Below are 115343 nucleotides of genomic sequence, written 5' to 3' on the forward strand. Positions count from 1 at the left end.
CGCTTTTGTAGGGTCTAAAGCCATAGCTGTTCTCATGGAACTCATACTCAAACTTTGGCATTAAAACCTGTGATACGGCTTGCTGTAGCAGGCGGTCTACAGTTGTGGGGATACCCAGTAAACGGAATTTTCCTCCGCCTTTGGGTATCTCTACTCCCAGGATGGATTGCGGTAAGTATTGGTTGTCCTTTACTGTTTCCAGAAGTGCTCCCCTATGTTTTTGTACATAGGCTTTTAGCTCGGTGGTTTTTAGACCATCGATGCCCGCACTTCCTTTATTGGCTATTACTTGTTGTAATGCCTTTTGGAGGTTCTGTGGACGTAGTACCTGTGCAATCAATTTTTTTTCTGCTTTTGTTTTACATTTTGTTCTTCCTGTTCCGCTTTTACAGGGCTATAGCTTGCGCAATTCCGTTGTAAATTAAGAACCAGTTTACGTTCGGTCCTTCCCTGGTTGTGAGACCATGTGCCGTTTGTTGGCACCTCGTTGCCACAGGTACTATGACTTCTGCTGACTTCTCTTTGTGGCTAAACCCGTAGCCTAAGAGACCTCCCTCGGTAAGCACTCCCTCTTTCCGTCTATTCCCGACGCATCTACTGATCGTTCCTGTCGGTTTAAAGGCTTCGCATTGCTGTGCATGCTTACCCAGAATGACCAGCCTCTTATGCGCTTTGTGTTCCTCGGTACAGACTTTTGCCGTTCGGCTTCCTTCACTGCTTGCTCACGCAGAACCAGCTTGCCACTAGCTAATCGGCTCAGAATATTATTATCCGACTTGCCGATAAGGGACTTTCACCCTCTAGATTTTATCACTACTTTAGCTGTAGCAATGGGAGTGCATGCAAGGCACACACCACAAATTTGCATTATAATGGCTGAACTGCTTTACGTTATTTCATCGCAATTAACCAAGTTTATACGGGCAGACAAGTTTTTGCTTTCTATGCCATTACAACACAAATTCGCAAAACGTTAGTGGCAAGCATAATACCGACACAAACACATAGACAAAACAGTAAATGATATGACAAATTTTTGGGAGAACAGTTTTAAAGACAACCAAGAAATGTGGGGTTGGGAGCCAGCAGATTCAGTTATTAGGACATTGAAATTATTTAATAACAACGAAATAAAAAACATTCTAATTCCAGGTTTTGGGTATGGACGAAATGCCAAATATTTTATTGACAATGGCTTTAATGTAACAGGCATTGAAATATCTGAAACTGCAATTGACATTGCAAATAAACAATTTAACGAAAGTGTAATAATTTACCAAGGTTCGGTAAGTGCTATGCCGTTCGACAAAGAAATGTATGATGGAATTTATTGTTATTCCTTAATTCATTTACTTAACGACAAAGACAGAATAAAACTTATTGAAGATTGCTATAATCAACTAAAACCAAATGGATATATGGTTTTTGTGACAATTTCAAAAAACGATTTTAGGTTTGGACAAGGAACTGAAATTTCCAAAGACACTTTTGAACCGTGGAAAGGCCTGATATTATTTTTTTATGATTCAGGTTCAATAAAAAGAGATTTTGAAAACTTCGGTTTGGTTGAGACAGAAGAAATTAATGAACCAGAAATTGACGTAGAAGGAAAGCCTAAACAAAAATTTTGGTATATAATATGTAAAAAAGAAAATGGGTAAAAATGCCAGCCACACACAGCACATTGGCAATAGGCGGGGTTTCGTCTTCGCTTGACAGTTTTGTGGTAACCAAAAGTTCAGTTCTCCGAACAAACTCTTGTGCTAAAAAGCCCGCCCATCGCCAATCTACAAACCGTTATAGGTAAGGCTACAAACGACCGAAGTACTGAATTAAAGTTTTCCGAATCTTGTAATTTGTTATCTAATTAGCTAACTTTGTTTTGTGCAAGAAAAATTCATAAGAGAAATATTTTATTACAAAAACTACTATCTCGACTTCTTTGAAACACTGAAGCCAGAAGTCAAGAAAAAAATGAACTGGACTTTACAGCTCATTTCTACTATCGACAGGGTTCCGAAGAAATATTTTGACCACATGACAGGTTCTTCTGGAATTTTTGAAATTCGCGTAGAAGTCGGTTCGGATATATTTAGGGTATTCTCATTCTTCGATAAAGGAAAACTAATAATCCTTTTGAACGGGTTTCAGAAGAAAACCCAAAAGACACCGAAAAATGAATTAGAGCTTGCTGAAAAACTTAAAAAACAATATTTCGATGAAAAAGACAAATAATAATCTGACCTCCTTTACCAACCATTTGGACGAACAATATGGTAAAGCAGGGACAAGTACCAGAGAAGCTTACGAAGCAGGTTTTGAAGCATTTCAATTAGGTGTTATGATTCAAGAACTTCGTAAAGAACAAGGTTTAACCCAAGAACAATTAGCCGAAAAATGTGGTACGACAAAGACGTATATTTCGAGAATTGAAAACAATGCAAGCGATATTCGACTTTCGACTTTGATGAGAATTGTTCGTGAAGGATTGGGCGGACACCTCAGGCTTAGTGTGGGTGTTTAAAAATGGCAAACAGCACTACCTGTAACAGCAATTTGTGCATAAATGGCTGACGGTGGTTCAACTCAGGTTTTTCGTTAATTATTTAATTGAGTGCGGTGCGACATCGGTTCTGCAATTAATGCCATTTATGCACAAATTTTCAATACGTTAGATCTCTGAGGAAACTTAGTGTTTACCAATTTCCTTTACCGTTTGCATGCCATCCGCTACCCATTTTGTTATTCCTCCGTCTAACTCATAAATACTCTTAAAACCGTTTGAACGCATTTCTGCGGTAGCAGCGGCGCTTCTTTTACCGCTTTTGCAATACAAATAATAAGTCTTGGCTTTGTCCAGCTCCACAATTTTAGCTTTAAAATCAGCGCTTTTAAAATCGTAGTTTAAGGCATTTTTTAAATGGCCCTCGCTAAATTCTTCTGGTGTACGTACATCTAAAAGAACGAGCGCTGGGTTGTTTTGCAAGCTATCCGAGAAAATTTTAGACGCTAATATAACGTTGCTTTTAGCAGTCTGAGCTTTAACGGTAAAACCAGTGAATAATAGTGTTACGAAAATAAATAAGACAGATTTCATAATTAATATTTTAAATACAACTCGATAAATTAAAACTCGGCAGGAATTACAATCGCTTCCTCTCTATCCCAGTTGGCTCTTGTTACAATTTCCTTATCAAAGATATAAATCTTTTCAGGCTGGCGCTTTAAACGCACATTACCAGTATCATATTCGCCGTTGTTATTAATGTCTTCAATAACTTTAACCAAATACTTATTGGTTGGTATATAATTATACTGTAAAGTGGTGTTTTTAGTAATTCGGTTCTGACGATACACGCCACCCGTGGCGTTAATTAATTGAACAATGTAATTTTTAAGACTATCGGTTTTGCTTACTTTCAAACTTAAGTTTCCGTAGTTCTCGATTTCGTCTAACGTAAATTGGAGTTTAAGCTCTTTATTTGATGTTCCATAAATGTCTGTTACCGCCTCATCTTCTAAAACAAGTGTGTATGGTTTTTTGATTTGCCATTTATAATCTATTTCAAATTTTCTTTCCGAAGGTGGTAACCGCTTTATGCTAAGCCCTTGCAGTTTAGTGGAGTCAACATAAAGACCAACCCTACTTTGGTCTATTTTATCAATAGGCAGATTAAAAGTTAGGTTCAATGTTTGTTTTGGAGCAATTTTCCCGGCAGATAAATTATTATTGAAGAGAATTGTTCGCTTGTACTCATCCTTTTGACTACGTCTAAAAGTAAGGGTATCTAAAACCGTTTTATCTTCGTTTATCACCACTTTTAAAGAGTCGAATGCTATTTCCCGCAACCATAGTGATAAACTATCCCCTTTAGGGCTAAATTCGATTATAGGGTCCTTAATGCTGTTGTTGTCTAGGAAACTAATATTCGGTTTATTTATTGGGCGGTTAAAAACCATAGAAATTTTACCATCTGGTTCTAGCTTTCTGTCGGTGGTTCTAAAACGTTCTGGAATCTCTTTAAACAGTTTCAGTACAGTACCAGAGGTATCTTTAGTTAAATGAATAGAATCTTTTAGGAAAGCGATTTCTTCATTTGGAGAGTTGTAGATGCGATCCGCTGCAGTTTCTTTCAAAGCATATATTCGGTATTTATCTTCTCTTAGATTTTTGAGACTAAAATTTCCGGCACTATCTGTTGTGGTATATATGGAAGGTTTCTTTTTACCAAATATGGAATCTCGTGAAATGGGTAAAATAAAGACCGTTACTTCTTTCACCTCTTTGTTGTCATTTGCACTAATTACTTTTCCATTAATTTGTAGGGAATCAAGTTTATCGCCGGTAGAAAAAACGTAGCTGTAATTTTTTAGAACGTTAGATTCGTTTACATCTTGAATTGCTTTTCCAAAATTTACCGTGTAGGTGGTGTTTGCCTCTAAAGAATCTTTGAAATTAATAATTAAGGTTTTTTGTTTAATTTTTAAAAGAGGCGGAATTTCTTGAGCAGGAGAAATACTAACTTCGGTAAACTCGTTACTAAGTTTGAAATATTCGTCGAAAGTAATTTCGATTTTTTTCCCTTTAAAATTCCTTTTTAGATTCTTTGGACTTTCTACTAAAACTTTCGGTGCTGCCTGATCTCGAGGTCCGCCTTCTGGAGTTTGCAAACTTGCGCATGCAACGCAGAGCATTGTGCACAAAAGGAGAGCTATGTTTTGCGTTTTTTTATACATGTTTTATTAAAGGCTATTTTTAAGCGATTTAAAGCAATTTCGTGATTTTACGATAAAGATGTTTAAAAACTGAAAATAATCGTTTATCTGAGATGCTCACAACTGTTTGATTATTAGTGTTTTATATTTATCTGCTAATATGTACCATTAAAACTGAGATATCCGACGGTGTTACTCCGGAAATTCGAGATGCCTGACCTAATGTACGAGGTTTTATTTTCATCAACTTTTCTCGGGCTTCTTTTGATAGTGAATTTAGACTATGATAATTGAATTCTGGATTTATTTCTTTGTCCTCCATTTTTTTCATCTTGTCTATAATCTCTAATTCTTTTTCAAAGTAACTATCGTATTTTATTTTAATCTCGGCTTGCTCTATCGTTTCACGGTCAAAAGAATTTAAATAATCATCAAACTTAGCAGACATTTTTCTAAGATCATTAATGCTCAATTGAGGGCGACCTAGTAAGTTATGGATCTTAGTATTCTGCAGTACGGGAGAAGTACCCAGTTCTTCCAAAATTGGGTTCGCTAGATCTTTTACAACAGATAATTCTTTTGAAAATTTGATAATAGCCAAAGCGTTTGCAATCTTTTGATCTACTTTAGCTAAACGTTCATCGCCTACCAATCCTAATTTATGTGCAATAGGGGTCAGCCTTTCATCTGCATTATCTTGACGTAATAGCAACCTATGCTCTGCTCTAGAAGTAAACATACGATAAGGTTCCTCGGTTCCTTTTGTCACTAAATCATCTATTAAAACACCAATATAAGATTCTGATCTTTTAAGGATAAGCGGTTCTTTTTGATTTATTTTTTGGTGTGCATTTATGCCGGCAACAAAACCTTGTGCCGCAGCTTCCTCGTAACCGGTAGTACCATTGATTTGCCCGGCGAAGTATAAATGGGGAATCAATTTTGTTTCCAAAGAAAGATCTAATTGCGTAGGAGGGAAGAAGTCGTACTCTATGGCATAACCAGGTCTAAACATTTTTACGTTTTCAAAGCCAGAGATTTTCTTTAATGCTTTGTGCTGCACCTCTTCTGGCAACGATGTAGAAAACCCATTAACATAAATTTCCACGGTATTCCATCCTTCTGGTTCAACAAATATTTGATGACGCTCACGTTCGGCAAAGCGATTGATTTTATCCTCAATTGATGGGCAATATCTTGGGCCTAAGCCTTTGATTCTTCCGGTAAACATCGGGGATTTTTCGAAACCTTCTTTCAATTCTTCGTGTACTTCGGAGTTTGTGTAGGTTATCCAACAGCACCTTTGCTCCGGATTCATTGTGGTATCGGTATAAGAAAATTTTCCACCACCAACATCTCCCCATTGTTCCTCCATTTTAGAATAATCCAGAGATCTGCCGTCTACACGTGGAGGTGTTCCGGTTTTCATACGTCCCGACTCAAAGCCAAGTTCTACCAATTGTTCGGTAATTCCGGTCGCAGCTCTTTCTGCTGTTCTTCCGCCACCCATTTTTTTCTCACCAATGTGAATTACTCCATTTAAGAAAGTTCCATTAGTTAACACCACCGCATCTGCTTCAATCTCTATCCCTAATGACGTAATAACGCCACAAGCTTTTCCATCTTTTACGATAATAGATGAAACCATATCTTGCCAAAAGTCAACGTTTGGTGTTTGTTCTAAAGTCAGGCGCCACTCCTCAGCAAACCGCATTCGGTCGATTTGCGCTCTTGGCGACCACATAGCCGGACCTTTAGATTTGTTGAGCATGCGAAACTGGATAGAGGTTTTGTCAGAGATTATACCCGATTGACCACCCATTGCATCTATTTCCCTAACTATTTGTCCTTTTGCTACACCACCCATCGCTGGATTGCAACTCATTTGAGCGATAGTGCCCATGTTCATGGTTACCAGTAAAACTGACGAACCTAAGTTTGCTGCTGCTGCCGCCGCTTCACAGCCTGCATGGCCGGCGCCAACAACAATTACATTATATTTTTTAAACATTTTGTTTTGTTTCACGTGGAACAATTCCACAAGTTTTATTTTGTTTCACGTGGAACGCGTCTCTTTAATAGAAATGCGAGCGCTGTGATCGACCATATTATATTTAAAACAACAAATGGATAGAAGCCAGCTATCCAAGATACTGAGGCGCTTAAAACGCCTCCTAAAAGATTAAGTGAACTATAAGTTTGTTTTCTGTACTTAACCTTCCTGTAATGTTTAGGAAAAATGCCGTAAGTAATATAGTAACACCAATGGTAGCTATCCAGTTTGCTGTGTTCATGCTTCGCTAAGACTTAGCCATCTTAACGTTTTTTCTTCTAATAACTTGTTTGAGTTCTCAATTTCTGCAGAAATTTTAATTAGCTCTTCGTGGTTCGATTCGTTGTTAAGTTTGTTTGTTAACGTAGAAATTAAGCTTTCTAGTTTAGAAATCTCATCCTCTAATCCATCAAGCTCTAATTTCTCTTTATAAGAGAGCTTTGTTTTAACAACTTCTTTTTCAATTTGAGGAGTAGGGGCTGGCTTATTGTCTTTTGTTTGGCTTTTTAGCTGTTCCGCTTCTTCTCTGTATGATGAATAGTTTCCGTTAAAAATCCTTACTTCACCATTTCCTTCTAATACGAATAACTGATCGGTTAATTTGTCTACCAAATACCTATCGTGAGAAACCAATAAAAGAACGCCAGGATAGTTTTCTAAAAACTCCTCTAATACGTTCAATGTGTCAATATCTAAGTCGTTGGTGGGCTCATCTAATATCAAAAAGTTAGGATTTTTGATAAGCACCTTCATCAAATGCAAGCGTTTCTTTTCGCCACCACTCAATAAGCTTACAAAACCATGTTGTTTTTTTGGAGGAAACAAGAAATGCGTTAAAAGTTGCGACGCAGAAATTGTTTTTCCATCAGACATTACAATGAACTCTGCAATGTTTTTTACTACATCAATCACTCGTTCGCTTTCATCAAAGCTTAAACCCGATTGGTGATAATACCCAAATACCGTGGTTTCACCAATAATTACGTCACCCTTATCAGGCGTAAGCTCATTGGTGATGATGTTAAGTAGTGTAGATTTTCCAGTTCCGTTTTTGCCGGTTAAACCAATTTTATCGCCTTTTTTGAAAACATAACTAAAGTCGTTAAGTATGTTTTTGTTCTGAAAGTCTTTTGCTACGTGGTGGAGTTCCACAATCTGTTTTCCTTGCCTGCTAACCTTTACATCAAGCTTAACAGATTCTTTGTTAAACTGACCCTTTGTTTTATCTTCTAAATCGTAAAAAGCATCAATTCTTGCTTTTGATTTTGTTCCTCTGGCTTGTGGCATTCTTCTCATCCACTCCAGCTCTTTCTTTAAAAGATTTTTATTTTTTGCTAAAACGGTGCTGTTGTTTGCGTCCTGCTCTGCTTTTTTCTCTAGATAATACGCGTATTTACCTTTGTAAGTATAAACTTGACCGTTTTCTAGTTCGATAATTTCATTACAAACATTATCTAAGAAATACCTGTCGTGGGTGACCATTAAAATGGTTTTTCCGCCACTTGTTAAATAGCTTTCTAACCATTCTATCGTGTCTATATCTAAGTGGTTGGTAGGTTCGTCAATCACATAAACGTCTGGCTCATCAATCAAAAGCTTTGCTAAGCTTAATCTTTTTCGCTGTCCTCCAGAAAGGGTGTCAATTTTTTGATCTAGATGATGGATATCTAAGCGACCTAAGATCGTTTTAATCTCATGCTCATATTCCCAGGCTTCTAGGTTGCTTAGTTCTTCTGTTAAACGAGTAATCTCGTTAACGTCTGGATTTTCTTGCTCTAAAAGTTCCTCGTATTCTCTAATAATCTGCTGTTGGCGGTTATCTAAACTGAATATAAAATCGCTTATACTTTGACCAGCTAGGAATTTCGGGTCTTGTTCTAGGTAACCAAATCTGATATCTTTTGCTTTAACAACTTTGCCTTCGCTAGGCTTGATTTTTTCCGCTAAAAGCTTTAATAAAGTAGATTTTCCTGCTCCGTTTACACCTACTAGTGCAACTCTTTGCCCCGGTTGAAGTCCGAAGGTTAAATTTTTAAAAAGCCATTGGTCATTAAATGCATGGCCTAATTGTTCTGCTGATACTATACTCACACTAATCTTTTAATTTGTTCTGAATTGTGCACAAAGATGCCTCTTTTATTTTTAATTGATTCATTAAACATCGCCTTCGCAACGTCTGCTGACTCAATACTTTGATATTTCTTTAAAGGACCAATCAGTGCTAAATCTACTAGTTGCATAATGGGCAACATGATCTTCTCCATGGGTCTATTTTCTTTTCTATCACCTTTTAAAAAGGAGGGTTGATAGATTTGGATTGCTTCATAAGAGAGCACTTTTATCGCATTTTCAATTTCGCCTTTCATTTTGCTGTAAAAATTACCAGATTGTGCATTTGCTCCCATAGCGGTTACTAAATGATATTGACGAGCACCGTTTTTTAAAGCTTGCTCGGCAAAATATAATGGAATATCATAATCTACCTTTCTATAGTCTTTTAGATTTGGCGTTTTCTTTTTTGTGGAACCCAAACAGCAAAATACGATGGTGCCATTTATGCCATCACTTACATCATTCAATTTTTCAAAATCTGTTACAATTTGTTTTAATTTAGGATGAGTAATAGGTAAAGCTTTCCTCACGTAAATGGTGAGCTCTCCGTAAGCCGGACTGTCGAGCAACAACTTCAGCAAGTGACTGCCAATAAGTCCGCTAGCGCCTAGCAATATTGCCTTTTCTTTCATAGGATTCGCTGTTTTTTGCGCAACAAAAATACACAATAAAATTTGGAATAATATTTGTGTGTTTAAACATGTAATTTAAAGACAGTATTATGAAAACTATTTTTCATCCAGCAAAGGAAAGAGGCTTTAACAGTTTAGGTTGGTTAAAGAGCCATCATTCTTTCAGTTTCGGTCAATATAGCGACCCAAAGAAAATGAATTTCGGACTTTTAAGGGTGTTGAACGACGACCATGTGGAACAGTCAATGGGTTTTGGTGCTCACGGACATAAAAACATGGAAATTATTAGCATTCCGTTACACGGAGCTTTGAGACACAAAGATAGCACAGGGAGAGACGAGATTATTAAATCTGGCGATGTACAGATTATGTCTGCTGGATCTGGTATCCAACATTCGGAGTATAATGCTTCTAAAGAGGAGCCGGTTGATTTTTTACAGATTTGGGTTTTCCCTAAAGCAGAGGATATCGAGCCTCGTTATGAGCAAAAATCGTTTTCTGACAAGGATAAGGTAAACAAGTTTTTGACCGTTGTTTCTCCAAATGAAGATGATGGCGCTATTTTTATCAACCAGGATGCATGGTTTTCTTTAAGCCACATAAATACTGGTGTGGCGCTTGATTACAAGCTTAGAAGTAAGGAAAATGGCGTTTATGTGTTTGTTATTGATGGGTCAATAGAGATAAGTAACCAAACACTTGAAAAAAGAGACGCTTTAGGCGTTTATGACACAGAGAATTTTGCAATCAAAGCCAGCACAGACGCTAAGGTGTTGTTAATCGAAGTTCCAATGGCTTAGAAAACTGTTGCGTTTTATATCCATAAAAAGGGCTGATTCTCGTTAGAAAATCAGCCCTTTTAATATAACAGCTTTTTACAATTAAGCCATCGTGATTGGTTGGTACTTAGGTACCAAAGTTTTCATTACGGTCCAGCCAATTAAATAGCATACAGAACATACACAGAATATAATGAAATATCCTGCTTCTATGCCGTGAAAGCCCATAAATGACATGTCGGTGTTTTTACTGAAATCGAACAACATTCCAGATCCTTTGTTGATAAATACGGAACCTATTCCACCAGCTAAACCGCCAATACCTGTAATGGTAGCAATTGCTTTTTTAGGGAACATATCGCCAACGGTGGTGAAAATATTTGCCGACCATGCTTGGTGTGCCGCACCTGCTATACCAATTATAATTACCGGTAGCCAATAAGTCAAATGGCCCAGAGGCTGAGCTACCATCGCCAGTAATGGAAAAAATGCAAAAATCAACATTGCTCTCATCCTTCCGGCGTAAGGATCCATCCCCTTTTTCTCAACAAAGTAAGTTGGCAACCAACCTCCAATAATTGATAATAAGGTGATGGCGTACAATACAAACAATGGGAAGGCCGCTTCTGTAGAGTCCATTCCATAAACAGAGCTTAGGTAAGCTGGTGTCCAGAATAAGAAGAACCACCAAACGCCATCGGTCATAAACTTTCCGAAAGCGAAAGCCCAGGTTTGCTTGTATTTAAAGCATTCTGCAAAAGAAACTTTTTCAGTAGTCTCGGCAACATAACCTGCTATTTTGCTGTCGGCAATAATATCCTGGTTAATATAATCAAGTTCGTGAGGGTTTACTTTAGCATGTTTTTCTGGTTTTTCATACATAAAGATCCAGAATCCCATCCAAACAAAACCTAGCGCACCTATAATGAGGAAAGCCATTTCCCATCCATAAGCCTTAGCTATAAAAGGAATAGAAATTGGGGCCGCCAAGGCGCCTACGGTTGCACCAGCATTAAAAATACTGGTAGAAAATGCCCTGTCTTTTTTCGGAAAATATTCTGCAGTTGCTTTAATTGCAGCTGGGAAGTTTCCTGCTTCTCCTAAAGCCAAAACAAAGCGAGCGAAGATAAATAAGGTCACACTCACAGACATTACCATCCCGGTATTATTGGCTAACTTGAGTGCGTCTTTTGCACCTTCAAATCCTACGAACCAGTTGCCTGTTACTATTCCAGAAGTAGCGATACCGCAGAAAGCATGTAAACACGCACCTACAGACCAAATTCCGATAGCCCAAAGGAAACCTTTTTTAGTATCCATCCAATCCACAAATCTCCCTGCAAACAGCAAAGAAACAGCATAGAAAAGAGAAAATAAGGCCGTAATATTACCGTAATCATCATTGGTCCAGTGAAACTCTGGAGCTATAAAATCTTTCCAAGTTAAGGAAAGCACCTGCCTGTCCAGATAATTAATGGTGGTTGCAAAAAATAGCAGGGAACAGATGGTCCATCTGTAGCTACTCATTTTTTCAATCTTCATATTTTAGTTTTTAATTGATTTAATCAAAGCCAACACCTCTTTGGTGTCTTTTGATAGTTTATCGTAGTTTCCGTTTTCCATTACATCTTTGCTAATCAACTTGCTGCCCATACCTACGGCACAAACACCAGCTTTAAACCAGCTAGAAATATTAGCTTCGCTTAAATCAACACCGCCTGTTGGCATAAATAACTGTCCTCTAAACAATTCTTTGATAGAAGATATAAACTCCTGGCCTAGAATATTTGCAGGGAAAATTTTAATTAAACCAGCATTATGCTTTTGTGCAAGCGCAATTTCAGTAGGCGTCATACAGCCTGGAATCCATAGAATACCAGCAGCGTTAATCAGTTCTGCAACTTCAGGCACCACAATTGGACACACAATAAAATCAGCACCAGCATCAATAAAATCTTGCGCTTCTGCAGGCGTTTTAATTGTTCCAATACCTAATTTTAGCTCAGGCATTGTTTTTTTTGCAACTTCTTTTAACTTTTTAAAGTTAGCAAGCGCTTCTTTACCCCTATTGGTATATTCAATCACCCTTACACCAGCATCATACACAGTTTGTGTAATGTCAATACTTTTTTGTTCATCAGCATGAAAAAATAAAGGAAGCATACCTTGGTCGGTAATCGCTTTTAGAAGCATAGATTTTGTATCCATTTTTGTATAATTTATTAGGTTTTGTGTTAAAGAGATAACTAATGTAGCTATTATAAGATAATTTGCGTTCATGTTGGGTAGATTAATTTACGCAATCGATACCGATGATTTTCATGTAAAAAGAGCTTTTGTAACAGCCTTTATCGTACTTTTGGTTAATACAGGTGGAATTATTTTTATAAACCAATTTTTAATTTACTAAACAACAGCAAACGATGTCAAAAAAAGTCGTAACCCTTGGAGAAATAATGATGCGATTATCAACTCCAGATTTCAAAAGATTTGTGCAGAGTGATTCATTTGATGTAACCTACGGTGGCGGAGAAGCTAACGTGGCAGCAGCAATTTGTAACTATGGTTTAAACGGAACATTCGTTTCTAAAGTACCTGATACTGCAGTTGGTCAAGCGGCAATCAACCATTTACGTAGATATGGCGTTGACACTAAGTTTGTTGCCAGAGGCGGAAACAGACTAGGAATTTATTTCTTGGAAACTGGTGCGTCTATGAGAGCTTCGCAAGTAATTTATGACAGAGCAGATGCTTCAATTGCTGAGTGTGATGCTTCTGAATTTGATTGGGATGCAATTTTTGAAGGTGCTGATTGGTTCCATACTACTGGAATTACCCCAGCATTAAGCGATAGAGCTGCAGCTTTAACTTTAGCAGCACTAAAAGCAGCAAAAGAAAGAGGCGTTACTACCAGTATCGACTTAAACTACCGTAAAAAATTATGGAGTAAAGAAAAAGCTCAGAAAGTAATGACAGAGCTTTGCCAATATGTTGATGTTTGTATCGGTAACGAAGAAGATGCAGAAATCAGCTTAGGTTTTCACAACAGTAAAACAGACGTTACCAAAGGTGAGTTGAACCTAGACGGATTTAAAGACATTTGTAAGCAAATGAAAGCGAAATTCAATTTCAAATACATTGCTTCGACTTTAAGAGAAAGCTATAGCGCATCTGACAACGGATGGAGCGCATTGGTTTACGACGGTAACGAATTCCACCATACAAAAGAATACAAAGTACGTATTGTTGACCGTGTTGGTAGTGGCGATTCATTTGCAAGCGGTTTCATTTTTGGTTTAGTAACCGGAAAATCAATGAAAGATGCGGCAGAATTTGGTGTTGCTGCTTCTGCATTAAAACATACAATCCCAGGCGATTTAAACCATGCTACGCGTTCAGAAGTTGAAGGTTTAGTAGGTGGTGATGGTTCTGGTAGAGTAGTGAGATAATTTGATAGTCTATAGACGATGGTCGATTGTCCATGGACTTTTCAAGATAGATAGGAAATGATTTGGGCGTTTTAACACGCTATCCGTTATATATTTTTTGTCACCCTGAGCGAAGTCGAAGGACAAAAAAGGATGTCACTTCTATCGTTAACGCATAAAAAAGTCCATGATCAATATCTGATTCATGGACTTTTTAAATAGATTAAGCCTCACCCCAACCCTCTCCGAAGGATAGGGGGCTATCTAATCACGGGAAGGACTAATGAACTAAAAAGAATTTGGGGTTTGGGATTTCGGGAAAACAATGAACTAATTCGCCACCCAGCAGATACTAATTGACTAGTTTTGCCACAACGCAAATCCCTAACAACCTAACAAACCAACCACCTAACAAACTAAAAAAATGATTATAGATACCTTAGCAAACGCAGACAAATACACAAGTGTACACCCATTATTTGCACAAGCTTTTGCATACATTAAAGCAACAGATTTAACCACTATAGAAGTAGGTAAATACGAAATTGCAGATGGTTTAAAAGCAATTGTTTCTGACAAAGCAGGGATGACTGCAGCAGAATCAGAAGCTAAATTTGAGTGCCATAACCAGAATATTGATATCCAGGTTTGTATCCGCGGAACAGAAAATATCGGGTGGAAAACCAGAAACGAATGTAAAGATCAAAAAGGCGATTATAACCCAGAGAAAGATGTTCTGTTTTTTAACGATAAGCCAACTATGCACTTCACTTTAAACGATAATCAGTTCGTGGTTTTCTTTCCAGAAGATGTTCACGCTCCAATGATTGCCGATGGGGAAGTAAAGAAAATGGTGATAAAAGTGAGGAAGTAATATTTCTTTGTTTTAATATTGCCAAAAAGCCATTGTACACTACGCACAATGGCTTTTTTGTTTATTGATTTTATTTTTAAAACGTATAGCCTAAGCTTATGCCGAAATATGGCTGGAATCCATCACTAGTAAAAATAGGCGTAAACCCACCTCTAAAAGAAAAACCGCTAGTTACAGGCTGTAACCTGTACATAAAGGCCATGGTTCCAATCACGGTACTACCGCCATTTCCAAAAAAGCTATCATTATCTAAAGATAAACTAGCGTAAGTAGCTCCAAGCCCCACTTCAAATAAGTTTTTACCGTCACCTAGTAAATAGTTTAATGATACCGGAACAGTTATAAAAGAATCTCCATCTCCACCAATGGCTCCAATACCAACCCTACCTCCAATACCATTGCGTTTATTGCTAAATCTAGTGTCATAATTGGCACTCATTATTAATCCCTGTGCTCCAAGTTCTACATAAACGTTTTGTGCTCTTTTACTCGAAATGGTTGGAGACATTGCTTGGTTTTGTATGTTCTCAGTCGTTCCGTTTTCATAAACAATTTTAAAAACCTGATCTTTTCCTATTGTGTAAAGGGGGCCGTTTTGGTTAGCAAATACTTTATATTTAATTTCTGTGGACCCAATCTCTATTACCTTGGTTTCTAATACTTCTCCATTGGTTTTATAAACTTTGTCTTGGGCAGTAGCAATTGCGGCGGTTGCAAATAGCAGTATAGCCGTCAATCTTAATAATTTTTTCATGTTTTATTTTTGGTTTGATTAGCCAATTTTAGGTATTTTATTTGAATAAAGCGTACGATTTTATTTTGCCAAAAAAATAAAGACACAAAAAAAGAGCTACCTAAAAGACAGCTCCTTATGCTTAAATTAATTTTTTAATTACCCAATTACCGTTCCGTCTGGAATAATTGCACTTTTTTTAATTACAATAATACCTTCTTTAATGGTGTGCGTTGCACAATCAGAATCGGGTAAATGCTGCCCGCCTTTTATGGAAACATTATTGCCTATGTAACAGTTTTTATCGAGGATGGCGGTGTCAATAACGCTATTTTCGCCAATTCCTGTTAAAGGTTTATGGGCGGCCGCGTCACCTCTCATTTCCTCAATAGTTTGGTAATAATCACTACCCATAATGTAGCAGTTGCTCACTTTTGTGCCTTTACCAATTCTACTTCTGATACCAACTACCGAGCGCTTAATTTCATCGGCATTAATAATACAGCCGTCGGCAATAATTACGCTTTCTAACCTGGTTCCGCCAATTTTACTTGGTGGTAACATGCGGGCTCTCGAATAAATAGGGCAATTATCAAATAGGTTAAACTCCGGAACGTCATCCGTTAAACCTAAGTTTGCTTCAAAAAATGAATCGATATTACCAATGTCTGTCCAATAACCTTCGTACTGGTAGCTGATTATTTTGTTGATGCCAACCGCATCCGGAATAATCTGTTTTCCGAAATCATGGCGATTATTTCCTTCTAACATGTTAATCAAAACATTCTTGTTAAATAGGTAAATACCCATGGATGCCAAGTAATTTCTTCCTTGAGCTTCCATTTCTGGTCCTACTTCAGATTCCCAGCCAATAATTTTTTCGGCATTTGGCTTTTCTGTAAAAGAGGTGATGCTTAAGTTTTCATCGGCCTTTAAAATTCCAAAACTGGTACCGTCTTTTGCATTTACCGGAATAGTTGCGATGGTGATTTCTGCGCCTTTATCAATATGGTTTTTAATCATGTGGCGGAAATCCATTTGGTATAACTGATCTCCCGAAAGAATTAAAACGTATTCAAAATCGTGTTGTTTTAAATGATGTAAACTTTGACGAACAGCATCGGCAGTTCCTTGATACCAGCCTTCGTTACCCGGAGTTTGCTCTGCAGCCAGTATATCTACAAAAGCATTACTAAAAGAACCAAAGTTATAGGTGTTTTTGATGTGTTTGTTTAACGATGCAGAATTAAACTGCGTAAGTACAAACATTCGCATTAGATCAGAATTGATGCAGTTTGAAATGGGAATATCAACCAAGCGATATTTACCTCCTATCGGAACTGCAGGTTTTGAACGCGTTGCGGTTAAGGGTGATAGTCTGGAGCCTTGACCGCCACCAAGAATGATGGAGATAACTTTAGATTCTAACATAATATTTAATTTAAGCTTTTATATAATTCGTAATATTCTTTGGCAGACTTGGTCCAGGAGAAATCTAGATCCATCATTTGTTTGCGGATCTGATTTAGATTTTTGGTGTCTTGATACAATTGTACCGCTCGGCCAATAGCATAAACCATTTCCATAATCTCTAAACTATCAAATCTGATACCATAACCGTTTTTATCGTTGATATCAATAACGGTATCTTTTAAGCCACCTGTAGACCTTACGATCGGAATAGTTCCGTAGCGTAATGAGTACAGCTGATTTAATCCACATGGTTCAACCCTGGATGGCATTAAAATAAAATCTGCACTTGCATATATCTGATGGGATAAAACCTCATCATAACCAATAAAACAATTGAAATTGCGCAAGTAAATTTGCACTTCTTTTAGCGTTGCTTCAATGGCTTTGTCTCCAGAACCCAATATCAAGAAATTAATCTCACCCTGATGACGTAAAAATATCTCTCTAATTAGCTCCACCAATTTATCAGCACCTTTTTCAATAACCAAACGTCCAATAAATGTGAAAAGGGGTTTCGTTGGGTCTAGATTGAATTTGGTACAAACCTCTAACTTGTTCTGTTCTTTACCAGTTTTTACAGTTGTTTTTTGATAATTGTGGCTCAGCATGGGGTCGGTTTTTGGGTTCCAAACGTCCACATCTATCCCGTTTAAAATTCCTACTGCTTTGTGCTTTTCCAATTCAAACAAAAACTCCAATCCATGTGCTTTGTAGTGGAGTTCTTCCAAATAGCTTGGAGAAACTGTAGTGTATTTCCAGCAACATTTAACCGCTGAAGCCAAAGGATTTATACAGTTGTTCCATTCTAATGCGCCACCGCTTTCGGCGTTTACTTCTGGCAGGTAATGAAATTTTTCCCAACCCATCCAACCTTGGTATTCGCCGTTGTGTATGGTAAATACTGAAGGCGTGGTTGCCAAGCTTTTATATTTGTTGGAATGTTTAATTAAAAAAGGAACCAGACCAGTGTGATTGTCATGACAGTGGAAAACGTCGATTTGTTTGTTTGTAGCTATAATCCAATCTAAAACGGCTATTTGAAATGCAACAAACTGTTCGGTTTCATCAGGGTACGAGTAAATTTCTGTGCGATCTAAAAGATCTGGTATTTTGATGAGGTATAGCTCAAAACCCAAGGTATTTTCTTTTTCTTTTAAAACCTCAAAATCAAAACTCCTATAACCTAGTTTGGATGACGACTTATGGACACACTCGAACTGGTGAGTTTGCGTAAATTTTTTGTCGTAGAAAGGCATAGCAACCATCGCATGCATACCTAAACCTACCTGATATTTTGGTAAAGCACCCACTACATCGCCCAAACCTCCGGCTTTAGCAACTGGGTAACATTCTGCGCTTAAATGTAAAACGTTCATGATTATTTTTGTGTCCTTTAAATTAGTGTTTCTTTTTATGAAATTCAATGCTGGCAAGAAATAAAGTTTCTACACTATGAAAATTACAGATATTGTAATTGTGCCGTTGTTTTAATGCAATTTTATGATTGAATTGGAAACCAAAACCCCTCTTTTATATAGATTTAGAAAACGTTTGGTGGCTATGGTGTATACTGGTTAAAAATAGAGTTTTGGTTTTTTTTCTTAAAATATGAGTAGAATTAGCTAAAAGGACAGGAAATACCAATGATTTTATTGTAAGATAAGTGCCCAGCCCCGGTAAATTAATCTCAGAAACTCCTAATGCATAGTTGTGAAATGTTCTTTGCGATTGCCAAAATTTAGTCAAAAAAAACCTCAGTAATACAAGAATTACTGAGGTTGATAAAAATTGAATTGCTGTTTATTTTACAGGGAAAGTTACTCTAAAACGACTGCCGTCTGGTACAAAACCTTGCAGAGCAACCATTTTAGTGTCTTGTTTAAGCGCAGCAACAACCTGGTCGTTATTATTAACGCCTCTACCGTTTACGGTAGTAATTACTGTTCCCTTCGGCATATCGTACATGTCAAAAACTTTTCCGGGTGCAACGCTGGTTACAACCACACCTGAATTGATTCCGTATTTTTTCTTTGCAACATCTGTTAAGGGAGAAAAAGTTGCCCCTAAGCTATTTACAACCTCGGTAACTTCTTTGCTGTTGCTAGCTAATTTATTGCCTTCACTGCCTTTAAGCGTAACGCTAAAGTTTTTCATCTTTCCATCTCTCAATACGCCCAAAGTAATTTTATCGCCCGGACGCATGGTACCAACTCTTTCCTGTAAACGAGCAGATGAACTTATTTCCTGCCCATCCAATTGTTTGATGATATCTCCTTTTTTGATACCTGCTTTTTCAGCAGCACCGTCTTCTAGCGTCGAGTTTATATACAATCCGTCTATTTCGCTAACTTTAAGATCTTTTGCAACATCCGCATTCAGTTCCTGAAACGTCACCCCAATAAATCCTCTTTTAACTTCGCCAAATTTCAAGAAATCGTCCATTACTTTTTTAGCCAAATTTACTGGAATCGCAAATCCGTAACCTTCATAAGTTCCTGATTGGGAAGCAATGGCCGAATTGATTCCGATCAGCTCGCCACGAGTGTTGACCAAAGCGCCGCCACTATTTCCTCTGTTGATTACCGCATCTGTTTGAATAAATGATTCAATAGATGAATTTGTAGGCGGATTATTAGGGTCGTAACTGTTTCTGTCAATTTCTGGTGCAAGAATACCAATTTGACGAGATTTTGCACTTACGATACCGGCTGTTACCGTAGATTCCAATGTTAATGGGAAACCAACAGCTAATACCCACTCTCCCACTCTTACATCATCTGAGTTTCCAAGTTTTACGATTGGCAAATCAGTAGCACTGATTTTTATTAATGCTAAATCGGTGTTTTTATCTCTTCCTATTACTTTGGCTTCAAGCACTCTTTTGTCAGACAAAATCACCTCTATCTTTTCAGCATCTTCAACTACGTGGTTATTTGTCATAATGTAGCCATCGCCCGTTACAATTACGCCAGAACCTTTTCCCATTGGGGCTGGTGCATTTTTTTGCGGTGTTGACTGTCTTCTTCTTCCAAAGAAATCTTCGAACATATCTCCAAATGGGTCGTTTGCCGCTTGCCCTTTAGAACGGCTGTAGGTTGTTCTCACATGAACTACGCCAGGCGAAACCGCAGCTGCCGCCTGTGTAAAATCTACTGCGCCCGTTGAGGCCGTTATCTCTGAGGGATTATTTGCAAAATAAACTTTTTGTCTTTCACTGAGGCTTAAGCCGTCCAGTGTGTTTGGTTCTAATAACTTGTACGCTCCAATTGCCACTGCGCCTCCAACAAATGCGGTTAGTAAAGTAAACCCTATTTTCTTCATATTACTATTCATCTTTTTTTAAATTTAAGATTATATAAACGGACATTCAAAAATAATACCATATAGACGCATTATACAAGGGCTTGTTGCCCCTTTTTCTGTTAAATATTGTTAAACTTATTGCGTATAAATTGATTTCTAAATATTTCCAATCATCGGAATGTAATCGCGGTAATAAGATATTGCTTAAACGATCTAAATTACTCATTTTTGCACTATGCTTGTACAACAATTGCCATTTTACAAATACCAAGGGGCTGGAAATGACTTTATTATGGTAGATAACCGTAATTTAACCTATCAACACCACGCTCCAGAAAAATTAGCAAAGATCTGCGATAGAAGATTTGGCATAGGCGGTGACGGGATTATGTTTTTAGAACCTGCCGAAGGTTTTGATTTTAAAATGGTTTATTACAATGCAGACGGTAACCCGAGCAGTATGTGCGGAAACGGCGGAAGGTGTATTGTTGCTTTCGCTAAGTTTTTAGGTGTAATTGATACGGAAACTACTTTTATTGCGGTTGACGGACCGCATTATGCCAAAATTGCAGACTCAGGAGATTGGGTGAGCCTACAGATGATTGATGTTGAGCATATCGAGAGAGACGGAAAAGATTTTGTTTTAAACACAGGATCGCCACACTATGTAACATTTGCAGAAAAGGTAGCTGATAAGGATGTGTTTACAGAAGGCAGAGCAATTAGGTACAACAAAACTTACAAAGCAGCAGGCATAAATATTAATTTTGTTGAACCCAAAGCTGATCATTTATTTGTGCGTACTTACGAACGTGGCGTAGAGGCTGAAACCTTTGCATGTGGCACAGGTGTAACTGCTGTTGCCCTAGCTAATGCTTATGCGAACGGCAAAACAGGAATAATTGAAACGCCAATTAAAGTTTTAGGTGGTGAGTTGAATATTCGCTTTAATTATGACGGTAAAATATTTACAAAAATATTTTTAGAAGGTCCTGCCAAGCAGGTTTTTAAAGGAGAGATTAGTCTTTAGGGACTGTTATTCCCTTACAAGTTGAAATCGAGTGTAACTATTTGGTAGCATTGTATAACGCTCTTACTGTTGGTTCAAATCGTCTTTAAAGTTGAAGGTTCCGGAGCCTTGCTTAATTTCATAGTAAGAAAAATCTTCATTAGACCAAAAACCCGGACCGGTAATCAAATTGCCATCGGTATTAATGGTTACCAGTTTGTTAGAGTAAAAGCGTTTCAAGTTCTCGTCCCAAATTAGTTCTTCAGACTTAAAAGTTTTCCCCTCGGCATTTGTAGCTACCACGTTTTTCTTAAGCTCAACAATTCTTTGATTTTCTTTTCGGATGGCATAATCAGACGTTACAGTACTTGTCTGTTTTAAGTCCTTATCAAAGAAAATTACTTTGATACCTTTCGGCATTTCATAGTAAGGGTTGCTTGTTTTGTGATTGTATAAAATGGGTGTAGTTAATTTGGCTTTAACATGTGCCGAATCACTATAAATAATCTCTGCACCTTTGGTGATCTCCACATCTTCCTTTTGCTTAAGTTCAATTTCCTTTACCTTACTTAAGTCGTTCTCACACGATGTAAGAACACTTATTAGGGCAATAGAACAGCAAAAAAGAAGATTTAGCTTCATTATCTTAATCGTATTTATACTTCTGGAACCATTTATCGTTGATGGTAAAGCCTAAGTGAAGGTTTACAAAGTTTTCTTTTACCAAATTATTTTTGAGCGTTCCTCTTGTACCAACTTCTGTTGCTAAATTGATTTTATAGAAAGCATTTCTAGCAGAGGCTAGTGGGAAACCAAAACCTAGATTAACGGATTTTACATTGATATCCTGCGTTCCTAAGGTTACGTAAGATTTATCGTAGCTTACCCCAAAGCGATAATCGATTAGTTTTAGGTAGTTGGTTACGGCGTTAACATTTGGGGTAATTTGACCACCAATGGAAAAGCCCCAGCTATCATTCAAATCGTCTGTTGAGCCTGTTTTATCAAAATCAGACCACTTTGCCATTCTAAAATCGGCACCTATTAACCATTTATTCAAACGCTCTATACTGAAACCAAAATTATGGTTAGTAGGTAGTGTTAAGTTTCCTTTAACACCATCGGTAAAAGCCACCGTATCTGCTCTAAAATCAGCATCTGTAGAACTTGAGTAACGGGTTGAAAGCTGAGAAAACTTAGTATTCAACTGCGTTTTTACACCTGCTGTATAGCCCAAAGTTAAGCGGGTGTTTTTATTTAATGCTGCAATGTACTGCGCACCAAAATCAAAATTTAAACCGCCAACCGAATTATTGTTTTCGGTTTTGGAATTAAGAAAGCCCACATATTTTGAGAATTCTGTTGCTTGGATCTCTTTTAAGTTTCCAAAAGTGTAGTTCATATTAACACCAATACTTAAATGTTTGCCAAAAGCAATTCCGTAACCCAAATACGCTCTTGTTAATCCACCTTCGCCAGCGTATACATGATCTACTGAAAAGGTATCTACTTTTTGATCGCTGTTTTTAAACTCGTAACCTAAATTACTGTAAGGCATCAATCCAAAGCTTAAAGCTGATTTTTTTGATACTGGAATGCCAATTACCAAGTGACTTAAAGACGCGTTAAAACTGCTTTCTGATAAGCTTCCTTTTTTTAAACCTTGGTTGTATGCGCTTGCGCCGATATCAAAAACTGTTAACCGCAGGTTTGAATAGGATGCTGGATTAGAAACATTTATGTTTTGATAAGCTCCCATAGTGCTAATACCATAACCTAAATTACCCATTGCTTTTTGCTGAGGCAAATAACTGCCTTTTAAATTTCCGACTCCGTATTTTGAATATGGCGAATTGATGGTGGATTGTGCGATTGCATTACATGCTATTGCAAGCAAAACTGTAAATGCAAGGAAATATTTTTTATTTAAGATCATGCTGATAGTTAACAACCGTATTTAAACCTATTAAAACTAAATTAGGTTCATGTAAAATTAAGTTTGCAAATATGCTGTTTTTAAATTTTGTATCAAAAAACGCCGAATCACCACCTGATAGTATAATTTTTCCGTGTTTATGTGTATTTAAAAACGTTTTTATAAAGCCTTCTGCCTCGTAAACGCATCCGTTTATTGCACCAGAACTAATGGCTTCTTTACTGTTTCTGCCAAAATCACCTTCAAAATTTGGATCAAAACTAAGCTGTGGAAGTTTCGAAGTAAAGTGGTGCATGGCATCAAACCGCATTTTAATGCCGGGCGAAATACTACCGCCGTAGTAATTTGCTGTTGCATCTACACTGTCGTAAGTGATGCAGGTTCCGGCATCTATTACCAAAACAGCTTGTTCTGGGTATAAGTAATTGGCAGCAATAACCACCGCTAACCTATCTAATCCCAAGCTGTCGGGTGTTTGATAGTTGTTTTTTATCGGGATTTTGGTGTGCTTGTTAAATTTGATATAGTTGATTTGGCTTGCAATAACCGCTTCGTCAAATCCTAACTCGCTTTTAACGGATGATACGATGCCGTTATTTACCTTTTTGCTTTTAATTATCTCGCTAACAAAATCTGTAATGATTGCTGGCGCAGTGTAGCTATAAACAATTTCATTTTGATCAAAAACGGCAAGCTTTGTTAAAGAGTTGCCAATATCTATAACGAGATTAGGCATTTACCATTCCTTCTTGTCTTGCTATTTTTCGAAAAACAAAAATGAATTCCACACCAAATTTTGAATAGGAAAAAGTGGTAAATTCAAATTTCATTTTACACCAATTAGACATTTAAAATCAAAACAGCGAATGAAAAAACCATTCATTCGTACAAAACTATCAAAATTTAACAGTTCAAGCTGTACTTCTTTGTTAAAAAAAGTTAAACAAAAAATCTAGGTAAACTGGAAGTAGAGGATGACTACAATTATGGAAAGAAACAAGCTTTCAAAAACCCATTTCTTTTTGGCACTCACAAAATAGTAGGAAATAGATAGCGCTACCGGAATTGCACAAAGTAAGAAATGATTGATCCTAAAATCGGGCTTTAAATAGAAAGAAATGATGGCGATTAAAAGAATAAAAATGGCCAGTTGAAATGATTTGCGCACCAAAACGTAACTTTTGAAAAAATTTTGGTTTAGGTAATAAAAACTTAGTAAAACACAGGTTGCTATTGGAAAAAGCACCATATAATCTAACACCTTTATATTGATGTAGATTGGCAATTTTGTTGATAAAGGTTCCCAAATCTCTATAAAACCCATCAATTTTCCGTTCCAATAATAGTAAACGCCCAAAATAAACATCAGTGTTAAAAAGCCAATTAAAACACTTACCCACTCTCGCCAGTAAAAGGGTTTAAATAGCAGTAAAGCAATCCACAAGAGCATTAAAAAAGCTACAAACGGAAAATAAAAGAGTGTCCCCAGTGCAACTACCAGCCCCAAGTCAAACATGGCAGCTATGGAACTATTGTTTTTATACTCTACTAAAATTTTATTGAAAATAAAAAGCAAGAAAAAATTACAGAGCAAAGGCGGGGTAAAAGATAAAAAAGGCGTAAAAACACTACAAACCAAAATGTAGCTAGCGGCTGGTAAAAATGTGGATTTACCTAAAATACCATGTTTGTTGATAATTTGGTTAAAAAGTACGGCTTGCAAATAGGTGATAACAATTGCAATGGAGATATTTGCAATTGGCGATAAGTAGGTATCTAAATTAAAGGGGATCAACAGCCTAGAGAAAAACTCGGTAAAGCCCGAGTTCACTGCTTCTGGCAAGTGCAGAAATAAGCCTATTCTAAGCACCAACGTAAGTACGAAGAGAAAAAACAGGTTGATAAAATTTAAATTTCTGAACTGTTGTACCATGCTTTAATTTACCGACACACAATAATAAGCATATTGGATGAAGTACAGCGGGTTTGATCTAATTTCAATAAGTTCATTTGTGCTAATTATTTAACACTTTTTTTAATTTCTGTGAATTTAGCAACCAAATCGCTTATAATTTTCGCTGTTTCATCTGGAAAATCCAGCTGAATTTTTTTATTCCCGTTTACCCATTCTCTTAATACTTGCACCAAGTTTTTATCGATTTTTTTTATGATTGGTAAACCCATTTCTTCTGCAGCTGCCGCGTTGCAGGTTTGTTCAAACTGATTTTTCATGGGCATCATAATCACTTTTTTGCCAAGGTAAAGCGCTTCTGCCGGCCCCTCGAAACCACCCCCTGTGAATAAGCCTGCACAGTTTTCTAAACTTTTATTGAAAGCCTCATTGTTAATTTGTTGAACCACCACATTGTTATATTGGTATGGTGTTTTTTGATGTTTGCTAAAAACTTGCCATTGCACATCGGGCAACTGATGCAGGTATTTAACAATTACCTTGTCATCAACTGCAGGTAAATAAACCGTATAATATCCATGATTTTCGGGCTTTAGATCTCTTATCTGTTGTCGAATAACTGGCGTATGTATAAAACTATCGTAGTTCTGGAAATGAAAACCTACCTGATGTGTGGTTGGTGCATAATATTTTAGAATGAGTTCAGCGTATTTTTCCCGCCTTGTAGACCGCGGAGTTAAGGGCGACAAAAAAGAAGCTTGGTGGCTTAATGCTACACTTTCTATTTTCTTGATTTTACAGGCCCAAGCGGTAATTGGTTCAAAATCATTGATGATTAAATCGTAATCTTTAAACGGAACAGATTGCATATCCTTAAAGAACTGCTTTAAGTTCATTTCTTTAAAAGTTTTCCAATAATCTATGCCCCCATTTTTACCAAAAACGTAGCTGAATCCATGAAAATTATATTTTACAAACTCGGTTAAAGAAACATCGGCCTGCGAGCCACTAATTAACAAATCTAATTCGCCATGCTTTTGCAATAAAGGTACAATCTCTCTTGCTCGGCTGATATGTCCGTTTCCGGTACCTTGTATGGCGTATAAAATTTTCATAGACGAACAAACATAAATAAATCTCGTATTATCTCAAGCATAAAGTATATGCTGAACAAAGTTTAAGAGATTAACCATGAAGGTTAAGGAGGTTTTTTACAGAAGTTAGTAGAATTGATTATACGATTTGACCGGCTGAGGTTTAAATACTCATATCAATATGAATATAACGTTAAAATTTAAAATATCAAGAATATAAGAGATGTCATCCTGAGCGGAGTCGATGGGGAGCGTTGGGCTCTATGCTTCTTTAAATTTTTATGTTGAATTTACGTTTCGACTCCGCTCATCAGGACAAACGGTTTTGCTTTTGTAAATCCTGTATAAGAGTAAATTGTAAAAAAGTAAATGGTAGCGGAGTTAAGGGATAACCACGGAGAACGCTTAGAGCACAGAGCCAAATGTCAGACTTCTTAGGGTATTTGATTATAGAGGGACATAAACCTAATCTCTAAAACTACAATCTAAAGCGTGGTCGTTTACCATTCCGGTGGCCTGCATAAATGCATAACAAATGGTTGAACCAAAAAATTTGAAACCACGCTTTTTCATGTCTTTGGCAATTGTGTCTGATATTGCTGTGGTAGCAGGTGCATCCTTACTATTTATAAACTGATTTTTAATGGATTTCCCCTGAGGCATAAAAGAATATAAATATGCATCAAAAGTTCCAAATTCTGCTTGAACTTTTAGAAATAGCTTTGCATTACTTACCGTTGTGTTTACTTTTAAACGATTTCTGATAATTCCCGGATCTAATAAAATGCGTTCAATATCATCAGAAGTGAAATTGGCTACTTTTTCTGCATCAAAACCTGCGAAAAGCCTGTGGTAATTTTCTCGCTTACGCAGAATGGTAATCCAGCTTAAACCCGCTTGTGCGGATTCTAAAATCAAAAATTCAAAGAATGTTTTGTCATCATGAATTTCTTTCCCCCATTCTTCATCATGGTATCTGGTGTACAGCTCCTCAGTTCCGCACCAGTGGCATCTTTTTATTTCTTTCATTGATTCTAAATCTATTGTTGTTGCAGTTCGTCCCAGTACTCCAATGCCCTACGGTAATGCGGAATAACAATAGAGCCTCCAACCAAATTAGCAATCATAAAAATTTCGTTCATTTCATCTGAATTTACACCTGCATCATAACATTTGCCCAAATGGTATTTGATGCAATCATCACAACGTAAAACCATGGAAGCCATCAACCCCAACATTTCCTTGGTTTTAACATTTAGCGCACCTGCCGCATAACTGGTGGTATCTAAAGCTAAAAACCGCTTAATATTTGTATTTGCCGTTTCGGAAATACGCGTATTCATTTTTGTACGGTAGTTATTGAAATCTTCTATCAGTTTTGGCATTGGTTTGCGTTTATTCGATAATTTAATTAGCTGTACGCATCAATTAAGCCGAGGTTGAAACCAGAGCAATTGATATGGTTTATTTCTTACTCCAAGTGCTACCGTCTTTTCCATCTTTTACCTCAAAGCCAATTTCGTTTAGGCCGATGCGGATTTTATCTGAAGTAGCGTAATCTTTATTGGCCTTGGCTTCTGTTCTGATATTTAGAATGAAATCCATAACTGGCTCCAAATCATCTGTAGCTTGGATATCGTTTTTTAAACCCAAAACATCTTCTATAAATGCTTGAAGTAGGGTTTTTAATGCAGATAAATCTGATTCGCTGATTTGCATTTTCCCGTCATGAACGGAATTGATGATCCTAGCGACATCAAAAAGCTCGGCAATTAAAACTGGCGAGTTAAAATCATCGTCCATTGCGGTTCTAAACTTTGCTTCAATCTCCGACACATTTACATCCGAAGCTGCGCTGGTTTTTAGTTTATCTAACAAAGAAATGGCGTACATTAAACGCTTAAATCCTTTTTCACTAGCATCCAAAGCTTCGTTAGAAAAATCTAATGTGCTGCGGTAATGGGCTTGCAACATAAAAAACTTGACCACCATTGGGCTATATCCTTTGTTCAGCAAGGGATGATCGCCAGAGAAAAGTTCGCGAGGTAAAAAACTATTGCCTAACGATTTAGACATTTTTTGCCCATTAACGGTAAGCATATTGGTATGGATCCAATAGTTTGCCGGTTGATGACCGCAAGCGGCAACATTCTGGGCAATTTCGTTAGTATGGTGCGTTGGTGCTAAATCCATTCCGCCACCGTGAATATCAAACTGGCTACCTAAATATTTATTGCTCATGGCAGAACATTCCAAATGCCAGCCCGGAAAACCATTTCCCCAAGGAGAAGGCCATTGCATCAAATGTTCTGGCTTTGCTTTAATCCAAAGTGCAAAATCTAAAGGTCCGCGTTTCTCATTTTGCCCACCCAAATCACGGGTGTTATTTAATAAATCTTCCAGTTTGCGGTTGCTTAATGCGCCGTAATTCTCTTTCTGATTGTATTTTTCAACATCAAAATAAATGGTTCCGTTAACCTCATAGGCTAAACCAGTGGCTAAAATGGTTTTCACCATTTCAATTTGCTCAATAATATGTCCGGTTGCAGTAGGTTCAATACTTGGCGGCAAAACGTTAAAAGTTTGCATTACCTGATGAAAATCCACGCTGTATTTCTGTACAATTTCCATCGGTTCAACCGCGGCTAATTTTGCTTTTTTAGAGATTTTATCTTCACCTACATCGCCGTCGCTTTCTAAATGCCCGGCATCTGTAATGTTACGCACATAACGCACTTTATAACCTAAATAGGTTAGGTAACGGTAAATGATATCGAAAGAAATAAAGGTACGGCAATTGCCCAAATGCACATCGCTATAAACCGTGGGACCACAAACATACATCCCAACAAATGGGGCGTTTAATGCTTTAAACTCTTCTTTTTTTCGACTAAGCGTATTGTATATGGTTAATGATGTAGACATGTTGCAAATTATAAAATTTGGTGCGATTTGAATAATTTTAAATGGATGTTGATTTTTGAATGAGGATCAACCAGGTTTTGTACCGAATTATTGGGGCAAAGAAACGCTGACTTTTATTGGATAGTGATCTGAATAATTTTTCTTGATAATTTTATACGTTTCTATGTTGAACGCTGGCGAAGCCAAAACATAATCTATCTGGAAGTTTGGGAAATCGCCATTATAGGTTCTTGCTAAACCAGATCCTTTTTCCTGAAAAGCGTTTTTTAAACCTTCGTTCATCTGCGCTAAAGTGTAGGAAGCTGGTGTGTCGTTAAAATCGCCCATCACCACATATGGTGTGGTGCAACTGGCAAAATGATTTTTTAATTTTTTAACTTCTTGACTTCGCTTCTCGAAAGCCAGTTTTAGTTTTCTGATAATTCTTTTAGAAGAAACCACATCCTTGGTATTGTTAAGATCTGTTTTAATACCATGTATAAAGGAATAATCCTCTGGCTGAAACGAGATGGAAGCCAAATGAACTACATAAACTCTAATTATTTTCTCGTTCTTTTTAATATCAACCCAGACACCTTTATTACCCCCTTCGCTGGTTTCAAATTTAATTGCGCCATTTGCAACAATTGGAAACCTACTAAAAACAGCAACGCCTGTGTACTCATAATCGTTAGAATCTGTTTTGCTGAAATAGTGCGATTTAAAATCCAGTAGTTTGAAAACCGAGTCTCTGAAATCGTATTTACCTTTATGGCGAGAAAAAAACTCCTGAAAACCAACTACATCGGGTGCTTCGGATTTAATCAGGCTTAAAAAACCTTTGGTTAAGGTAGTGTCTAATAAACCTTCTTGTGTTCTAAAATTATGAACGTTATAGGTCATTAGCTTTAGGTTATTACTGTCTGCTAATGTTTCGTTTTCTGTGCCCAGTCTAAATCCAAAAGTACGGGTAAGTGGTTGGTAACCAATTAAAATAAAAATCAGTGAGTACAGACAATACCACTTTTTTAGTAATAACCAAAGAATGGCAAACAGCACATTAGCGAGTAAAATAAAAGGATAAGCTAAGCCAAACATGGTGAAATACCAAGTGCTTAAGGGATCAGTAATAGTAGCGCAATAGCTTAACAATAAGGCTAGTATTGCCAAAAAGTTGACAAACAGCAAGGTTTTATAGAAAAAACTATTTCCTGTTTTCTTCATTTTTATCACTTGCTTTAAAAAGAGTTTCTCTTTCTTTTGCTGTTAACTGATCATAACCGTTTTTAGATATTTTATCTAAAATCTCATCGATTTCTGCTTGGTTGGGAATACTGGTGTTCTGAGCTCTAAAGGTGCCTGGTTGTGGCTTTCGTGAAACTACTTTCAACTTCGGCTTCGGCTTAAACAAGTTTTCGAAAGGTTTACTCCAATCGTTTCCGCTCTGTAAAGCTTTAATAAATAAAAAGCCAAAAATTGCGCCACCAATATGTGATAAATAGCCACCAGCATTACTGCCGGTAACACTTAAAACATCAATGATGATATAAAAAACGGCAATCCATTTTAGTTTTACCGGCCCTATAAACATTAGAGATATCGTATAATTGGGAACCAGCGTTGCACAGGCTACTAATATTGCCGTAACGGAAGCAGAAGCGCCAACAGCGGCAGATACCAACACCGCATCAGCGTAAGCGGGAAAAATATTGAAACTTAAAATGTAGAAAAATGCGCCGGCCAAACCGCCAGCTAGGTAAACAAAAACCAGCTTTTTACTGCTCAAAAAGTTTTCGAAAATTCGACCCATCCAAAACAGCCAAAGCATATTGAACAAAATGTGAAAAAAGCCCGCATGTAAAAACATGTAGGTAAATGGTGTCCAAAAACGGTAAAGTAACTTTGGTAAATAAGTAGGAACAGCCAGGTATTCTCTTACAAAATCATTGATGTGGCTTTGTTTTGTAAAAAGAAAGTCCAAAACATTAAGTACTCCAAAAATTAAAAATATGGCTACATTAATTGCAATTAGCAGGTTTACTTTACTGCTTGTTGCAAATATTTTCATTTTTAATTCTTGGTAGGTAGTCATGCCTGTGTTAAGTTAAAAGTAGAAAGTAAAAAGTAAAAAGACTTATATTATTGGAAATAAGATTTTCCTATGATATTTTACGTCATATTACATTTTACTTTACACTAGGATCAATCTCGATTTAAGAAAACGCATCGGGACGTTTAATATTCCAAAGCTTGATCAAAATGAAACCAACCAACATACCGCCTAAATGTGCAAAATGGGCAACATTATCTCCTGGATTATTCGCCATACCGCTATAAAGCTCAAATAAACCGTATAAAATAACAAGGTATTTGGCCTTCATCGGCAAAAAGAAGTAAATGTAAATCAGCGTATTTGGAAAAAGCATTCCGAAAGCTAAAAGAATCCCGAATACAGCACCTGATGCTCCAACAACTGGTGTGTTTAATTTTGCGTTTAAATAGCTATTAACAATACTTACAGAAGCCTTTTTCGCATCAACACTTTCTGGATTCTTTGCCCAATATTCACCGATACGGTTAAAATCTGGCTGAATAGATTCCGGAACTTCTTCTTTTACAAAGTTATTGTAGTTGCTAATGGTTGGGTTTGCCGTATAAATCTCTGCGCTACTTTGTAAAGGCGTAATTTCTATGGCTTGTACACCCAGAAAAAGTAAGGATGCGCCAATACCGGTTAACAGGTAATAATTAAGAAACTTTTTAGAGCCTAAAAAATTTTCTAAAATTGCTCCGAACATCCAAAGCGCAAACATGTTTGAAAAAATGTGGCCGATGTTGGCATGCATAAACAAATGCGTAATCAGCTGCCAAATTCTAAATTTTTCTGATGCCGGATAAAAAAGCGCTAAATGTTCTGACAAGTCGAACCCAAAATTGTTCTGGAACACGTAAGTGGCAAAAAAGAAAATACCGTTTATAATCAGTAAATTTTTCACAACCGGTGGAAACAAAGTGTTTCCTAAGGGTCTCATTTCTCTCATTTATTTTTATTTAATACTTGTTAAAGCGTTCAAAAAGCTCGTCAAGTGTAATTTTTACGATAATTTGTTTACCACCAAGCGTAGCATTGGGCATAGCGCAGGCAAACAGTTGATCGATCAGATTATTCATTTCCTCAATCTCTAATGTTGTGCCAGCTTTAATCGCCGAGTTTTTTGCTAAGGTACGGGCTAAGTTATCACGTTTATCTAACTTTAAAACCGTGTGATTATTTTTAAAACCTTCTATTAATTCCTCCAGCATAATAGCTAGATCATTGTTTTCGGGTAAATCTGCCGGAACGCCCTCAATCACCAAAGTGTTTTTACCAAAATCGCGGATAATAAATCCCAGCGCATGAAAATATGGCAGAAGCTCTGTTGCCAAAGCAAAATCTGTGGTGTTTAAAGTTACCGTTTGCGGGAATAAACTCTGCTGACTTGAACCTTGGTTTTGCTCTAGTTGTGATAAAAACCTTTCGTACAAAATGCGCTCATGTGCCGCCTGTTGATCAACGAGCATAAAACCCGATTTTATTTGGGTAATGATATAGCGTTGGTGCAATTGAAAAACCTGTCTAGTGCTTAAAGTTTCTACTTTCTCATCACCGGTAGCAAGGCTTTTTTCATTATCGAGTTCAAAACTATGTTGGGTAAAAGATGGTTTCTCATTAATTTCGTAAAGTGAGCCCCAATTTCTTGGGATGCTATTTCGCTCGCCTACGTTACGCAGAAAGGGAATTTCCTTATTGGCAGTTTTTCTTTCTTCGTGAAACGGATTAAAATTAGGATTAAAATCAACGGCAGGTGCTGTAATTTCTTGTAAAGGCTTATTCGTGAGCATTCCGTCAAAAGAAGTTTCCTGATTAAAATCTAAAGTAGGTGTAATGTTATACCTCCCTAAAGATCTTTTTACAGCCGAACGGATGATTGCATAAATTGCTTTTTCATCCTGGTATTTAATTTCTGTTTTGGTAGGATGAACGTTGATGTCAATTTTGGCAGGGTCAATTTCTATAAATAACACATAAAGCGGAAAACAGTCCTCGGGCAAAAGTTGCTCGTAAGCAATCATTACCGCATGGTTTAAGTATCCGTCTTTTATAAATCGGTTATTAACAAAAAAGAACTGATCTCCGCGGGTTTTCTTGGCAAAAGAAGGCTTGCCAATAAATCCCTTCACCTGGATAATGCTCGTTTCCTCGTCCAAAGGCACTAATCTTTCATTATAGTTGTTTCCCAACAAATGTACAATGCGTTGTTTCAACTGGGTAGATGGCAAATGGTAAACCTCTTGCCCATCATGGTGCAGCGTAAAATGTATCTCGGGATGTGCTAAAGAAACCCGTTGAAACTCATCCAAAATATGCTTCAACTCAACCGGGTTGCTTTTCAAAAAGTTTCTACGGGCCGGAATGTTATAAAAAAGGTTTTTTACGGCTATGGATGTACCCGAAGAAGTTGCACAAGCTTCCTGTTTAACAACAGTTGAAGCTTCAACCTGTAAAAGTGTACCCAACTCTTCATCGTGTTTTTTACTCTTTAACTCAACTTGTGCAATTGCAGCAATAGAAGCCATCGCCTCGCCCCTAAAACCCATGGTTCTAATGGCAAACAAATCTTCAGCTTTTCTAATTTTTGAAGTTGCATGGCGCTCAAAGCACATTCTTGAATCGGTTGCACTCATTCCACAACCATTGTCAATTACTTGTATCAATGCCTTTCCAGCATCTTTAATAATCAGTTGAATTTTATCGGCGCCAGCGTCTATAGCGTTTTCCAACAACTCTTTAACGGCAGAAGCGGGTCTTTGTACCACTTCCCCGGCCGCAATTTGGTTGGCTACAGAATCTGGTAAAAGTTTAATTATATCTGGCATGTTGCGCAAAAATAAGCAAATTTTTGAGGGCATTAATTGGTGCTACAAGAATTTACATATTTTAACGCTTAGCTTATCTTTTGCCTAAGCTATCTTTATAAATTTATTAGCTTTAGCCCGCTGAGTGCAACGCTTTTATAGTAAAAGCAAATTTTGAGGCATAATAAATGATGAATAAAAAAATTGTAGAAAACAGCATTCAGCCGATAACGATCTCAAATGATTAAAAAATTAATACTCATTAATACCATTTTTTGCAGTCTTACGCTTTTCTCCTGCGGACAAGATCATGTAGAAAGCGAAAACTGGCTTACCAAGTTTAAAAGCGCCAGCGAAAGTACCGTTGTTTTAAATAACGAATCGAACCTGGTCCCGCTTAAAAACCTGGACCAACGGAAAATAGCGTTTGTTGACTTGGGTTTTAGCCACTTTATGGTTTTCGACAGTCTTTTAAACAAATACGATAAAACGGATTTTTTTAATGGTAATATCTATTGCGCTAATCAAGAATTCAATAAATTATTGGACGATTTAAAATATCACAACACGGTAATTGTAACCTTGTCAGATGTTTCTGTGTTCAACACCGATGTATTGGACTTACTCGCTAAACTCCAAATAAAAAAGAATTTAATTATTGCGCTTTTTGGGGATGCTAAAAGTTTAACAAAGCTAGATAATATGAATGCGCCGATAATCTGGAGTCCTTTACATACCAATGAAAGCGCAAGTTTTAGCGCACAACTGGTTTTTGGAGGAACAGAAACTAAAGCGGTATTGCCACAGAGCTATACCGAGAAATATCAGGCTGGAGCAGGAACCAAGATAGAAAAAATTAGACTTAAATATACCGTACCAGAAGAGGTTGGAATAAACATCGAAGATTTAAAAGAAATTGATGCCATTGCCACAGAAGCCATCAGTAAAAAAGCAACGCCCGGCTGTGTGGTATTGGTTGCTAAAGACGGAAAGGTGATTTTCAACAGGGCTTATGGAACGCATACTTATGATAGCGGTGCACAGAAAGAACAAGTAAGTGATATTTTCGATCTAGCATCTATCACCAAAACATCCGCCACAACTTTAGAGGCGATGAGACTTTATGAAAACAATAAACTAAATTTAGATACAGCTATTAGTACTTATCTGGCCCAAACCAAAGACACAGATAAAAGCACTATTAAAGTCCGTGAGCTATTATTGCACCAAGCGGGGCTTATCCCTTTTATTCCCTTTTATGCAAACTTAAAGCCCCAGGATTTCAGCCGAGATTCGTCCGAAACCTACAACATTAAAGTGGCAGACAGCTTTTTTATGCAGAAAAGTTACTACAAAGATGTAATGTGGCAACAGATGCTAAAAAGCCCAATTAAAACCAGGGGTAAATATGTATACAGCGATTTAAGCATGTATTTTATGAAAGAGATTTTGGAAACCATTACCCAAAAGCCTTTGGAAAATTATGTTTCGGAAAACTTTTATAAACCATTAGGGATGTACACCACAGGCTTTAATCCGCGATATCGCTTTTTAAAATCACAGATTGTACCTACAGAGCAGGACGCATATTTCCGTAAAACACTTTTATGGGGTTACGTACATGACCAAGGCGCCGCAATGGTAGGTGGCGTAGCAGGACATGCCGGTTTGTTTTCTAACGCTTCTGATTTGGCAATCTTATACCAGATGCTTTTAAACAAAGGAACTTATGGCGGTAAAACCTATTTTAAACCGTCAACGGTTTCTTTATTTACTGCTAAACAATCTGATATTAGTCGGCGTGGTTTAGGTTTTGATGGATGGGATGCCGAGTCAAAGACCGGCTATCCTTCTAAATTGGCGTCGTCCAAAACTTTTGGACATACTGGCTATACGGGAACAGCAGTTTGGGTAGATCCAAAGGAGAACTTGGTTTATATTTTTCTTTCAAATCGGGTAAATCCAGAAGTTAACAACAAGCTTTCTAGTTTAGATATCCGCCCACGGATACAGGACGCCATTTATAAAGCTATACAAAAATCAAAATAGTACGAACAAAAAGGCTTGGTATTTGTTATCCTAGCATTATGAACAAATTTATACTTAAAAACAGCCTTTTTAAGGCATTGATGGTTGTTATGGTCAGCCTTTTCATTACTGCATGTTCAAAAAAGGTAGTGAACCCAGAAGTTCAACGATTGCAATCGCAAAAAGAGCTTTTAGATCTTAACACAAAACTTAATAAGCTTAATCTTTCACTAGAAAAAGAGCTCGGAAACGTTAATTCTTTGGTAGCAGATGTTGACAAAGCCAATGATAAAGCGAGTAAGTCAGCTTCGGAAGCCAGTAAAAGATCAGCAGATGTTTCAAAACATCCGGGCGATAGTCGTATTGCTAAAAAGGCAGATAAAGCGTCTAGAAATGCTGCAAGTGATGCAAAAAGAGCTTTGAAGCTTAACAAGAAATTGAGCGGTGCTAATGATAAAGTAAAGAGCTATCAAAAAGATATCGCAAACACGCAAACAAAACTAGGGGAGCTTAATTCAAAAATTAACTTTGCGCCAAACGAGTAAATTTTTTCGAAGCGCTGATTAAATGGTGGAAACACCTTGTTTTCTTACATTAACGTTACTTAATTCCACGGCAGAAACGTTTAGTTTTGTGCCAGTTATTCAACAAAATAGAAATGAAGATAGGGATCGTTTGTTATCCAACATTTGGAGGTAGTGGTGTAGTGGCTACCGAATTAGGTAAAGCACTTGCAGATAATGGGCATCAGGTCCATTTTATCACTTATAGCCAGCCGGCAAGGCTGGATTTCTTTTCAGAAAATCTTTTTTACCACGAAGTTTCGGTATCCAACTATCCCTTGTTTGATTACGCACCTTACGAGCTGGCTCTGTCTAGCAAAATGGTGGACGTGGTCCGTTTCGAAAAATTGGATATTTTACACGTTCACTACGCTATTCCACATGCTTCGGCTGCGTTTATGGCCAAGCAAATCTTGGCAACCTACAATATTCATATCCCAGTTGTTACCACCTTACACGGTACAGATATTACTTTGGTGGGCAGAGATGTGACTTTTAAACCAGTGGTAACTTTTTCCATCAACCAGTCTGATGGTGTTACCGCCGTTTCCGAAGATTTAAAGAGGTCAACTTATGATCATTTTGAAATCACCAAAGACATTAGGGTAATCCCTAACTTTATTGATCTTAACCGCTTCAGCTTAAAACCAAAAGATCATTTCAAAAAGGCGATTGCCCCACAAAATGAGCGCATCATTGCACATACCTCCAACTTTAGAAAAGTAAAGCGTACGCAGGATGTCATGTATATTTTTCAGAAAGTTTTAAAGGACGTTCCGGCTAAGCTTTTAATGGTAGGCGATGGTCCAGAGCGTGTAAACTGTGAACAGATTGCCAGAGAATTAGGCATTTGCGAACATGTTAGGTTTTTAGGAAAACAAGACGCTGTGGAAGAAATTCTTTCAGTTTCGGATTTGTTTCTGATACCTTCTGCTTCCGAAAGTTTTGGACTGGCAGCCTTAGAAGCTATGGCCTGTAAAGTGCCGGTTATTTCTTCAAATATTGGTGGCCTACCCGAACTAAACGTAGATGGTGTTACTGGTTTTATGGATAATGTTGCCGATGTAGAAAGTATGGCTAAACATGCCGTTTATATTTTACAAGACGATGCCCGTTTGGCAGAGTTCAAAGAAAATGCTTTAAAAAGAGCCAAAGAATTTGCGCTGGATCGTATTTTACCCCTGTATGAAGATTTTTATAATGAGATAATTGCGTTGAGTAAGGCTGGGCTAGCATAGGTTTTTTTGAAAAAGAACGCTCAACACTTTTGGCGGCCAGCAGTCCCGCTTTCCATTACAAATCCTCATTCCGCAAGCTCCATTGTGGGTTTTCCATTGCAATCGGGTTTAGGAACATTGGCTTGTGCAGAGAAAGATTTCGTCACGCTAAGCTTAGCGAAACCTGCCTACTGGAAAGCAGGTATCTTCCGTCCAAGCAGGGTTTCTCTTTTCGAGAACCCTGCGTTTACATACAGCTAAATAATCAAAACTCAATTAACGCAGTGTCGTCTGCGACAGACCCCGCTTGAACAAAGCAGACGACCGATACTTATACAAATCTCATATAGCATTCTCAAACAAATAATCCCAAACCCAAAATATTAGTCCTAAAATATTAAATTTGGAAAAATGCTTTTTTCAAAGGCAAAACAAAAACAAACATGTCAAAAAAACTCTTTCTTTTAGACGGAATGGCGCTGGTTTACCGAGCACATTTCGCGTTAAGCAAAAACCCAAGATTCACTTCTCACGGTATCAACACCTCGGCAGTAATGGGCTTTACCAATACTTTGTTAGAGGTTTTAAAGAAAGAGAAACCATCACATATCGCCGTAGTTTTTGATACGGCAGCGCCAACGGAAAGGCATACTGATTACGAAGCTTACAAAGCCCAGCGCCAAGCCATGCCCGAAGATCTTTCGGCAGCTTTACCTTATGTGGTAAAGTTGATTGAGGGTTTTAACATTCCTGTGCTTACCTCAGATGGTTTTGAGGCCGATGACATTATAGGCACTTTGGCCAAGCAAGCCGAGAAAGAAGGCTTTACCGTTTACTGCATGACGCCAGATAAGGATTTTGCACAACTCGTTTCAGAGAATATTTACATGTATAAACCCGCTAGAATGGGAAACGACATGGAAATTTTAGGTGTGAAAGAGGTTCTGGCGAAATGGGAGATTGAGCATGTGCATCAGGTAATTGATATTTTAGGCTTATGGGGAGATGCCGTGGATAACATCCCTGGAATCCCTGGAATTGGAGAAAAAACTGCTAAAAGTTTGATAAAAACTTACGGCTCTATGGAAAACATCATTGCCCATAGTCACGAGTTAAAGGGAAAGCAACGAGAAAACGTCGAGAATTTTGCAGAACAAGGTTTGCTTTCTAAAAAATTAGCAACCATTATATTGAATGCTCCAGTTGAATTTCACGAGGAAAGTTTCAGAATTGGTCCGCCCGATAAAGAAAAACTAGAACCGCTTTTTGCAGAACTGGAGTTTAGAACTTTGGGGCGCCGAGTATTTGGCGAAGATTTTAGCGTGAGCGATGTTAAAGGAAACACCAGCGGACAAATGGATTTGTTTGGCAAACCCACAGAAGCGCAAGGAATCACAAATATCAACATTACGCCAGCCCAAGCCGGTACTTTTGTAGAAGGTGGAAAAAATATAGAAAATACGCTACACGCTTATCATTTAATGGATGATACGGCAAAGCGAACAGAGCTAATTACGCTTTTACAGCAACAAAAAGCTTTCGCTTTTGATACGGAAACCACTGGTATTGATGCAAACAATGCAGAACTAGTTGGATTTTCTTTCAGCTTTAAACCAGCAGAAGCCTACTACGTTCCGCTTCCTTTTGATTTTGACGAATGTAGAAAAATCGTTCATGAGTTTGCGGACGTATTACAAACGCCGTCCATCAAAAAAATTGGTCAGAATTTAAAATACGACATCCTTATTTTAAAATGGTACGGCATTGAAGTTGCCGGCGAACTATTTGACACCATGTTGGCGCATTACCTTTTAGACCCAGATACTCGCCATAATATGGATGTTTTGGCCGAAAATTATTTGGGTTATACCCCAGTTTCCATTACGGAACTCATCGGTAAAAAAGGAAAAAACCAAGGTAATATGCGTGATATCGATGTAGAAACGGTAAAAGAATACGCCTCCGAAGATGCCGATATCACTTTGCAACTGCATAATGTGTTTGCGCCAATGCTCAAAGAATCTAACGCTACAAAATTAGTTTCGGAAGTGGAGAACCCGTTGATTTACGTATTGGCAGCTATGGAAATTGAAGGTGTGCGTATTGATATGGAGCAATTGCAAAAATACTCCATAGAGCTTGAAAAGGACATTGTCCGTTTAGAAGCTTCCGTTTATGAAAAAGCGGGTGTTAAATTCAATTTGGCATCGCCTAAACAGCTCGGAGAAGTTTTATTTGATAAGTTAAAGCTGGACGATAAAGCCAAGAAAACCAAAACCGGACAGTACCAAACTGGCGAAGATATTCTGTTGGCTTTAGCGCCGAAATCTGATATTGTGCAGGATATTGTAGATTTTAGGCAGTTGTGTAAACTTAAATCAACTTACGTAGATGCTTTGCCTTTGCTGATTAACCCAAAAACCGGAAGAGTTCATACTTCTTACAACCAAGCCGTTGCAGCAACCGGAAGGTTAAGTTCTAACAATCCGAATCTGCAAAATATCCCAATTAGAACAGCTCGTGGAAGAGAAGTACGAAAAGCTTTTATCCCGAGAGATGAAAACCATATTTTGCTTTCCGCAGATTATTCGCAGATTGAACTGCGCATCATCGCAGAAATTAGTGAAGATCCAAATATGATGGAAGCCTTTACACAAGGTTTGGATATCCACACCGCAACGGCAGCAAAAGTTTATGGAATTGCGTTAGAGGAAGTGACTTCGGACCAGCGTCGGAATGCCAAAGCGGTAAACTTCGGCATCATTTACGGTCAGTCCGCTTTTGGCTTATCGCAAACTTTGGGTATTCCAAGAAAAGAAGCTGCAGAGATTATTGAAAACTATTTTGAGCAGTACGCAGGCATTAAAAAATATATGTCGGATACCATGAATTTCGCCCGTGAAAACGGCTATGTGGAAACCATCATGGGCAGGCGAAGATATTTGCGAGACATCAACTCGGCAAACCAAACTGTACGTGGTTTTGCAGAACGAAATGCAATTAATGCCCCAATACAAGGTTCCGCAGCAGATATGATTAAGATTGCGATGATCCAGATCCATAAAGATATCATTGACCAGAAACTACAATCAAAAATGACTATGCAAGTGCATGATGAGCTTGTTTTTGACGTGTTTATCTCTGAAAAGGAACAGATGAAGGAGATTATTAAAACCAGAATGCAGAACGCGATTAAAACTAAAATTCCTTTGGTTGTGGAGGTTGGAGAAGGTTTGAATTGGCTGGAGGCACATTAATAAATTATTACTCCGCTGTTCGGGATGTTAGCGTAGCGCATCCCGAAATGCAAAATAAAGCGGATTTGCAATCCCATCTGCGATAAGCGCTCTGCATTATAATAAAATTGAAGGATTACAAATCCGCACCGCTAAATAATTCGACATCCCCTAACGGAACATGTCGAACAACTTAAAACTATAAATCAAAATAGTTTTCCACTCGCATCTATGGGGGCTTAGTGTATTTTATTTAAAATGTTTCTAAATAGACAATACATGACGGTTAATAACAGTTATTGCAATTTTATTGTCATATAATAGATACTTTTGTAGCCGTAAAACCATCAAATACCAAAATATATAATGAGTAATTTTTCAAAAGCATTTTCTTCCACACTCGGTAGAAAACTGATTATGAGTTTAACAGGGCTCTTTTTGTGTTCGTTTTTGATCATTCACCTTATCGGGAATTTTCAATTATTCAAAAACGACGACGGCCTAGGCTTTAACCAGTATGCGCATTTTATGACACATTTTACACCAATTAAGGTGGTGTCGTACTTATTGTACGCTTCTATTATTGTGCATAGCGTTTGGGCAATCATCATTACCAGAAAAAATAGAGCTGCTCGTCCGGTAGCTTACGCTATTAAACCTAAAGACGGTAGTATTTGGTCTTCTCGTAACATGGGGATATTGGGAACAATTATTTTTGTTTTTATTGTAGTGCACATGAGCAACTTTTGGTACAAATATCACCAAGGTTATACACCCTATATCGAATATCAAACAGATGTAAAAACAGGTGCTACTACAAGTAGAGTTTTAGATGCTTCTGAATTTAAACAATACACCGTATATGTAGAAAACGGTGTAGAAGTAATACAAACTGAAGATTTGTATAAAGAAGTTGCTATCGCATTTCAGCAATGGTGGTTAGTTGCTTTTTACGTGTTAGCGATGGCTGCATTGGCATTTCACCTCATCCATGGTTTCCAAAGTGCTTTTCAAACGTTGGGCTGGAACCACAGAAAGTACTTTCCAATTGCTAAATTTTTGGGTGTATGGGGTTTTGGATTGTTGATTCCAATCGGGTTCGCTTTAATGCCATTATATTTTCTGTTTAAATAATAAAAAAATTCAGTCAGCGCTATTGATGCTCGGCTAATAAATAAAATTAAGATAAAGATGAAGTTAGATGCTAAAATTCCAGAAGGCCCACTAGCCGAAAAATGGAACAAACATAAATTCGATCTAAAACTGGTAAACCCAGCCAATAAGCGTAAGTATGATGTAATTGTAGTTGGTACAGGCTTGGCTGGTGCTTCTGCGGCGGCATCATTAGCAGAACTAGGATATAATGTAAAAGCATTTTGTTTTCAGGATAGTCCACGTAGAGCGCATTCAATTGCTGCTCAGGGTGGGATTAATGCTGCAAAAAATTATCCTAATGATGGTGACTCTGTTTATCGTTTGTTTTACGATACCATTAAAGGTGGTGATTACCGCTCTAGAGAAGGTAATGTTTACCGTTTGGCGGAGGTTTCTGTAAATATTATTGACCAATGCGTTGCACAAGGAGTACCTTTCGCTCGTGAGTATGGAGGTTTGTTAGATAACCGTTCTTTCGGCGGTGCACAGGTATCTCGTACTTTTTACGCAAAAGGACAAACTGGTCAGCAACTTTTACTAGGCGCATATTCTGCTCTAAATCGCCAAATTGAATTAGGAAAAGTAAAAATGTACACTCGTTCAGAAATGTTGGACGTGGTTGTAGTTGACGGGAAAGCGCAAGGTATTATTACCCGTAATTTAATTACCGGTCAGGTTGATACGCACAGCGGTCATGCCGTTCTATTATGTACTGGTGGTTACGGAAACGTATTTTATCTTTCTACCAATGCGATGGGAAGCAATGTTACTGCAGCCTGGAGAGCGCACAAAAAAGGAGCTTATTTTGCAAATCCTTGCTACACGCAAATTCACCCAACTTGTATCCCGGTAACTGGCGATCACCAATCTAAACTGACGTTAATGTCAGAGTCGTTACGTAATGATGGTAGAGTTTGGGTTCCTAAAACCTTAGAATTATCTCAGAAATTACAAAAAGGAGAGCTAAAAGCTAAAGATATTAAAGAAGCAGATAGAGACTACTATTTAGAGCGTAAGTATCCATCTTTTGGAAACTTAGTTCCACGTGATGTAGCTTCAAGAAATGCAAAACAAGTTTGTGACGAAGGTAGAGGTGTTGGAAAATCTGGTTTAGCAGTTTATCTTGATTTTGCAGATTCTATTGGAAGGTTGGGTCAGCCTGCAGTTGCAGCTAAATATGGTAACTTGTTTGATATGTATCAACAGATTACTGACGAGAATCCGTACGAAGTGCCAATGCGTATTTATCCAGCTGTTCACTATACCATGGGCGGGCTTTGGGTAGATTATAATTTAATGACGAGCTTACCTGGACTTTATTGTTTGGGAGAAGCAAATTTCTCTGATCATGGTGCAAACCGTTTAGGTGCTTCTGCATTAATGCAAGGTTTGGCCGATGGATATTTTGTAATTCCTTATACGGTTGGGGATTATTTAGCCAACATTGGTCCTGCACCTATAGATGCAAGCCGACCGGAATTTGCAAAAGCAAAAGCTGAAGTTGAAGAAAAAATCAAAACTTTATTATCCTTAAACGGAACAAGAACTGTAGATGAGTACCACCGCGATTTAGGTCATATCATGTGGGAATACTGCGGAATGTCTCGTACTGCGGAAGGTTTACAAAAAGCGAAAGGCTTAATTGCAGATCTTAGAAATTCTTTCTGGAAAGATGTGATTGTTGTTGGTGAAAATGAAGAGGTTAACCAATCATTAGAAAAAGCAGGTAGAGTCGCAGATTTTATTGAGCTGGGCGAATTGATGGTTGATGATGCACTTAACCGCAGTGAATCTTGTGGAGGTCACTTTAGAGAAGAATCTCAAACACCAGAAGGCGAGGCTTTAAGAAAAGATGATGAGTTTGCATATGTAGCAGCTTGGGAGTTCAAAGGTATTAACATGCCGGAAGCGCTTCATAAAGAAGAATTGATTTTTGAAAACGTTAAATTAACACAAAGAAGTTATAAATAGTAGGAAGTAAAAAGTAGGAAGTAAAAAAGTAAAAAGTAAAAAGTAAAAAGATGATATGCTGTCTTAATACTTGATACTAAATACTAAATACCCAATACTAATACTCACTACTCAATACTAAAGTATTATGAGTGGACACATGAATCTGACGTTGAAAGTTTGGCGTCAAAAGAACAGTACAACACCTGGAAAATTTGTAACATACAAAGCAGATGAGATTTCCCCAGACATGTCGTTTTTGGAGATGTTAGATGTTGTGAATGAGGATTTAGTAAAAAAGAAGGAAGATCCAATCCATTTTGACCACGACTGTAGAGAAGGTATTTGTGGAATGTGCTCTTTAGTAATTAACGGCGAACCACACGGACCAAAACGAGCAACTACAACTTGTCAATTACACATGCGTAGCTTCTCTGATAAAGACACTATAGTTATTGAGCCGTGGAGAGCTACGGCTTTTCCGGTAGTAAAAGATTTAGTTACAAACCGTTCATCTTTTGATAGAATTCAGCAGGCTGGTGGTTACGTTTCTGTTGGTACAGGTGGTGTTCCAGATGCTAACGAGATTCCAATTTCCAAAGTAATTGCTGATGAAGCAATGAGCTCAGCTACGTGTATTGGATGTGGTGCTTGCGTTGCAGCTTGTAAAAATGCTTCGGCAATGCTATTTGTTTCTGCAAAAATTTCTCAGTTTGCATTATTGCCACAAGGGCAACCAGAGCGTTACGCTAGAGCAGAAGCTATGGTGTTGCAAATGGACGAAGAAGGATTTGGAGGTTGTACAAACACTTATGCTTGTGAGGCACAATGCCCTAAAGAAATTAAGGTGACGAACATTGCCAGAATGAACCGCGAATTCTTTAATGCAGAGTTGATAAAATCATAATATTTAAACCAAATTTTACAAAAGGGATGCATTAATTTGTATCCCTTTTTTTTTGAAGGAGGATTTGCAAGGTTAAGAGCCTCATCATGTTGAACGCTAGTGAAACATCTCACGAATAGGTAATAAGTTTTATAAGTGGCGGTTGATTTGTTAAAAACGTAATTATCTATTAATGAACAACATAATAGTCTGGTCTTCTTTTTTATTTGACTTTGTCCACATTTTTAAGCTACATTTATACTAATCAAACTGGTTTAAATTATGGCTAATCATGTAAACATTCCCCGCTTAGACCTAAATGACTATTTGAAAGGCTCTGCTGAACAAAAGAAAAAGTTTTCTGACGACATTGGCAGGGCATTTAACGAAACGGGATTTGTTACCATTACCAATCATGGTTTAAGTCAAGATCTAATCACCCAGATTTATCAACAGATAAAAAACGTATTCTCTTTATCAGATGGCCAAAAACTGAAATACGAAAAAATTGAGCTTGCAGGGCAAAGAGGTTATACCTCAAAGGGACGAGAGAAAGCGAAGGATTCAAAGACTCCAGATTTGAAAGAGTTTTGGCAGATTGGCCAATATGTGGAAGATGGAGACGCAGTGAAAGATCTTTATCCCGATAATATCGAAGTTGAAGAGTTTCCAGAATTTAATGCTGTTACCAAAGAAACCTATCAAAAATTAGAGCAGGCAGGCAAGCATATTTTAAATGCAATTTCTGTTTATTTAGGTTTGCCCGAAAACTACTTTGAAGATAAAGTGCACAACGGAAACTCAATTTTAAGAGGAATTCATTATTTTCCGATAGAAAATCCAGATGCTTTGCCAGCGGATGCTGTGAGAGCAGGTGCACATGAAGATATCAACTTAATTACCTTATTGATTGGTGCCAGTGCAGACGGATTAGAAGTGTTAACCCGAGAAGGCGAATGGTTTGCCATTACCGCTCAGGGCGAAGATATCGTGGTAAACGTAGGCGATATGTTGCAGCGTTTAACCAATAACAAGTTAAAATCAACCACGCACCGAGTGGTGAACCCACCGAGAGAATTGATGAAAAACTCCAGATATTCTGTTCCGTTTTTTTTACATCCAAAAGCTAAAATGAATTTAGCCTGTTTGCCGTCTTGCATTGATGAAGTTCATCCCAAAGCGTATAGCGATATCACAGCTGGCGAATATTTAGATGAACGTTTAAGAGAAATCGGTTTAAAAATGTAATTCTCAAATTTGAGAATAGGAAAGAAGGTGTTCGAGAGGGCACCTTTCTTTGTTTAAAGCGAAAAGTTAATTTCTGTACAACCTTTCCAACTTTGTCTTTCATCTCGACGATAGGAGAGATCTGTGGTTTATTTGCACTGTCCCAACTTTTAGAATTGACTTTTTAACCCTGTACTTTAAGAATGGGTTCTGTTTTCCATCGCTTACTAATTTCTCCTCTTACCTTGTTAGGAATGATGGGAGAACGCAATAGAAAAAAATGCCCTGCAACTTATCGCTTCAGGGCATTCAAAAAAAACTCGTTTCTGTTATAACTTCACGATTTTAAATGATCTGCTTTCTTTTGCACCTACCAATCTGATCACATAAGTGCCAGTTTCATAAGTGCTCAAATCAAACTGGATTTCGTTTTGTTCGCCATTAACTAACTGTTGCGCCAATACTTTTCCAGTTAAATCTATTAAAGTTGCATTTGTAAAAGTGCCCGGGCTAAATTTGATGCTTGCTAAATCTTTAGTTGGATTTGGGTAAACAGATAAACCTGCTGTGTTTAGCGTTGGAAGTTTTACCGTTTTTAAACTTAGTTCCTCCGTTTTACCATCTGTGTCTGTTTGGCTCAATTTGTAGTAATTCACACCCGCGAACGGATTAAAATCTACAGTTGAGTAACTTCCACCATTTTCTCCTTGAGATTTTACAGTGGTCATTTGAACAAATGATTTTCCATCAGCACTTTTTGAAACGGTAAAATAGTCGCTATTTTTTTCTGAAGCAGTGTTCCAGCTTAAGCCTACTTTATGATTAGTTTTTACAGTTGCATCAAAGGAAACCAGTTTCACTGGCAAAGTTCCTAAGGGGAAACTTTTTGCGTAAGCCCCCCCAGATGTGTAGGCTACGATTAATTCACTTCCACTGTTAGCTATATTTGCGCTGGTTGTTGCTTCTGCTGAAAACCTGGATGAACCTACTAATTCCCAATCTAAACCATTAAATTTCTGTACAGTAAGCTTGTTGTCGTTGTTTGTTCCATCAATATAACTTACGTAGGGTGTGCTGCCCACAAAAGTGATATCAGGATGAGTTGCATTGCTTGACGAGATCGCCGGTGCGCCAACAGTCTCCCAACTGATACCGTTAAATTTACGTACTGTAACTTTTTCAGCTGGTGCGCCTCCTCCCATCGGGCGTATGCCCGAAGATTGTGTTCGTCTCTGACCGGTAGCCAACGCATCATCAGTATATACAACATAAGGGGTGGTTCCGTTAAAAATAATTTTTGTGTACTTAGCAGCACCATCAGAAAAACCCGCTGCACCTACGTTCTCCCACGCTCCACTCACAAACCTCTTAACTGTTGCCTTACTCTGGTTTGCATCATCTTGATAAACTACATAAGGCGTTGAACCGTCTAAAGCTATTGAAGTATAATTTACGCTTCCCGCAGAAAACCCTTGCGCTCCTACGGTCTCCCAAAGATTTCCGTTTAACTTTTTTACAGTTGCTTTATTAACCTGCGCATCTTTATATACAACATAGGGTATACCATTATTAATAGCCATGTTTAAATACTTGGGCTGGTTTGTAGAAAAACCGCGTTGCCCTACATAATCCCAATCAGTGCCGTTAAATTTCTGCAAGGTAGCTTTGCTATCGGCATCGTTATCAAGATAAAGCACATAAGCATCATTGCCGTCGAATCTGATAGATATATCTTTTACAGAAGCTTCTGAAAACTTACTGACGCCGACCTGTTCCCAAGCTGTCCCATTGAATTTTTTCACACTTGCTTTTTTATCTGATTCACCGCCGTAAAAAGCTACATAAGGTGTAACGCCGTTCATGGCCAAAGATGTTGAAGAAACGTTTTGGGAAAAACCGTTTCCTCCCAAAACTTCCCATTTTACGCCATTAAACTTTTGAACTTTTGCTTTGTAGCTATCACTTTCATCTGAGTAGCTGATGTATAAAGAGCCATTGTTGAACGCTAATTCTGTATAATCTGATTGCCCATGTGGCATTTCTGCAAAGTACTCCCAACTTAGGCCATTAAATTTTTGTACTGCCAAGCTGTAGCTGTAGACATCTTTGTATAAAATATATGGAGTTCCTGAATTATCAAAGGTCAATTTGGGAGCGTCCGTACCTTCATAAGCAAGACTATTTTCGTCCATTGATTTCCACAATCCACCATCAAGTTTTCGGACATACACTTTTTCATCATGCGAGTTTTGGTAGGTAACATAAGGTACGCTGTTATTTAAGTATAAACGGAGGTCAATAATATTTTCATCAAAATTAAGATTAGGTGTGCCCACTACTTCCCAGTTGTTGCCATTAAACTTACTAACCGTTCCCTTTTTGTCATTTGCATTATCAGCATAAGCAACATAAGGTGTATTTCCATCTATGGCTAATGAAGTAGAGGAAGTGCGTGATGCATTAAAGCCGCCGTTACCAACTGTTTCCCAGGTTAGCCCATTAAGTTTTTTAACGAAAACTCCCTCATTGTTGTCCTCATGGTAAGCCACATAAAAAGTTCCATCATCGCTTACTGCTATGGAAGCACTATACGCCTGTTGATCAGAGAATCCAGCATTTCCTACGACTTCCCAATCATTCCCGTTAAATTTTTGTACCGTGAGTTTACCAGCATTGTTTCCGTCGGTAAAAAGTACATAAGGCGTCGTCCCATGTATAATTAACGAGATATAATAAGCGCCGGGTGCCGTAAATCTTTCTGCCCCTACCGCTTCCCACTTTCCTCCAACAAATCTTCTAACAGTCATTTGCATGGTGAGGTCCTGTCTATCTAACAGGGCAATATACGGCACATTATTATCGTCGAAAGCAATGTCATTACCATTGGTTCTAATTAAGGTCGCTTGATTAAAATCATCCGAACCTAGCGCTTCCCAGTTTTGAGCTTTCCCTAAAAAAGGAAGAAGCAACATTAATAAAAATAAGTAAGGTGTTTTTTTCATAATAATGTGTTTTTGTGAAAAATTGTTTGTGTGTATTTATAAGTAATCGTGTTAAAATAATTTCTTGATAAAATCCATCGTTACAGATTTGTCTGGTGTGTTCCTTTGTTCTCGAGGAACTGACTGCACATCAGTTTTTCGATAGTGTTGTTGCTTCAAAAAATTTTTTGAATTGATCTTTGGTATTCATCTAACGATATACGTTTAGAATGAATGGGGTGAAAACTGTCCCTTAATTACGCCCTTCTACGGATGTTAACAGCTTGGGCTGCCTTTAAAAACTTATTTTAAAAAGGGGATTTTCAATAAATAGCGTCGGAGAAATAAGGCATGCTTTGTTCATACGGATGTACTTTTTGTTAATACAATAATTTACTATTTGGCGAGAGACGTTAAGAGAGTAGTGAGATTTTCAACCTTATATCATTATCGTTTCCGATATAAGAATAATAGAAGAAATGTTCGCTGTCATAATATTTTGTAATTGAATTAAGCCACAAACCTAGCCATTAAACATGCGCCATAAAAGAGACCCCAGGGTTCTATTTTAATCAAAAACCCAATTTTTTATATCTTATTCAATATTTTAGCCCTTTTAGAATACAAACCATAAGTAAATCGTAGCCTTTGATTTTTTATACCAACATTCTTTTAGAGTCATTATATTTTAAACTGTTAAAAGCTCTGATTTTTTCTTTGTGCATGGTAACTGTGCAATCCATTAGTGGATACGCACAACCAAGTTTTGTTTTTCAACCCTCAAAAGGCACAGTAGATTTAAAACCACACTTCAAAATTCTGGAGGATACTATAAATCAGTTTACAGACATAGAGTTTTTACAGAAAGCAGACCGTTTTGAGTTAATAAAGGATTTTAAGCCCAAAGGATCAACTAGTGTTTTTTGGCTCATCACCCGGTTTAGTAGTGCCGAAAAAGCTGAAGCAAGCATTCATTTTAAACACCTAAGCTATGCTGATCTTTACTTTATGGCAGATACGCCTGGGGCTAAACCAATACACCGGCAGGCGGGAGCCTTTAGACCGATAGAAAACATAACAGATGGCGATAGCCGTTTTGATTTTTCTATAAAAATTGACCAAAACGTCCCCTATATTATTTTAATCAAAAGCCATCATACCAAAAAATACCTGCCCGTATTTGATTTTTATCTGAGCGAGCGCTTTACATTTTTGGAAACAAAGTACAAAAGCGAGCTAAACGATCTGTGGCCACAGGGCGCATCTGCTTTGCTTTTTCTTTACATCTTTTTAAGATGGATCACTACCCGTCATCGCCCTTTTATATGGTTGATGCTATTTGTGGCCTCCTTTAATTTATATGGTATTGCGTTAAATAGGTATTTGATCGACTGGTTTTTCCCCTCCATGCCTCATATCGGTTGGTTGCTTCCACAACACTTTCTGCATTTTGGTCTGTTAGGCTTGTATCTGCTTTTGTTGGATTCCTGGGATGTCAAACATAAGAACATCAAACTCTATCAATGGGGAAAAGCTTTAGTCTGTGGATTAATGTTACTTACAATCACAGTTTTTATAAGTAATTATTGTTTTTCAAATTTTGAGTTGGCAGGTAAAATTACCATTAGTTTCCTCCTGTTTTTGTTGGTGTATTCCATAGTTATGCTTTTTAAAGTTTGGAACAAATTAAGTAAACAAGAACTGTACTTAGCTTACGGCCTCATCCTTTTTTTTGGGGTAATTATTATAGGGAGCCTGAGTGTTTTGATTTTTCAGGAGATGTCTTACAATATCATCCCTAATCTTGCCAAAGGAATTTCGATCTGTATCGCATTTTTATTTTTAATGGGATTAAATGGTAGGTTAAGGCAAAACGAACTCGATAATACCAATTACCTAAAAGAACTCAATACTTTGCAACAGCACCAGAATGAAATTCTTGAGGAAAGCGTAAAAGAGAGAACAAATGAGCTGAGCCAAAGAAATGCTCATATTGAAACCTTGATGAATGAAGTTAACCACCGTGTAAAAAACAACCTACAGATGCTTTACAGCCTAAATAGCTTGAGATTGGGAGGAAAAGAAGAAAGCGAAGCGGGTAATATATTAAGAGATAACATTTCTCGCATAAAAGCCATGATGCTAGTAAACGAGAATCTTCAGCTAAGCGAAGACGACCAACAGCTGATACTAAAGCCTTTTGTAAACAGCATCATCGATCATTCTAAAAGAATTTTTGAAGCAGAAAAGCCAGTAGACATCAAGGTTGATATCCCAGAAGAACTCACGCTGGATTCTAAACTTGCTTTGCCCTTAGGACTAATTGTTTCAGAACTGTTGGTAAATTCTTACAAACATGCTTTCAGGAATGTTAACGCTCCTAAAATTTCCATTGCTCTCAACCGTTCAGCCAATAGCTGGAAGATTGTTTATAGCGATAACGGCAATGGACTACCGAAAAATGTTGTTCCATCATTTGGCACAAGTCTAATCCAGGATCTTAGCCGGCAAATTAACGGGAAAATGCAGGTTTTAAGTGATGAAGGCCTTACTTATATTTTTACCATAACATCTAAATAACCATGCGCATACTTATTATTGAAGACGAAATTATTATTGCTCGGTTTATAGAGCAGCAGCTTAAAGCCAATTTTAGTTGTACCGTTCAAATCGCAATTAATTATAATGAGGTGTTAGATGTAATGCCGGAATTTCTGCCACACCTGTTACTCTGTGATATCAATCTCAATGAAAAACTAGATGGAATTGCAATGGTTAAGGAGTTGGAAAAGAGTTATGCCTTTGAGGTTATTTTTATTACCTCTTATCAGTCAAAAATTGTTATTGGGCAAGCTTCTACTGTAAAACCGTTGCATTATCTAATCAAACCCGTAGATGAAGCGGCTATTTATGCGGCAATTAGATTGGCAAGCCCTGTAATAGAAGCGAACGGTAAGCTAGGTCAATTACAACCCGAATATTTGCCCGAACTCGATCTTAATGATACCGAACGTTATATTTTAGGCTTTGTATTGGCAAACAAAACAACTAAAGAAATTGCTGACATCTTACATTTAAGCCATTTCACGGTGAAAAACTATCGGCATAAGCTGTGCCGGAAGCTAAACCTTAAGGATGAAAATAATGCCCTCTTAAAGTGGGCTTTGGCAAACGAAGGTAAAATAAGCTAAGACCTACCATTCTCCTTTTTGATGTAGGGCTTTTAGGGTTGAACCGAAGACTGTTTAACCGACCCAGATTTGGGTTTAAACCAATAGAATTAAGCTCGTAAATTTTACTTATTGTACCGATAACACTATATTTGTAGCATTCAATCAAAAACATGGAAGAAGTAAGCACCCCCATTAATTTTTTGCCCATCATTATTCAATTAGCAGTTGCTTTGGGCTTTGTGGCTTTAACAATGGTTTTAACCCACATGATTGGGCCAAAACGCGTCACCACAGATGTTAAATTAACCGCTTTTGAATCAGGTATTGAAGTAGTAGGTAACGCCCGTCAACCCTTTTCAGTTAAGTATTTTGTGGTAGCAATTATCTTTGTTTTGTTTGATATTGAAGTGATTTTTATGTACCCATGGGCGGTAAACTTTAGATGGCTGGGTTTAAACGGCTTAATCGAGATGTTTATTTTTATGGGAACTTTACTTTTAGGCTTTATCTACGTCATCAAAAAAGATGCGTTAAAATGGGATTAAGTTAGAACTGTTCTAAATAAAAATCATCAACTTTTTACAGCAATAAACTTGATAAATTTGTGGCTTAATTTCCATTTAAGCCCTTTTTGATTTGGTTGAAAAGGATTATAAATTATGAGTGATATTAATTTAGTTGAAGCGCCAGCTGGGATACAAGGAGAAGGCTTTTTTGCTACTTCTTTAGATAAAGTGATTGGGATGGCAAGGGCAAATTCTTTATGGCCATTGCCTTTTGCAACGTCATGTTGCGGAATCGAATTTATGGCGACCATGGGTTCGCACTATGATTTTTCTCGTTTCGGTTCAGAACGTCCTTCGTTTTCTCCACGTCAGGCAGACCTATTAATGGTGATGGGAACCATCGCTAAAAAAATGGCTCCGGTTTTAAAGCAGGTTTATATACAAATGGCAGAACCACGTTGGGTAATTGCAGTTGGTGCCTGTGCAAGTAGCGGTGGTATTTTTGATACTTACTCTGTGTTGCAGGGAATCGATGAAATTATCCCGGTAGATGTTTATGTGCCAGGTTGCCCTCCACGTCCAGAAGCGATTATCAATGGCTTCAATAAAATACAAGACTTAGTAAGAGCAGAATCTTTGCGTAGAAGAGATTCTGAAGAATACACAGCATTATTAGCACAATACGGAATCCAGTAATGGGAAAAATAGCTAATCAAGATATTATAGACAAGCTTAGTGCTCAGTTCGGAGATAAATTTACATCGCCAACGGAGCCTTTTGGTTTGTTAACTTTTGAAACCACAGCAAATGTGATTGCCGAAATGTTGGCGTTTCTAAAAAATGATGAAGACCTTAAGTTTGGTTATTTAACAGACATTACTGCAGTTCATTATCCAGAAGAAGCCAATGCACTTTGCGTAGTTTACCATTTACACAGTTTACAAAACAATGTAAGGGTACGGATTAAAGTTTCTATCCCAGTTTCAAACCCAACTATTCCTACCGCAACTACCCTATGGGAAGGTGCAAATTGGATGGAACGTGAAACATTTGATTTCTTCGGAGTTCAATTTGTAGGGCATCCAAATTTGGTAAGGATATTAAACGTGGATGATATGACAGTTTTCCCGATGAGAAGAGAATTCGCATTGGAAGACCCGAATAGAGTAGATAAAAAAGATTTTTTCTTTGGACGTTAAGTAAAATAAATGAGCAATTTTATAACAGAAACAACGCCAAACAGACCAGTTTATGTAGATAACGACCCGCAAAGCGAGTTAACTACTTTAAACTTAGGGCCAACCCACCCGGCAACACACGGAGTTTTCCAAAATGTGTTACAAATGGATGGCGAGCGTATTGTGAGCGGAGTTTCTACCATTGGTTATATTCACAGAGCGTTTGAAAAAATAGCTGAACACCGTCCATTTTACCAAATTACCACACTTACCGACCGTATGAACTACTGCTCGTCCCCTATCAACAATATGGGCTGGCACATGACGGTTGAAAAACTTTTAGGTATCGAAACGCCAAAGCGAGTAGATTATTTAAGAGTAATTGTGATGGAGTTGAGCCGTATTACAGACCATTTAATCTGTAACGGTATTTTAGGCGTTGATACAGGTGCGTTTACAGGTTTCCTTTATTTAATGGAAGAGCGTGAGCATATCTACGAAATTTTCGAGGAAATATGTGGCGCTCGTTTAACCACTAACATTGGTAGAATTGGTGGTTTTGAAAGAGATTTCAACGACATCGCTTTTGCAAAACTGAATAAGTTTTTAGAGAAATTCCCACCTATATTAAGAGAGTTCGAAGCTTTATTCAACAGAAATAGAATTTTTATAGAACGTACATCAGGTGTTGGTGCGGTTACTCCGGAAGTTGCATTGAATTACAGTTGGAGCGGACCAATTTTAAGAGCAACTGGTGTGGATTATGATGTTCGTGTAAACGAGCCTTATTCTTCTTACCAGGATTTTGATTTTGAAATACCAGTTGGAACCACGGGTGATGTTTACGACCGTTTCATCGTGAGAAACGAAGAAATGTGGCAGAGCTTAAGGATCATCGAACAGGCGCTAGAAAAGCTTAAAGGTGAACCAAAAGGGGTTTTTCATGCCGATGTTCCTGAGTTTTATTTGCCTCCAAAAGAGCAGGTTTATAACAATATGGAGGCTTTAATCTATCACTTTAAAATTGTGATGGGCGAAGTGGATACGCCTAAAACTGAAGTTTACCATGCTGTTGAAGGTGGTAACGGAGAATTAGGATTTTATTTGATCAACGATGGTGGCAGAACGCCTTACCGCTTACATTTCCGCAGACCAAGTTTCATCAATTACCAGATGTATGCACCAATGAGCGCCGGAATGTTATTGTCTGATGCCATTATCAATATGTCTAGTTTAAACGTAATAGCAGGAGAATTAGATGCTTAGAGTAGAAGATACCGCAGCAGTAGAATTTTCTACTGAGTTATTGGCTAAATGTAGCGAAATCATCAGCCGTTACCCGGAAGGAAAGCAGAAGTCGGCTTTATTGCCAATTTTGCATGAAGTGCAAGCTGTTTTCGGTTGGTTGAGTGCAAACTCCATGGATAAAGTAGCTGAGATTTTAAACATTAAAGATATTGAGGTTTATGAAGTTGCCACGTTTTACACGCAATACTTTTTAAAACCCCAAGGTAAATACGTTTTAGAAGTTTGCCGTACCGGGCCTTGCTGTTTAGTTGGTGCAGAAAAACTGATGGAATACATTGGTGAAAAGTTAGGCGTAAAAGAAAACGAAGCTACTGCTGATGGCTTATTTAGCTATCGTGGGGTTGAATGTTTAGCTGCTTGCGGTTATGCACCAGTTTTACAAATTGGTCCAGAATATACTTTTTATGAAAACTTAACGCCAGAATCGGTTGATAAGTTGATTGAGGAGTTGAAGAGTAAGTAAGAGTTAAGAAGCAAGAGCCAAGATGCAAGACTTGTAAATGGCTCGTTAGAGATAAAATAATAGAAGACAAAAAGATCAAGGTAGCAGAGTGAGAGGCTTAAAGTCTTGATACTTGATACTAACATCTTACATCTAAGAACAATGGGTCGCAAATTATTATTAGAACATATTAACGTACCGGGAATAAACACTTTCAAAGTTTATCGTGAGAAAGGTGGCTACCGTTCCGTAGAAAAAGCTTTAAAAACCATGTCGACAGATGAGGTGGTGGAAGAAGTTAAAAAATCTGGTTTACGTGGTCGCGGTGGTGCTGGTTTCCCTACCGGGATGAAGTGGAGCTTTTTAGCCAAGCCAGAAGGTGTTGCTCGTTACTTGGTTTGCAACGCAGATGAGTCTGAGCCCGGAACTTTCAAAGACCGCTATTTAATGACGCACATTCCTCATGCATTAATTGAAGGAATGATTACTTCGAGTTATGCGCTTGGAGCACATACAAGTTACATTTACGTTAGAGGTGAAATGATGCCTCAAATCCGGATTTTAGAAAAAGCAATTGCCGAAGCTAAAGAAGCTGGATTTTTAGGAAAAAATATATTAGGAACAGGTTACGATTTGGAGTTATACGTTCAGCCAGGAGCTGGAGCTTATATCTGTGGAGAAGAAACTGCATTGTTAGAATCACTAGAAGGAAAAAGAGGAAACCCAAGGATTAAACCACCTTTTCCAGCAATTGCCGGCTTGTACGGTTGCCCAACGGTAGTAAATAATGTGGAAACCATTGCAGCGGTTGTTCCAATCATCAATGATGGTGGCGAAGAATATGCTAAAATAGGAATCGGACGTTCAACCGGAACCAAATTGATCTCAGCGTCTGGAAACATTAATAAACCAGGGGTTTATGAAATCGAAATGGGCATTACCGTTGAAGATTTTATTTATTCTGATGAATATTGCGGTGGTATTGCAAACGGAAAAAGACTGAAAGCAGTTGTTGCCGGGGGTTCTTCTGTTCCAATTTTACCAGCAAACTTAATATTGAATTTGGCCAACGGCGAAAAGCGCTTAATGTCTTATGAATCTTTGTCTGAAGGTGGTTTTATCACCGGAACAATGTTAGGTTCTGGAGGTTTTATCGCATTTGACGAAGATCAATCGGTAGTTAGAAATACTTGGAATTTTGCTCGTTTCTATGCTCACGAATCATGCGGACAGTGTTCTCCATGCCGTGAAGGAACAGGTTGGATGGAAAAAGTATTGCATAGCATTGTGAACGGTACAGGTAGACCAAGCGATATGGATTTATTGGTAAACGTTGCAAAACAGATAGAAGGAAATACAATTTGCCCCTTAGGAGATGCAGCAGCTTGGCCGGTAGCTAGTGCAATCCGTCATTTTAGAGATGAATTTCAATGGTACGTGGATAACCCGGAGTTATCACAAAAACAGAATTATGGTTTAGCACATTATGCAGATCCTTTACCTGTTTTAGAAACAATTGAAAATTAAAAAATAATAATTAAAAAAACTTGACAAAGCCGTTTGATATAAGGGAAAGAAGTTTTCTGTTTTCTAAAGAGCTAGTCATATTTATAACGGAAACAAAAGTAGAGAGAATACATGCTCCACTTTTCGACCAATTAATAAGAAGCGGAACTTCTGTAGGAGCAAATATAGAGGAAGGAAGAGCAGGGAGTTCCAAACGTGATTTTAGAAAGTTTTATATTATAGCGCTAAAATCAGCAAATGAAACAAAATATTGATTACGCCTTTTAAAAGAAACAGGAATTGTTAAACCTGCAGACATTTTAAAGGTTGAATCGATGATAAAGGAAATAGAAGAATTATCTAAAATTGTCGCATCAATCGTGATAAACATGGATAAATCGATTTAAAGGATTAAAGTTATTTTTAGGCTTTTGACTTTTTAATTTTAACTTTTGATTTTTCAATTAAATGATAAAAGTAACAATAGACGGAATCCCGACAGAGGTAGAGCCGGGAACAAGTATTTTGAATGCTGCTCGTCAGATTGGTGGAGATATTGTGCCACCGGCAATGTGCTATTACTCGAAACTGGAAGGTAGCGGCGGTAAATGCCGTACTTGTTTGGTAAAGGTGAGCAAGGGTTCTGAAAAAGATCCTCGCCCAATGCCTAAACTGGTTGCAAGCTGCCGTACCAATGTAATGGACGGGATGGAGGTTCAAAATATTACTTCGGCAGAAGTAGTTGAAGCTAGAAAAGGTGTGGTAGAAATGCTTTTGATTAATCATCCATTAGATTGCCCAATTTGTGACCAGGCCGGCGAATGCCATTTGCAGGATTTGAGTTATGAGCATGGTTTGGCAACTACCCGTTACGAATTTGACCGTAGAACATTCGACAAAATTGATATCGGCGATAAGATTCAACTGCACATGACGCGTTGTATTTTATGTTACCGTTGTGTTTACGTGGCAGATCAGATTACGGAAGGTCGAGTACACGGAGTATTAAACAGGGGAGATCACTCAGAAATTTCAACTTATATCCAACAAGCGGTTGATAACGATTTCTCTGGAAATATGATTGATGTTTGCCCGGTTGGCGCTTTAACTGATAAAACTTTCCGTTTTAAAAACAGAGTTTGGTTTACAAAACCAGTAGAAGCGCACAGGGATTGCCCAACATGTACCGGAAAAGTAACTTTGTGGTATAAAGGAGAAGAGGTTTTGCGTGTAACTGGTCGTAAAGATCAATACGGAGAGGTGGAAGATTTTATATGTAACACTTGCCGTTTTGATAAAAAGGAGACTAAAGATTGGGTGATTGAAGGACCTAGAGAAGTTTCTCGCCAGTCGGTAATTAATTCTAATCATTACGATAAGCTACAGCCAGCACAAGTTGTTAAGAAAAACCTGGAGCTGATGGAGGCGAATAAAGTACAACTAGAAAGAGCTAAGAAATTTTAATGGAAGTAGCATTTTTAATAGAAAAAACGGTTTTAGTTTTAGTGTTATTTACATTAACGCTAAGTATTGCAGCATACTCAACTTGGCTAGAGCGTAAAGTTGCGGCCTGGTTGCAAGATAGGGTTGGGCCAAACAGAGCCGGAATTTTTGGTTTATTACAGCCTTTGGCAGATGGTGGTAAAATGTTTTTTAAGGAAGAGATTATTCCAAGTGGTGCAAATAAGTGGCTGTTTATTGCAGGACCGTCTTTGGCGTTATTGGTTTCTTTTTTAGGAAGTGCAGTTCTTCCTTTCGGGCAAAATATTGAACTTTTTGGTAGATCAATTCCGTTACAGGTTACAGATATTAACGTTGGTATCCTGTATATTTTCGGCGTTGTTTCTTTAGGCGTTTACGGAATTATGATTGGTGGTTGGGCATCAAACAACAAGTACTCTTTAATGGGCGCTATCCGCGGTGCCTCACAAAATATCAGTTACGAGATTGCAATGGGATTATCCATCATTGCTTTGCTTTTGGTAACTAATTCTTTAAGTTTTAAAGTAATTGCAGAACAGCAACATGGCTGGCACTGGAATATTTTAGTACAACCGCTTGGTTTTTTGATCTTTTTGATTTGTTCTTTTGCAGAAACCAATCGTGTGCCTTTTGATTTACCAGAGTGCGAAACGGAGTTAATTGGTGGTTACCAAACAGAGTATTCTGGCTTTAAAATGGGGGCCTACATGTTTTCTGAATACATCAACATGTTTGTTTCATCGGCGGTAATGGCGGTTCTATATTTCGGTGGTTATAATTATCCTGGAATGGACACGGTGAACGAACTGTTAGGTCCAACTTGGGGTCCGCTGATTGGAGTGGTCGTAATGTTTGCCAAAATTATTGCATTCATCTTTTTCTTTATGTGGGTGCGTTGGACAGTTCCGCGTTTCCGTTATGATCAATTGATGGATTTAGGTTGGAAAGTTTTAATTCCGTTGGCAATTGCCAACATTGTAATTACAGCAATTGTAATCACGATAGTAGATAAATTATAGTATGTCAGGCTGAGCGGAGTCGAAGCCCCGCTCAGCCTGACAAAACGGAGAAGACAAAACGATAAATGATAATGGAATCATTAAGTGGTAGAAAAAAAGTATTAGAACAAAAACCAATGAATTTTTGGGAGCGCATTTATTTGCCTGCCATTTTCAGAGGGATGGGCATTACTTTTATGCACATGTTCAAAAAGAAAGAGACGATCCATTACCCAGAACAGGAACGTGAGTTTTCTGAAAACTGGAGAGGGATGCACTCTTTGAAAAGAGACGAAAACGGAGCAGAGCGTTGTACCGCTTGTGGTTTGTGCGCTTTATCTTGCCCTGCAGAAGCAATCACAATGATTGCCTCAGAGCGTGAAAAAGGCGAAGAGCATTTATACCGCGAAGAAAAGTATGCCGCAGTTTACGAAATCAACATGTTGCGTTGTATTTTCTGTGGTTTATGCGAAGAAGCCTGCCCTAAAGAAGCAATTTACTTAGACGGACCAATTGTGCCGGCTGATTATTTACGTAAAGATTTTATATACGGAAAAGATAAATTGGTGGAAATGCCAATTACAGAACTGGAAGCTTTAAAAGGGGCTAAAGTTTAGTTTTGGGGATTACAGCCCATAATTAGTTCAAAAATTTTACCTTTGCCCATCAAAAAAAGGCAATTGCAGATTATACATCGATGAGTTTATTTTACTTTGTTTCATTCTTATCTATCCTATTTTCCCTTCTGGTGATTTTCACCAAGAACCCGGTTTATAGTGTATTGGCCTTAATAGCCACTTTCTTCACCTTCACGATTCAATATATTTTGCTGAATGCTCAATTTTTGGCTGTGGTGAATTTTATTGTGTACATGGGAGCCATTATGGTGCTTTTCCTTTTTGTACTGATGTTGATGAACCTCAATAAAGAAAGTGAGCCTATGAAATCTAACCTCATTAAAGTTGTTGGCGTGATTGCAGGCGGTACATTACTGGTTACTTTAGTGGGTGCTACAAAAATGCTTCAAACATCAGAAGTAAGTGCATTGCCAAACTCAGACATTGGCTTGGTAGAAAACCTTGGAAAAGTACTTTTCAACGAGTTTTTACTACCGTTTGAACTGTCATCAATTCTTTTACTCACCGCATTGGTTGGTGCAGTATTATTAGCTAAAAAAGATAAACGAACTCAAAATGGATAATATTACAGCAACCATTCAAGTAGTTCCACTTAATCATTACATATTATTAAGTGCAATTATATTTACCATAGGCGTAATTGGAGTTTTGATCAGAAGAAACGCCATTATAATTTTTATGTCGGTAGAGTTGATGTTAAATGCAGTGAATTTACTGCTGACAGCATTTTCTGCATACAGCGGAGACGCCTCTGGACAAGTATTTGTGTTTTTTATTATGGCATTGGCCGCGGCCGAAGTTGCTGTAGGTCTGGCCATTATTGTAATGGTTTACCGTAACACAAACTCGGTAGATATTAATGTGTTGAACAGGTTAAAGTGGTAAATTTTTTATAAAGCTAGATGATAGACTTAGTTTGGTTAATTCCGTTATTCCCCTTTATTGGTTTTCTAATTTGTGGCGTTGGTAGAAATGTGTTGCCGAAAGCCGTATTGGGAACCATAGCAAGCTTAGCAGTTATCGCTTCTTTTAGCTTTAGTTTAGGGATATTCTTTGAATTTAATTCAGTAGAACCTGTTATAATTAATTTATTTGATTGGATTAAAGTAGGGAATGTAAATATTCCTTTCGCGTTCCAAATAGATCAGTTAAGTATCCTGATGTTGTTGATCATTACCGGGATTGGATCGCTTATCCATATCTACTCTACGGGTTACATGAAAACTGATGCTGGTTATGGTAAGTTTTTCTCGTACCTAAACTTATTTGTTTTCTTCATGCTGTTGCTTGTTTTAGGAGCAAACTACATTGTGATGTTTATCGGTTGGGAAGGTGTTGGATTGTGTTCTTATTTATTGATAGGTTTTTGGTTTACAAATGGCGCTTTCGCTGATGCGGCTAAAAAAGCCTTCATCATGAACAGAATTGGTGATTTAGGATTCTTAATCGCCGTTTTCATTATTATCGCAACGTTTGGAAGTGCAACCTTTACAGATGTTTTCCCCAAAGCACAAGGAATGGTTTCTGGCGATACTACGCTAACATTGATTACCATTTTGTTATTTGTAGGCACAACCGGTAAATCAGCGCAATTGCCTTTGTTTACTTGGTTACCAGATGCAATGGCCGGACCAACTCCCGTTTCTGCATTGATACATGCGGCAACTATGGTAACGGCAGGGATTTATATGATTGCGAGATCTAACATCATGTTTAGCCTTTCGCCAATTACCATGAGCATTATAGCGGTTATCGGGTTAGCTACAGCAATTATAGCTGCAATCATCGCGATTACGCAAACAGATATTAAAAAAGTACTGGCTTATTCTACGGTTTCGCAGTTAGGTTACATGTTTTTAGGATTAGGTGTTGGAGCTTATACAGCGGCTTTTTTCCACGTAATTACCCACGCTTTCTTTAAAGCTCTATTATTCTTGGGCGCAGGTTCTGTAATTCACGCAATGAGTAACGAACAGGATATGCGGAATATGGGTGGACTAAAAAAGAAATTGCCAATCACATTTATCACCATGTTATTGGCAACAATTGCAATTTCTGGTCTGCCTCCTTTCTCCGGTTTCTTTTCTAAAGATGAGATTTTAGCGAATGTTTTTGAACATAATAAAGTACTTTGGATCATTGGTGTTTTAGGTGCGCTGTTAACAGCATTCTATATGTTCAGGATGATGTTTTTAACTTTCTGGGGTTCTTTTAGAGGAACAACTGAACAGAAAAGTCATTTACATGAGTCTCCGTTTTCAATGACGATTCCTTTAATCATTCTGGCGATACTTTCTGTGGTGGGTGGTTTTATCAACGTTCCAGAAGTATTAGGCGGTGGACATTGGTTAGCCAGTTATTTAGCGCCCGTATTTGAAGGCTCAACCTCACGTTTAGGCGAATTAGCGTTATCTCATTCCACAGAATATATGTTAATGGGGATTTCCGTAGGTGGGGTAATCATAGCAATCGGCTTTGCTTATTTCAAATATGTTAAAAATGCACATGTGCCTATTTCTGATAGCGAGAACAGATCAGCGTTAGCTAAAATATCATACAACAAATTTTACTTCGACGAATTTTACGCAGCCATCATCACCAAACCTTTAGATGCACTTTCGGTGTTTTTCTATAAAGTAGTTGATAAGGCAGGTATAGATGGTATTGTAAACGGCGTTGCAAAAGCACCTATCGAGGCAAGTAAAGGCTTCCGTTTGTTACAGACCGGAAACGTTGGTTTTTATATTTTCGCGATGGTTGTGGGCGTTGTGGTGGTGTTGGCATATAGTTTTTTTAAATTTTAGGGTTTCGAATTAGAGAATAGATGAATTTATTAATCTTATTATTTTTTCCTTTAGTGGGTTCAATAGCAGTTCTATTGAATAAAAATTATGCAAAGCAAACCGCTTTAATTAGTTCCATCATCACTTTGGGCTTTGCAGTAACCATGCTCTGTAACTTTTTGCCCGAAGCAGGAAAGCAGTTTGTAGTTGACCTCCCTTGGATTCCTCAATTGGGTATCAGCTTTAAAGCGGGTATTGATGGAATTAGCATGTTGATGGTATTGTTGACCACAGGTTTGGTTCCGCTTATCATCTTATCTGGTTTCCAAAGAACTTTTAAAAATCCTTCGGCTTTATTTGCATTGGTTTTGTTTATGCAATCGGGTTTACTGGTTGTGTTTACAGCGTCTGATGCGTTCTTGTTTTACGTAGGATGGGAAGCGTCTTTAATCCCTATTTATTTCATCGCCGCAATCTGGGGTGGTGCAGACAGAATTAAAGTAACGATGAAGTTTTTCATCTATACGTTTGCAGGTTCATTGTTTATGCTTTTAGGAATTATCTATCTGCATTTACAAACTCCAGGAAACACCTATGATATCGAAGCTTTTTATGCACTTAGTTTAGATAGCGCTACACAGGGCTGGTTATTCTGGTGTTTCTTTATCGCTTTTGCAGTTAAAATGCCAGTTTTCCCTTTCCATACTTGGCAACCAAATACCTATGCAGAGTCTCCAACTATTGGAACCATGCTTTTAGCAGCAATCATGTTAAAAATGGGTATTTACGGAGTAATCAGATGGTTGATTCCTGTGGTACCAATTGGTTTTTTACAATGGAAAGAACTAGCATTGATCCTTTGCATCATCGGAATCGTTTATGCTTCGATTATTGCTTTCAAACAAAAAGATATCAAACGTTTAATTGCTTATTCTTCGATAGCTCACGTGGGTTTAATTGCCGCTGGTGTTTTTACGTGGAATGTGCAAGGCGTACAAGGTGCAATGATTCAAATGATCAATCACGGTATTAACGTATTGGGGCTGTTTTTTGTAGCAGATATCATCATAGATCGTTTAAAAACCAGGGAAATAGCATCGATGGGCGGTATTGCTAAAATCGCTCCAAAGCTTTCTATAGCTTTTTTGATTATTTTATTAGGTGCAGTTGCATTGCCTTTAACAAACGGATTCATCGGAGAGTTCCTGTTGTTATTAGGTGTTTACAAGTTTAATATCTGGGCAGCCGGTATCGCAGGTTTAACAATCATATTTGCGGCGGTTTATTTATTAAGGCTGTACAAAGACGTGATGCAAGGAACTTTAAACGATCTCACTGCATCGTTCAAAGACATCAAAGGATCTGAGGTTGTGCTTTTAAGTATTGTTTGTGCTTTAGTTATCATTATCGGTGTGTATCCACAGCCAGTTCTACATATTTCTGAGTCAGCAGTAACAGAATTGATAGGTCAAGTAAATAGTAAATTAGCGTTTTAATCATAAGAATGAACACTTTAATAGTTATATCAATTTTAGCCCTTGTAGTTCTTTATTTAGGACTATTTAAAGCAAAAAATGCATTATTACCTGTTAGTATCTTAGGATTATTAGGTGCTTTAGCATTGGCAGTTTGCGAGTGGAACAGTGGTGCATCGCCCATTTTTAGCGGGATGATGCATTTTGACAATTTTGCAGTTGCTTTTTCTGCCTTAACCATTATCTCTACTATTTTAATATTGCTGCTTTCAAAAACGTATTTCGAGAAAATCAGTGAAAACGTTGCCGAATATTATACCATCATCCTATTTGCTTTAGTAGGTATTATTGTCATGGTTTCTTACCATAATTTATCTATGCTGTTCATCGGTTTAGAAATTATGTCGGTAAGTTTATATGTGTTGGCAGGTATCAAAAAGCGTGATTTTGCATCTAACGAAGCGGCATTAAAGTATTTTTTAATGGGTGCATTCTCTACCGGTTTTTTACTGTTCGGGATTGCATTAATTTATGGCGCTTCACATTCGTTTGATTTAAGCGAGATTGCAAAATACGTAACAGATCGCCCAACCGGGATTGATCCTATTTTTTACGTAGGGATTATTTTGGTGATGGTTGGTATGTGTTTTAAAATTGGTGCTGCTCCGTTTCATTTCTGGGTACCAGATGTTTATGAAGGTTCACCAACATTGATTACTACGTTTATGGCAACGGTAGTAAAAACAGCTGGTTTCGCTGCTTTTTTAAGAATATTCTCTGTTTGCTTTGCGCCACTTTCAGAATTTTGGATGCCTACCTTACTGGGAATCACCATTCTTACTTTGTTCATCGGGAATATTACCGCATTATTTCAAACTAACTTCAAAAGAATGTTAACCTATTCTAGCGTTTCACACGCTGGTTATATGTTATTTGCAATTGTAGCTTTAGGTGCAAGTTCTTTTAACGCAGTTTTTGTTTATGCAGCGGCCTATTCTTTGGCATCGATTATTGCGTTTGGAGTTTTGATATTGGTTAAAGAACAAACCGGTAGCGAGAACTTTGAAAGCTTTAATGGTTTAGGTAAAAAGAATCCATTTTTGGCTTTCTCGGTAACTGTGGCTATGCTTTCTTTCGCGGGTATTCCGTTGACGGCAGGGTTTATCGGTAAGTTTTTTATGTTCTCAACGGCTTTGCAAGAATACCATACATGGTTAATTGTATTGGCAATCATTAACGCGGTTATTTCTATATATTACTACTTCAAGGTAATTGTTGCTATGTATTTTAAAGATGCAGAACGTAAGGAAGTGCCATCTAACGCTTATTATAAATTGGTATTAGGCGTATCGGTTATTGCAACAATTGTGTTGGGAGTTTACCCATCTTTAATCACAGATTTTTTTTAAAAACGGAATGATTATAAAATTACAATAATATTTGTAGTTTTATAAGAAGCTATGTATGAGATCTGGGAGCACATCACAAAATTTTCAAATGCTGAAGAAATTATCCGCCAAGGAGGTTTTTATCTTATAGTATTTGTAGTATTCGCAGAAACAGGCTTGTTTTTCGGGTTTTTCCTTCCCGGAGATTATCTTTTATTTTTAGCGGGAATGTTTGTCGCTACCGGCAAATTAGATACTGGTATTGTTACTATGGTACTTGGTTTGATATTTGCTGCGTCGGCAGGAAACTTTGTAGGTTACTGGTTTGGTTATCGAACCGGGCCCATGCTTTATAAAAGGGAAGATAGTTTCTTTTTTAAAAAGAAATACTTAAAAGCAGCAGAGGCTTACTATAGGAAGCAAGGAGCTTTCGCATTGATAATGGGAAGGTTTGTGCCAATTGTTAGAACGTTTGCACCAATTGTTGCGGGTGTGGTAAAGCTGGATCTTAAGCGGTTCGCTTTTTACAATATCTTTGGGGCAATCATTTGGATTACTTCATTAACATTATTAGGCTACTTTTTAGGAAAAGAATTTAAAGAAGAGATAGAAAATTATTTAGGATATATTATTTTTGGATTTATAGCATTAACTACAATTCCATTATTAATAGCCTTTTTTAAAAGAAATTTAGGTAAAACAACAGAACACATCGAAAATGATAAATAATCATCACCCTTGGCACTCCATTTCGCCCGGAGAAAATGCACCAGAATGCGTTACCGCAATTATTGAAATTCCAAAAGGATCAAAAGCAAAATACGAAATAGATAAAGATTCGGGTCTTTTAAAGCTAGATAGGATGTTGTTCTCTTCTGTAATGTATCCAGCAAATTACGGCTTCATCCCGCAAACTTATTGCGATGATCATGACCCTTTAGATATTTTGGTGCTTTGTGCTGCAGATGTTTATCCAATGTCAATTGTAGAAGCAAAAGTTATTGGGGTAATGCACATGGTAGATAACGGTGAGCAGGACGATAAAATCATCGCGGTAGCTAAAAATGATATGTCGGTTAATTATATCGAAGATTTAAAAGAACTTCCTCCACATACCATGAAAGAGATTGTTCGGTTTTTCCAGGATTACAAGGCATTAGAAGAAAAAAACGTTACTATAGAGCATCTTTTAGGAAAAAGTTACGCCTATAAAGTGATACAAGAAAGCATAGAATTATATAATTCTACGTTCAGAAACAAAATATAAAAAATGGACCCCCACCTCGAGATAAGCGGATTTCACATATTTTTAACCATATTTTTGGTTTTACTTAACGGATTTTTTGTTGCAGCAGAGTTTGCAATAGTTAAAGTACGTGGCTCTCAAATAGAAATAAAAGCAAAAACTGGCAGCAGGGTTGCCAATATTGCTAAACACATGACTGGGCATTTAGACGGCTACTTGGCCGCAACTCAGTTAGGAATTACCTTGGCATCTTTAGGTTTAGGTTGGGTTGGTGAAGGCGTAATGTCGGCTTTCGTACTCAACATATTTAACTTTTTGTCCCTGCCGATATCAGCTAGTTTAGCTACAACGTTAGGTCATGTTTTAGCCTTTGCCATCATCACAGTGTTGCACATTGTTTTTGGTGAATTGGCACCTAAGACTTTAGCTATTCAGCGCCCGGTGGCAACCACAATGGCTATCGCTTTACCTTTACAGGTTTTTTATGTGGTTTTTAAGCCATTCATTTATGTGTTAAATGGCTTCGCAAATCTAATTTTAAAGCTATTCGGAATTAATGCAGCCGATTCGCATGACGCTCTGCATTCGTCAGAAGAGCTACAATATCTTTTAGATCAGGGTAAAGAGTCTGGTGCTATTGATAAAGCGGAACACGAATTGATTAAAAACGTATTTGATTTTAATGAGCGTGTGGTAAAGAACATCATGGTTCCGCGAACTAAAATATCAGCGATAGAATTGTCAGACTCTAAGGAAGACCTTTTAGATACCATAATTTCTGAGGGATATTCAAGGATACCCGTTTACGATGAAACGATTGATAAAATTGTGGGTATTGTGAATGCAAAAGATATTTTATCATTATTGGTAAGGCATGGCGAGTTTAATTTGAAGGATATTTTAAGGAAGCCTTTGTTTGTTCCAGAATCAAAAAAAATCAACGATTTAATGGCGGAGCTTAAGCTTAAGCGTATGCAGATTGCCATTGTTTTAGATGAGTTTGGAGGAACAGCTGGTATGGTTACCTTAGAAGATATTGTAGAGGAATTGGTAGGTGATATCCAAGATGAGTACGATGAGGAAAAACCTTTGGTAGAAAAAGTGTCTGACGATGAATTTATCGTAACAGCATCTGCTTCTGTTTACGACGCAAACGAATTTTTACCTCATGATTTACCGGAAGACGAAGATTATGATACCGTTGCCGGTTTGTTAAGCGAAATTTTTGGTAAAATTCCAGAAGTTGGGGAAACTAAAGATTTTAATGGCTACACTTTTACCATTCTTAAAAAAGTAGATCAGAATATTGAGTCTGTTAAATTGCAATTATTTGTAGAAAAATCAGAACAGGTAGATAATCATTAAAATCATGCATTTATTTTATACGCCTGATATCAAATCAACCATTTATCAGTTGAATGAGGAAGAAAGCAAACACTGCATCCGAGTTTTAAGGTTGAAAGTTGGCGATAAAGTAAATCTAATTGATGGTAAAGGTGGTTTTTACCTAGCCGAGATTATAAGTGATCATCCAAAGCGAACAGAACTACATATCGTTGAAGCGCAACAGGAATACGCAAAGCGTAACCACTACCTACATATTGCTGTTGCACCAACAAAAAACATCGACAGGTTTGAGTGGTTTTTAGAGAAAGCTACCGAAATTGGTATCGATGAAATTACCCCTATAATCTGTGACCGTTCCGAACGGAAGGAAGTAAAAACCGATCGTTCCAACAAAATTATTACTACAGCTATCAAGCAGTCACTTAAAGCTTATCATCCGCTTTTAAATCCGCAACAATCTTTTAGAGAATTTATTTCTAAAGCTAAGGCTGATGTTAAATACATAGCCCATTGCGAGGAAAATCAAAAATCAGCGATTAAAGAGGGATTTAAAAAACAACTTAATTACCTTGTTTTAATTGGTCCGGAGGGCGATTTTTCTACCACAGAAATAGAGCTGGCTTTGCAAAGCGGATTTGTTCCCATAACTTTAGGCGAAAGCAGGTTAAGGACGGAGACTGCGGCTTTAGAAGCATGTTTTGAAATCAATTATCTGAATCGATGCTGAGAGTTAAGAGTTTAAAGTCAAAAGTTAAAAGTGTAGGGCTTTGTGCCTTTCTACTTTTTACTTTCTACTTTTTACTTTCGTTTACGAATCCCACCTATAAAATTGCTAAACTAAAATATAATGGCGGTGGCGATTGGTATGCTAACCGTACAGCTTTACCTAATTTAATCGCTTTTTGTAATCAGAATTTAGGAACGCAAATTGCGCCAGAAGATGCCACCGTAGAAGTTGGTAGTCGAGATTTATTCAATTATCCCTTTGTTTATTTAACAGGCCATGGAAACGTCGTGTTCTCCAATCAAGAAGCTGAAAATTTGAGAAAGTATTTATTGGCAGGCGGTTTTTTGCATATTGACGACAACTATGGCTTAGATAAATTTATTAGGCCACAAATGAAAAAGGTTTTTCCCGAATTGGACTTTGTTGAATTGCCGTCAAACCATCCTGTTTATAGTCAGAAATTCAAATTTCCGAACGGATTACCAAAAATCCATGAGCATGACGGTAAAAGAGCCCAAGGTTTTGCGTTAATTTATAAAGGAAGGGTTGTTTGTTTTTACACTTACGAATGTGATTTAGGGAACGGTTGGGAAGACTTTGGCACCTATCCCGAAGATTCACCTGCGAGTCGGGAGAAAGCGCTTAAAATGGGCGCAAATTTGATTCAGTTTGCTTTAACGCAGTAATCTTTTATCTTTTCACTTTTCTTCGACGTTCTACAGTCGCTGTTTCCCTCATATCAAATTACATGAGCCTCATCATCAGAACTTATAGCGGATTGGTGATAACACCAACCGCAAGGGAAGTTTTTTTGTTCGGTGACCTCCCACTCCTCCTATGGTCGGTGTTATCATCGAATCATAAATAAAGAACAAAGAAAGCGCCTGCAGTTCATCTGCAGGCGCTTTAAATATCAATAATGTTGTTGTTTAATTAAAACTTGTATGCTAAACCGAATGTAGCAGCATTAAGGATGTTGTTAATTCCGCCAACCTGTACACCGTAGCTAGTAGTAGCTTTAGCACCGCTAACATCAACTTTAGAACTTCCAACATTAATTAGGTTTGTTAAGCCTACGTTAAGTGCAAGTCTTTCTGTTACAAAGTAGTTTACACCCACGCCTAAGTTGAAATCGATTGTATTAGTCTTTGGACCTGTAGTACCTCCAACTTCTGTTTTGGATGTAGAATAACCTAAACCAGCTTCAGTATAAGTTTTAAAACGCTTACCTAATTCTAAGAAATAGTAACGTCCAAAAACACCAAAACCAAGACCGCTAGTTTTTGTAGTTGTTCCACCTGTGCTGTAATTTTCTGTTTTGTCAGAAGCAATATTTAATGCAACACCAACAGCAACCTTGTCTGATAAGAAAAAGCCAGCTTTTGGAGAAAAATTGAACTCATTTGTTTTTACTTCTGCGTTTTTGTTGTCACTAGAATTAAAGCCAACGTTTCCTTCTACAAGGATATCACCTTTTTTAAATCCAAATTCTTGAGCATTTGCAGAGAATGACAATCCTGCAATTACAGTCAGGGCAATAAATAATCTTTTCATAATGTTAAGTTTTTAGTAAAAATTTTCGCGGCAAACATATGATTAGCTTAGTAGTATATAGGTCATAAAATTGTCATTAAGCTTAAGTGAAGCCATATCCGGATGGTAATTAGCTACTTATAATTTGTATTTTTTTAATTTCCTACGATAAAAAAGTATAAATAAACTACCATTTCTTGTTCTCATATTTAAATATGTTTTGTTAAAGTTGGTGTTGTCACCGCACCATCAGTGAGCGCTAATTATTATTCAATCAATGAGTTTACACTAGATTAGTTATAGAGTGACAACACCGACCACGAGAGACAGAGGAAATAATTTTAAACTTCCGAAATCTCGCGTTAACGATAGTAGCGGATACCGGCCTGTGGCTAATGCTTTGTGCAGTATGAGCGGATAGCGTGTTTAAACGCCCATAAAAATGCGCATTCAATTTAATTGCTAAGACCCTTTATTTTCTGCAATTTTGTTCTCCCGTGATAAAAAAGGAAACCATTGATAAGATTTTAGAAACTGCTTTAATAGAGGAAGTAGTTGGTGATTTTGTACATCTAAAAAAACGGGGATCCAGTTTAACTGGGTTATGCCCTTTTCATAATGAGAAATCACCGTCGTTTCATGTTTCTCCGGCCAAAGGGATTTTTAAGTGTTTCGGTTGTGGAAAAGGAGGAGATTCTGTCCATTTTATCATGGAGCATGAGAAATATTCGTACCCGGAAGCTTTAAAATACGTTGCCAATAAATACAATATTGAGGTTGAAGAAACCGAAGTAACGCCAGAATTTAAACAAGCTCAAGATCGTAGGGAGAGTTTATACATTGTTTCTAACTATGCGGCTTCGTTTTTTGAGGACCGGATGTGGAACAGTGAGGATGGAAAAACCATTGGCTTAGGTTATTTTAAAGAGCGTGGTTTTAGAGACGATATCATCAAAAAATTTCAGCTGGGTTATTCGCCGGATGATTGGAGTGCTTTGTTAGATGGAGCGGTAAAAGACGGTTACCAGCAAGAATTTTTAGAGGAAGTTGGCTTGGTGATTAAGAACGACCAAGGTAGGGTTTACGACCGTTTCCGTGGCCGGGTAATGTTTCCAATTCACAGTTTTACAGGGCGGATAATTGGTTTTGGCGGTAGAACTTTAAAAACGGATAAAGCCGTTCCAAAATATGTTAACTCGCCAGAAAGTGTGATTTACCATAAGTCTAATGTGCTTTACGGCTTGTTTCAAGCTAAAAAAGCAATTCGGGATTTAGACAATTGCTATTTGGTAGAAGGTTATGCCGATGTTCTTTCGGTACAACAAGCAGGTGTTGAAAATGTAGTTTCATCATCTGGGACTTCACTTACTACCGAGCAGATTAGGTTGATCGGTCGATTTACAAAAAGTGTAACCATTTTGTACGATGGAGATGCAGCCGGTATCAAGGCTTCTTTACGTGGTTTAGATATGATTTTGGAGGAAGGCTTAGACGTTAGGGTTGTCTCTTTTCCAGATGGGCATGACCCAGATTCGTACATTCAAAAGCTAGGAGCTGCAGCTTTTAAAACGCATATTGATAAGAATAAAAAGGATTTCATTTTTTATAAAACAGAGATTCTTTTAAAAGATGCCGAAAATGACCCGATAAAAAAAGCCGGCGTAATTAGGGAAGTGGTAGAAAGCATTGCAAAAATTCCTGATGCCATTAAAGCTTCGGTGTTTTTAAGGGAGTGTAGCACCTTGCTGCAAATGGAAGAACGCATTTTAATTTCTGAATTGAATAAAATGCGTTTGAGCAAAATCAAAAAGGAAACACCAAGACCGCATTTTGACGATAGTCCGCCACCAGACGTGGAGGCGATGATGTATGAGACGCCTGTAGCAAGCGATGAATACCAAGAACGTGACATGTTGCGGGTGTTATTGATGTATGGCGATAGAATGGCAAATTGGGACGATACCACCGACACCTACATTGGGCCTTATATTGTTTTACACTTAGACGATGTGGTTTTTAGCAATGCGCTTTATGCAAAGGTGGTGAAATACTATAAAGAGGAGTTAGAGCAAGGACGTTTGCCAAAGGAAAAGGATTTTATTCAGCACCAAGACAGGGAAATCTCGTCATTGGCGGTTTCATTAATTTCCACGCCTTATATCTTGAGCGAAAACTGGTATAATATGCATAATATCACGGTACCAGATGAAACTGAAAAACTACATGGAACTGTTATGGGCGCTATTTTTCATCTGAAGAAAAAGAAAATAGGAAGCATTATTGCTGCCAAGCAAGAAGCTATAAAAGCAGAGAAAGACCAAGATAATGTGATGATTTTAATGAAGGAATATTTAGACCTAAAGGAGGTTGAGAAATATATTTCTAATTATCTGGGCTCTGTAATTATCAAATAATGGCTCGCCATAATGACGACGGCAACCACGCCGAACAGCTCGCTAAAGAATTTCTGGAAACCAAAGGCTATCAAACTTTAGAAGAAAACTGGAGGTTTAGTCGGGCAGAAGTTGACCTGATTGTTACTAAAGAAAATACGATTGTTTTTATAGAGGTAAAAGCCAGGTCTGGAACTGGTTTTGGTTTGCCCGAGGATTTTGTAGATGCTAAAAAGCAAAAGCTACTTTCTAATGCCGCTAATGAATATGTTTTTGCGAAAAACCACCAAGGCGAGATTAGGTTTGATGTAATTGCAGTGCTGTTTAAAAAAGGTTTTGAGCGTTATGAGATCAAACATATTGAAGATGCTTTTTGGAATTACTAAGGTGGTTGCTTTAACACAGAGGAAACTGATTTTTTTATAACGATGAGTTGTTTTTAACCACGGAGGGTTGGGGGTGTTGTTTAAAGAATGTTTTGGGCTTTAATAATATTTTGAACGGAAAAGGGTTTTCAGTATCTATTACAACCTTGTGTTTTAACGGACCTCCAACTATTAAATCAATAATTATCGTGAATAAAAGTCAAAATCCGTTCTACTTCTGCTTTTACGGCTTGAGGAGTAGAAACGTAATGGTTATTCATAAAAGAGAACAGGTATTTTTTGCCCGATGCACCAATCAAATAACCACTTAGGTTATAGTTATTAGACATTGTTCCGGTTTTGGCAAATACGAAAGGTTTATCAGTAGAAACGAACATATTTTTTAACGTTCCAGAGTTTCCACCAGCAGGGAATAGGCTAAACAGGCGGTTCTCATTTCCAACTTTATCATAAATTTTTTGCAAAACGGTGGTAAGATCCCTTGGAGTAATTAGGTTTTGGCGAGACAGCCCCGAACCATCTAACCATTGTATTTTATCAGGCAGTTGTGCAAATAGGTTTTTGTTGGCAACGGAAATCACACTATCTGTACGCATAACTAAATGATTAGCAGCAGCGCAGTTTAACAATATTTCCTCTGCTATAAAATTATCGCTTTGTTGTAGCATTTGTTTATAAAGGCTGTCGGCTTTTACTCCGTAAATAGTTTTGGCATTGATGGGTACTTTTCTCCAAGGCAGTGTTTCTACTTGTTTAAGTACCAGCCCAGTTGCTAGCAACGTGTCAGACAATAGGTTAGTAATCGTTGATTTGTCTACTCGTAAGGGGATAGTCTGTTTAAAATCAGGGCTAAACTTTGCAGGGACAGTTAGGTTGTTGTTGTCTAAATCTCTTTTTACAGTTTTCAAGTTCTGAGAAACCGAAATATCACCGAGATACATAGAAGCCAGATCAGGATAGTATGCCAACTTACCAGAACCGTTATTGTTGATGTTTATCACGTTTCCATACATCGGAAAAGCAGAAAGTTCTGTTTGGTAATAGTCGTTATAGTCATCCCAGCCCCAACCTTTTCCAAATTTTTCTCCTTTGTACCTGCCATTAATTAGGTAAACGTTTTTACCAGAGTTTTTAATAAAATCGAAAGCCTGGTGGTTTTTAAAAGCGGGGTGTAAAAAGGAAGCATCTGCCATTGGCCAAATAAACAAGGAATCTTTACGGATTGCATATTCTATAGACGGTACAGAATCCCCCAGCATGTTTAAAGCCGTATAAAAAGTCAATAGTTTTGTGTTTGATGCGGGGATAAAATATTTAGCAGAATTTTTTTGGAACAGCACTTTTTCAGTGCCAATTTCTTTAAGCAAAAAACCTACGTGATGTTGGTTTAAAACCGCTGAATTATTAACCAAATCGGCAATGTTCTGATAAGCTACAGGTTTAACTTTTTGTACCGCACAAGATGCAAGAAAGAATAATGATGTGATGATGTTGGCAATAAAAATTCTTTTCATAATAATAATTAGCAAAGCTAAATTAGTAAATTGTATGTTAATAAGCCTTCAAAATAATATGGCATAATGTTTTGGAAACTAAAATATAGGCGAATATTTATAGTGCTGTTTGGCATTTCTGCATTTACTATGCCAGTTTTAGCGCAGGATGGTTTTACGTTTGAAGGCAAAAGAACGCAGGAGGTTTTAGCATTCAAAAAAAGCAGAGGACTTGTTGTTTTGCCGATTTATATAAACGAAAAAGGTCCGTTTAATTTTATTTTAGATACCGGCGTAGGTTCTTTGATTATTACGGATAGCAAACTTAAAGATTCTTTAAAACTAAAACATTTACGTGAGATAGCGGTTGATGGTTTTGGAGAAAACGGAAAGTTAATAGGCTATAGTACTCCTTTTCTTACGTTAAAGGTTGGGAATGCGGTTTATAAAGGGGCATCTGGTATTATTTTAACCCATGATGTTTTTGGTCTTTCGAGCTATTTAGGCATGCCGATTCATGGTTTAATTGGATACGATTTTTTCAATAGTTTTATTGTGAAGATTAATTACGAGACCAACCTCCTAAAAGTATTTACTAAAGAGAAAGCAAGTCTATTTAAAGACGGAATAAAGATTCCGTTTTTAATTACAGATAAAAAACCATTTATAGGAGCTACAGTAGAAACCGACCAAGGGAAAAAGCTTTTGTTACGTCTTTTGATTGATACAGGTAACGGTAGCCCATTAATGTTAGAATCGTTTGAAAATAAGCAGTTCCAGTTGCCAAATAATTTTGTACAGGCAAATCTAGGCGTTGGGCTTAGTGGTAATATTAGAGGAGTTAAAGGAAGGATAAAAAAGCTGACTATTGCTAAATTCGATGTTTTCGATTTACCTACTTCGTTTCCTTATTTTGAAGACGTTGGTGCTAAGGTAAATCCTAATATCCGTAACGGAAGTATCGGAAATCCGTTATTGTCCAGATTTAGTGTAGTGTTTGATTACCAAAAGCGTTATGTTTTTTTTAAGCCCCTAAGCACTTTATCTAAGCCGTTTGAGTGTGACAAGAGTGGAATGGAACTAATTGCTACGGGTGAAAACTTTGATCATTACATCGTGAGCCGGGTTGAGCCACAATCGGCAGCTGCGGAATTTGGGATTTTAGCTGGCGACGAAATCTCGACTATTAATTTTAAAAAAGTTGCTACGCTATCGATGGAAGAGATTATAAAACTATTTAGTTCTAACGTCAGGCGGACGCTTTATTTAGAAATTTCTCGCGGAGGTGAACAGATTGTTGGGGTTTTAGAGCTGAAGGAAAGAATATAAATAGCGCACCGTTTTGGTGAGTCGGTGCGCTGAATTTTATTTTAAGGTTTGCAATTGCAATTTCAAAATCGCGGTGTTCTTTTTTTTGGTAAATGGCATTCTCAAATTTGTGATCTCTAAGTATTGATAGTTTTTATAATCGACAAGTCTTAAATAATTACTAAGGTATTTTACCCCTACAAACATTTGATTTTTTAACTAAGGGAAAGCAAGAAATGAGACTTGTAATTCTCCTAACTTTTTATAACCCAAAATATTCATGTGTATTGGATCCTGATAGTACAATGATTTGTTATAGATGTTATAACCACCTAAGGAAAACTGATCGAGAATAGGTATCCCATGAAGTGCGCAAACTTGTTTTTGCACTTTAACGTATTGATTCATTCCTTTTTCATAAAATGGATCATACGCACCCCTGTCGTTGAAAGCCTTACTTGAGGTAAAAAAGTAAATGATAGCTTTTGGGTTTATCGCATAGATTTTTTTGATGCAATAGTTGATTCCTCCTGCTTGGGTTGTTAGTTTTTCTTCGTCGTAACTATCAAATTCAGTATAATCAGTGTAGGAGCCAATGGTTCTTTGGTTTGTGTAATCATTTGTGGAAGCCCAAAGAATGTAAATATCGAAAACGCCCGCTTCATTAACCTGTTGTTGGAGAGATTTCCCTTGTAAGGAAGAAAAGCCTGCTCCACCAACTCCATAATTGGTAACGCTCATTCCCAAGTATTCTTTCCACATGCTTTTTGCACCATCACTTGGAGGTATTACAGAAACAGAACCTCCAAATACAGCAACAGATTTCCCATAATTTAAGGACTTAATAAGATTCTGCGACTCAATGTTGTTTTGAGAAAATGCACTAGTGGTAAATAGAAGAGCTATGGAAATCAGATAGACTATACTTCTTTTCATGATGTAAATTTTTTAGAAACGATTAATGGTATATTATAAAGTTAAACATCATTAATAATTCGATTTATTTATTTTCTAAATTTTCAAAAAAAAAAGAAATTTAGGTCTTAATCTTTACTTGATGTTGAATTTCGCTTTAAGGTTGGCTATTGTGATTTCGAAATCGCCGGGCTCTACCACGGTTTTGTTGTCTGCATTTACAAATGAAAAAGCTGTTTTATTTAGTTTAAAACTGATTGTTTTTGATTCGCCGGATTTCAAACTTATTTTTTCAAAACCCTTTAATCTTTTTACGTCGGGCGTGATACTGGCGTAAAGATCAGATAAATATAAATCAACCACTTCTTTGCCTTCGCGGTTACCCGTGTTTTTAACGTCAACAGTTACGGTTAATTCATCATTTGCTAAGATGCTGTTTGCGCTTAACTTTAGGTTACTGTATGCAAACGAGGTATAACTTAAACCAAAGCCAAACTCGTATTGTGGGTTATAATCTGCATCGTAATTATAAACGCCTTCCACAACACTTCTGCTTTCGGATGGTTTGTGGTTATAATTAACCAAAGAGTTGGGGAATTTAGGATAGTTGAAAGGCAATTTACCCGATGGGTTTTCATCTCCAAATAAAACGCTTGCCAAAGCATCACCTCCAAAATTACCTGGCAAATAAGTCATGATAATACCTTGCATGGAAGGCTCGAATTTACTGATGATGCGAGGGCGACCTTCATTTAAAACTAAAATTACTGGTTTGCCAGTTGCGGCTAACTTTTTAGCGTATTCCGTTTGTAAATCAGATAAGTACAAATCACTTAAATTTCCTGGCGTTTCTGTATAGGTATTTTCGCCTAAGCAAAGTACAATTGCATCCACATCTTTTGCTGCGGCAATTGCTTCATCCATTTTATCGGCGTATTCTTCAAAATACTTTCCGTCCATTTTATAGCTAACACCAGGAATAAAACTGACGTTTTCTGCACCTACTTTATTTTGGATTGCTTCCGTAATGGTGTTGTATTTTGACGCAAAATCTTCCACTTTTTCTCCCTGCCAGGAGTAGCTCCAACCACCGTTTAAAGTACGCATCGAGTTTGCATTTGGGCCCGTTACTAATAGTTTTGCTGTTTTTTTAAGCGGTAAAATATTATCATTGTTTTTTAACAGCGTAATAGATTCTACCGCAGTTTGGTACGCAGCATTTTCAAATTCTTTACTACCAAATTTTGGATAATCTTTATAATTGGTAACTGGTTTTTCAAATAAATTTAGCTGATATTTTAATGTTAGAATACGCGTAACAGCTTCATCAATCCTACTTTGTTTTACTTTCCCTTCCTTTACCAAAGCAATTAAATCATCACAAAAAGGCTCGTATTGGTAAGCAATCATAGACATATCAATGCCAGCGTTGATCGCCATCATCACGGCTTCTTTATTGTTTTTTGCAACGCGGTCGCGGGTATGTAAGTTTTCTATATCGCCCCAATCGGTTACAACCAAGCCTTTAAAGCCCAGTTCTTTGCGGAGTAAATTGGTCAGTATTTCATAATTAGCGTGTACAGGAACTCCGTTGATCAAACCCGAATTAATCATAATGGTATGTGCACCAGCATCTATTGCAGCTTTAAAAGGTGGTAAATGATAATCGCGTAAAGCTTGGTCTGAGATATATGCAGGTGTTCTATCTTTACCAGAAACCGCTACTTGGTATCCTATAAAATGTTTTAGGCATGAAGCGACATGGAAAGGTGAGGATATGTCGTTTTTGTCTCCTTCATATCCTTTTACTACCGCTTTGCCAATTTCTGAGGTCAGAAAAGGATCTTCGCCATAAGTTTCCCAAATACGCGGAAAACGAGGATCGGGACCTAAATCTAAAACTGGTGAAAAATTCCAAGGAATTCCACTTGCTCGGGTTTCATAAGCAGTTATTTCTGCACCTTTCTTAATCAGATTTAAGTTTCTGCTAGCAGCCTGCCCAATTTGCTGGGGAAAAAACGTAGCTCCAGCAGTATAAGTTGTACCATGGATGGCGTCAATCCCATAAATTACTGGGATATTTAACCTGCCTTTACCAAATTTTTGAATGCCCGAAATGATTGTATACCACTGTTCTGGAGTTCTGGCTCTGTTGTTTGCAGTGTTTAGTATAGAGCCTACTTTGTATTTGTTGAATACATCGTCCATTATTTTTGGATCAAGCTCTACCGGTTCAAAACTGCTAAAGCGGTCTTTGCCTTTTGTAATTACATCTAATGTAACTTGCGCCATTTGCCCTACTTTTTCCTCGAGGGTCATTTTAGAAAGTAAGGACTGGACTTGTTGATTGATTTTTGTTTGCTGGTTTACCGCTTGTGCTTTGCATGGATGTTGAATAAAACCAAGAAGAAGCAAAGTGAATCCGTAAGTTAAAAAGTGATAAGGATTTTTCATAATTAGGATGTGAGTGGTACTGAATGGGAAAATAATGGATTTTAAAACTGCCTATTTATATACTCTAACATAATCGACTTCAAGCGTAGCTCCGGTTACATTAGGGTCTACTGCGCCAGAAAAGTTGCCCCCCATGGCTAGATTGATTAGGAGAAAGAAATTATGGTTAAAAGGGAGTTTTGCTGAGTTAACCAAAGTGTGTATTAGCTGGTTGTCTACGTATAAATCTATGGATGTTGGAGACCATTCTGCTTTGTAAATGTGGAATTGCGTGGCATCCCCAATTTTTTTGGTTTTACCATCGGCATTAATTCCCGAGTGGTTTGGATAATGAAAAGTTCCGTAAATGTTATTTTGGTCTCTCCCTAAATGTTCCATAATATCAATTTCTCCACAGGCTGGCCAAGGAGTAGTATCAATATTACTACCTAACATCCAGATTGCAGGCCAGGTGCCAACACCAGTTGGCATTTTTGCTCGTACTTCTATAGTACCGTAGGTGAAATCAAATTTTCCTTTAGATTTTAACCTCGACGAGGTATAAGGTTTCCCTTTATAATCTTCTTTTTTTGCCGTTATTTTTAAAACACCATTTTCAACCTTTACATTCTCTGGTCTGTTGGTGTAATATTGTAATTCTTGATTGCCCCAGCCATCCGCTCCGGTTCCAATATCATAATTCCATTTACTGTGGTCTGGAGTTCCGTTAACATTAAACTCATCGGCCCATATTAGCTTTTTTGTTTTCTGTTTTTGGAGTTTTATCCGGTCAAATAAAAGTTCGGGCTCATTGGTGGTGATAAAATCAAAATTGTGTTTTAGTAACCAATCCATTTCAGTACTATCATTAACTGTCCAGGCGTTTAAAGTAATTTTATTTTCTTTTGCACTGTTCAGCCATTCCGGATGATTTTTAAAAACGGTATAGTAATAATCTACTCCAGAAATGCCATCATTTTTTAATTCTTCGGGAGATTTGTTTGCTTCTAAGTATTGGGTAAATGCTTGTGAATCTAAACGATGAATTTCTTTAAGAATATCGTAGTCAAAACTTATGTAGCAAACCTTACTCTGTGCTTTAAGTTCTTTTACCAGTTCCACCACTTTTCTTGCTACTATAATTCCTCTTTCTTTACTGATATCCGATGGCTTAATTTCGCACACCAGTTGCGTATGGTCGTTATTTTTTATCCCAGCTAAAAGATATTCTCTAAGGGTTGGAAGCTTTTCGCCATTGCTTAGTTTAAATGCTTCGAGTGCTTGATAAGTACTTTTCTCTACCAAGAGTTTATTATAATGAGGATCGTGATTAATCACTAAAGAATCATCAGAAGTCATTCTTACATCAAACTCAGAACCTCTACAATTAATGCGGATGGCTTCTCTCAAGGAGGCAATAGAATTTTCGGGGAAATTTTTTGCCTTCCAAGCGCCACGATGAGCAACTACAGCGTTATCAGCAAAACCATTTTTCTTTTTTAGAACACTGCATGATGATATGAGTAAAATTGTACTGAATAATAGTAATGATAGACGCATAATGGAAGTTTTTAGTAGCATTCTTATGGAGAAAGAACCTATCTCCGTTATTCATTAAAAGCAAGAGCACCAAAGTTTTGTGTAAAAACTCCAGAAGCTCTTGCTTTAGATTGAGAATTAATTATTATAACCTGTGTTCTGAGGATAATTTGGACCTAATAAACTGATTTCGTTTAACGGAATAGCCCAATTTACCATGTATGGTTTCATGGTTCTTCTGGCATCAGATTTATAGGGTAGTGGTTTTGCAACGGTATTGTCTGCACCGCCAGCGGTTGAATTATCAACACTTAAATCGCCAGCCTTTCCATAACCAGCATGGTTAACAACGTAATCATACAGTTTGCCTGTTCTTTTTAGCATATACCAACGGCGGCCTTCAAAAGCTAATTCTCTGGCTTGTTCATCTAAAATAGTTTCTATAGTGATGGTGCTTACTTTTGCAGCACCAGCTCTACTTCTAACAGCATTTATTTGTCCTAATGCAGTTTTTGAGTTTGGCGCATCAGCTACGGTACCAATATTGCCCAACATTAAATTTGCTTCTGAGGCATATAGATAAGTTTCCGCTAATCTGGCCATCATGATGTTTTTCGTCTGTGTATCTTCTGTTGGAATTCCACCATCTGGAAAATACTTTTTACAACCTGCATTTAAACGTATAAAAAAGGCGTTTCTGTCGGACACTGCCGTAGCAAACTCTTTCCAAGTGGGGTGAACAATTTTTTGTCCTAAAGTAGCACTCGCAGGGATAGTTGCAGGGTCGTTGTAAACGTAATCTTGAATGTAGTACGAACCTTTAATACGGGTATCGTTAGGGTCGGCGTTTAGCAAATCTCTCAAATAGTTATTAAGCGTTAACCATCCGAAACCCCGTCCGCCTTGTTCTACAGTATATTTTGAACCTGGAATTAATTCTGCATAGTTAGGCATTAGGTTAAAGTTGACTTTGTTGGGTTTACCGTTAACCTGAGCTTTAAACTGCAATGCCCATAGGGTTTCGGTATTATTTAAATCTCCCTTAAAAACAAGCGCAGGGGTGCTTACTAGTTTATACGTTCCATTGTCTATTACGGCTTCTGCCTGTAGTTTTGCCTCTGGCCAATCTTTTTGCCAAAGTGCAACCTCAGCTTTTAAGTGCCTAGCTGCAGCCTGATTTATTCTGCCCGCTACATCAGTCCATGATAAATTTGTAATGGCATAAGTCAAATCATCTTTAATCAATTTATAGATATCAGCTTCCGGCGTTTTATCAGTAATAATCTTACTGGCGTTTTCTGGCGTAGTTGGTTCTGTGGTTACATAAATATTGTTAAACAATTTGTATAAAGTAAAAACAGAATTTGCCCTAAAAAACTTTGCCTGTGCAATCATCTTCGTTTTCTGGGCATCGTCCATGCCGGTAATGGTTTCCGCAGATTTGATGATGGCGTTTGAACGATCTATAATTCTGTAGTACGTTTTCCAATAATCACTATAAACACTACTATTTAACGGTGTGGTTCCCTGTGTCATCCTGCCATAGTTAGAGATTTCTCCACCACGAGGAATGGTTAAATCATCTTTAGCATCAATTACAATTGGATTAGAACCATTGTTGCTTAAATTTTCCCAAAAGGCTCTCTGAAAATTGTACAGACCTACCACGCCAGATTCAAGACCTTCTGGGGTATTGTAAACGTAATAAGCTGTAAATTGAGAACTTGGGTGTTCGGTTAAATAATCTTTACAAGAACCAAACACCAGCATGATCGCTAAAGTGGATGCCAATCCTATTTTAAAATTTATATTCTTTTTCATGTTATCGAGTTTAGGGCTTTTTACAAACCTATGTTTAAACCAAAAGTGAATGATTTTGTATCTGGAAAATCGTTTGGATTATTTTCTGGACTGTATGATTTATAATCTGTTACGGTAAACAAATTGTTTGCAGTTGCATATAATTTCAGATTATTGATTTTAACCTTACTCAAAAGTGAGGTAGGGATATTATATGCTAAAGAAAGTGTTCTTAATCTTACGTAAGAGGCATCCGTAACAGCCAAAACAGTTACATTTTGAGGGGCAGAGCTGTAATTGGGACGAGGAAAGGTATTAGAAGGATTTTCTGGTGTCCAATAATCAACTTTAATTCCGTTTCTTACAGATTGTAGCGTTCCTCCCTCGTTAAAGCTACCTAAATAAGGGTTATACTTTGTAACATCCTGAACCATATATAAATCAGCCAAAAGCTCAAATCGCTTGTATTGGAAATTAGTAGACAAAGATCCAAACCATCTTGGTTGTGTACCTATGATAGCTCTGTCGTTAATATCGATTACACCATTGCCGTCGAGATCTTTTAACTTAATGGCACCAGCTGTTAAAGTAGAAACATTTTGGAAAGGCGCTACAGTTCCGCCTAAAGTTCCTTGTCCTGATGCTAATGCGTCCGCATCTGTTTGGAAAATCCCATCAAAAACATAAGACTGCAAAACATCAATAGGCTTACCTACAAATCGGTTACGGGCTAAATCGTCTTTTACGGCACCGTCTAAACCAACGATACCAGTTTTAATAATCTTGTTGGTGTTATGGGTAAAGGTTGGGCTAATGCTCCAAGTAAACTTGTCATTTCTGATAATGGTTCCGGTTAAGCCAATTTCAATACCACTGTTTTCTGATTCTCCGCCGTTGGTAATGGTATTGGTAAAGCCCGAGTTACCTCCTAAAGAAATATCGGTTAGTAGATCTGTGGTAGATGTTTTATAATAATCAACACTACCTGTGATTTTGCTGTTGAATAAACCAAAATCCAGACCTACGTTAAAGGTTGTAGAAGTTTCCCAGGTTAGGTTTGGGTTATATAAAAGGTTTCCTGGTAAATTTCCGGTAACCAAGCCGCCATTAAAAATATAGGAATAATTATCAACCACTCCTAAAGTAGTGTAAGGGTCTAAAGACTGGTTTCCTACCGAACCATAACTCGCCCTAAGTTTTAATTGATCTATAGCTTTTACATTTTGTAAAAACGACTCTCTATGAATTTGCCAAGCAACGGAAGCCGCTGGGAAAAAACCCCACTTGTTGTTTTCTGCAAAAACGGAAGCTCCGTCTCTACGGGCCGTTAATGTTAACAGGTATTTATCTTTAAGATTGTACCTCGCTCTACCTAATAAAGAAGATAACCTATATTGTTGCTCATCTCTGGTAGTTTTAAAGTTTAAAGCATTAGAAATCCCATCGTAGCCTAAAACATCATTTCCAAACCCAGTACCTAAAGTGGTGGTTTTTGAGCTGTTTCTTTGGTTTATAGATTGCACAAAGGTGAAATCAAGTTTGTTGTCTTTATTTAAGTCAAGTTTGTAGTCTAAAATGTTTTCAACAAGGTATTCCTCTTTTAAAATCCCGCTTACAGTTGCAGAACCGTCTGGTGTAACACCCGCAGAATGAAGTTTTGATAAATAAGAGCCCTGATCTACATACCTTCTGCTTAATAAAGTGTTGATTTTATAGGATAGGTTTTTTGTAATATCATACTTACCCACTAGGTTAAGATTTACAAAATTCGTTTTGTTCTCTGCGTCTGATTCTCTAATGTTCCACAGTGGATTAATAGAGCTACTACTTGCATTAGCGCCCGCTAAGTTTTTTACCAAAACACCGTTTTGATCGTAAGGGCCGGTAAAAGGAGAAATAGTGATAAAATCAAGGTTTGCACTTTCTACACCTTGTTTGTCTGATGCTAAATTAAGATTGGTGCTAACACTTATTTTTTTACTTATTTTTTGGTCTACATTAATCCTAAAAGATGCTCGCTTATAATCAGCATCTGGCACCAAGCCTTTCTGCGTGTAATAGTTGGCACTACTGTAAACCTTTGTATTGTCGTTTCCACCGTTTATACTAACTGTATTGCTATTGGTTAAGCCGGTACGTAGCACAAGGTCTTCCCAGTTTGCATAATTACCTGCGGCAAAATTGATATACTCTGGTGCGCTGGCACTTCCTCCAAAATTGATGATATCAGCACTGTAAGCTTGCTCTCCATTAACAACAGGGTTTGTTGAGCGAACAGCCTCTCTTCTAAGCTGTGCAAACTCCTCTGCGCTGTATAGATCAAAGTTTTTGGTTAGCTTTTGTGAAGTTAAATAGGTGTCGAAATTAACAGCGTACTTGCCAGATTTTCCTTTTTTTGAAGTAATTAAAATTACACCGTTAGATGCTCTTGAACCATAAATCGCCTGTGAGGCTGCATCTTTTAGAATTTCAATGGAAGCGATATCGTCAGGACTTACATCGTTGATGTTATCAATCGGGAAACCATCTAAAACAATTAAAGGATCATTACCTCCGCGGATTGAATTTTTTCCTCTAATTAAGATGTTAGAGCTTCCACCAGGCCTGGCCGAACCCAAGGTAACCTGTACACCAGATGCTTGACCACGAATCATCTCAGCAATATTGGTTGTTGGAATAGATTTAGCTTTTTCCATGCTTACTGTAGCTACAGAACCACTAATGTCGCTCCGCTTTTGAGTACCATAACCCACTACAACAATTTCTTTAAGGTTAGCTAAATCGTTCTCCATCACAATTTTTAAAGGAGAAGAGTTTTCGATTTTTATTTCCTGAGTAATAAAACCCAAATAGGAGAATATCAGTATGTCGCCTTTGTTGGGCACATTAATACTAAAAGCACCGTTCATGTTCGTTTGCGACTGCATTGCGGCACCCTTAATCTTAATGCTTACGCCCGGAAGCGACTCTCCATTACTGGTGTTTACCGTTCCGGTAACGCTAATACTCTGGGCACTGACGGTTGCCACCAGTCCAAAGTAAATAAGGAGAAATAATGTGTAAAAATTTCTTTTCATAATTTTTGATTAAAATTGGTTTATATCAATAAGGGAAAAGCTAGCGCATTTCTTTAGCTATTGACTTATACAAAATTAAAGCACCCCGTTGTTTAAAACGCAAAAGGCACTACTATATAAACGCTACAAAGCAAGTAAATCACTAAATTGCCACTACAACGGGTACTACATTTTTACTACACAATTATTTTTTATGGCTTTAGAGTGTAAGTGAGCAACGTTATTGATTTTGTCTTTTTCTGAATCGGCCACAACGCTATATTTTAACATTGTAGTAATAGACTTTTTATAAATTTACAAATCACCATTTATAAACCTCAATTAATAAACTTAATGAAGAAAATATACCTTGCTTTTTCAATGTTATTCTTTTTTATTGAGCTAAAAGCACAGATAGGAATTCCTCAGATTAATAACTATAGCAGCCAGCTTTATAAAGGAGGAACCCAAAATTGGGAAATTGCCCAAGATAAAAATGGCATCATGTATTTCGCCAATAACGAAGGACTGCTGTCTTACAATGGCAAATTTTGGAAATTATATCCGCTTCCGCACAAAACAGTGGTGCGTTCGGTAAAGGTAGATGATAGCGGTAGAATTTATGTGGGCGGACAAGATGAGATTGGGTATTTTTTTCCGAATAAGGAAGGTTTGTTATGTTACCATTCGTTAAAAGAATTGATACCCGTTAAGGATAGGCTTTTTGCAGATATATGGGATATTGTTATCAACAAGCAAAGCGTTTTTTTTAGAACAGTTTCAAAAATTTTTCAGCTTAACGAGGGCATTTTCAAAATCTATGAAGCGCAGGGCGTTTGGCAGTATTTAGGCGTGGTTAATCAACAGGTAATTGCACAAGATACTTCAAAAGGATTACTGACCTATAAAAACGGTATTTGGGATATTATTTCTAATAAACCCGACTTTAAAATTGCGACGATAACATCTGTTTTAAATTATGATAAGGATACGCTACTCATAAGCACATTAAAAAATGGGCAGTATTTATTGTCTGGAGAAAATCTTACGAAAAAGACAGATAAGTCTCAATCCCTTTTTATTAAGAACAGAATTTATGATGCGATTAAGGTAAACGCAGACTTGTTCGCATTTGCTACAAATTCGGCAGGGTGTTATATCGTAGATAAACGGGGGAATATTGTTCAAAGCTTTGCTTACCGAGAAGGACTTCAGAAGAACAATATTAGAAGTGTTTTTTTAGATAGAAACCAAAATTTATGGCTTGGATTGGATGATGGGATTGATTTTGTTGCCTTTAATAATGCCATAAAATACATTTACCCAGATTTGGCAAAACAAACCAGCAGTTACGCTACGCGGATACTTGATGGTAATTTATACGTAGGTACCTCAAACGGCTTATACGCAACAAAAATAGAAACCGAATTTAATGATATAAGCTACTCGCACAGTCCTTTTGTTGAAATAGGCAATACACAAGGGCAAGTTTGGAATTTAAACATTATCAACAAAAAGCTATTGGTTGCCCATGAAGAAGGGAGTTTTATTGTTAACAACAATACGGCAGAACAGCTTTTTCGTTATCCCGGAACTTGGATGTTTGAAGCACTTTCGCCTTATTTTCCAGCTAAAGAAATTATTGCCGGAACCTACAACGGCCTACATCACATCAGTTTTGAGAATAATCGGTTTATCGATAAAGGCGATATAAAACGTTTCGATGAATCCATGCGATTCATTTTGTATGATCATAATAGCAATATCGTTTGGGGATCACATCCTTACCGTGGCGTTTACAGGTTTAAGCTTTCACTTGATAAAAGTAAAATTGAAAAAACTTGGCTTTACACAAACAGTAATGGATTGCCTTCTTCGCTTAATAACTATGTTGCCAGAATCAAAAACCGAATTGTAGTAGCAACAGAAAAAGGTATTTATGAGTTTGATGAGACAAGCCATAAATTTTCTCCTTCTAAAATGTTAACGCCAATTTTAGGAACAAATGTTTACCAGTATTTGAACGAGGATGAAGACGGAAATATCTGGTTTGTAACCAATAAAAAAATAGGTGTGGTAGATTTTCATAGGGCAAACGGAGCCCGAAATTTCACCGTCGTTTATTTTCCAGAACTTAATTCCAAAGTGGTACCCGGTTTTGAGAACATTTATCCATACAATAAAGAAAATGTTTTTATAGGTTCAAATACAGGTTTAATACACATCAACTATCTAAAATACCTAAAAAACATTAAGCCCTTAAACGTAATTTTAACACAGGTTAAAACCATAGGTGCAAAAGATAGCGCCATTTTTGAAGGCTACTTTTTAAATGGTGATGAAATAGTCAATAAGCAGGATAAAAAGTTTATACCTATACTTCCGTTTGAAAGTAATTCGCTCCATTTCGAATACTCATCCACACTTTACGAACAATTAAACAGCATAGAGTTTAGCTACCAGCTTGAAAATTTCGATAAAAATTGGTCAGACTGGGGAAGCAAAAGTGAAAAAGATTATACCAATTTACCGGCGGGCACTTACACCTTTGTGGTAAAATCAAGAAATAATTTGGGTAACGAGTCTAACGCGGTACATTATTCTTTTACCATTCTTCCGCCATGGTACCAAACCTGGTGGTTTTACTTATGCTGTTTAGGCTTGGTGTGCGTTTTGATTTATTTATTAATTCAGCGACAAAAAAGAAAGCACTTAAAGGAGCAGGAATATTTAAAAAAAGCCTACCAGTTAGAGATTGAGCATAGCGAAAAGGAAATTGTAAAGTTGCAGAACGAGAAGCTCGAAAATGAGGTGAATTTTAAGAACAAGGAATTAGCTACATCTACCATGCACTTAATGCAACGTGGTAAATTATTAGCAAAAATCAAGGAAGAGCTTATACCGATTGTAAAAACAGAGAACTTGGAAGACAGTCCCGAAGAGTTTAAGCGGATATTGAGTTTAATTAACGATTCTGAAAGAGCCGACGCAGACTGGGACAGTTTTGCAATACACTTTGACCATGTCCATTCTAACTTTTTAACTAAGTTAAAGGAAAAATCGCCCAGCTTAAGTGGTAACGACTTAAAGTTATGCGCATACCTAAAAATGAATTTGAGCTCTAAAGAGATTGCACAATTAATGAGTGTGAGCAATAAAGCGGTAGAAGTAAGTCGTTATAGACTTCGGAAGAAACTGGGCGTATCTTCCGATACCAATCTATTTGATTATTTGATTGAACTTACTGGCAGTTAACATTCGCAAAAACCTAAATCGATACCAATAAGTTTGTAATTCAATCGTTTATAAGGTTATGCTTTTATCATTTTTAGAATCGTTCTTAATCATCGTTTTATGTTTGTTTTCGAACGTAGAAAAGCCAGTTTTTAACAATGGCAACCAAAACTTAGAACAGTTTCTAGATGCAAATATGGTTTATCCGTGGTATGCAAAACAAAACTGTATTCAAGGAACTATAAAGGTAGCTTTTCAGCTAAATAGCAAGGGAGAACTCGCGAACGCTAAAGTTGTAAACGGTTTGGGTATTGATTTAGATGATGAAGCATTAAGGTTGGTGAGTTTGACTAGCGGTAAGTGGAAAACTCCAAAAGGTTATCAAAAAAACACAGAAATTATTGTACCTGTTAAATTTGCGCTTAAAAACTATAATTGCGAAAACCTGTCAAAACAGATTATTGAAAAAGCAATTACGGTATACCAAATTCGCCAAGGTTTAGAAGATGTAGTTACCAGCTACTATCAAAATAAAATCATTGGTAAAGAAAATAGCAAGAACGAACAAGAAATATTACGGCTAAAAGCAGATTTGGGTTTTGATGAAGAACTTGTTGCGGAGAAACTTGGTGAAGCGAAAGAAATGTTAAAACAAGGTGATCAAAAAGGGGCTTGCAAGGTGTTGAACTTTATCAAAAACATAGGCTTTTCTAATGCGGATGATCTGATTGCAACAAACTGTAAATAAATTATATTAGCAGCATGAAATGGACACTTCGTTTTTTTGGATTTCTAGACTTAATGTCTTTTTTCTTCATGTTTGACCAAGGTATATTGCAACTAACTTCTTTGCTTACCGCCGAATCGTTTACAATTAACGAGGTTTTTTCGAGATTTCTGTTTGTTTTAGTTTGGGTGAGTTTACCTGTAAGTGCAGTGTTTTTGGCAATTCCTAAAAAGGCAGGAATAATTGTTTACTACTGCCAAATTATTCCTCGGTTTATCTTTATTGTTTTCTCCTTCGGCTTTGTATCGCTCCTAAGCTATATTATTAAAGTGCCCAACTTGGAAAATATTTTAATGCCGATTATAATTTTCGGAGAGATGTTACGAGTTTACCGTAGCTATCAATTACAGGGTCAGTTTTAAAATAAAAATGCTTTCAAATCAATTGATTTGAAAGCATTTAAATCTATTTGGTTAAAGATCTGTAAATGAAGTTGTAGGTAAGGCCTGCAGAACCATAATAAGATTTTCCAACATTTCTACCATCTACAATAGCGCCACCACCAAAGCTTAAGCCAATATTTTCATCAAGAGGAGCGTAAACGGTTCCGCCAATTTTAGTGTAGTTTACCTTTGTTGCAGGGAAAAAGTTGGTAAATCCGGGTCTCAAAATATCCACACCGCTTGTAGATGTTTGGTTGCCTAATTGGCCGGCAATGTAAAACCTCGGAGTAGCTAAACCTATTTTCAGTTCACTTAAAATAGCGTTTGGTACTTCTGTTGTTCTGGCGCTATAACCAACTTGGCCGGTAATAAAAAAGCCTCTTTCATCTTTAAAATGAGCTAACAAAAAACCATTGAATGTAGTAGCCTGGTTTCCTATTGAAATAAGAGACTGTAAACTGCGCTCAACGCTGTAATTGCTTAAAGGAGTGGTAATACCTGCCGCCGCTTGGAAAGCAAGTTTTCCTTTTGTTGCAAACTGATATTTTGCAAAAGCGCTGATGTCTTGTGCTCCTCCTTGCGAATTTACATAGCCTAATCCATCTAACGCATCTTTATCGCCAGAACCTACCGTTTGTACGAAAGGTATATTTACAAGTACATCTAACTTATCTGATATCCCATAAATCCCATAAATGTTAAAACTGTTTACCGATACTTCGTTAAAAACAGGAATTTTCTCTATAGGTTCTGGAAATAAAAAAGCGCCGTTATAATGCTCATGTGTTGTAGAAAAGGTAATGCCTCCGCCTTTTTTACCCTGCATAAACCCGCTTAGTGGGCTTTGCGAAAACACATTTAATCCAACACCTAGAATAATAAAAGGGCTTAAAACTGCTGATTTAGTAAATATTTGCATGTTTATTTGTTGTGATTTTAAATTAAATTTTATAATCTGATTTTTAGTGTCAATCTATGTTTGTAATATTACATCGTTTTATGTAGAAATAAGAAAGAAGTTTCACTAAGGTTTTAATTTTTTATAAAAGTAACAACTTAATTAAAGTCTTACACGTATATCAAACAAAAAGTATTGTTTTTTACTTAAAATCTTTTGCAAATATTAATTTTTGACAATGAAAAAAAATAAATCTATAAACTCAACCATTATAGCTTGTACCACATTGCTGTTAACGCTTGTATTTGGTGGTTGCAATAAAGATAATTCCGACGTTTTACCCACAATATCACAAACTGTGGTTGGGCTTGAGGATCTTAGCCAGTTAGAATTTGCCGCTGTAAAAGGAGATTTAGTGGTGGCGCTTTCTAATAAAAATAAAACAACCGGAGCTGATGGAAACTTCACCATTTTTGCGCCTACCAATCAGGCTTTTGCAAAAATAGGATTGGTTAACCCGAGAGACTTTAACGCATTACAAACGCCTTTTCTGCTTAACGTTTTAAAATACCACGTAAGTAACGGAAATGCAAAAGATGACTTGTTAATCGGTGGTTTCAAAGTACCGTCTTTGTTGGGTCCAACCGTTAATAAAAGAATTATTATTAGAGGAACCGATAAATATGTAAACGGATCTAAAATAATTGTAACCAATACACAGGCAGATAATGGTATTGTACATGTGATAAACCGGGTTTTACTTGCTTCTGGTACTGATATCGCAAACACGGCCTTGTTTTTTGCGCAGGGCAAAGGGTTTGTACAGCCAGAATTAAGTTTTTTAGCAGAAGCACTTGTTTATTGCGATTTGTTTGCTGCTTTGGCAGATGCTAATGCAAATTATACCGTTTTTGCGCCTACAGATCAGGCTTTTAAAGATTTGGGCAAAACATTAGGAATAGAAGTTAATCAGCCATCAGACGTTAGAAAGATTGATTATACAACACTAAAGCAGATTTTGTTGAATCATGTGGTTAGCGTTGGACTTTTTACATCAGAACTTCATGCGGGTAATCTACTGGGTTTAAGTGGAAAAAACATTACACTTGGTGAGTATAATGATGGTTTATTAACTGTTAAAGGAAACGGAAATAGTGTGGTTGCAAATATGGTAATCTCGGATATACAAACTACCAATGGAGTTGTACATGTGATTGACAGGGTATTATTGCCTTAATAATAGCGTATAGCTATAATAGAAAAGGCCATTGCATTATACGCAATGGCCTTTTTATATGGGGGTAATTTGAAAATTAATAGCTCATTTCTACTATTTTTTCCACATCAGCCGGACTTAATCTTTTATGCTCACCAAGTCCCAACCAACCTCTTTCTGTGAATCTTTTGGCTATCTTTTGTGCAGTGCCCTCAAAATCTGCTGTATAATCAGAAAGCTTGGTATCAATACCTAAAGATTTAAAAAATGCTTCTGTTTTATAAATCGCAGCTTTTGCAATAGCGTCTGTATCACCTTCTCTAATTCCCCAAACTCGTTTTCCATATTGTGCTAACTTTTCGCGTTTGCTTTCAAAATTATAACGGTAGTGGCTTGGCGCAATTACAGCCAATGTACGGGCGTGGTCTATACCAAATTGTGCGGTAAGCTCATGCCCCATGGCGTGTACAGCCCAGTCTCCAGGTACTCCTTTTTGTATCAGCCCGTTTAAAGCCATGGTACAGCACCACATAAAATTAGCGGCAGCATCATAGTTTGCAGGGTCGTTGGTTACAACGGGAGCAACTTCAATTAAGGTTTGCATAATGCTTTCTGCAAAACGGTCTTGTAAAGAAGCGCCAGTTGGGTAAGTCATATATTGCTCCAGAACATGGGTAAAAGCATCAGTAATGCCATTTGCAAGTTGTCTTTGAGGGATGGATTTTACTACTTCTGGATCTAAAATAGAGAATTGAGGAAATAAACCTGGACCACCCATTCCCAATTTTTCCTGAGTTTCTCTACGTGTAATTACCGATCCCGAGTTCATTTCTGAACCTGTTGCAGGTAAGGTAAGTACCGTTCCAAAAGGCAAACCTACCTCTGTTTTAATTGCATTTTTTAAAATATCCCAAGGCGAATCACCTTTATATAACGCTGCTGCAGATAAAAATTTAGTTCCATCAATTACAGAGCCTCCGCCTACAGCTAACATGTAAGTTATATTTTCTGATTTGATGATTTTTAATGCATCCATCAGAATTTCATATTCTGGATTTGCTGGGATACCGCCAAACTCAACAACTTCGAAGTTTTTCAAAGCGTTTTTAACTTGCTCGTAAACACCATTTTTTTTGATACTTCCGCCACCGTAAAGCATCAATACTTTTGCATTGGCCGGAATTTCTGAAGCTACTTTTTCTATTTGTCCTTTACCAAAAAGAATTTTGGTTGGATTTTTAAATTCAAAATTTAACATGTTAATTTTTATTATTTATGCAAAATTAGAACATCTATGGCTTTTTATTGTTTCAGCATTGTCAGACTTTTACAACCATCTTACCATTGTTTTTCCCTTCAAATAAACCTATAAAAGCACTAGGAATATGGTCGAAACCTTCTGTAATGGTTTCTGAATAGTCAAGCTTGCCTACTTTAAGCCATTCACCTAATTGCTTTATCGCCTCAGGGAATTTTTCGGCGTAATTGCCAACAATAAATCCTTGCATTAAAACACTGTTTTTTATTAGAATAGGTTGTACCCGTGGTCCAACCGGAATTTCTGTGGCGTTGTAAAGAGAGATGGCGCCACAAACCGCTACTCTTCCAAATCTATTGATATTTGCAAGTACTGCGTCAGAGATCTCACCACCCACGTTGTCAAAATAAATATCAACACCATTGGGTGCGGCGTTTTTAATTGCTTTTTGCATGTCTTTGGTAGTTTTGTAATTAATAGCTTCATCAAAACCAAATTTTGATTTAAGCATATCTACCTTTTCATCTGTACCAGCGATACCAATTACTTTGCAACCTAAAATTTTACCGATTTGCCCAACCGCCGAACCAACAGCTCCGGCTGCGCCCGAAACAACAATGGTTTCCCCTTGCTTTGGCTTTCCAATTTCAATCAGCCCCAAATATGCAGTGAGCCCTGTCATCCCCAAAATCCCCAGATATGCTGATAGGGCTACGCCTTTATCGTCCACCTTAGTTAAAGATTTGCCAGTATTGGTTTGGAACTTTTTCCACTCCAGCATTCCAGATATAAAATCGCCAACAGCAAAATCCGAATTCTTAGATTCGATGACCTCTGCAATCATGCCCGACTGAATAGGCTTGTGTAGTTCAAAAGGTGGTATATATGATTTTGCTTCTGTCATTCTCCCTCTTAAATATGGGTCAACAGATACATAATGGGTTTTCAACAAAACTTCGCCCTCTTTTAAAGTTGGCATATTTTCTTCAACAAACTTAAAATCCGACTCAGTTGGTTTACCTTCTGGACGTTTATTTAACAAAATGACTTTATTCATCTCTACTGTTTTTAATACGATATATCTTTTTGACCAAAAAAACTGAAACCCCTTGGTATTAGCGTTTATTTCCCTATCAAAACGAACAAGTATCAAGCCACTAAGCGTTATTAAAAAGAGAACTAGTATCCTTAACATTTAGTTGACAATTCTTGGGGATATTAAGCATACGGTAAAGCAAAAGCTTTTTGGAAAAACGCTGCTTAAGATTGCCGTGAAACGGATGGATGCCCATAAAATTGATTTATGGACAGCTTTTAACAGAGAATTAAAGCAACTAGTGCAACAAACTTTTATCAGTTATTAATTGATTTAAGCTGGTATAAAGCGTTTGCTGATTAAACGGTTTTACGATGTGACCATCCATTCCAGCGGCTAGGTAACCGTCTAAATCTTCCGAAAAGGCATTAGCGGTTATTGCCAAAATTGGTATGTTCGCCTTGTCTATATCGGTGTGCGAACGTATTTTTTTGGTAAGTTCAACACCGTTTAATATGGGCATTTGTATGTCTGTTAAAATAACATCGTAACTATTACGTAAAAATAATTGGTAAGCTATTTCTCCGTTTTCTGCAGCCTCGCATATTATTGATTGTTTTTCGAGGATGATTCTTAGAATTTTAATATTCAACTCATTATCGTCTACAATCAAAACCTTTTTAATTGGCAGGTTTGCCCAGTTTACAGTTTCCAACGGTAGAGCAGTCAGTTTATTGGTAGCCGGTTTGGTTTGTTGATTTTCTAAAATAGGGTAAGCTATTTCTACAGTAAACGTAGAACCTTTCCCCACTTCGCTTTCAATGGCGATAATTCCTTTTTGTGCTTCAATAATTTTTTTGGTGATACTTAGCCCAAGTCCCGTACCTATTTTTTTATTGTCATTATTATGGTCTTCCAGTTGGCTAAACTCATCAAAAAGCATATCAAAATTCTTTTTTTCGATACCAACTCCAGTATCACTAACAGCTAGTTGAATTATAGAATTCTTTAACAGCTTACAAGCGATAATTACGGCACCTTTGTCTGTGAACTTTATCGCATTATTAACCAAGTTGATAAGCACCTGTTTAAATCGGTATTCATCACCAAAAAGAATTAGATCTTTGTCAATAGAAAAACTCGCGGTTAACTTCAAATTTTTCTGATTAGCCAAGCCTATCAAGGTTTTTACCACATCGTTTACAGCTTCATAAGGTTTAAAATTACCAGCATTTAATGTAAGCTTGCCCACCTCTAACTTCGAAAAATCAAGAATATCATTTACTAAAGAAAGCAACATTTGGGAGGATGTTCTAATTGCGTTGAGGTAGCTCTCTCTGTCTTTGTCAGAAACATCATCTAATGCCAATTGATCAGAAAAACCAACAATCGCGTTTAAGGGAGTTCGTATCTCGTGGCTCAAATGCGCTAAATAAGCACTTTTTTGTTTAGTTTGGCCAACCGCAATTCCTTTTGCTTTTTTTAGCTGGTGTTCAAAACCGTGTAGGCGCCAAATGTTGAAAACAATGATTAATGCCAATATAAGTGCTAAAATGAGCAACATACGGCTGTCTCTATTTAATGCGCTTAGGTTATTATTAGCCGAGGTTTTTAAACCACCCCTGTATAAAATATCGGCTTGGGCTTCTTGTAATTTTAATTCGCGGAGTAATGAGGAAAGTTCGAATAAAAGGACTGTATTAGCGTTGATAATATCGTTTTCGCGACTTTTGATATTGTTGTTATTCGCAATTAGAGCTTTTACGCTACGCCTAAATAATCTGTTCAATTTAATTAAAGAGAGGCTGTCTTGACTGGTTTTGCTTTTTATTAACAGATTGTTGGTTGTAATTATAGTATCAGTTGAGCTCTTTTCTTTGTTGGCAATTGCATCTCCTAATCTGTTGAGTAGATTTTTCTTTGCCCCGTCGTTTACCTTTATTAAGGTGTCGGTCGTTTGTGATAAAATGCTTTGTACATCTTTAAGCCTAAAAGGTTTGAAGTAAATGGGTTGGTTTTTATCTATGTCGGCAAGTTGCTCTGTGGCTAAAAGTAAAGAGTCATTTATCGCTTTTAGCTTGATGATTAGAACTGAGTTGCGTTCTCTGTTAGCGAGGATAGTTTTTAAGTTGATGTTTTTTTCAAGGTCTTGCTTTTTTCGATAGTTTTGGATGCTCTCTATGTTACCGCTTAATAACAATAAACCGTTCTTATAATCTTGGTAAAACTGGGGTTGGCGTGTGTTAAGATATGTTCTAAAACTGTTCTCAGTATTAAGAAGCGTTAAAAAGGTGAGGTCGATTTTATCGATAAGCAACGAACGGTCATCAAGCTGGTTTACGGTATTTTGTAATTGATCAGAAACTGTTTTTCTTTTTACTGATACGTAAATAAGTTGTAGCAGAACGAATGTAAGTACTACAATTACCACGTAGCGATAATTCATGGTTATGGGATTTTTATCCGCCATTTTATGTTTTCTTAGAATGTCGCAAAGATAATCATATTTGTACTTGGTTCAAGAGCTTTGCTAAATAATGCTTACTTGTGGTTAAACCAATCACTTGTTGTACGCAATTATTTTAAACACAGAGGCAATTTGTAGCTTGGGTTATGTTTTTCCATTTTTTTTGGTTAGCTCAATTAAGGCAAATCCTTATTGAAAGCACTTTAAATAATATTTCTATTATCTTTGTTAAAAAAACGACTATGTTAGCAGGACTATTGCATCTCCACTCGGCATTAAGATATGTGATCTTAATACTTGTTTTAATTTCAATTTTTCAGGCTTTTACTGCTGGTAATAAACCATACACTGCCGGCAATAAAAAGATAAACCTGTTTACTTTAATTAGTGCACACATTCAATTATTATTAGGTTTAGTACTTTACTTCACCAGTGATTGGGTTAATTTTTCTCAGATGAGTAACCCGGTTTACAGATATTGGAATGTTGAGCACATTAGTATGATGGTTTTAGCGATTGTATTGATTACTATTGGTTATTCCAAAGCGAAAAAGGCAATTGATGATAAGGCAAAGCACAGAGCGATCTATACTTTTTATACCATTGCGGTAGTCATAATATTTTTAGGAATTTTAACCATGAAGGGACGTAACCTTTGGTGGAACTAAAGAAGCATTAAAAATATTAGATAAAAAAAATGGATTTATCATTCGATAAATCCATTTTTTTTGGAAGCTTGTTTCTCTTTATCTCAAGCTAAAAGTTCCTTTACCCATGGTATAACCATCGGCATACAAAATAACAGTATAAGTACCTACCTCAAACGGGCTTCGGTTTGTCCAGTCTAACATGTACGTTTTTCCGTCACTATTAAACTCAATGGCCGTTTTATAAGTGTATTGGAGCTGTTGCTCGTTAGCCATAAAAGCACCTCCCTCTCCAATAATTAAATTGCCGGCAGGGTCTAAAATGCGCATAAATACATCATGCATGCCTTTTTCTGCAATTGGATTGGTGTTTATCGCAAACCGCACTTTAATTTTTTGTGCAGTGCTGGCTCTCGTTACATCTGTCTCTTTTCCGCTAGATTTTATTCTGAAAGCCATAATATCAACAGCAGAGGTTTTTAAAGCGGCACCTGCTTTTACACGGACATTAAGCGAATCGTTGCTTTTGCTTAACCGTGTAGCTAATTGCTTAACATCGTTAACTGTAGACTTTAAACTATCTCTTTCGCCCGTTAAAGCATTGTTTTTCTTGATTAAATCATCAATATCATTGGTGTATTTACCAACAAAATATTTTAGTTGTTTTACGTCTTCTCGGGCTTTAGCCAACTCACCTGCAGTTAGTTTACCTTTACCTAAGGCTACTCTAAGTTGTGCTATTTTAGTTTTTAGTTCTTCGTCTTTAACTTTTAGTTCTTCAGATAGTTCTCCACTAGAACTGTTAGCTTGGTCTAACTCTGTTTCAAGTTTTTCTAGTTCGGTTTGTAAGGCAGTTTTTTCATCACTTACAGTTACTATTCTTTGGTCAGATTTGTTTTTCTGAAAGAATAGATAAACGTTTGTACCTAACAGCGCAACTATTACCGCGATAAGAAAATAGATCTTATTGGTGTCTTTTTTCTTTTTTTGTTCTTGATTGTCCATTTTTAATAATTGTGTTTTGCCAAATTAACAAAAATTGTTCCAATAATTTGACAGGTTGATTACAAAAGGTTAGGGTATTAGAACGCTATTTCTTCTGGAATAATATAAATCGTTTTTAACGAGCTTAATTCTTTAATTTTGAGCTATCCTGTTAACCTCAGTTTTATAAATAAAAAATGGCAAGAATAATGGCTTTTGATTTTGGGACCAAACGACTGGGAATAGCCGTAACAGATCCACTGAAAATTTTCGCTACTGCTTTAACCACCATCCATCCAAAAGATATTGTTTCTTTTCTCCAAACATATTTACAAAGCGAGGAGGTAGAACTATTTGTTGTTGGCGAGCCAAAGCAAATGGATGGTACAGCATCGCAATCTGCACAACAGGTAAAAGGTTTTGCAAGCCTGCTAAAGAAAAAATTCCCTACTATTCCCATAGCGATGATGGACGAGCGTTTTACTTCTAAAATGGCTTCGGCTACCATTGCGCAAAGTGGTTTGAAAAAAATGGCAAGACAAAACAAAGCGCTTATTGATACCATTTCGGCAACAATTATTCTACAATCATATTTAGAAAAAACGAGTCTTAACTTTTAACTTTAAAATGCTTTCCCCAAATAAACTGCTTAAAAAATATTTTGGTTATGATAGTTTTCGTCCGCAACAGCAAGAAATTATTGAAACCACTTTAAGCCATGCAGATTCTTTGGTGTTAATGCCAACGGGTGGTGGAAAGTCGCTCTGTTTTCAAATTCCGGCTTTAATGCTTCCCGGTACCGCTTTGGTTATTTCGCCTTTAATTTCTTTGATGAAAGACCAAGTTGATGCCTTAAACAATAACGGAATTCCCGCTGCATTTTTAAATAGCTCGCAAACCTTTGAACAGCAACAGTACATTTTAAACGCTTGTCACGAACAACAGATTAAGTTGTTGTATGTTTCGCCAGAAAAACTGATATCAGATATGGATGTGATAGGGCAGGCTTGTAAAATAAGTTTATTTGCAATTGATGAAGCACATTGTATCTCTGCTTGGGGGCATGATTTTAGGCCAGAATATACGCAGTTGGGCTTTCTTCGAGAAAAATTTGCTCACGTTCCATTTATCGCATTAACCGCTACCGCAGATAAAGTTACCCGTAGAGATATTGTTAATCAATTACGATTGCGAAACCCACAGGTATTCTTGAGCTCTTTTGACCGTAAAAATTTGAGTTTAGATGTTAGAATCGGTACTAAGCCAAAAGAAAAAATTAAAGAAATTATTGATTTTGTAAATGATCGTAAAGACCAAAGTGGTATAATTTACTGTTTAAGCAGAAAAAAGTGCGAAGAAGCTTATGAGGCGTTAGCAAATGCTGGAATTAGCGCTATGTTTTACCATGCCGGGATGAATAGCGAAGTTCGGTCTTCCGTTCAGGAGCGTTTTATTAATGACGAGTTACAGATAGTTTGTGCCACAGTTGCTTTTGGTATGGGGATCGATAAATCTAACGTACGTTGGGTTATCCATTACAACCTGCCCAAAAATATGGAAGGTTATTATCAAGAAATTGGCCGGGCTGGGCGTGATGGTTTGCCCTCCGAAACTATTTTATATTACAACTATGCTGACATGGCTATGCTTAGTAAATTTGCCGCAGATGGTGCATTAGCAGAGGTGAATTTAGAAAAATTAAAACGCATACAGCATTATGCCGAAGCTGACAGTTGCCGGAGAAAAATATTACTCAACTACTTTTCAGAAAACCTAACGGAAAACTGTGGCAATTGCGATGTGTGTGATAATCCGCGGAAGCATTTTGATGGAACCGTAACTGTACAAAAAGCACTTTCGGCAATTATTAGAACTGGCGAGAAAGAAGCCGTAAGAATGATTATTGATATTTTACGCGGTTCTAAAAAACAAGACTTGGTTGCTGCCGGGTATGATAAGCTTAAAACTCACGGCGCAGGGCAGGAGATTCCAGCTTTTGATTGGGAACGCTATATCATGCAAATGCTAAACATTGGTCTTTTAGAGTTAGCTTACGATGAGAATTTTGCGCTAAAAGTAACCGAGTTTGGTAAGCAGGTTTTGTTTGAAGGGCAAAAAATAGAGCTAACGGTACTTCAAAGTTTAAAAACTGCCGAACCAGCTACAAAAACCCGAAAAACAAAAACAATTAGTTCGGATGAAGAGCTATTTAATAAGCTAAGAACAGTGAGGAGTAAGCTAGCTAAAGAAGAAAATGTGCCAGCCTATGTAATTTTTTCTGATGCTACTCTTAGAGAAATGGCGCAGGATAAACCAATTACCCCGTCAGATTTGTTGACGGTAGGCGGTGTTGGTGAGCATAAGTTAGATAAGTACGGTTCCTATTTTTTAGATGCCATTATTGATTTTAACCCAAACGCATCGGCGAAAGCCAAAGGCAGTACTTATAAAGATACACTTGCATTGCTAAAACAAAATGTAAGCGTACAGCAGATTGCCCAATCGCGGAATTTGGAGTTGACTACTGTTTATTCGCATATAGCCCAACTTTATTTAAACGGCGACCTCAGCAGTTTGTCCTCCTACATTACCGAAGAAGAAGTTGTGGAAATTAAAGAAGCAAGCATTCGGATTGGGAACGTGAGAGCCTTAAAACCCATTTTTGTAGAATTAAATGAACGTTTACCCTATTATAAAATACGTTTAGCTTTGGCTATCTTAGAAAAAAGAAGCTCCTAACTATGCAAATTTAAAATATTGGCATAGAAATTAGTAACCCCTTACTAATTGTTAACGGCGTTTTTGTAGCTTACCAATTATTCTTTTGTTTTTAAGCAATCCAAAAACAGGAATGTCGTTATTGTTTATCACGATTTATTTAAGACCAAATAAGGATTCATTTTATTGATGATAGAAGTACAAAAAGAAAAATATAAATTTATTACAAAAAAGCACTCTTATTTAACGGGAGTGCTTTTGTTGTCTTTTGTGGTTCTCTGTCCTCTTTTTTCGAAAGGAACAACACACAAAACGTTATTAATTAAAGACTCTATAGACTGGGTAAACCAATTTATGCTTGATGTGATTAAATTGCAAAAGCAAAGACGAGATGTGGTATTTACCAAAGAAACCTACATTAAAAACAGGTTAATTTTAGATCAGGGGCCAAAAAGAATGTTTGGCAAAACAATCAATTATTACAGCAATATCAATACGAATCAGTTGGTTTGGCTCAACGAAAGCTACTCGCAATTACATTTTAGCAAAAAGGATGGTTATAAAGAGCGGGTGAATGCTACCAAAAGTTACGGTAAATATCCGTCGTGGGAGTTTAAAAGTGCGGCGCAGCTCAGTCTTAATTTTAGTGAGAATTTTATAAAATTTGAATCTCTTAGCGACAAAAACTTTGTTTCTCCCTTAGCACAAAATGCTTTTAATTTTTACGATTATAGGCTTATAGCAAAAGATAACGAAAAGGTAGTAATTCAGGTTATCCCGAAACATCGCTTTTCTCCTACTTTTGAAGGTCAGCTCACTTTTAATATCAATTCTTGCCAGTTAGCGCACCTTGATCTAAAAATAAATGGTGATAAAGGCATCAACTTTATCGACAGCTTGCAGGTTGTTCAAGAATATCCTAAAGATAGCACAGTGCCCACTTATACCTTGTTGAAATACAAAGGAGGGGTTTTAAAGTTTTATTTTTCGGGAAGTAGCCAAGCTGTTTTTACAGATGAGAAAAGTCCAAGTGAATTCTATCAGGATTTTAGAAAGCAAGAAGTTGTGAAAGATGATTCATCTGCTTATCGCTCGCGACTGTTAAAAGCCAATAGAAAAATTCCGCTAACTGTGCAGGAACGTTTGGCTTCAGAATACCAAGATTCTATCAATCGCCAGAGGAAACGTAATCCGATTATAGATTCGCTAGAGCGATTAAATTCGAGGGTAGGAATTTTACCCTTACTTTTTACAGAGAAGGAGTGGACCAATGAAAAGCGAGGTTTAGCAATTGTTTTTGATCCTATTGCACCAGCTTTTTTCTTTAATACCGTGGAAGGTTTTGGTGTGAATTACGGGGTGTCTTTTCTGAAATTTGCAAAAAACAATACCAGTTGGTCTGTAACGCCGAGGTTAAGGTATGGTTTTGGAAATCAGGAGCTAAATTCTGACCTTTCTGCATCGTGGTATTACAAACCTAAAAAGCGGGGAACCTTAAATTTTAGTATAGGCAGCACCTACTTGGATTTAAATCCCAACGGTAGCTTAACTACGCTACAGAATACTTTAAACACTTTGTTTTTTGAGCAGAATTTCATGAAACTTTACCGGAAGGAATATATAAGTGCTGGTATTGGTAGAGAGTTGGTGGGCAACCTTTATTTATCATTTGGTGCCGAGGTTTCTAAAAATTATTCGGTTAGCAACACCCAAGGTTTTGTTTTTAGGGATATCAAGTATAGAAACTACAGCTCTAATAATCCAATTGACCCAGCTTTAGAAGACAAACTTTTTCCAGCTTATACCTCTTTTTTTATAAACTCATCCTTAATTTACACCCTAAAGCAACCGTATATTACCAAGGATAAGATTAAGATTTACAAACTACCCTTGGGTCCAAGGTTTGTTTTCTCTTATAAGAGGGGCATACCAAACATGTTCCACTCTACCTCCGATTATAATTATGTAGAGCTTGAAATTCAGCATGAAAAATTGGATATGGGTTTATGGGGCTATGGTTCTTATTCGGTGTCTGCCGGTAAATTTATTAATCGTAAAACAGCTTATTACCCCGAGTGGCGTCATTTTAGTGGTAACTTAGCCTTAATATTTAATCCCAGTTTAAGGAGTTTCCACTTGTTAGATTTTTATACCTACAGTACCGATCAGTATTTTTTTGAAGGGCATTTTGAACATAATTTTAACCAGTATTTTTCTAACAGAGTGCCACAGTTGAGAAAGCTAAAATTACAAGAGCTTGTTGGTGGGGGCTATCTTTATCAACCGGAAAAAGGAAATTACTTAGAGGTTTATGTAGGTTTAAAGCGCCTATTCTTTAGAGCCGATTATGCGGTTTCTTTTAATGATTCGGGCCTATTGAATCACGGGTTTAAAATCTCCTATAATTTTTAGGATGTTTTATTGATTAGAGAAATGGAGCGATTAAATTCCGTTAACCCAAATCCATTCCATTTATAAACGTAGCAACGAAATGTGTAATCTTTTTCAATAGCCTGTCGGCCAGTGGTTTTCGTTTTAACAAACTTGGCTTTTCTCCTTTAATAAGTTCTAAACTTCGTCTTTAAGTGGTTCTCTTTCTGCAAAAAGGTAATCATCAATCAGTTTCTGTGTACGTTCGGCAGATAGGTTTTCTTCCTTTACTATTTTAGAAAACTTGAATCTTGAGCTAGTTATGTATGAGTTGTATCTTCTACAGAATCTATTTGTTTAGGTCAATCAAAATCAATTTCAAAATACTTTAAAATAGCTTTGTAATTATCCTGAGCTGTAAGACAAGTATCTAACAAGTATTCTTTTATACAGCTCCACTGTTGCAAACCACGATAATAAAACAACTTTAAATCATCGTCAATAATAAAAGGTACAATATTGTTAGCAAGGCATTCTTTAAATAATATTAGTCGGCCTACCCGTCCGTTGCCATCCTGAAAAGGATGAATAATCTCAAACCGGTAGTGAAAGTCGATAATGTCTTTTAAAGTTTTTTTCTCAATGTTATAATAATCAGAGAGCAGTTCTCTAATTTTTAGTGCAACTTCTTTGGGATGGCAAGTTTCGTTGCCTCCTACTTCATTAGGGAGTTTTTTATATTCACCAACCTTAAACCAATCTTTACTACTGTCTGATGTACCTGATTTTAATAGGAAATGAAGTTCCTTAATCAAAGATTCTGTCAGTTTTGATTTTGCCTTATCGATAATAAGATCAATACAGCGAAAGTGATTAGAGGTTTCAATAATGTCATCAACATTCACGCTTTCTTTAGAAATCCCGATAGTATTGGTTTCAAAAATATAGCGTGTTTGCTCATGAGTTAGTTTACTTCCTTCTATTCTATTAGAATTATAAGTTAAGTCAATCTGTGTTCGGTGGTAGATGCCACCTTTAAGTTTCATGTCTTTTTGCTCTTTTAAGTAGTTGAGCAAAATATTATCACTAAATTTTTTCTTGTTTTCTTTTTCTGGCAATGATGCGTCTTCCGGAATATTCCAAGTTTTACCTGTTAAAAAAGCTCCACTGAGTTTGTCTTTAGCGCAGTAATTTCTAACAGTTCTTTCGGGACTATTCCATTTTTTAGCAAACTCTCCAACAGACAAAAATCTCATTGTTATTGATATTTATCGGCAAAGATACCATTAAAATGGATTTAAAATAGCGGATTATTGCCGATAACGGCAAGTAGATAAATTGGAGAAGGGGTTTTTATCCAAATAAATTTTGGAGTAGATATTTTTTTTGGAGTTCGTATTGTGTTAATATATTCTTTTCTATCTCTATTTTTTCATTAATTGAAGCAAGAATTAGTAATGAAAGATTGTTCTGACTCATCTATCGGTAGTGGCAATTCAGCACCATTTAGAAAATCTTTATTGTTAATGTTCATTGTGTTTTTCGCACCTTTTTGAACCAAAGGATTTAAATAATTATACGTATTGACTGTAATGGCAAAAAGTAATTTATTCTGCGTTTCGGAAAAAAACATTTGTGTGGCTTTATCGGTCTTGTCATAATCATTACTCAGCGTAAACAAATCTCGAACTTTTTGATAAAATCGTTTTTCAGAAGCTCGAATATCCCGTATGCGAGCTAGTAATTCATCAAAATAATCAGGTCTACCATCAGGGTTTTTTAGGCGTTCATCATCCATCAAAAAACCCTTAATCATATATTTTTTGAGATTGCGATTTGCCCACTGTCTAAATTGTGTCCCTCGCTTGCTTCTCACCCGAAAACCAATTGCCAAAATCATATCCAAACTGTAGAAAGTAACGGAGTACTTTTTGCCATCAGTGGCAGTTGTCAAGTAATTCTTTACAACTGATTCTGAATCTAACTCTTTGTCTTCTAATACATTATTGACATGTTGACCTATATTCTGTTTAGAGGTGTCAAAAAGTTCTGCTAACTGATTTTGATTCATCCATACAGAACCATCTTTTGCATATAAAGCAATAGAAACTTTACCGTCTTGAGTTTTGTAAATGATGATATTTTTCTCTTCACTCATAACTCGTAATTAAAACACCAAACCCAACTCCTTAAAATAACCAGCAATTTCTACATCCAGCTCCGCTCGTTTGGCTTCCAATTCTTTAATCTCACTCATTACCAAATGAATGTCAATTTCTTCCTCTTCCTCAAAAGTATCTACATAGCGAGGGATGTTTAGGTTAAAATCGTTCTCTGCAATTTCTGCTAGTGAGGCTAAGTGGCTGTACTTTTCTATTACAGTTCTGTTTCTGTAGGTGTCAATAATTTTATCAATATGCTCATCGCGGAGGATGTTTTGAGTTTTTACTTTATCAAAATCATTGCTGGCATCAATAAATAAAATATCATCGGGGTTTTCTCGACATTTTTTAAACACCAAAATGCAAGTCGGGATACTAGTTCCGTAAAAAATATTTGCCGGCAAACCAATTACAGCATCTAAATAATTTTTGTTTTCAATCAGGTATTTACGGATGTGCAACTCGGCGGCACCCCTAAACAAAACGCCATGCGGTAAAACCACTGCCATGGTTCCGTTTTCTGCCAAATGATAAACCATGTGCTGCACAAATGCAAAATCGGCTTTACTAGCTGGCGCTAATTTTCTGTATTGGCTAAAGCGGTCATCACTTGTAAATATGGGATTCGCACTCCAATTTGCAGAAAAAGGCGGATTTGCCACAATTGCTTCAAACTGGTGTTCGATGTGTTGAGGATTCTCTAAGGTATCTTCTTGCTTAATGTCAAAATTGCGATAATGTACACCATGCAAAATCATATTCATGCGGGCAAGGTTGTAAGTGGTACGGTTCATTTCTTGACCGTAAAAATTGCTTACATCTTTTACTTCCCGGGCCACGCGAAGCAACAAAGATCCTGAACCGCAAGTAGGGTCATAAACAGAGCGTAATTTTTGTTTGCCGGTAGTTACTATTTTAGCCAAAATTTTAGAAACTTCCTGAGGCGTATAAAACTCGCCCGCTTTTTTTCCAGCTCCACTGGCGAATTGCCCAATTAAATACTCGTAAGAATCTCCTAAAATATCAGATTCAGATTCTTCCAGTTTAAAATCTATTTTATCTAAATGCGAAAGTACTTTTGCAATGATGGCGTTTCTAGCATCAGGCGTTTTACCCAGCTTGGTGCTGTTTAAATCCATATCCTCAAACAGGTTATCAAAGTCCTCTTCGCTGGCTGTCCCCATGGTACTCAGCTGAATATTGATCAATATTTTTTGAAGATCTTCTAAAATGAAATTGGTTTTGGCCTCATCAAAAAGCGATTCATCTTCGTTATTGCCTCTACCTCTTTTCGCCACTTCGCCAAAAAGCTCATCAGGTTTTAAAAATAGCCTAACTTTTCTAAAGATTCTTCTTTGATGGCTTCTAAAAACTCATTGCCTTGTGGAGTTGTCGCATTTATCGCTCTAAACCCAATTTTATCTTGCTTTAAAATAGCATTGGCAAATATTTCCATTTTCTCACTTAGGTATTTATAAAAAATAAAACCCAAGATATAATCACGAAACTCATCGGCATTCATTTTGCCTCTAAGTGTGTTTGCAATATTCCAAAGTTGTTGTTCTAATGCTTTTTTTTGATCTTCTGACATTGTAAATTTTATTCGATGGTTAAAACTACATTTTTATTCCTTAATGCATTTATATAAAGGCTAAAAGCAAAATGCACAAAGCTTAAAGCTAAAAACCTATATTACAGAATGTTAACTCTATTATTTGTGAAATTAATTAATGGACTCTATATAATTTAGGATTACCGCCCAACAAAAAATCCATTGTTAGGTATCTGTTTTATCGAGTTTAATGCTACTCCCTCTCCTTCGGAGAGGACTGGGGTGAGGCTTCCTCCACATACATATCTGCTAAAATATACCACTTACTATCGTCGCCTTTTTTCCAAATTCTAATATAATTGTATTTGTTTACGCCAATGCTTGCTTTGCCGTTTGTATAAGCTAAATCTCCGCTAAAAGCTCGGTCAACAAAAGTAGGGTTCGAGGTTATGTGTTGGTTTCTTTGGTCGATAAAATTTATGGCCTGCTGTTTTCCGATAAAAGGCAACTCATCTGGGAAATAAAGCCTTACATCATCAGCGTAGTATTCTGAGAAGTTTTTATTGCCCGATCGGATGAGCGCTTTGCTAAAAAGTAAATCTGTGCTAAACACAATATCTTCCCGCATTTTTACTTTTTTTGGACCTATAAGTTTAGGGTACTTGTAATTTGAGGGGTCAATAAACTGAGGGTCGACCTCTTTTACAGGTTTCTTATGCTCAATACCAGCATCTAAAGCCAATCGCCACTTTTTGTTTTTCTCCGCTTTCCACACCGATAGGTAATGCCCGTAGCTCAACTTTTCGTCTTTTTTAATGGTGTATAAGCCCGCGGTAAAGCCAAAGTAGCCACTTTTAGAAATCAAGGCGAAATCTGGTTGCCATCCCAACTCAAAATCAGCAGGTTCTTGCTTGCTATAAAAATCTATAATATTTACTGGGTTTGGTCTAAAAGTAACACCAGTTTTGTCGGCCATTTCTATAAAAGCTTGGTTTAATCCTTTTTTGATGGCCAGGTTGTTAAAGTAAGCTTCTGTTTTTAGCAAAGAATTTACTGTACCATTTGTTTTTTGGGCAAAAGAAGGAACAGCTAAAAAAGCAGTAAAGCAAAACAATATAAGAGTAGATTTTAGACGGTAGGTATTTGTATCGGAAAATAGAGTATTCATTTGTATATCGAAAATGTTTAAATGGAATTTCAATTTAGCTTAAATATACAGGAGCTGCAAAAAAGAAATTATGCTAAGTAAATATAAAGTCAAAAAGTGTTAATTACCGCAAACGATTGCATAAATAAATACCTCCATTTCGGCGCTCAAACAATTTAAAATCACTAATCTTGTTAAAGGCTAAAACTGCAAACCAGCAGCATAAAGCTTTGTATAAACCAAAAGATATTAAAATGAGTTTATTTGATTTAAGTGGTAAAGTTGCTTTAGTTACCGGATGCAACAAGGGAATAGGTAAAGGAATGGCTTTAGCTTTAGCAAAAGCCGGAGCGGATATTATTGGTGTTTCTGCCAGTATGCCGTTAAGTGGTGGCGATACGGAACTTGAAGTACAAAAATTAGGTAAAAAGTTTAAGGCCTACCAGTGCAATTTTGGTGATAGACCTTCTTTAGAAGCATTTATTGAGAAAGTAAAAGCAGAAAACCCAGTAATAGATATATTGGTAAATAACGCTGGAACTATACAAAGAGCGCCAATTGCCGAACATCCGAATGAAATGTGGGACAATGTGCTTGCAATCAATTTAGATGCACCGTTTATTTTAACCCGCGAAATAGGCAGAAGAATGGTTGAGCAAGGATCTGGAAAAGTAATTTTCACAGCTTCGTTATTAACTTTCCAAGGTGGTATTACGGTGCCAGGTTATGCAGCAAGTAAAGGCGCTGTAGGTAGTTTAGTTAAAGCATTTGCTAACGAGTGGGCGTCAAAAGGTGTAAACGTTAACGCCGTTGCTCCGGGTTACATCGCTACAGATAATACAGAAGCTTTACGTAACGACGAAGAAAGAAGCAAATCTATTTTATCCAGAATACCAGCCAACCGGTGGGGAACACCAGAAGATTTTGGTGGCGTAACCGTTTTTCTAGCTTCAAAAGCAGCAGATTATGTACACGGAACTGTAATCACCGTTGACGGTGGATGGATGGGACGTTAATTTTCAATGCGGAAAGCTAAAACCTAGATTTCAGAATTTAGCCGTTTAATTATTAAAAAAAAACGCTAATAAGTATAAAAAAGATTAAAGACATGAAACAGAGATATCATAACAGCCAAAAAGAAGTAAAAGGGATGAACACTGCAGAATTGCGTGAACAATTCCTGATTGAAGATTTAATGACAAAAGGTGAAATTAAATTCACTTACAGCCATTACGATAGAATGATTATTGGTGGTGCTGTACCAACTAGCGGAAGCTTGAAATTAGATAACTTCCCAATGTTAAAAGCTGATTTCTTTTTAGAAAGAAGAGAAATGGGTGTAATTAACGTAGCTGGAGCTGGAACCATCAGCGTTGACGGTAAAACTTACGACTTAGCAAAGAAGGATTGTTTATACATTAGCAGAGGAAGCAAAGACATCAGTTTTTCTTCTAAAGATGCTAGCTCACCAGCAGAATTTTACATTTTATCTGCGCCAGCACATAAAGAATATCCAACAACTTTGATGAAAGAAGCAGATGCTACTCCAGTAGTTTTAGGTTCGGCAGAAACATCAAACCACAGAACAATCCATAAATACATTTATGCAGATGGCATACAAAGCTGCCAATTGGTAATGGGCTTAACTACGTTAACAACAGGTAGCGTTTGGAATACCATGCCATCTCATGTGCATGATAGAAGAATGGAAGCTTATTTCTACTTTGATTTAGCGGCAGACCAAACAGTTTTCCATTTTATGGGCGAACCACAAGAAACTCGTCACATGACGGTTCATAACAATCAAGCAATTATTAGCCCACCATGGTCAATCCACTCTGGTTGTGCTACAGCTAGTTATTCCTTTATTTGGGGAATGGGTGGCGAAAACCAGGATTATGGCGATATGGATCCAGTTGCGATCATAGATTTAAAATAATCAAAAGCTTAAAGCCCCTCTTTCATTGTTAAAATTGGTTAGGTTCTAATGAAATTTATGGGGGGCTTTTTTTCTTCTTCGAAGATAAAAACCTACTTAAAACACAAAAAGCATAAGAATGAAAGACGGAAACGTAATACCCGACGATTTTTTATTGTACTCTGAAAGCGCTAGAATCCTTTACCATAACTACGCCAAAGACCTACCAATAATTGATTACCATAATCATTTGCCCCCTAATGAGATAGCCGAAAACAAGAATTTTAAAACCATGACAGAGGTCTGGTTAAAAGGCGATCATTACAAATGGAGAGCGATGCGTACTTTGGCGGTAGATGAGCGTTTTATCACTGGCGATGCATCTGACGAGGAAAAGTTTATGGCTTGGGCAAAAATAGTACCGTCAACCGTAAGAAATCCATTGTTTCATTGGAGCCATATGGAGCTAAAAAAGCCTTTTGGCGTAAAAAAGTTTTTAAATGAAAAATCGGCTAAAGAGATTTACGAACACGGTAACCAATTGCTGGCACAAAAAGATTTTTCTACACAAGGGCTGTTAAAGCAGTTCAATGTTAAAATGGTAGGTACTACAGATGACCCAACCGATTCTTTGGAACATCATAAAGCGCTGATTGATCAGGGTTTCGAGATCAAAGTAAAACCATCTTTCCGTCCGGATAAATCTTTTGCCGTAGCTGATGCAGTTACTTACCGAGCTTATATTAAAAAACTTTCTGCAGTTTCGGGTATTCAAATAACCGATGTAGAATCTTTAATAGCGGCCTTACGTAACCGGATTGAGTTCTTTGCAGCTCATGGCGCTTCCATCTCAGATCACGGCTTAACAAGCGTTCCTTCAAAATTGACGCTTACCGACGCTGAAAAATCAGAGTTCAGTAAATTGTTAAAAGGAGAGGTTGATGATTATTCAAATTCCGATGCTTTTGCAGGCTACGTTTTAACTGAGTTGGCTAAAATATACCACCAAAAAGGTTGGGTACAGCAGTTCCATTTAGGTGCAATTAGAAATAACAACCACGGTATGTTACGCAAAATTGGCCCAGATACTGGTTTCGACTCTATCGGCGATTTTAAACAGGCTACAAGTTTATCTAATTTCTTAGGCAATCTAAGTTTGGATGATCAATTGGCTAAAACCATTATTTATAACCTTAACCCTGCAGATAACGATGTGTTTGCAGCGATGACCGCTAACTTTGCCGATGGGAAAGTTAAGGGAAAAGTACAGTTTGGTTCTGGCTGGTGGTTTTTAGATCAAAAAGATGGTATGGAAAAGCAATTGAATTCCTTATCAAACATGGGTGTTTTAGGCACTTTTGTAGGGATGTTGACTGATTCACGTAGCTTCTTATCATACCCTCGTCATGAGTATTTTAGAAGAATTTTGTGTAATATTTTAGGCAGTGAAATGGAAAACGGACAGGTGCCTAATGATGAGCAATGGATTGGTGGTATGGTTAGTGATATCTGCTATAATAACGCTAAAGAATATTTTGGATTGTAAAATTTAACGTCACCTCGAGGGAAACGAGAGGTCTCACAAGCAATTTACCATGCAAAATGTAGACTTTTTAGATGAGATGTCTCCTCTCGTCGACAGGACGCCCGTTTGAATATTACTTTGAATAGTTGTTTCTATTATTAGGCATAACCATAAGGTTTATGCCTATTTTTTTAAGGCCTAGCAACAACAAAAATCAACTGCTCTTTTAAATCTCAATCACATGAAAAAAGTACTTTGTTTTGGTGAGTTATTGTTAAGAATATCTCCATCGCCTGTAAATGATCCAAATTCAGCGACAAATCCATTTACGCTTTATATGGGTGGCGCAGAAGCCAACGCAGCAACAGCACTTGCCGGCTGGAATGTTCCGGTACGTTATTGCACCGCATTGCCAGACAATTTTATGAGTCGCCATGTGATTGATTACCTAGATTACAAAGGAATATTTACGTCTTCTATTTTATTTACAGGAGATAGAATTGGCGTTTATTATTTAGAACGTGGTGCCGATTTAAAAGGCAGTATGGTTTATGATAGGGCACATTCTTCATTCTCGCAGCTTAAACCAGGGATGATCGATTGGGATAAAGTATTGCGAGATGTTTCCTGGTTTAACTTTACAGCGATAAGCCCTGCTTTAACGCAAGATGTTGCCGATGTGTGTTTAGAAGGTATTCAAGCAGCATCAGAAAAAGGAATTACCATTTCATGCGATTTAAATTACCGTTCTAAACTTTGGAATTACGGGAAACAGCCTATTGAAATAATGCCCAAATTAATTGAATATTGCGATGTGGTGATGGGCAATATTTGGTCGGCAAATAGTTTGTTGGGAACCCATATTGATTCCGAAATTCATAGCAAAGGTACCCGTGAAGCTTATCTGGCACATGCCGAACTTAGCTCAAAAGAAATTATCCAAAAATTTCCGAAGGTAAAAAGCGTAGCCAACACCTTTAGGTTTGATAGCGATGCCAACGACCTTAAATATTACACCAGTTTGTTTACCGGCGGCAAGTCTTACCATTCGGCAGAGTTTAATTGCGAAGGTGTAGTTGACCGTTCGGGCAGTGGAGATTGCTTTATGGCTGGTTTAATTTATGGTTTTTACAATCAAAACGAGCCACAAGATATCATTGATTATGCTACGTCTGCAGCTTTTGGAAAACTTCAGGAGCAGGGCGACGCTACAGGGCAAGATGTATTGACGGTGAAAAAAGGCGAGCTAGGGAAATAAACGGTCCTTTTTGAATTTTCAACTTAGCACTAAGAACAAGCTTACTCAACAAGTTGCTTGTTAACATTCTATAATATAAATTTTGACTATTAACGCTAGGGCGTTTTAGTACGCTGTGTCTTTTGGTAGAGAAATCCAAAAGTATGTCGCTGTCATCGTTAACGGCTATTTAACCTTTCTAACTGTTTAATTAACATCTATTTTATCCAACTGCGGTTATTAATTGAATCGGAAATCATTTGAACCTAACAGTAACCTAACTCAGAAAAAGAATCTGTATTGTCCCTGTTAAGTCCGAGTGATATCTTTGTTAAGTGCGTGGTAATATCGAGTAATTACTACGCTTTCCAGTCGTTTTAGTTTCCTTTAACCCTTACTTGCACATCCTCGCTTCCTGTTGTTCTGTCTCTTTTACTGATGTTTTGATTGCCAAAACGATAAATGAAAGAAAGGATAGCTCGGCGACTGTCTATGCGGATGCGTGTGCGCATATCGATGTTTTCGTAATTGGTGGTACGTTTAAATTGGATGGTTTGGAAAATATCATTCACCATCAATTTAATAGTACCCATTTTGTTTAACACTGATTTCTGGAAACCTGCCGAAACGCCATAGTAAGCCTGTTGCGAAGAAACTCCGTAAACACTTTTGCCATCGTAAAAAGCGCTTAATTCTGCACCATATCCATTTCCCAATTTGAATGTATTTTGCGTGTTCAAATTAAAACTGGTCATTTGGTTATCAAAGTTTCCGCTCTGGTGTTCGCCTTTGTATCGGTTATGGAAAACGTTGGCAAAGTGCGTAGCTGTCCACCAAGCGGTAAAATCTGTAGTCGCGGTAAAGCTAATGCCATAGTTCACGAAACTTTCTAAGTTTACCGGAGTAGAGAATGTAGTATTAATGGAATCTATTTGCCCAGGAACCCAGTTCATCACATCTTTGGTGTAATTGTAGCTAATGGCGGTAATGTATTTCTGTTTGTAAATATGGCTTAATTGTAAAGCATCCGTGAGCTCCGGTTTTAAAAATGGGTTTCCTTGATAAAATAGAAACGGATCTCTAAATACCCTAAACGGATTCAGCTCATCGTAGCTTGGGCGTTCAATTCGTTTGCTATAAGCCAATTGAATTTTATGGTTTTCGCCAAAAGGCTTGGTAGCAAAAAACGTCGGAAAAAGCTGAAAGTGATTCCGTTTTACCAAAGAATCTGAAGTAATTTGGTGACCTCTACTTTGCGTAAACTCGCCACGCAAACCTGCTTGCAAACTAAGTTTTCCGAACTCTTTATTAATAGACAAATAGCCTGCATGAATTTGTTCTTTGTACCTAAAGTGGTTGCTACTGCCCGTATCATTTATCCATTGATTGTTTTTTAGCGTATCATATCGTAGGTTATTATCAGAATTAACCAGACTGCTTTTTAAGCCGGTTTCTAGTTTAGTGCTTTTGCCGATGGTTTCTGTAAAGTCTATTTTAGCTACATAAACATCCGTAACGGAAGGCACATAACCCTTTCGGGAAGAGGACCCACCGTTATAAGCACTACCCGTTCCTTTATACTTGGTATCTAAATTTAAGCGTGAGGTAAAGGCGTTGCTGGAATAATCAACATCTGCGCTAAGCTCCCTACCTT

Annotated in this window: 95 protein-coding genes and 1 pseudogene (1 of these 96 running past the window's edge); 53 read left to right on the forward strand and 43 right to left on the reverse strand. The window is 37.2% G+C overall.

What is annotated here, in order from left to right; translation table 11 throughout:
* A pseudogene (locus B176_RS0100005) lies at positions 1-340 on the reverse strand (group II intron reverse transcriptase/maturase); the annotation flags it as partial.
* Positions 341-1025: 685 nt separating this feature from the next.
* On the opposite strand from B176_RS0100005, the gene B176_RS0100010 reads away from it, so the two are divergent.
* From B176_RS0100010 to B176_RS0100020, 3 genes are all read left to right on the forward strand, one after another.
* Positions 1026-1661: a class I SAM-dependent methyltransferase gene (locus B176_RS0100010; RefSeq protein ID WP_017256716.1), complete on the forward strand. Its 636-nt coding sequence runs from the start codon at positions 1026-1028 to the stop codon at positions 1659-1661.
* Between the two features lie 223 nt (positions 1662-1884).
* Positions 1885-2235, forward strand: a complete 351-nt coding sequence (locus B176_RS0100015) for a type II toxin-antitoxin system RelE/ParE family toxin (protein WP_017256717.1) — start codon at positions 1885-1887, stop codon at positions 2233-2235.
* Positions 2219-2524, forward strand: a complete 306-nt coding sequence (locus B176_RS0100020; RefSeq protein WP_017256718.1) for a helix-turn-helix domain-containing protein — start codon at positions 2219-2221, stop codon at positions 2522-2524. Before B176_RS0100015 ends, B176_RS0100020 begins: the two co-directional genes overlap by 17 nt.
* A 165-nt stretch (positions 2525-2689) precedes the next feature.
* On the opposite strand, the gene B176_RS18690 is transcribed toward B176_RS0100020, so the two are convergent.
* The 5 genes from B176_RS18690 to B176_RS0100045 all read right to left on the reverse strand — a co-directional run bounded on the left by B176_RS18690 (position 2690) and on the right by B176_RS0100045 (position 9513).
* Complete coding sequence (locus tag B176_RS18690) at positions 2690-3097, reverse strand: rhodanese-like domain-containing protein (protein WP_017256719.1); 408 nt, start codon at positions 3095-3097, stop codon at positions 2690-2692.
* Positions 3098-3126: 29 nt separating this feature from the next.
* Positions 3127-4737 carry an Ig-like domain-containing domain gene (locus B176_RS0100030; RefSeq protein ID WP_026063053.1) on the reverse strand — a complete coding sequence of 537 codons (1611 nt, stop codon included), beginning with the start codon at positions 4735-4737 and terminating at the stop codon, positions 3127-3129.
* Between the two features lie 127 nt (positions 4738-4864).
* A complete protein-coding gene (gene mnmG / locus B176_RS0100035) occupies positions 4865-6727 on the reverse strand; it encodes a tRNA uridine-5-carboxymethylaminomethyl(34) synthesis enzyme MnmG (protein ID WP_017256721.1) in 1863 nt (620 codons plus the stop codon).
* A 279-nt stretch (positions 6728-7006) separates the two neighbouring features.
* Positions 7007-8860, reverse strand: a complete 1854-nt coding sequence (abc-f, locus tag B176_RS0100040) for a ribosomal protection-like ABC-F family protein (protein ID WP_017256722.1) — start codon at positions 8858-8860, stop codon at positions 7007-7009.
* The gene (locus B176_RS0100045; protein WP_017256723.1) at positions 8857-9513 is read right to left on the reverse strand and encodes an NAD(P)H-binding protein; all 657 of its coding nucleotides are present in this window, start codon (positions 9511-9513) and stop codon (positions 8857-8859) included. The genes abc-f and B176_RS0100045 overlap by 4 nt, the downstream gene beginning before the upstream one ends.
* An 89-nt stretch (positions 9514-9602) precedes the next feature.
* Here B176_RS0100045 and B176_RS0100050 point away from each other — a divergent pair, with 89 nt between their 5' ends.
* Entirely contained in the window at positions 9603-10313 is a 711-nt protein-coding gene (locus tag B176_RS0100050; protein WP_017256724.1) for a pirin family protein, read from the forward strand.
* A gap of 81 nt (positions 10314-10394) precedes the next feature.
* On the opposite strand, the gene B176_RS0100055 is transcribed toward B176_RS0100050, so the two are convergent.
* Both B176_RS0100055 and B176_RS0100060 read right to left on the reverse strand, forming a co-directional pair.
* Positions 10395-11834, reverse strand: coding sequence for an MFS transporter (locus B176_RS0100055; RefSeq protein ID WP_017256725.1), 1440 nt, complete (start codon positions 11832-11834; stop codon positions 10395-10397).
* 3 nt (positions 11835-11837) lie between these two features.
* Complete coding sequence (locus B176_RS0100060; protein WP_026063054.1) at positions 11838-12500, reverse strand: beta/alpha barrel domain-containing protein; 663 nt, start codon at positions 12498-12500, stop codon at positions 11838-11840.
* 215 nt (positions 12501-12715) lie between these two features.
* Between B176_RS0100060 and B176_RS0100070 the strand changes: the two genes are divergently transcribed.
* On the forward strand, positions 12716-13741 hold the full coding sequence (locus B176_RS0100070; protein WP_017256728.1) for a sugar kinase: 1026 nt from the start codon (positions 12716-12718) through the stop codon (positions 13739-13741).
* Between the two features lie 403 nt (positions 13742-14144).
* Positions 14145-14594, forward strand: a complete 450-nt coding sequence (locus B176_RS0100075; protein WP_017256729.1) for a YhcH/YjgK/YiaL family protein — start codon at positions 14145-14147, stop codon at positions 14592-14594.
* A 76-nt stretch (positions 14595-14670) separates the two neighbouring features.
* Here the strand turns inward: B176_RS0100075 and B176_RS20015 are convergent, their stop codons facing one another.
* From B176_RS20015 to B176_RS0100095, 4 genes are all read right to left on the reverse strand, one after another.
* Positions 14671-15348, reverse strand: coding sequence for a hypothetical protein (locus B176_RS20015; RefSeq protein WP_017256730.1), 678 nt, complete (start codon positions 15346-15348; stop codon positions 14671-14673).
* A 138-nt stretch (positions 15349-15486) separates the two neighbouring features.
* Positions 15487-16758: a glucose-1-phosphate adenylyltransferase gene (locus tag B176_RS0100085; protein WP_017256731.1), complete on the reverse strand. Its 1272-nt coding sequence runs from the start codon at positions 16756-16758 to the stop codon at positions 15487-15489.
* Positions 16759-16763: 5 nt separating this feature from the next.
* A complete protein-coding gene (locus tag B176_RS0100090) occupies positions 16764-18176 on the reverse strand; it encodes a glycogen synthase (protein WP_026063055.1) in 1413 nt (470 codons plus the stop codon).
* A 424-nt stretch (positions 18177-18600) separates the two neighbouring features.
* Complete coding sequence (locus B176_RS0100095; RefSeq protein WP_017256733.1) at positions 18601-20133, reverse strand: Do family serine endopeptidase; 1533 nt, start codon at positions 20131-20133, stop codon at positions 18601-18603.
* A gap of 205 nt (positions 20134-20338) precedes the next feature.
* Between B176_RS0100095 and dapF the strand changes: the two genes are divergently transcribed.
* Positions 20339-21133, forward strand: coding sequence for a diaminopimelate epimerase (gene dapF, locus B176_RS0100100; RefSeq protein ID WP_017256734.1), 795 nt, complete (start codon positions 20339-20341; stop codon positions 21131-21133).
* Between the two features lie 63 nt (positions 21134-21196).
* Here dapF and lptC read toward each other — a convergent pair whose 3' ends face one another.
* From lptC to mutL, 12 genes are all read right to left on the reverse strand, one after another.
* Complete coding sequence (lptC, locus tag B176_RS0100105) at positions 21197-21754, reverse strand: LPS export ABC transporter periplasmic protein LptC (protein ID WP_017256735.1); 558 nt, start codon at positions 21752-21754, stop codon at positions 21197-21199.
* 4 nt (positions 21755-21758) lie between these two features.
* Positions 21759-23048, reverse strand: coding sequence for a porin family protein (locus B176_RS0100110; RefSeq protein ID WP_017256736.1), 1290 nt, complete (start codon positions 23046-23048; stop codon positions 21759-21761).
* Entirely contained in the window at positions 23035-23784 is a 750-nt protein-coding gene (locus B176_RS0100115; RefSeq protein ID WP_017256737.1) for a type III pantothenate kinase, read from the reverse strand. Before B176_RS0100115 ends, B176_RS0100110 begins: the two co-directional genes overlap by 14 nt.
* Before the next feature lie 216 nt (positions 23785-24000).
* Entirely contained in the window at positions 24001-24981 is a 981-nt protein-coding gene (locus tag B176_RS0100125) for a DUF6427 family protein (protein ID WP_017256739.1), read from the reverse strand.
* An 86-nt stretch (positions 24982-25067) separates the two neighbouring features.
* On the reverse strand, positions 25068-26075 hold the full coding sequence (locus B176_RS0100130; RefSeq protein ID WP_017256740.1) for a glycosyltransferase family protein: 1008 nt from the start codon (positions 26073-26075) through the stop codon (positions 25068-25070).
* A 444-nt stretch (positions 26076-26519) separates the two neighbouring features.
* Positions 26520-27083, reverse strand: coding sequence for a DNA-3-methyladenine glycosylase I (locus tag B176_RS0100135; RefSeq protein ID WP_017256741.1), 564 nt, complete (start codon positions 27081-27083; stop codon positions 26520-26522).
* A gap of 11 nt (positions 27084-27094) precedes the next feature.
* Entirely contained in the window at positions 27095-27439 is a 345-nt protein-coding gene (locus B176_RS0100140; RefSeq protein ID WP_017256742.1) for a carboxymuconolactone decarboxylase family protein, read from the reverse strand.
* Positions 27440-27518: 79 nt separating this feature from the next.
* Complete coding sequence (gene cysS, locus B176_RS0100145) at positions 27519-28979, reverse strand: cysteine--tRNA ligase (protein ID WP_017256743.1); 1461 nt, start codon at positions 28977-28979, stop codon at positions 27519-27521.
* Positions 28980-29066: 87 nt separating this feature from the next.
* On the reverse strand, positions 29067-30182 hold the full coding sequence (locus B176_RS0100150; RefSeq protein WP_017256744.1) for an endonuclease/exonuclease/phosphatase family protein: 1116 nt from the start codon (positions 30180-30182) through the stop codon (positions 29067-29069).
* Entirely contained in the window at positions 30163-31026 is an 864-nt protein-coding gene (locus tag B176_RS0100155) for a rhomboid family protein (protein ID WP_237739780.1), read from the reverse strand. Before B176_RS0100155 ends, B176_RS0100150 begins: the two co-directional genes overlap by 20 nt.
* 145 nt (positions 31027-31171) lie before the next feature.
* Positions 31172-31999: a rhomboid family intramembrane serine protease gene (locus tag B176_RS0100160; protein ID WP_017256746.1), complete on the reverse strand. Its 828-nt coding sequence runs from the start codon at positions 31997-31999 to the stop codon at positions 31172-31174.
* A gap of 10 nt (positions 32000-32009) precedes the next feature.
* On the reverse strand, positions 32010-33875 hold the full coding sequence (mutL, locus tag B176_RS0100165) for a DNA mismatch repair endonuclease MutL (protein ID WP_017256747.1): 1866 nt from the start codon (positions 33873-33875) through the stop codon (positions 32010-32012).
* 219 nt (positions 33876-34094) lie between these two features.
* Here mutL and B176_RS0100170 point away from each other — a divergent pair, with 219 nt between their 5' ends.
* The 9 genes from B176_RS0100170 (at position 34095) to B176_RS0100205 (ending at position 46137) form a co-directional block, all read left to right on the forward strand.
* A complete protein-coding gene (locus B176_RS0100170; RefSeq protein ID WP_017256748.1) occupies positions 34095-35903 on the forward strand; it encodes a serine hydrolase domain-containing protein in 1809 nt (602 codons plus the stop codon).
* Positions 35904-35941: 38 nt separating this feature from the next.
* The gene (locus tag B176_RS0100175) at positions 35942-36427 is read left to right on the forward strand and encodes a hypothetical protein (RefSeq protein ID WP_017256749.1); all 486 of its coding nucleotides are present in this window, start codon (positions 35942-35944) and stop codon (positions 36425-36427) included.
* Positions 36428-36540: 113 nt separating this feature from the next.
* Positions 36541-37683 (forward strand): N-acetyl-alpha-D-glucosaminyl L-malate synthase BshA, encoded by a 1143-nt coding sequence (gene bshA, locus B176_RS0100180; RefSeq protein ID WP_017256750.1) that lies wholly within the window; start codon positions 36541-36543, stop codon positions 37681-37683.
* Positions 37684-37689: 6 nt separating this feature from the next.
* On the forward strand, positions 37690-37923 hold the full coding sequence (locus B176_RS20835) for a hypothetical protein (protein WP_154647844.1): 234 nt from the start codon (positions 37690-37692) through the stop codon (positions 37921-37923).
* A 182-nt stretch (positions 37924-38105) separates the two neighbouring features.
* Complete coding sequence (gene polA, locus B176_RS0100185; protein ID WP_017256751.1) at positions 38106-40919, forward strand: DNA polymerase I; 2814 nt, start codon at positions 38106-38108, stop codon at positions 40917-40919.
* A 345-nt stretch (positions 40920-41264) separates the two neighbouring features.
* Complete coding sequence (locus B176_RS0100190; RefSeq protein ID WP_017256752.1) at positions 41265-42032, forward strand: succinate dehydrogenase cytochrome b subunit; 768 nt, start codon at positions 41265-41267, stop codon at positions 42030-42032.
* 57 nt (positions 42033-42089) lie between these two features.
* On the forward strand, positions 42090-44024 hold the full coding sequence (locus tag B176_RS0100195; protein ID WP_017256753.1) for a fumarate reductase/succinate dehydrogenase flavoprotein subunit: 1935 nt from the start codon (positions 42090-42092) through the stop codon (positions 44022-44024).
* A 127-nt stretch (positions 44025-44151) separates the two neighbouring features.
* A complete protein-coding gene (locus tag B176_RS0100200) occupies positions 44152-44910 on the forward strand; it encodes a succinate dehydrogenase/fumarate reductase iron-sulfur subunit (protein ID WP_026063056.1) in 759 nt (252 codons plus the stop codon).
* Positions 44911-45171: 261 nt separating this feature from the next.
* The gene (locus tag B176_RS0100205) at positions 45172-46137 is read left to right on the forward strand and encodes an isopenicillin N synthase family dioxygenase (RefSeq protein WP_017256755.1); all 966 of its coding nucleotides are present in this window, start codon (positions 45172-45174) and stop codon (positions 46135-46137) included.
* A gap of 308 nt (positions 46138-46445) precedes the next feature.
* Here the strand turns inward: B176_RS0100205 and B176_RS20020 are convergent, their stop codons facing one another.
* A complete protein-coding gene (locus tag B176_RS20020) occupies positions 46446-49118 on the reverse strand; it encodes a T9SS type A sorting domain-containing protein (protein WP_017256756.1) in 2673 nt (890 codons plus the stop codon).
* Positions 49119-49820: 702 nt separating this feature from the next.
* Between B176_RS20020 and B176_RS0100215 the strand changes: the two genes are divergently transcribed.
* From B176_RS0100215 to B176_RS0100320, 22 genes are all read left to right on the forward strand, one after another.
* Entirely contained in the window at positions 49821-51677 is a 1857-nt protein-coding gene (locus B176_RS0100215) for a histidine kinase dimerization/phosphoacceptor domain -containing protein (RefSeq protein ID WP_017256757.1), read from the forward strand.
* Positions 51678-51679: 2 nt separating this feature from the next.
* Positions 51680-52288 (forward strand): response regulator transcription factor, encoded by a 609-nt coding sequence (locus B176_RS0100220; RefSeq protein WP_017256758.1) that lies wholly within the window; start codon positions 51680-51682, stop codon positions 52286-52288.
* Between the two features lie 152 nt (positions 52289-52440).
* Positions 52441-52815, forward strand: a complete 375-nt coding sequence (locus B176_RS0100225; protein ID WP_017256759.1) for an NADH-quinone oxidoreductase subunit A — start codon at positions 52441-52443, stop codon at positions 52813-52815.
* A 114-nt stretch (positions 52816-52929) separates the two neighbouring features.
* Positions 52930-53472 carry an NADH-quinone oxidoreductase subunit B gene (locus B176_RS0100230; RefSeq protein WP_017256760.1) on the forward strand — a complete coding sequence of 181 codons (543 nt, stop codon included), beginning with the start codon at positions 52930-52932 and terminating at the stop codon, positions 53470-53472.
* On the forward strand, positions 53472-53975 hold the full coding sequence (locus B176_RS0100235) for an NADH-quinone oxidoreductase subunit C (RefSeq protein ID WP_017256761.1): 504 nt from the start codon (positions 53472-53474) through the stop codon (positions 53973-53975). The genes B176_RS0100230 and B176_RS0100235 overlap by 1 nt, the downstream gene beginning before the upstream one ends.
* A 9-nt stretch (positions 53976-53984) precedes the next feature.
* Positions 53985-55220: an NADH-quinone oxidoreductase subunit D gene (locus B176_RS0100240; protein ID WP_017256762.1), complete on the forward strand. Its 1236-nt coding sequence runs from the start codon at positions 53985-53987 to the stop codon at positions 55218-55220.
* A complete protein-coding gene (locus tag B176_RS0100245; protein WP_017256763.1) occupies positions 55213-55725 on the forward strand; it encodes an NADH-quinone oxidoreductase subunit NuoE family protein in 513 nt (170 codons plus the stop codon). Before B176_RS0100240 ends, B176_RS0100245 begins: the two co-directional genes overlap by 8 nt.
* A 141-nt stretch (positions 55726-55866) precedes the next feature.
* On the forward strand, positions 55867-57231 hold the full coding sequence (gene nuoF / locus B176_RS0100250) for an NADH-quinone oxidoreductase subunit NuoF (RefSeq protein WP_017256764.1): 1365 nt from the start codon (positions 55867-55869) through the stop codon (positions 57229-57231).
* Positions 57232-57251: 20 nt separating this feature from the next.
* Complete coding sequence (locus B176_RS21550) at positions 57252-57485, forward strand: four helix bundle protein (protein ID WP_017256765.1); 234 nt, start codon at positions 57252-57254, stop codon at positions 57483-57485.
* A gap of 193 nt (positions 57486-57678) precedes the next feature.
* Entirely contained in the window at positions 57679-58674 is a 996-nt protein-coding gene (locus tag B176_RS0100260) for a 2Fe-2S iron-sulfur cluster-binding protein (RefSeq protein WP_017256766.1), read from the forward strand.
* On the forward strand, positions 58674-59711 hold the full coding sequence (gene nuoH / locus B176_RS0100265) for an NADH-quinone oxidoreductase subunit NuoH (RefSeq protein ID WP_017256767.1): 1038 nt from the start codon (positions 58674-58676) through the stop codon (positions 59709-59711). The genes B176_RS0100260 and nuoH overlap by 1 nt, the downstream gene beginning before the upstream one ends.
* A 71-nt stretch (positions 59712-59782) precedes the next feature.
* A complete protein-coding gene (locus B176_RS0100270) occupies positions 59783-60307 on the forward strand; it encodes a NuoI/complex I 23 kDa subunit family protein (protein ID WP_017256768.1) in 525 nt (174 codons plus the stop codon).
* Positions 60308-60387: 80 nt separating this feature from the next.
* Positions 60388-60891: an NADH-quinone oxidoreductase subunit J family protein gene (locus B176_RS0100275; protein WP_017256769.1), complete on the forward strand. Its 504-nt coding sequence runs from the start codon at positions 60388-60390 to the stop codon at positions 60889-60891.
* A complete protein-coding gene (gene nuoK, locus B176_RS0100280; RefSeq protein ID WP_017256770.1) occupies positions 60884-61213 on the forward strand; it encodes an NADH-quinone oxidoreductase subunit NuoK in 330 nt (109 codons plus the stop codon). Before B176_RS0100275 ends, nuoK begins: the two co-directional genes overlap by 8 nt.
* 17 nt (positions 61214-61230) lie before the next feature.
* Entirely contained in the window at positions 61231-63132 is a 1902-nt protein-coding gene (gene nuoL, locus B176_RS0100285) for an NADH-quinone oxidoreductase subunit L (RefSeq protein WP_017256771.1), read from the forward strand.
* A gap of 20 nt (positions 63133-63152) precedes the next feature.
* Positions 63153-64607: a complex I subunit 4 family protein gene (locus tag B176_RS0100290; protein WP_017256772.1), complete on the forward strand. Its 1455-nt coding sequence runs from the start codon at positions 63153-63155 to the stop codon at positions 64605-64607.
* An 8-nt stretch (positions 64608-64615) separates the two neighbouring features.
* Positions 64616-65995: an NADH-quinone oxidoreductase subunit N gene (locus B176_RS0100295; protein ID WP_017256773.1), complete on the forward strand. Its 1380-nt coding sequence runs from the start codon at positions 64616-64618 to the stop codon at positions 65993-65995.
* Positions 65996-66046: 51 nt separating this feature from the next.
* A complete protein-coding gene (locus tag B176_RS0100300) occupies positions 66047-66703 on the forward strand; it encodes a DedA family protein (RefSeq protein WP_017256774.1) in 657 nt (218 codons plus the stop codon).
* Positions 66693-67241, forward strand: a complete 549-nt coding sequence (locus tag B176_RS0100305) for an inorganic diphosphatase (protein WP_017256775.1) — start codon at positions 66693-66695, stop codon at positions 67239-67241. The genes B176_RS0100300 and B176_RS0100305 overlap by 11 nt, the downstream gene beginning before the upstream one ends.
* 3 nt (positions 67242-67244) lie before the next feature.
* Complete coding sequence (locus B176_RS0100310) at positions 67245-68585, forward strand: hemolysin family protein (RefSeq protein WP_026063058.1); 1341 nt, start codon at positions 67245-67247, stop codon at positions 68583-68585.
* Between the two features lie 4 nt (positions 68586-68589).
* Entirely contained in the window at positions 68590-69294 is a 705-nt protein-coding gene (locus B176_RS0100315) for a 16S rRNA (uracil(1498)-N(3))-methyltransferase (RefSeq protein WP_017256777.1), read from the forward strand.
* A complete protein-coding gene (locus tag B176_RS0100320; RefSeq protein ID WP_017256778.1) occupies positions 69288-69980 on the forward strand; it encodes a DUF4159 domain-containing protein in 693 nt (230 codons plus the stop codon). The genes B176_RS0100315 and B176_RS0100320 overlap by 7 nt, the downstream gene beginning before the upstream one ends.
* Positions 69981-70227: 247 nt before the next feature.
* Here the strand turns inward: B176_RS0100320 and B176_RS0100325 are convergent, their stop codons facing one another.
* Complete coding sequence (locus B176_RS0100325) at positions 70228-70848, reverse strand: outer membrane beta-barrel protein (protein WP_017256779.1); 621 nt, start codon at positions 70846-70848, stop codon at positions 70228-70230.
* A gap of 476 nt (positions 70849-71324) precedes the next feature.
* Between B176_RS0100325 and dnaG the strand changes: the two genes are divergently transcribed.
* Complete coding sequence (dnaG, locus tag B176_RS0100330; RefSeq protein WP_017256780.1) at positions 71325-73241, forward strand: DNA primase; 1917 nt, start codon at positions 71325-71327, stop codon at positions 73239-73241.
* Positions 73241-73606 (forward strand): YraN family protein, encoded by a 366-nt coding sequence (locus B176_RS0100335; RefSeq protein ID WP_017256781.1) that lies wholly within the window; start codon positions 73241-73243, stop codon positions 73604-73606. Before dnaG ends, B176_RS0100335 begins: the two co-directional genes overlap by 1 nt.
* Before the next feature lie 176 nt (positions 73607-73782).
* On the opposite strand, the gene B176_RS0100340 is transcribed toward B176_RS0100335, so the two are convergent.
* Positions 73783-75120, reverse strand: a complete 1338-nt coding sequence (locus tag B176_RS0100340) for a D-alanyl-D-alanine carboxypeptidase/D-alanyl-D-alanine-endopeptidase (RefSeq protein WP_017256782.1) — start codon at positions 75118-75120, stop codon at positions 73783-73785.
* A gap of 66 nt (positions 75121-75186) precedes the next feature.
* Here B176_RS0100340 and B176_RS0100345 point away from each other — a divergent pair, with 66 nt between their 5' ends.
* Positions 75187-76428: an aspartyl protease family protein gene (locus B176_RS0100345; protein WP_083852662.1), complete on the forward strand. Its 1242-nt coding sequence runs from the start codon at positions 75187-75189 to the stop codon at positions 76426-76428.
* 198 nt (positions 76429-76626) lie between these two features.
* On the opposite strand, the gene B176_RS0100355 is transcribed toward B176_RS0100345, so the two are convergent.
* The 5 genes from B176_RS0100355 to B176_RS0100375 form a co-directional block, all read right to left on the reverse strand.
* Complete coding sequence (locus tag B176_RS0100355; protein ID WP_017256785.1) at positions 76627-77343, reverse strand: SGNH/GDSL hydrolase family protein; 717 nt, start codon at positions 77341-77343, stop codon at positions 76627-76629.
* 114 nt (positions 77344-77457) lie between these two features.
* Complete coding sequence (locus B176_RS0100360) at positions 77458-79776, reverse strand: glycoside hydrolase family 3 N-terminal domain-containing protein (protein ID WP_017256786.1); 2319 nt, start codon at positions 79774-79776, stop codon at positions 77458-77460.
* Between the two features lie 51 nt (positions 79777-79827).
* Complete coding sequence (locus tag B176_RS0100365; protein WP_026063059.1) at positions 79828-81315, reverse strand: family 16 glycosylhydrolase; 1488 nt, start codon at positions 81313-81315, stop codon at positions 79828-79830.
* A 117-nt stretch (positions 81316-81432) separates the two neighbouring features.
* Positions 81433-83115 carry a RagB/SusD family nutrient uptake outer membrane protein gene (locus B176_RS0100370; RefSeq protein ID WP_017256788.1) on the reverse strand — a complete coding sequence of 561 codons (1683 nt, stop codon included), beginning with the start codon at positions 83113-83115 and terminating at the stop codon, positions 81433-81435.
* A gap of 20 nt (positions 83116-83135) precedes the next feature.
* Positions 83136-86171 (reverse strand): SusC/RagA family TonB-linked outer membrane protein, encoded by a 3036-nt coding sequence (locus B176_RS0100375; protein WP_017256789.1) that lies wholly within the window; start codon positions 86169-86171, stop codon positions 83136-83138.
* A gap of 333 nt (positions 86172-86504) precedes the next feature.
* On the opposite strand from B176_RS0100375, the gene B176_RS0100385 reads away from it, so the two are divergent.
* From B176_RS0100385 to B176_RS0100395, 3 genes are read left to right on the forward strand one after another with little or no spacing between them, the layout of a single operon-like run.
* On the forward strand, positions 86505-89405 hold the full coding sequence (locus B176_RS0100385) for a triple tyrosine motif-containing protein (protein ID WP_017256791.1): 2901 nt from the start codon (positions 86505-86507) through the stop codon (positions 89403-89405).
* A gap of 58 nt (positions 89406-89463) precedes the next feature.
* Positions 89464-90132 carry an energy transducer TonB gene (locus B176_RS0100390; protein ID WP_017256792.1) on the forward strand — a complete coding sequence of 223 codons (669 nt, stop codon included), beginning with the start codon at positions 89464-89466 and terminating at the stop codon, positions 90130-90132.
* A gap of 14 nt (positions 90133-90146) precedes the next feature.
* Entirely contained in the window at positions 90147-90533 is a 387-nt protein-coding gene (locus B176_RS0100395; protein WP_154647845.1) for a hypothetical protein, read from the forward strand.
* A 43-nt stretch (positions 90534-90576) separates the two neighbouring features.
* On the opposite strand, the gene B176_RS0100400 is transcribed toward B176_RS0100395, so the two are convergent.
* Positions 90577-91473 (reverse strand): hypothetical protein, encoded by an 897-nt coding sequence (locus tag B176_RS0100400; protein WP_017256794.1) that lies wholly within the window; start codon positions 91471-91473, stop codon positions 90577-90579.
* A gap of 217 nt (positions 91474-91690) precedes the next feature.
* Here B176_RS0100400 and B176_RS0100405 point away from each other — a divergent pair, with 217 nt between their 5' ends.
* Positions 91691-92689, forward strand: coding sequence for a fasciclin domain-containing protein (locus tag B176_RS0100405; protein WP_017256795.1), 999 nt, complete (start codon positions 91691-91693; stop codon positions 92687-92689).
* A 76-nt stretch (positions 92690-92765) separates the two neighbouring features.
* Here B176_RS0100405 and B176_RS0100410 read toward each other — a convergent pair whose 3' ends face one another.
* From B176_RS0100410 to B176_RS0100420, 3 genes are all read right to left on the reverse strand, one after another.
* Positions 92766-93926: an iron-containing alcohol dehydrogenase gene (locus tag B176_RS0100410; protein ID WP_017256796.1), complete on the reverse strand. Its 1161-nt coding sequence runs from the start codon at positions 93924-93926 to the stop codon at positions 92766-92768.
* Between the two features lie 61 nt (positions 93927-93987).
* Entirely contained in the window at positions 93988-94983 is a 996-nt protein-coding gene (locus B176_RS0100415; protein WP_017256797.1) for an NADP-dependent oxidoreductase, read from the reverse strand.
* Between the two features lie 277 nt (positions 94984-95260).
* Positions 95261-97432, reverse strand: coding sequence for a response regulator (locus B176_RS0100420; RefSeq protein WP_017256798.1), 2172 nt, complete (start codon positions 97430-97432; stop codon positions 95261-95263).
* Positions 97433-97671: 239 nt separating this feature from the next.
* Here B176_RS0100420 and B176_RS0100425 point away from each other — a divergent pair, with 239 nt between their 5' ends.
* Positions 97672-98097, forward strand: coding sequence for a hypothetical protein (locus B176_RS0100425; RefSeq protein ID WP_040539644.1), 426 nt, complete (start codon positions 97672-97674; stop codon positions 98095-98097).
* Positions 98098-98175: 78 nt separating this feature from the next.
* On the opposite strand, the gene B176_RS0100430 is transcribed toward B176_RS0100425, so the two are convergent.
* On the reverse strand, positions 98176-99081 hold the full coding sequence (locus tag B176_RS0100430) for a DUF6143 family protein (protein WP_017256800.1): 906 nt from the start codon (positions 99079-99081) through the stop codon (positions 98176-98178).
* 176 nt (positions 99082-99257) lie between these two features.
* Between B176_RS0100430 and ruvX the strand changes: the two genes are divergently transcribed.
* From ruvX to B176_RS0100445, 3 genes are all read left to right on the forward strand, one after another.
* Positions 99258-99680: a Holliday junction resolvase RuvX gene (gene ruvX / locus B176_RS0100435; protein WP_017256801.1), complete on the forward strand. Its 423-nt coding sequence runs from the start codon at positions 99258-99260 to the stop codon at positions 99678-99680.
* A gap of 7 nt (positions 99681-99687) precedes the next feature.
* Entirely contained in the window at positions 99688-101799 is a 2112-nt protein-coding gene (gene recQ, locus B176_RS0100440) for a DNA helicase RecQ (protein ID WP_017256802.1), read from the forward strand.
* A gap of 168 nt (positions 101800-101967) precedes the next feature.
* Positions 101968-104190 (forward strand): DUF5686 family protein, encoded by a 2223-nt coding sequence (locus B176_RS0100445; protein ID WP_017256803.1) that lies wholly within the window; start codon positions 101968-101970, stop codon positions 104188-104190.
* A 320-nt stretch (positions 104191-104510) separates the two neighbouring features.
* Here B176_RS0100445 and B176_RS0100450 read toward each other — a convergent pair whose 3' ends face one another.
* From B176_RS0100450 to B176_RS0100465, 5 genes are all read right to left on the reverse strand, one after another.
* Positions 104511-105404, reverse strand: a complete 894-nt coding sequence (locus B176_RS0100450; RefSeq protein ID WP_017256804.1) for a Fic family protein — start codon at positions 105402-105404, stop codon at positions 104511-104513.
* A 179-nt stretch (positions 105405-105583) separates the two neighbouring features.
* Positions 105584-106306 carry a RhuM family protein gene (rhuM, locus tag B176_RS18710; RefSeq protein ID WP_017256805.1) on the reverse strand — a complete coding sequence of 241 codons (723 nt, stop codon included), beginning with the start codon at positions 106304-106306 and terminating at the stop codon, positions 105584-105586.
* A gap of 9 nt (positions 106307-106315) precedes the next feature.
* Positions 106316-107608: a type I restriction-modification system subunit M gene (locus tag B176_RS18715; RefSeq protein WP_202803322.1), complete on the reverse strand. Its 1293-nt coding sequence runs from the start codon at positions 107606-107608 to the stop codon at positions 106316-106318.
* A 23-nt stretch (positions 107609-107631) separates the two neighbouring features.
* A complete protein-coding gene (locus B176_RS21240) occupies positions 107632-107901 on the reverse strand; it encodes a type I restriction-modification system subunit M N-terminal domain-containing protein (protein ID WP_202803323.1) in 270 nt (89 codons plus the stop codon).
* Positions 107902-108115: 214 nt separating this feature from the next.
* The gene (locus B176_RS0100465) at positions 108116-109030 is read right to left on the reverse strand and encodes a YybH family protein (protein WP_017256806.1); all 915 of its coding nucleotides are present in this window, start codon (positions 109028-109030) and stop codon (positions 108116-108118) included.
* Positions 109031-109263: 233 nt separating this feature from the next.
* Here B176_RS0100465 and B176_RS0100470 point away from each other — a divergent pair, with 233 nt between their 5' ends.
* The 4 genes from B176_RS0100470 to B176_RS0100485 all read left to right on the forward strand — a co-directional run bounded on the left by B176_RS0100470 (position 109264) and on the right by B176_RS0100485 (position 113710).
* Positions 109264-110025, forward strand: a complete 762-nt coding sequence (locus tag B176_RS0100470; protein WP_026063062.1) for an SDR family oxidoreductase — start codon at positions 109264-109266, stop codon at positions 110023-110025.
* Positions 110026-110117: 92 nt separating this feature from the next.
* On the forward strand, positions 110118-110948 hold the full coding sequence (gene kduI / locus B176_RS0100475; RefSeq protein ID WP_017256808.1) for a 5-dehydro-4-deoxy-D-glucuronate isomerase: 831 nt from the start codon (positions 110118-110120) through the stop codon (positions 110946-110948).
* A gap of 118 nt (positions 110949-111066) precedes the next feature.
* Positions 111067-112473, forward strand: a complete 1407-nt coding sequence (gene uxaC, locus B176_RS0100480) for a glucuronate isomerase (protein WP_017256809.1) — start codon at positions 111067-111069, stop codon at positions 112471-112473.
* Positions 112474-112693: 220 nt separating this feature from the next.
* On the forward strand, positions 112694-113710 hold the full coding sequence (locus B176_RS0100485; RefSeq protein WP_017256810.1) for a sugar kinase: 1017 nt from the start codon (positions 112694-112696) through the stop codon (positions 113708-113710).
* A gap of 356 nt (positions 113711-114066) precedes the next feature.
* On the opposite strand, the gene B176_RS18720 is transcribed toward B176_RS0100485, so the two are convergent.
* Positions 114067-115343 carry the 3' portion of an outer membrane beta-barrel protein gene (locus B176_RS18720; RefSeq protein WP_017256811.1) on the reverse strand. 1132 nt of this gene lie beyond the right edge of the window, so the window shows 1277 of its 2409 coding nt (coding positions 1133-2409); the start codon falls outside the window, past its right edge — the gene reads right to left on this strand; the stop codon is at positions 114067-114069.

Origin of the sequence: Pedobacter arcticus A12 (assembly GCF_000302595.1) — a bacterium.
Taxonomy (GTDB): Bacteria; Bacteroidota; Bacteroidia; order Sphingobacteriales; family Sphingobacteriaceae; genus Pseudopedobacter; species Pseudopedobacter arcticus.

Excerpts from the sequence above, each read along its gene's own strand:
- B176_RS0100010 (WP_017256716.1), top strand. The coding sequence starts at position 1,026 with ATGACAAATTTTTGGGAGAACAGTTTTAAAGACAACCAAGAAATGTGG.
- B176_RS0100020 (WP_017256718.1), top strand. The coding sequence starts at position 2,219 with ATGAAAAAGACAAATAATAATCTGACCTCCTTTACCAACCATTTGGAC.
- B176_RS18690 (WP_017256719.1), bottom strand. The coding sequence starts at position 3,097 with ATGAAATCTGTCTTATTTATTTTCGTAACACTATTATTCACTGGTTTT.
- B176_RS0100030 (WP_026063053.1), bottom strand. The coding sequence starts at position 4,737 with ATGTATAAAAAAACGCAAAACATAGCTCTCCTTTTGTGCACAATGCTC.
- mnmG (WP_017256721.1), bottom strand. The coding sequence starts at position 6,727 with ATGTTTAAAAAATATAATGTAATTGTTGTTGGCGCCGGCCATGCAGGC.
- B176_RS0100045 (WP_017256723.1), bottom strand. The coding sequence starts at position 9,513 with ATGAAAGAAAAGGCAATATTGCTAGGCGCTAGCGGACTTATTGGCAGT.
- B176_RS0100050 (WP_017256724.1), top strand. The coding sequence starts at position 9,603 with ATGAAAACTATTTTTCATCCAGCAAAGGAAAGAGGCTTTAACAGTTTA.
- B176_RS0100055 (WP_017256725.1), bottom strand. The coding sequence starts at position 11,834 with ATGAAGATTGAAAAAATGAGTAGCTACAGATGGACCATCTGTTCCCTG.
- B176_RS0100060 (WP_026063054.1), bottom strand. The coding sequence starts at position 12,500 with ATGGATACAAAATCTATGCTTCTAAAAGCGATTACCGACCAAGGTATG.
- B176_RS0100070 (WP_017256728.1), top strand. The coding sequence starts at position 12,716 with ATGTCAAAAAAAGTCGTAACCCTTGGAGAAATAATGATGCGATTATCA.
- B176_RS0100075 (WP_017256729.1), top strand. The coding sequence starts at position 14,145 with ATGATTATAGATACCTTAGCAAACGCAGACAAATACACAAGTGTACAC.
- B176_RS20015 (WP_017256730.1), bottom strand. The coding sequence starts at position 15,348 with ATGAAAAAATTATTAAGATTGACGGCTATACTGCTATTTGCAACCGCC.
- B176_RS0100085 (WP_017256731.1), bottom strand. The coding sequence starts at position 16,758 with ATGTTAGAATCTAAAGTTATCTCCATCATTCTTGGTGGCGGTCAAGGC.
- B176_RS0100090 (WP_026063055.1), bottom strand. The coding sequence starts at position 18,176 with ATGAACGTTTTACATTTAAGCGCAGAATGTTACCCAGTTGCTAAAGCC.
- B176_RS0100095 (WP_017256733.1), bottom strand. The coding sequence starts at position 20,133 with ATGAATAGTAATATGAAGAAAATAGGGTTTACTTTACTAACCGCATTT.
- dapF (WP_017256734.1), top strand. The coding sequence starts at position 20,339 with ATGCTTGTACAACAATTGCCATTTTACAAATACCAAGGGGCTGGAAAT.
- lptC (WP_017256735.1), bottom strand. The coding sequence starts at position 21,754 with ATGAAGCTAAATCTTCTTTTTTGCTGTTCTATTGCCCTAATAAGTGTT.
- B176_RS0100110 (WP_017256736.1), bottom strand. The coding sequence starts at position 23,048 with ATGATCTTAAATAAAAAATATTTCCTTGCATTTACAGTTTTGCTTGCA.
- B176_RS0100115 (WP_017256737.1), bottom strand. The coding sequence starts at position 23,784 with ATGCCTAATCTCGTTATAGATATTGGCAACTCTTTAACAAAGCTTGCC.
- B176_RS0100125 (WP_017256739.1), bottom strand. The coding sequence starts at position 24,981 with ATGGTACAACAGTTCAGAAATTTAAATTTTATCAACCTGTTTTTTCTC.
- B176_RS0100130 (WP_017256740.1), bottom strand. The coding sequence starts at position 26,075 with ATGAAAATTTTATACGCCATACAAGGTACCGGAAACGGACATATCAGC.
- B176_RS0100135 (WP_017256741.1), bottom strand. The coding sequence starts at position 27,083 with ATGAAAGAAATAAAAAGATGCCACTGGTGCGGAACTGAGGAGCTGTAC.
- B176_RS0100140 (WP_017256742.1), bottom strand. The coding sequence starts at position 27,439 with ATGCCAAAACTGATAGAAGATTTCAATAACTACCGTACAAAAATGAAT.
- cysS (WP_017256743.1), bottom strand. The coding sequence starts at position 28,979 with ATGTCTACATCATTAACCATATACAATACGCTTAGTCGAAAAAAAGAA.
- B176_RS0100150 (WP_017256744.1), bottom strand. The coding sequence starts at position 30,182 with ATGAAGAAAACAGGAAATAGTTTTTTCTATAAAACCTTGCTGTTTGTC.
- B176_RS0100155 (WP_237739780.1), bottom strand. The coding sequence starts at position 31,026 with ATGAAAATATTTGCAACAAGCAGTAAAGTAAACCTGCTAATTGCAATT.
- B176_RS0100160 (WP_017256746.1), bottom strand. The coding sequence starts at position 31,999 with ATGAGAGAAATGAGACCCTTAGGAAACACTTTGTTTCCACCGGTTGTG.
- mutL (WP_017256747.1), bottom strand. The coding sequence starts at position 33,875 with ATGCCAGATATAATTAAACTTTTACCAGATTCTGTAGCCAACCAAATT.
- B176_RS0100170 (WP_017256748.1), top strand. The coding sequence starts at position 34,095 with ATGATTAAAAAATTAATACTCATTAATACCATTTTTTGCAGTCTTACG.
- B176_RS0100175 (WP_017256749.1), top strand. The coding sequence starts at position 35,942 with ATGAACAAATTTATACTTAAAAACAGCCTTTTTAAGGCATTGATGGTT.
- bshA (WP_017256750.1), top strand. The coding sequence starts at position 36,541 with ATGAAGATAGGGATCGTTTGTTATCCAACATTTGGAGGTAGTGGTGTA.
- polA (WP_017256751.1), top strand. The coding sequence starts at position 38,106 with ATGTCAAAAAAACTCTTTCTTTTAGACGGAATGGCGCTGGTTTACCGA.
- B176_RS0100190 (WP_017256752.1), top strand. The coding sequence starts at position 41,265 with ATGAGTAATTTTTCAAAAGCATTTTCTTCCACACTCGGTAGAAAACTG.
- B176_RS0100195 (WP_017256753.1), top strand. The coding sequence starts at position 42,090 with ATGAAGTTAGATGCTAAAATTCCAGAAGGCCCACTAGCCGAAAAATGG.
- B176_RS0100200 (WP_026063056.1), top strand. The coding sequence starts at position 44,152 with ATGAGTGGACACATGAATCTGACGTTGAAAGTTTGGCGTCAAAAGAAC.
- B176_RS0100205 (WP_017256755.1), top strand. The coding sequence starts at position 45,172 with ATGGCTAATCATGTAAACATTCCCCGCTTAGACCTAAATGACTATTTG.
- B176_RS20020 (WP_017256756.1), bottom strand. The coding sequence starts at position 49,118 with ATGAAAAAAACACCTTACTTATTTTTATTAATGTTGCTTCTTCCTTTT.
- B176_RS0100215 (WP_017256757.1), top strand. The coding sequence starts at position 49,821 with ATGGTAACTGTGCAATCCATTAGTGGATACGCACAACCAAGTTTTGTT.
- B176_RS0100220 (WP_017256758.1), top strand. The coding sequence starts at position 51,680 with ATGCGCATACTTATTATTGAAGACGAAATTATTATTGCTCGGTTTATA.
- B176_RS0100225 (WP_017256759.1), top strand. The coding sequence starts at position 52,441 with ATGGAAGAAGTAAGCACCCCCATTAATTTTTTGCCCATCATTATTCAA.
- B176_RS0100230 (WP_017256760.1), top strand. The coding sequence starts at position 52,930 with ATGAGTGATATTAATTTAGTTGAAGCGCCAGCTGGGATACAAGGAGAA.
- B176_RS0100235 (WP_017256761.1), top strand. The coding sequence starts at position 53,472 with ATGGGAAAAATAGCTAATCAAGATATTATAGACAAGCTTAGTGCTCAG.
- B176_RS0100240 (WP_017256762.1), top strand. The coding sequence starts at position 53,985 with ATGAGCAATTTTATAACAGAAACAACGCCAAACAGACCAGTTTATGTA.
- B176_RS0100245 (WP_017256763.1), top strand. The coding sequence starts at position 55,213 with ATGCTTAGAGTAGAAGATACCGCAGCAGTAGAATTTTCTACTGAGTTA.
- nuoF (WP_017256764.1), top strand. The coding sequence starts at position 55,867 with ATGGGTCGCAAATTATTATTAGAACATATTAACGTACCGGGAATAAAC.
- B176_RS0100260 (WP_017256766.1), top strand. The coding sequence starts at position 57,679 with ATGATAAAAGTAACAATAGACGGAATCCCGACAGAGGTAGAGCCGGGA.
- nuoH (WP_017256767.1), top strand. The coding sequence starts at position 58,674 with ATGGAAGTAGCATTTTTAATAGAAAAAACGGTTTTAGTTTTAGTGTTA.
- B176_RS0100270 (WP_017256768.1), top strand. The coding sequence starts at position 59,783 with ATGGAATCATTAAGTGGTAGAAAAAAAGTATTAGAACAAAAACCAATG.
- B176_RS0100275 (WP_017256769.1), top strand. The coding sequence starts at position 60,388 with ATGAGTTTATTTTACTTTGTTTCATTCTTATCTATCCTATTTTCCCTT.
- nuoK (WP_017256770.1), top strand. The coding sequence starts at position 60,884 with ATGGATAATATTACAGCAACCATTCAAGTAGTTCCACTTAATCATTAC.
- nuoL (WP_017256771.1), top strand. The coding sequence starts at position 61,231 with ATGATAGACTTAGTTTGGTTAATTCCGTTATTCCCCTTTATTGGTTTT.
- B176_RS0100290 (WP_017256772.1), top strand. The coding sequence starts at position 63,153 with ATGAATTTATTAATCTTATTATTTTTTCCTTTAGTGGGTTCAATAGCA.
- B176_RS0100295 (WP_017256773.1), top strand. The coding sequence starts at position 64,616 with ATGAACACTTTAATAGTTATATCAATTTTAGCCCTTGTAGTTCTTTAT.
- B176_RS0100300 (WP_017256774.1), top strand. The coding sequence starts at position 66,047 with ATGTATGAGATCTGGGAGCACATCACAAAATTTTCAAATGCTGAAGAA.
- B176_RS0100305 (WP_017256775.1), top strand. The coding sequence starts at position 66,693 with ATGATAAATAATCATCACCCTTGGCACTCCATTTCGCCCGGAGAAAAT.
- B176_RS0100310 (WP_026063058.1), top strand. The coding sequence starts at position 67,245 with ATGGACCCCCACCTCGAGATAAGCGGATTTCACATATTTTTAACCATA.
- B176_RS0100315 (WP_017256777.1), top strand. The coding sequence starts at position 68,590 with ATGCATTTATTTTATACGCCTGATATCAAATCAACCATTTATCAGTTG.
- B176_RS0100320 (WP_017256778.1), top strand. The coding sequence starts at position 69,288 with ATGCTGAGAGTTAAGAGTTTAAAGTCAAAAGTTAAAAGTGTAGGGCTT.
- B176_RS0100325 (WP_017256779.1), bottom strand. The coding sequence starts at position 70,848 with ATGAAAAGATTATTTATTGCCCTGACTGTAATTGCAGGATTGTCATTC.
- B176_RS0100335 (WP_017256781.1), top strand. The coding sequence starts at position 73,241 with ATGGCTCGCCATAATGACGACGGCAACCACGCCGAACAGCTCGCTAAA.
- B176_RS0100340 (WP_017256782.1), bottom strand. The coding sequence starts at position 75,120 with ATGAAAAGAATTTTTATTGCCAACATCATCACATCATTATTCTTTCTT.
- B176_RS0100345 (WP_083852662.1), top strand. The coding sequence starts at position 75,187 with ATGTTTTGGAAACTAAAATATAGGCGAATATTTATAGTGCTGTTTGGC.
- B176_RS0100355 (WP_017256785.1), bottom strand. The coding sequence starts at position 77,343 with ATGAAAAGAAGTATAGTCTATCTGATTTCCATAGCTCTTCTATTTACC.
- B176_RS0100360 (WP_017256786.1), bottom strand. The coding sequence starts at position 79,776 with ATGAAAAATCCTTATCACTTTTTAACTTACGGATTCACTTTGCTTCTT.
- B176_RS0100365 (WP_026063059.1), bottom strand. The coding sequence starts at position 81,315 with ATGCGTCTATCATTACTATTATTCAGTACAATTTTACTCATATCATCA.
- B176_RS0100370 (WP_017256788.1), bottom strand. The coding sequence starts at position 83,115 with ATGAAAAAGAATATAAATTTTAAAATAGGATTGGCATCCACTTTAGCG.
- B176_RS0100375 (WP_017256789.1), bottom strand. The coding sequence starts at position 86,171 with ATGAAAAGAAATTTTTACACATTATTTCTCCTTATTTACTTTGGACTG.
- B176_RS0100385 (WP_017256791.1), top strand. The coding sequence starts at position 86,505 with ATGAAGAAAATATACCTTGCTTTTTCAATGTTATTCTTTTTTATTGAG.
- B176_RS0100390 (WP_017256792.1), top strand. The coding sequence starts at position 89,464 with ATGCTTTTATCATTTTTAGAATCGTTCTTAATCATCGTTTTATGTTTG.
- B176_RS0100395 (WP_154647845.1), top strand. The coding sequence starts at position 90,147 with ATGAAATGGACACTTCGTTTTTTTGGATTTCTAGACTTAATGTCTTTT.
- B176_RS0100400 (WP_017256794.1), bottom strand. The coding sequence starts at position 91,473 with ATGCAAATATTTACTAAATCAGCAGTTTTAAGCCCTTTTATTATTCTA.
- B176_RS0100405 (WP_017256795.1), top strand. The coding sequence starts at position 91,691 with ATGAAAAAAAATAAATCTATAAACTCAACCATTATAGCTTGTACCACA.
- B176_RS0100410 (WP_017256796.1), bottom strand. The coding sequence starts at position 93,926 with ATGTTAAATTTTGAATTTAAAAATCCAACCAAAATTCTTTTTGGTAAA.
- B176_RS0100415 (WP_017256797.1), bottom strand. The coding sequence starts at position 94,983 with ATGAATAAAGTCATTTTGTTAAATAAACGTCCAGAAGGTAAACCAACT.
- B176_RS0100420 (WP_017256798.1), bottom strand. The coding sequence starts at position 97,432 with ATGGCGGATAAAAATCCCATAACCATGAATTATCGCTACGTGGTAATT.
- B176_RS0100425 (WP_040539644.1), top strand. The coding sequence starts at position 97,672 with ATGTTAGCAGGACTATTGCATCTCCACTCGGCATTAAGATATGTGATC.
- B176_RS0100430 (WP_017256800.1), bottom strand. The coding sequence starts at position 99,081 with ATGGACAATCAAGAACAAAAAAAGAAAAAAGACACCAATAAGATCTAT.
- ruvX (WP_017256801.1), top strand. The coding sequence starts at position 99,258 with ATGGCAAGAATAATGGCTTTTGATTTTGGGACCAAACGACTGGGAATA.
- recQ (WP_017256802.1), top strand. The coding sequence starts at position 99,688 with ATGCTTTCCCCAAATAAACTGCTTAAAAAATATTTTGGTTATGATAGT.
- B176_RS0100445 (WP_017256803.1), top strand. The coding sequence starts at position 101,968 with ATGATAGAAGTACAAAAAGAAAAATATAAATTTATTACAAAAAAGCAC.
- B176_RS0100450 (WP_017256804.1), bottom strand. The coding sequence starts at position 105,404 with ATGAGATTTTTGTCTGTTGGAGAGTTTGCTAAAAAATGGAATAGTCCC.
- rhuM (WP_017256805.1), bottom strand. The coding sequence starts at position 106,306 with ATGAGTGAAGAGAAAAATATCATCATTTACAAAACTCAAGACGGTAAA.
- B176_RS21240 (WP_202803323.1), bottom strand. The coding sequence starts at position 107,901 with ATGTCAGAAGATCAAAAAAAAGCATTAGAACAACAACTTTGGAATATT.
- B176_RS0100465 (WP_017256806.1), bottom strand. The coding sequence starts at position 109,030 with ATGAATACTCTATTTTCCGATACAAATACCTACCGTCTAAAATCTACT.
- B176_RS0100470 (WP_026063062.1), top strand. The coding sequence starts at position 109,264 with ATGAGTTTATTTGATTTAAGTGGTAAAGTTGCTTTAGTTACCGGATGC.
- kduI (WP_017256808.1), top strand. The coding sequence starts at position 110,118 with ATGAAACAGAGATATCATAACAGCCAAAAAGAAGTAAAAGGGATGAAC.
- uxaC (WP_017256809.1), top strand. The coding sequence starts at position 111,067 with ATGAAAGACGGAAACGTAATACCCGACGATTTTTTATTGTACTCTGAA.
- B176_RS0100485 (WP_017256810.1), top strand. The coding sequence starts at position 112,694 with ATGAAAAAAGTACTTTGTTTTGGTGAGTTATTGTTAAGAATATCTCCA.